Origin of the sequence: Natronomonas sp. EA1, from assembly GCF_051195035.1 — an archaeon.
In the GTDB taxonomy this organism is placed as follows: Archaea; Halobacteriota; Halobacteria; order Halobacteriales; family Haloarculaceae; genus JBNTJV01.
Genome location: NZ_JBNTJV010000002.1, coordinates 1 through 107,535, shown reverse-complemented (window position 1 = coordinate 107,535; position 107,535 = coordinate 1). Strand labels below are relative to the sequence as shown.

At 67.4% G+C, this 107,535-nt stretch carries 120 protein-coding genes, 2 tRNA genes, 1 other RNA gene and 2 pseudogenes; 68 read left to right on the top strand and 57 right to left on the bottom strand.

Translation table 11 applies throughout. The features are described 5' to 3' along the window. Positions 1-131 precede the first annotated feature (131 nt). Both ACQUQR_RS06415 and ACQUQR_RS06410 read left to right on the top strand, forming a co-directional pair. A complete protein-coding gene (locus tag ACQUQR_RS06415) occupies positions 132-1,247 on the top strand; it encodes a pyridoxal phosphate-dependent aminotransferase (RefSeq protein ID WP_435195624.1) in 1,116 nt (371 codons plus the stop codon). A gap of 53 nt (positions 1,248-1,300) precedes the next feature. Then, positions 1,301-2,155: a UbiA family prenyltransferase gene (locus tag ACQUQR_RS06410; protein WP_435195623.1), complete on the top strand. Its 855-nt coding sequence runs from the start codon at positions 1,301-1,303 to the stop codon at positions 2,153-2,155. Here ACQUQR_RS06410 and ACQUQR_RS06405 read toward each other — a convergent pair whose 3' ends face one another. Continuing rightward, positions 2,156-3,337, bottom strand: a complete 1,182-nt coding sequence (locus ACQUQR_RS06405) for a redox-regulated ATPase YchF (protein WP_435195622.1) — start codon at positions 3,335-3,337, stop codon at positions 2,156-2,158. It lies immediately after the preceding gene. A gap of 127 nt (positions 3,338-3,464) precedes the next feature. Between ACQUQR_RS06405 and ACQUQR_RS06400 the strand changes: the two genes are divergently transcribed. Genes ACQUQR_RS06400 through ACQUQR_RS06390 form a run of 3 tightly spaced genes read left to right on the top strand, consistent with a single transcriptional unit; the run spans position 3,465 to position 4,475 of the window. Beyond that, positions 3,465-3,737 carry a hypothetical protein gene (locus tag ACQUQR_RS06400; protein WP_435195621.1) on the top strand — a complete coding sequence of 91 codons (273 nt, stop codon included), beginning with the start codon at positions 3,465-3,467 and terminating at the stop codon, positions 3,735-3,737. A 20-nt stretch (positions 3,738-3,757) separates the two neighbouring features. After that, positions 3,758-3,946: a hypothetical protein gene (locus ACQUQR_RS06395; RefSeq protein WP_435195620.1), complete on the top strand. Its 189-nt coding sequence runs from the start codon at positions 3,758-3,760 to the stop codon at positions 3,944-3,946. After that, positions 3,927-4,475 carry a stage II sporulation protein M gene (locus tag ACQUQR_RS06390; RefSeq protein ID WP_435195619.1) on the top strand — a complete coding sequence of 183 codons (549 nt, stop codon included), beginning with the start codon at positions 3,927-3,929 and terminating at the stop codon, positions 4,473-4,475. Before ACQUQR_RS06395 ends, ACQUQR_RS06390 begins: the two co-directional genes overlap by 20 nt. A gap of 1 nt (position 4,476) precedes the next feature. Here the strand turns inward: ACQUQR_RS06390 and ACQUQR_RS06385 are convergent, their stop codons facing one another. Together ACQUQR_RS06385 and ACQUQR_RS06380 are read right to left on the bottom strand one after the other, a co-directional pair. After that, complete coding sequence (locus ACQUQR_RS06385; protein ID WP_435195618.1) at positions 4,477-5,100, bottom strand: YIP1 family protein; 624 nt, start codon at positions 5,098-5,100, stop codon at positions 4,477-4,479. Positions 5,101-5,226: 126 nt separating this feature from the next. Next, the gene (locus ACQUQR_RS06380; protein WP_435195617.1) at positions 5,227-6,426 is read right to left on the bottom strand and encodes a polymer-forming cytoskeletal protein; all 1,200 of its coding nucleotides are present in this window, start codon (positions 6,424-6,426) and stop codon (positions 5,227-5,229) included. 148 nt (positions 6,427-6,574) lie between these two features. Between ACQUQR_RS06380 and ACQUQR_RS06375 the strand changes: the two genes are divergently transcribed. Then, positions 6,575-6,769 carry a DUF5800 family protein gene (locus tag ACQUQR_RS06375; RefSeq protein WP_435195616.1) on the top strand — a complete coding sequence of 65 codons (195 nt, stop codon included), beginning with the start codon at positions 6,575-6,577 and terminating at the stop codon, positions 6,767-6,769. 46 nt (positions 6,770-6,815) lie between these two features. Further along, complete coding sequence (locus tag ACQUQR_RS06370) at positions 6,816-6,947, top strand: hypothetical protein (RefSeq protein WP_435195615.1); 132 nt, start codon at positions 6,816-6,818, stop codon at positions 6,945-6,947. Positions 6,948-7,584: 637 nt separating this feature from the next. On the opposite strand, the gene pan1 is transcribed toward ACQUQR_RS06370, so the two are convergent. Then, complete coding sequence (pan1, locus tag ACQUQR_RS06365; protein WP_435195614.1) at positions 7,585-8,799, bottom strand: proteasome-activating nucleotidase Pan1; 1,215 nt, start codon at positions 8,797-8,799, stop codon at positions 7,585-7,587. Between the two features lie 179 nt (positions 8,800-8,978). Here pan1 and ACQUQR_RS06360 point away from each other — a divergent pair, with 179 nt between their 5' ends. From ACQUQR_RS06360 to rad50, 4 genes are read left to right on the top strand one after another with little or no spacing between them, the layout of a single operon-like run. Beyond that, entirely contained in the window at positions 8,979-9,236 is a 258-nt protein-coding gene (locus ACQUQR_RS06360; protein WP_435195613.1) for a MarR family transcriptional regulator, read from the top strand. Positions 9,237-9,268: 32 nt separating this feature from the next. Then, on the top strand, positions 9,269-9,634 hold the full coding sequence (locus ACQUQR_RS06355) for a hypothetical protein (protein ID WP_435195612.1): 366 nt from the start codon (positions 9,269-9,271) through the stop codon (positions 9,632-9,634). Next, on the top strand, positions 9,609-11,039 hold the full coding sequence (gene mre11 / locus ACQUQR_RS06350) for a DNA double-strand break repair protein Mre11 (RefSeq protein ID WP_435195611.1): 1,431 nt from the start codon (positions 9,609-9,611) through the stop codon (positions 11,037-11,039). Before ACQUQR_RS06355 ends, mre11 begins: the two co-directional genes overlap by 26 nt. Beyond that, positions 11,036-13,708 carry a DNA double-strand break repair ATPase Rad50 gene (gene rad50 / locus ACQUQR_RS06345; RefSeq protein WP_435195610.1) on the top strand — a complete coding sequence of 891 codons (2,673 nt, stop codon included), beginning with the start codon at positions 11,036-11,038 and terminating at the stop codon, positions 13,706-13,708. The genes mre11 and rad50 overlap by 4 nt, the downstream gene beginning before the upstream one ends. Positions 13,709-13,714: 6 nt before the next feature. On the opposite strand, the gene ACQUQR_RS06340 is transcribed toward rad50, so the two are convergent. The 3 genes from ACQUQR_RS06340 to ACQUQR_RS06330 are packed head-to-tail and all read right to left on the bottom strand — an operon-like array spanning position 13,715 to position 14,758. Next, positions 13,715-14,137 carry a DUF7346 family protein gene (locus tag ACQUQR_RS06340; RefSeq protein WP_435195609.1) on the bottom strand — a complete coding sequence of 141 codons (423 nt, stop codon included), beginning with the start codon at positions 14,135-14,137 and terminating at the stop codon, positions 13,715-13,717. Beyond that, a complete protein-coding gene (locus tag ACQUQR_RS06335; protein ID WP_435195608.1) occupies positions 14,134-14,520 on the bottom strand; it encodes a DUF7322 domain-containing protein in 387 nt (128 codons plus the stop codon). Before ACQUQR_RS06335 ends, ACQUQR_RS06340 begins: the two co-directional genes overlap by 4 nt. A 37-nt stretch (positions 14,521-14,557) precedes the next feature. After that, entirely contained in the window at positions 14,558-14,758 is a 201-nt protein-coding gene (locus ACQUQR_RS06330; protein WP_435195607.1) for a DUF7331 family protein, read from the bottom strand. A 161-nt stretch (positions 14,759-14,919) separates the two neighbouring features. Between ACQUQR_RS06330 and ACQUQR_RS06325 the strand changes: the two genes are divergently transcribed. The 8 genes from ACQUQR_RS06325 to ACQUQR_RS06290 all read left to right on the top strand — a co-directional run bounded on the left by ACQUQR_RS06325 (position 14,920) and on the right by ACQUQR_RS06290 (position 26,297). Then, positions 14,920-20,211 carry a DNA polymerase domain-containing protein gene (locus ACQUQR_RS06325; RefSeq protein ID WP_435195606.1) on the top strand — a complete coding sequence of 1,764 codons (5,292 nt, stop codon included), beginning with the start codon at positions 14,920-14,922 and terminating at the stop codon, positions 20,209-20,211. A gap of 177 nt (positions 20,212-20,388) precedes the next feature. Then, positions 20,389-21,297: an ABC transporter ATP-binding protein gene (locus ACQUQR_RS06320; protein WP_435195605.1), complete on the top strand. Its 909-nt coding sequence runs from the start codon at positions 20,389-20,391 to the stop codon at positions 21,295-21,297. Positions 21,298-21,336: 39 nt separating this feature from the next. Then, positions 21,337-22,767, top strand: a complete 1,431-nt coding sequence (sufB, locus tag ACQUQR_RS06315; RefSeq protein WP_435195604.1) for a Fe-S cluster assembly protein SufB — start codon at positions 21,337-21,339, stop codon at positions 22,765-22,767. After that, complete coding sequence (sufD, locus tag ACQUQR_RS06310; protein WP_435195603.1) at positions 22,768-23,985, top strand: Fe-S cluster assembly protein SufD; 1,218 nt, start codon at positions 22,768-22,770, stop codon at positions 23,983-23,985. A 488-nt stretch (positions 23,986-24,473) separates the two neighbouring features. Continuing rightward, a complete protein-coding gene (locus ACQUQR_RS06305; protein ID WP_435195602.1) occupies positions 24,474-24,956 on the top strand; it encodes a ferritin-like domain-containing protein in 483 nt (160 codons plus the stop codon). Further along, positions 24,953-25,387, top strand: a complete 435-nt coding sequence (locus ACQUQR_RS06300; protein ID WP_435195601.1) for a metal-dependent transcriptional regulator — start codon at positions 24,953-24,955, stop codon at positions 25,385-25,387. Before ACQUQR_RS06305 ends, ACQUQR_RS06300 begins: the two co-directional genes overlap by 4 nt. A 56-nt stretch (positions 25,388-25,443) precedes the next feature. Further along, the gene (locus ACQUQR_RS06295) at positions 25,444-26,190 is read left to right on the top strand and encodes an HNH endonuclease (RefSeq protein WP_435195600.1); all 747 of its coding nucleotides are present in this window, start codon (positions 25,444-25,446) and stop codon (positions 26,188-26,190) included. Positions 26,191-26,224: 34 nt separating this feature from the next. After that, positions 26,225-26,297 (top strand) — tRNA-Gln (locus ACQUQR_RS06290). A gap of 839 nt (positions 26,298-27,136) precedes the next feature. Here the strand turns inward: ACQUQR_RS06290 and ACQUQR_RS06285 are convergent. From ACQUQR_RS06285 to ACQUQR_RS06270, 4 genes and pseudogenes are all read right to left on the bottom strand, one after another. Then, positions 27,137-27,856 (bottom strand): GNAT family N-acetyltransferase, encoded by a 720-nt coding sequence (locus tag ACQUQR_RS06285; RefSeq protein ID WP_435195599.1) that lies wholly within the window; start codon positions 27,854-27,856, stop codon positions 27,137-27,139. Positions 27,857-27,941: 85 nt separating this feature from the next. Continuing rightward, positions 27,942-28,322 carry a DUF3179 domain-containing (seleno)protein gene (locus ACQUQR_RS06280; RefSeq protein WP_435196257.1) on the bottom strand — a complete coding sequence of 127 codons (381 nt, stop codon included), beginning with the start codon at positions 28,320-28,322 and terminating at the stop codon, positions 27,942-27,944. Between the two features lie 151 nt (positions 28,323-28,473). After that, positions 28,474-28,881 (bottom strand): annotated as a pseudogene (locus ACQUQR_RS06275) (DUF3179 domain-containing (seleno)protein); the annotation flags it as partial. Continuing rightward, positions 28,878-29,579, bottom strand: a complete 702-nt coding sequence (locus tag ACQUQR_RS06270) for an alanyl-tRNA editing protein (RefSeq protein ID WP_435195598.1) — start codon at positions 29,577-29,579, stop codon at positions 28,878-28,880. The gene ACQUQR_RS06270 and the pseudogene ACQUQR_RS06275, both read right to left, overlap by 4 nt. Positions 29,580-29,691: 112 nt before the next feature. On the opposite strand from ACQUQR_RS06270, the gene ACQUQR_RS06265 reads away from it, so the two are divergent. Then, positions 29,692-30,390: an HD domain-containing protein gene (locus tag ACQUQR_RS06265; protein WP_435195597.1), complete on the top strand. Its 699-nt coding sequence runs from the start codon at positions 29,692-29,694 to the stop codon at positions 30,388-30,390. Position 30,391: 1 nt separating this feature from the next. Here ACQUQR_RS06265 and ACQUQR_RS06260 read toward each other — a convergent pair whose 3' ends face one another. After that, positions 30,392-31,072, bottom strand: a complete 681-nt coding sequence (locus tag ACQUQR_RS06260) for a LysE family translocator (RefSeq protein WP_435195596.1) — start codon at positions 31,070-31,072, stop codon at positions 30,392-30,394. A 48-nt stretch (positions 31,073-31,120) separates the two neighbouring features. Continuing rightward, a complete protein-coding gene (locus tag ACQUQR_RS06255; RefSeq protein ID WP_435195595.1) occupies positions 31,121-32,275 on the bottom strand; it encodes a threonine synthase in 1,155 nt (384 codons plus the stop codon). An 86-nt stretch (positions 32,276-32,361) separates the two neighbouring features. Here ACQUQR_RS06255 and ACQUQR_RS06250 point away from each other — a divergent pair, with 86 nt between their 5' ends. Then, positions 32,362-33,597 carry an NAD(P)/FAD-dependent oxidoreductase gene (locus ACQUQR_RS06250; RefSeq protein WP_435195594.1) on the top strand — a complete coding sequence of 412 codons (1,236 nt, stop codon included), beginning with the start codon at positions 32,362-32,364 and terminating at the stop codon, positions 33,595-33,597. On the opposite strand, the gene ACQUQR_RS06245 is transcribed toward ACQUQR_RS06250, so the two are convergent. Beyond that, complete coding sequence (locus ACQUQR_RS06245; protein ID WP_435195593.1) at positions 33,589-34,275, bottom strand: metallophosphoesterase; 687 nt, start codon at positions 34,273-34,275, stop codon at positions 33,589-33,591. The genes ACQUQR_RS06250 and ACQUQR_RS06245 overlap by 9 nt on opposite strands. Before the next feature lie 86 nt (positions 34,276-34,361). On the opposite strand from ACQUQR_RS06245, the gene ACQUQR_RS06240 reads away from it, so the two are divergent. Beyond that, the gene (locus ACQUQR_RS06240; RefSeq protein ID WP_435195592.1) at positions 34,362-35,135 is read left to right on the top strand and encodes a MarR family transcriptional regulator; all 774 of its coding nucleotides are present in this window, start codon (positions 34,362-34,364) and stop codon (positions 35,133-35,135) included. Between the two features lie 6 nt (positions 35,136-35,141). Continuing rightward, the gene (locus ACQUQR_RS06235) at positions 35,142-35,444 is read left to right on the top strand and encodes a hypothetical protein (RefSeq protein WP_435195591.1); all 303 of its coding nucleotides are present in this window, start codon (positions 35,142-35,144) and stop codon (positions 35,442-35,444) included. A 2-nt stretch (positions 35,445-35,446) separates the two neighbouring features. Here the strand turns inward: ACQUQR_RS06235 and ACQUQR_RS06230 are convergent, their stop codons facing one another. The 7 genes from ACQUQR_RS06230 to ACQUQR_RS06200 form a co-directional block, all read right to left on the bottom strand. Further along, positions 35,447-35,656: a hypothetical protein gene (locus tag ACQUQR_RS06230; protein ID WP_435195590.1), complete on the bottom strand. Its 210-nt coding sequence runs from the start codon at positions 35,654-35,656 to the stop codon at positions 35,447-35,449. A gap of 24 nt (positions 35,657-35,680) precedes the next feature. Next, positions 35,681-36,271, bottom strand: a complete 591-nt coding sequence (locus ACQUQR_RS06225) for a DnaJ domain-containing protein (protein ID WP_435195589.1) — start codon at positions 36,269-36,271, stop codon at positions 35,681-35,683. 55 nt (positions 36,272-36,326) lie between these two features. Beyond that, the gene (locus tag ACQUQR_RS06220; RefSeq protein WP_435195588.1) at positions 36,327-37,076 is read right to left on the bottom strand and encodes a proteasome assembly chaperone family protein; all 750 of its coding nucleotides are present in this window, start codon (positions 37,074-37,076) and stop codon (positions 36,327-36,329) included. A gap of 42 nt (positions 37,077-37,118) precedes the next feature. After that, positions 37,119-37,298: an RNA-protein complex protein Nop10 gene (locus ACQUQR_RS06215; protein WP_435195587.1), complete on the bottom strand. Its 180-nt coding sequence runs from the start codon at positions 37,296-37,298 to the stop codon at positions 37,119-37,121. After that, positions 37,299-38,099, bottom strand: coding sequence for a translation initiation factor IF-2 subunit alpha (locus ACQUQR_RS06210; protein WP_435195586.1), 801 nt, complete (start codon positions 38,097-38,099; stop codon positions 37,299-37,301). It abuts the gene before it with no gap. Between the two features lie 87 nt (positions 38,100-38,186). Continuing rightward, a complete protein-coding gene (locus ACQUQR_RS06205) occupies positions 38,187-38,378 on the bottom strand; it encodes a 30S ribosomal protein S27e (RefSeq protein ID WP_435195585.1) in 192 nt (63 codons plus the stop codon). Then, on the bottom strand, positions 38,378-38,659 hold the full coding sequence (locus tag ACQUQR_RS06200; protein ID WP_435195584.1) for a 50S ribosomal protein L44e: 282 nt from the start codon (positions 38,657-38,659) through the stop codon (positions 38,378-38,380). The genes ACQUQR_RS06205 and ACQUQR_RS06200 overlap by 1 nt, the downstream gene beginning before the upstream one ends. Before the next feature lie 254 nt (positions 38,660-38,913). Between ACQUQR_RS06200 and ACQUQR_RS06195 the strand changes: the two genes are divergently transcribed. Genes ACQUQR_RS06195 through ACQUQR_RS06185 form a run of 3 tightly spaced genes read left to right on the top strand, consistent with a single transcriptional unit; the run spans position 38,914 to position 41,482 of the window. Further along, entirely contained in the window at positions 38,914-39,786 is an 873-nt protein-coding gene (locus ACQUQR_RS06195) for a DUF726 domain-containing protein (RefSeq protein WP_435195583.1), read from the top strand. Positions 39,787-39,825: 39 nt separating this feature from the next. Next, entirely contained in the window at positions 39,826-41,172 is a 1,347-nt protein-coding gene (locus ACQUQR_RS06190; RefSeq protein ID WP_435195582.1) for a hypothetical protein, read from the top strand. Between the two features lie 43 nt (positions 41,173-41,215). Continuing rightward, positions 41,216-41,482 carry an HAH_0734 family protein gene (locus ACQUQR_RS06185; protein ID WP_435195581.1) on the top strand — a complete coding sequence of 89 codons (267 nt, stop codon included), beginning with the start codon at positions 41,216-41,218 and terminating at the stop codon, positions 41,480-41,482. A gap of 33 nt (positions 41,483-41,515) precedes the next feature. Here ACQUQR_RS06185 and ACQUQR_RS06180 read toward each other — a convergent pair whose 3' ends face one another. Beyond that, positions 41,516-43,750 carry a DUF2298 domain-containing protein gene (locus tag ACQUQR_RS06180; RefSeq protein WP_435195580.1) on the bottom strand — a complete coding sequence of 745 codons (2,235 nt, stop codon included), beginning with the start codon at positions 43,748-43,750 and terminating at the stop codon, positions 41,516-41,518. A gap of 84 nt (positions 43,751-43,834) precedes the next feature. Between ACQUQR_RS06180 and ACQUQR_RS06175 the strand changes: the two genes are divergently transcribed. From ACQUQR_RS06175 to ACQUQR_RS06160, 4 genes are all read left to right on the top strand, one after another. Then, positions 43,835-44,593, top strand: coding sequence for a glycosyltransferase (locus ACQUQR_RS06175; protein ID WP_435195579.1), 759 nt, complete (start codon positions 43,835-43,837; stop codon positions 44,591-44,593). Continuing rightward, positions 44,590-45,087 carry a GtrA family protein gene (locus tag ACQUQR_RS06170; protein ID WP_435195578.1) on the top strand — a complete coding sequence of 166 codons (498 nt, stop codon included), beginning with the start codon at positions 44,590-44,592 and terminating at the stop codon, positions 45,085-45,087. Before ACQUQR_RS06175 ends, ACQUQR_RS06170 begins: the two co-directional genes overlap by 4 nt. Before the next feature lie 60 nt (positions 45,088-45,147). Beyond that, positions 45,148-45,222 (top strand) — tRNA-Met (locus tag ACQUQR_RS06165). A 360-nt stretch (positions 45,223-45,582) separates the two neighbouring features. Beyond that, positions 45,583-46,092, top strand: a complete 510-nt coding sequence (locus ACQUQR_RS06160) for an HPP family protein (protein ID WP_435195577.1) — start codon at positions 45,583-45,585, stop codon at positions 46,090-46,092. Here ACQUQR_RS06160 and ACQUQR_RS06155 read toward each other — a convergent pair whose 3' ends face one another. Both ACQUQR_RS06155 and ACQUQR_RS06150 read right to left on the bottom strand, forming a co-directional pair. Then, positions 46,093-47,073, bottom strand: coding sequence for a PLP-dependent cysteine synthase family protein (locus ACQUQR_RS06155; protein WP_435195576.1), 981 nt, complete (start codon positions 47,071-47,073; stop codon positions 46,093-46,095). It lies immediately after the preceding gene. A 40-nt stretch (positions 47,074-47,113) separates the two neighbouring features. Then, on the bottom strand, positions 47,114-47,470 hold the full coding sequence (locus tag ACQUQR_RS06150; RefSeq protein WP_435195575.1) for a DUF5798 family protein: 357 nt from the start codon (positions 47,468-47,470) through the stop codon (positions 47,114-47,116). Between the two features lie 88 nt (positions 47,471-47,558). On the opposite strand from ACQUQR_RS06150, the gene ACQUQR_RS06145 reads away from it, so the two are divergent. Further along, positions 47,559-47,987, top strand: coding sequence for a DUF7548 family protein (locus ACQUQR_RS06145; protein ID WP_435195574.1), 429 nt, complete (start codon positions 47,559-47,561; stop codon positions 47,985-47,987). Here ACQUQR_RS06145 and ACQUQR_RS06140 read toward each other — a convergent pair. Together ACQUQR_RS06140 and ffs are read right to left on the bottom strand one after the other, a co-directional pair. Beyond that, positions 47,984-49,120 (bottom strand): acyl-CoA dehydrogenase family protein, encoded by a 1,137-nt coding sequence (locus ACQUQR_RS06140; RefSeq protein WP_435195573.1) that lies wholly within the window; start codon positions 49,118-49,120, stop codon positions 47,984-47,986. The two genes, ACQUQR_RS06145 and ACQUQR_RS06140, sit on opposite strands and share 4 nt — an antisense overlap. 455 nt (positions 49,121-49,575) lie before the next feature. Then, positions 49,576-49,887: signal recognition particle sRNA (ffs, locus tag ACQUQR_RS06135), an RNA gene on the bottom strand. 98 nt (positions 49,888-49,985) lie between these two features. Here ffs and ACQUQR_RS06130 point away from each other — a divergent pair. Continuing rightward, positions 49,986-51,761, top strand: a complete 1,776-nt coding sequence (locus ACQUQR_RS06130) for a response regulator (RefSeq protein WP_435195572.1) — start codon at positions 49,986-49,988, stop codon at positions 51,759-51,761. A gap of 39 nt (positions 51,762-51,800) precedes the next feature. Here ACQUQR_RS06130 and ACQUQR_RS06125 read toward each other — a convergent pair whose 3' ends face one another. From ACQUQR_RS06125 to ACQUQR_RS06115, 3 genes are read right to left on the bottom strand one after another with little or no spacing between them, the layout of a single operon-like run. Beyond that, entirely contained in the window at positions 51,801-52,721 is a 921-nt protein-coding gene (locus ACQUQR_RS06125; RefSeq protein WP_435195571.1) for a mechanosensitive ion channel family protein, read from the bottom strand. Beyond that, a complete protein-coding gene (locus ACQUQR_RS06120) occupies positions 52,718-52,963 on the bottom strand; it encodes a YhbY family RNA-binding protein (protein ID WP_435195570.1) in 246 nt (81 codons plus the stop codon). The genes ACQUQR_RS06125 and ACQUQR_RS06120 overlap by 4 nt, the downstream gene beginning before the upstream one ends. A 33-nt stretch (positions 52,964-52,996) precedes the next feature. Beyond that, the gene (locus ACQUQR_RS06115; RefSeq protein WP_435195569.1) at positions 52,997-53,272 is read right to left on the bottom strand and encodes a ribonuclease P protein component 4; all 276 of its coding nucleotides are present in this window, start codon (positions 53,270-53,272) and stop codon (positions 52,997-52,999) included. 88 nt (positions 53,273-53,360) lie between these two features. Here ACQUQR_RS06115 and ACQUQR_RS06110 point away from each other — a divergent pair, with 88 nt between their 5' ends. The 3 genes from ACQUQR_RS06110 to ACQUQR_RS06100 are packed head-to-tail and all read left to right on the top strand — an operon-like array spanning position 53,361 to position 56,087. After that, positions 53,361-53,828 (top strand): GNAT family N-acetyltransferase, encoded by a 468-nt coding sequence (locus ACQUQR_RS06110; protein WP_435195568.1) that lies wholly within the window; start codon positions 53,361-53,363, stop codon positions 53,826-53,828. A gap of 57 nt (positions 53,829-53,885) precedes the next feature. Next, positions 53,886-54,941: a glycosyltransferase family 4 protein gene (locus tag ACQUQR_RS06105; RefSeq protein WP_435195567.1), complete on the top strand. Its 1,056-nt coding sequence runs from the start codon at positions 53,886-53,888 to the stop codon at positions 54,939-54,941. Between the two features lie 51 nt (positions 54,942-54,992). After that, positions 54,993-56,087, top strand: a complete 1,095-nt coding sequence (locus tag ACQUQR_RS06100) for a glycosyltransferase (RefSeq protein WP_435195566.1) — start codon at positions 54,993-54,995, stop codon at positions 56,085-56,087. Here ACQUQR_RS06100 and ACQUQR_RS06095 read toward each other — a convergent pair. The 4 genes from ACQUQR_RS06095 to ACQUQR_RS06080 form a co-directional block, all read right to left on the bottom strand. Continuing rightward, positions 56,084-56,482, bottom strand: a complete 399-nt coding sequence (locus ACQUQR_RS06095) for a hypothetical protein (RefSeq protein WP_435195565.1) — start codon at positions 56,480-56,482, stop codon at positions 56,084-56,086. The genes ACQUQR_RS06100 and ACQUQR_RS06095 overlap by 4 nt on opposite strands. A gap of 51 nt (positions 56,483-56,533) precedes the next feature. Then, the gene (locus tag ACQUQR_RS06090; protein ID WP_435195564.1) at positions 56,534-56,857 is read right to left on the bottom strand and encodes a hypothetical protein; all 324 of its coding nucleotides are present in this window, start codon (positions 56,855-56,857) and stop codon (positions 56,534-56,536) included. Further along, positions 56,854-57,867 (bottom strand): DUF7490 domain-containing protein, encoded by a 1,014-nt coding sequence (locus ACQUQR_RS06085; protein ID WP_435195563.1) that lies wholly within the window; start codon positions 57,865-57,867, stop codon positions 56,854-56,856. Before ACQUQR_RS06085 ends, ACQUQR_RS06090 begins: the two co-directional genes overlap by 4 nt. Positions 57,868-57,942: 75 nt before the next feature. Then, complete coding sequence (locus ACQUQR_RS06080) at positions 57,943-58,698, bottom strand: DUF2797 domain-containing protein (protein WP_435195562.1); 756 nt, start codon at positions 58,696-58,698, stop codon at positions 57,943-57,945. Between the two features lie 611 nt (positions 58,699-59,309). Here ACQUQR_RS06080 and ACQUQR_RS06075 point away from each other — a divergent pair. Beyond that, a complete protein-coding gene (locus tag ACQUQR_RS06075) occupies positions 59,310-59,639 on the top strand; it encodes a BsuPI-related putative proteinase inhibitor (RefSeq protein ID WP_435195561.1) in 330 nt (109 codons plus the stop codon). Positions 59,640-59,646: 7 nt separating this feature from the next. Here the strand turns inward: ACQUQR_RS06075 and ACQUQR_RS06070 are convergent, their stop codons facing one another. Further along, entirely contained in the window at positions 59,647-60,579 is a 933-nt protein-coding gene (locus ACQUQR_RS06070) for an NAD-dependent epimerase/dehydratase family protein (protein ID WP_435195560.1), read from the bottom strand. Positions 60,580-60,660: 81 nt separating this feature from the next. Here ACQUQR_RS06070 and ACQUQR_RS06065 point away from each other — a divergent pair, with 81 nt between their 5' ends. From ACQUQR_RS06065 to ACQUQR_RS06025, 9 genes are all read left to right on the top strand, one after another. After that, complete coding sequence (locus ACQUQR_RS06065; protein WP_435195559.1) at positions 60,661-61,203, top strand: tRNA (cytidine(56)-2'-O)-methyltransferase; 543 nt, start codon at positions 60,661-60,663, stop codon at positions 61,201-61,203. Between the two features lie 102 nt (positions 61,204-61,305). After that, on the top strand, positions 61,306-61,584 hold the full coding sequence (locus tag ACQUQR_RS06060) for an AbrB/MazE/SpoVT family DNA-binding domain-containing protein (protein ID WP_435195558.1): 279 nt from the start codon (positions 61,306-61,308) through the stop codon (positions 61,582-61,584). Next, positions 61,577-62,044: a type II toxin-antitoxin system VapC family toxin gene (locus ACQUQR_RS06055; RefSeq protein WP_435195557.1), complete on the top strand. Its 468-nt coding sequence runs from the start codon at positions 61,577-61,579 to the stop codon at positions 62,042-62,044. Before ACQUQR_RS06060 ends, ACQUQR_RS06055 begins: the two co-directional genes overlap by 8 nt. Positions 62,045-62,261: 217 nt before the next feature. Beyond that, positions 62,262-62,792 (top strand): transcription factor, encoded by a 531-nt coding sequence (locus ACQUQR_RS06050; RefSeq protein WP_435195556.1) that lies wholly within the window; start codon positions 62,262-62,264, stop codon positions 62,790-62,792. Continuing rightward, positions 62,792-63,466: a DUF2110 family protein gene (locus ACQUQR_RS06045; RefSeq protein ID WP_435195555.1), complete on the top strand. Its 675-nt coding sequence runs from the start codon at positions 62,792-62,794 to the stop codon at positions 63,464-63,466. The genes ACQUQR_RS06050 and ACQUQR_RS06045 overlap by 1 nt, the downstream gene beginning before the upstream one ends. Then, positions 63,463-64,308 carry a DUF5803 family protein gene (locus ACQUQR_RS06040; RefSeq protein ID WP_435195554.1) on the top strand — a complete coding sequence of 282 codons (846 nt, stop codon included), beginning with the start codon at positions 63,463-63,465 and terminating at the stop codon, positions 64,306-64,308. The genes ACQUQR_RS06045 and ACQUQR_RS06040 overlap by 4 nt, the downstream gene beginning before the upstream one ends. A gap of 53 nt (positions 64,309-64,361) precedes the next feature. Beyond that, positions 64,362-65,048, top strand: a complete 687-nt coding sequence (locus tag ACQUQR_RS06035) for a competence/damage-inducible protein A (protein ID WP_435195553.1) — start codon at positions 64,362-64,364, stop codon at positions 65,046-65,048. 203 nt (positions 65,049-65,251) lie between these two features. Next, positions 65,252-66,316, top strand: a complete 1,065-nt coding sequence (locus tag ACQUQR_RS06030; RefSeq protein WP_435195552.1) for an ATP-NAD kinase family protein — start codon at positions 65,252-65,254, stop codon at positions 66,314-66,316. Between the two features lie 112 nt (positions 66,317-66,428). Then, positions 66,429-67,463 (top strand): PhoU domain-containing protein, encoded by a 1,035-nt coding sequence (locus ACQUQR_RS06025; protein ID WP_435195551.1) that lies wholly within the window; start codon positions 66,429-66,431, stop codon positions 67,461-67,463. Here the strand turns inward: ACQUQR_RS06025 and ACQUQR_RS06020 are convergent. Together ACQUQR_RS06020 and ACQUQR_RS06015 are read right to left on the bottom strand one after the other, a co-directional pair. After that, positions 67,460-67,876 (bottom strand): DUF7528 family protein, encoded by a 417-nt coding sequence (locus tag ACQUQR_RS06020; protein WP_435196256.1) that lies wholly within the window; start codon positions 67,874-67,876, stop codon positions 67,460-67,462. The genes ACQUQR_RS06025 and ACQUQR_RS06020 overlap by 4 nt on opposite strands. Positions 67,877-67,984: 108 nt before the next feature. Further along, a complete protein-coding gene (locus ACQUQR_RS06015; protein ID WP_435195550.1) occupies positions 67,985-69,154 on the bottom strand; it encodes an LEA type 2 family protein in 1,170 nt (389 codons plus the stop codon). Positions 69,155-69,265: 111 nt separating this feature from the next. Here ACQUQR_RS06015 and ACQUQR_RS06010 point away from each other — a divergent pair, with 111 nt between their 5' ends. From ACQUQR_RS06010 to ACQUQR_RS05995, 4 genes are all read left to right on the top strand, one after another. Then, positions 69,266-69,454, top strand: coding sequence for a DUF7525 family protein (locus ACQUQR_RS06010; protein ID WP_435195549.1), 189 nt, complete (start codon positions 69,266-69,268; stop codon positions 69,452-69,454). Positions 69,455-69,518: 64 nt separating this feature from the next. Next, on the top strand, positions 69,519-69,743 hold the full coding sequence (locus ACQUQR_RS06005) for a DUF7123 family protein (RefSeq protein ID WP_435195548.1): 225 nt from the start codon (positions 69,519-69,521) through the stop codon (positions 69,741-69,743). A gap of 34 nt (positions 69,744-69,777) precedes the next feature. After that, on the top strand, positions 69,778-70,200 hold the full coding sequence (locus ACQUQR_RS06000; RefSeq protein WP_435195547.1) for an SRPBCC family protein: 423 nt from the start codon (positions 69,778-69,780) through the stop codon (positions 70,198-70,200). A 308-nt stretch (positions 70,201-70,508) separates the two neighbouring features. Continuing rightward, positions 70,509-71,036 (top strand): plastocyanin/azurin family copper-binding protein, encoded by a 528-nt coding sequence (locus ACQUQR_RS05995; protein ID WP_435195546.1) that lies wholly within the window; start codon positions 70,509-70,511, stop codon positions 71,034-71,036. On the opposite strand, the gene ACQUQR_RS05990 is transcribed toward ACQUQR_RS05995, so the two are convergent. After that, positions 71,030-71,827, bottom strand: coding sequence for an RIO1 family regulatory kinase/ATPase domain-containing protein (locus ACQUQR_RS05990; protein ID WP_435195545.1), 798 nt, complete (start codon positions 71,825-71,827; stop codon positions 71,030-71,032). The two genes, ACQUQR_RS05995 and ACQUQR_RS05990, sit on opposite strands and share 7 nt — an antisense overlap. A gap of 84 nt (positions 71,828-71,911) precedes the next feature. On the opposite strand from ACQUQR_RS05990, the gene ACQUQR_RS05985 reads away from it, so the two are divergent. Continuing rightward, positions 71,912-73,054 (top strand): acyl-CoA dehydrogenase family protein, encoded by a 1,143-nt coding sequence (locus ACQUQR_RS05985; protein WP_435195544.1) that lies wholly within the window; start codon positions 71,912-71,914, stop codon positions 73,052-73,054. Between the two features lie 44 nt (positions 73,055-73,098). Next, positions 73,099-73,782, top strand: a complete 684-nt coding sequence (gene nth / locus ACQUQR_RS05980; protein ID WP_435195543.1) for an endonuclease III — start codon at positions 73,099-73,101, stop codon at positions 73,780-73,782. 2 nt (positions 73,783-73,784) lie between these two features. On the opposite strand, the gene ACQUQR_RS05975 is transcribed toward nth, so the two are convergent. Then, positions 73,785-74,273 carry a DUF7321 family protein gene (locus ACQUQR_RS05975; RefSeq protein ID WP_435195542.1) on the bottom strand — a complete coding sequence of 163 codons (489 nt, stop codon included), beginning with the start codon at positions 74,271-74,273 and terminating at the stop codon, positions 73,785-73,787. Between the two features lie 88 nt (positions 74,274-74,361). On the opposite strand from ACQUQR_RS05975, the gene ACQUQR_RS05970 reads away from it, so the two are divergent. From ACQUQR_RS05970 to ACQUQR_RS05925, 10 genes are all read left to right on the top strand, one after another. Beyond that, positions 74,362-75,162: a DUF7319 domain-containing protein gene (locus ACQUQR_RS05970; RefSeq protein WP_435195541.1), complete on the top strand. Its 801-nt coding sequence runs from the start codon at positions 74,362-74,364 to the stop codon at positions 75,160-75,162. A gap of 171 nt (positions 75,163-75,333) precedes the next feature. Further along, complete coding sequence (locus ACQUQR_RS05965; protein WP_435195540.1) at positions 75,334-75,891, top strand: plastocyanin/azurin family copper-binding protein; 558 nt, start codon at positions 75,334-75,336, stop codon at positions 75,889-75,891. Next, the gene (locus tag ACQUQR_RS05960; protein ID WP_435195539.1) at positions 75,891-76,277 is read left to right on the top strand and encodes a DUF7318 family protein; all 387 of its coding nucleotides are present in this window, start codon (positions 75,891-75,893) and stop codon (positions 76,275-76,277) included. The genes ACQUQR_RS05965 and ACQUQR_RS05960 overlap by 1 nt, the downstream gene beginning before the upstream one ends. A gap of 2 nt (positions 76,278-76,279) precedes the next feature. After that, complete coding sequence (locus tag ACQUQR_RS05955; RefSeq protein ID WP_435195538.1) at positions 76,280-77,128, top strand: ubiquinol-cytochrome c reductase iron-sulfur subunit; 849 nt, start codon at positions 76,280-76,282, stop codon at positions 77,126-77,128. Positions 77,129-77,131: 3 nt separating this feature from the next. Then, positions 77,132-77,926, top strand: a complete 795-nt coding sequence (locus ACQUQR_RS05950) for a cytochrome b (protein WP_435195537.1) — start codon at positions 77,132-77,134, stop codon at positions 77,924-77,926. Positions 77,927-77,930: 4 nt separating this feature from the next. Then, positions 77,931-78,692, top strand: a complete 762-nt coding sequence (locus tag ACQUQR_RS05945; protein WP_435195536.1) for a cytochrome bc complex cytochrome b subunit — start codon at positions 77,931-77,933, stop codon at positions 78,690-78,692. 26 nt (positions 78,693-78,718) lie between these two features. Beyond that, the gene (locus ACQUQR_RS05940; protein ID WP_435195535.1) at positions 78,719-78,997 is read left to right on the top strand and encodes a DUF7315 family membrane protein; all 279 of its coding nucleotides are present in this window, start codon (positions 78,719-78,721) and stop codon (positions 78,995-78,997) included. A gap of 10 nt (positions 78,998-79,007) precedes the next feature. Next, complete coding sequence (locus tag ACQUQR_RS05935; protein WP_435195534.1) at positions 79,008-79,289, top strand: DUF7314 family protein; 282 nt, start codon at positions 79,008-79,010, stop codon at positions 79,287-79,289. A 40-nt stretch (positions 79,290-79,329) separates the two neighbouring features. Further along, positions 79,330-80,049: an ATP-NAD kinase gene (locus tag ACQUQR_RS05930; protein WP_435195533.1), complete on the top strand. Its 720-nt coding sequence runs from the start codon at positions 79,330-79,332 to the stop codon at positions 80,047-80,049. A gap of 138 nt (positions 80,050-80,187) precedes the next feature. Next, complete coding sequence (locus tag ACQUQR_RS05925; RefSeq protein WP_435195532.1) at positions 80,188-80,628, top strand: DUF7313 family protein; 441 nt, start codon at positions 80,188-80,190, stop codon at positions 80,626-80,628. Here ACQUQR_RS05925 and ACQUQR_RS05920 read toward each other — a convergent pair. Next, positions 80,625-81,914: a M20/M25/M40 family metallo-hydrolase gene (locus tag ACQUQR_RS05920; RefSeq protein WP_435195531.1), complete on the bottom strand. Its 1,290-nt coding sequence runs from the start codon at positions 81,912-81,914 to the stop codon at positions 80,625-80,627. The two genes, ACQUQR_RS05925 and ACQUQR_RS05920, sit on opposite strands and share 4 nt — an antisense overlap. A gap of 107 nt (positions 81,915-82,021) precedes the next feature. On the opposite strand from ACQUQR_RS05920, the gene ACQUQR_RS05915 reads away from it, so the two are divergent. Then, positions 82,022-83,083, top strand: coding sequence for a polyprenyl synthetase family protein (locus ACQUQR_RS05915; protein WP_435195530.1), 1,062 nt, complete (start codon positions 82,022-82,024; stop codon positions 83,081-83,083). 31 nt (positions 83,084-83,114) lie between these two features. Beyond that, positions 83,115-84,176: a M42 family metallopeptidase gene (locus tag ACQUQR_RS05910; protein WP_435195529.1), complete on the top strand. Its 1,062-nt coding sequence runs from the start codon at positions 83,115-83,117 to the stop codon at positions 84,174-84,176. A 72-nt stretch (positions 84,177-84,248) separates the two neighbouring features. Here ACQUQR_RS05910 and ACQUQR_RS05905 read toward each other — a convergent pair whose 3' ends face one another. The 8 genes from ACQUQR_RS05905 to ACQUQR_RS05870 are packed head-to-tail and all read right to left on the bottom strand — an operon-like array spanning position 84,249 to position 94,770. Further along, positions 84,249-86,291: a beta-galactosidase gene (locus ACQUQR_RS05905; protein ID WP_435195528.1), complete on the bottom strand. Its 2,043-nt coding sequence runs from the start codon at positions 86,289-86,291 to the stop codon at positions 84,249-84,251. Continuing rightward, positions 86,288-88,357 carry a glycoside hydrolase family 36 protein gene (locus ACQUQR_RS05900; protein ID WP_435195527.1) on the bottom strand — a complete coding sequence of 690 codons (2,070 nt, stop codon included), beginning with the start codon at positions 88,355-88,357 and terminating at the stop codon, positions 86,288-86,290. The genes ACQUQR_RS05905 and ACQUQR_RS05900 overlap by 4 nt, the downstream gene beginning before the upstream one ends. Further along, positions 88,357-89,175 carry an SDR family NAD(P)-dependent oxidoreductase gene (locus ACQUQR_RS05895; RefSeq protein WP_435195526.1) on the bottom strand — a complete coding sequence of 273 codons (819 nt, stop codon included), beginning with the start codon at positions 89,173-89,175 and terminating at the stop codon, positions 88,357-88,359. The genes ACQUQR_RS05900 and ACQUQR_RS05895 overlap by 1 nt, the downstream gene beginning before the upstream one ends. 2 nt (positions 89,176-89,177) lie before the next feature. Then, positions 89,178-90,326 (bottom strand): galactonate dehydratase, encoded by a 1,149-nt coding sequence (dgoD, locus tag ACQUQR_RS05890; RefSeq protein ID WP_435195525.1) that lies wholly within the window; start codon positions 90,324-90,326, stop codon positions 89,178-89,180. Beyond that, positions 90,327-91,457 (bottom strand): ABC transporter ATP-binding protein, encoded by a 1,131-nt coding sequence (locus ACQUQR_RS05885; protein WP_435195524.1) that lies wholly within the window; start codon positions 91,455-91,457, stop codon positions 90,327-90,329. 3 nt (positions 91,458-91,460) lie between these two features. Further along, positions 91,461-92,384 carry a carbohydrate ABC transporter permease gene (locus tag ACQUQR_RS05880; RefSeq protein WP_435195523.1) on the bottom strand — a complete coding sequence of 308 codons (924 nt, stop codon included), beginning with the start codon at positions 92,382-92,384 and terminating at the stop codon, positions 91,461-91,463. Continuing rightward, positions 92,377-93,390 (bottom strand): carbohydrate ABC transporter permease, encoded by a 1,014-nt coding sequence (locus ACQUQR_RS05875; RefSeq protein ID WP_435195522.1) that lies wholly within the window; start codon positions 93,388-93,390, stop codon positions 92,377-92,379. Before ACQUQR_RS05875 ends, ACQUQR_RS05880 begins: the two co-directional genes overlap by 8 nt. Before the next feature lie 9 nt (positions 93,391-93,399). Then, positions 93,400-94,770 (bottom strand): extracellular solute-binding protein, encoded by a 1,371-nt coding sequence (locus ACQUQR_RS05870; RefSeq protein WP_435195521.1) that lies wholly within the window; start codon positions 94,768-94,770, stop codon positions 93,400-93,402. Positions 94,771-95,079: 309 nt separating this feature from the next. Between ACQUQR_RS05870 and ACQUQR_RS05865 the strand changes: the two genes are divergently transcribed. After that, positions 95,080-95,823 carry an IclR family transcriptional regulator gene (locus ACQUQR_RS05865; RefSeq protein ID WP_435195520.1) on the top strand — a complete coding sequence of 248 codons (744 nt, stop codon included), beginning with the start codon at positions 95,080-95,082 and terminating at the stop codon, positions 95,821-95,823. A gap of 126 nt (positions 95,824-95,949) precedes the next feature. Here ACQUQR_RS05865 and kdgK1 read toward each other — a convergent pair whose 3' ends face one another. Beyond that, complete coding sequence (gene kdgK1 / locus ACQUQR_RS05860) at positions 95,950-96,927, bottom strand: bifunctional 2-dehydro-3-deoxygluconokinase/2-dehydro-3-deoxygalactonokinase (protein ID WP_435195519.1); 978 nt, start codon at positions 96,925-96,927, stop codon at positions 95,950-95,952. A gap of 150 nt (positions 96,928-97,077) precedes the next feature. Here kdgK1 and ACQUQR_RS05855 point away from each other — a divergent pair, with 150 nt between their 5' ends. Continuing rightward, the gene (locus ACQUQR_RS05855) at positions 97,078-97,659 is read left to right on the top strand and encodes a plastocyanin/azurin family copper-binding protein (protein WP_435195518.1); all 582 of its coding nucleotides are present in this window, start codon (positions 97,078-97,080) and stop codon (positions 97,657-97,659) included. Here the strand turns inward: ACQUQR_RS05855 and ACQUQR_RS05850 are convergent. Beyond that, the gene (locus tag ACQUQR_RS05850; RefSeq protein ID WP_435195517.1) at positions 97,656-98,168 is read right to left on the bottom strand and encodes a type II toxin-antitoxin system RatA family toxin; all 513 of its coding nucleotides are present in this window, start codon (positions 98,166-98,168) and stop codon (positions 97,656-97,658) included. The genes ACQUQR_RS05855 and ACQUQR_RS05850 overlap by 4 nt on opposite strands. A gap of 76 nt (positions 98,169-98,244) precedes the next feature. Between ACQUQR_RS05850 and ACQUQR_RS05845 the strand changes: the two genes are divergently transcribed. Both ACQUQR_RS05845 and coaBC read left to right on the top strand, forming a co-directional pair. Next, positions 98,245-98,997, top strand: coding sequence for an FAD-binding protein (locus tag ACQUQR_RS05845; RefSeq protein ID WP_435195516.1), 753 nt, complete (start codon positions 98,245-98,247; stop codon positions 98,995-98,997). Positions 98,998-99,035: 38 nt separating this feature from the next. Further along, the gene (gene coaBC / locus ACQUQR_RS05840) at positions 99,036-100,187 is read left to right on the top strand and encodes a bifunctional phosphopantothenoylcysteine decarboxylase/phosphopantothenate--cysteine ligase CoaBC (RefSeq protein WP_435196255.1); all 1,152 of its coding nucleotides are present in this window, start codon (positions 99,036-99,038) and stop codon (positions 100,185-100,187) included. On the opposite strand, the gene mnhG is transcribed toward coaBC, so the two are convergent. The 8 genes from mnhG to ACQUQR_RS05800 are packed head-to-tail and all read right to left on the bottom strand — an operon-like array spanning position 100,184 to position 106,587. Then, positions 100,184-100,507 carry a monovalent cation/H(+) antiporter subunit G gene (gene mnhG, locus ACQUQR_RS05835; RefSeq protein ID WP_435195515.1) on the bottom strand — a complete coding sequence of 108 codons (324 nt, stop codon included), beginning with the start codon at positions 100,505-100,507 and terminating at the stop codon, positions 100,184-100,186. The two genes, coaBC and mnhG, sit on opposite strands and share 4 nt — an antisense overlap. Then, positions 100,507-100,803 (bottom strand): monovalent cation/H+ antiporter complex subunit F, encoded by a 297-nt coding sequence (locus ACQUQR_RS05830; protein ID WP_435195514.1) that lies wholly within the window; start codon positions 100,801-100,803, stop codon positions 100,507-100,509. The genes mnhG and ACQUQR_RS05830 overlap by 1 nt, the downstream gene beginning before the upstream one ends. Beyond that, entirely contained in the window at positions 100,796-101,359 is a 564-nt protein-coding gene (locus ACQUQR_RS05825) for a Na+/H+ antiporter subunit E (RefSeq protein ID WP_435195513.1), read from the bottom strand. Before ACQUQR_RS05825 ends, ACQUQR_RS05830 begins: the two co-directional genes overlap by 8 nt. Continuing rightward, on the bottom strand, positions 101,356-102,906 hold the full coding sequence (locus ACQUQR_RS05820; RefSeq protein ID WP_435195512.1) for a complex I subunit 5 family protein: 1,551 nt from the start codon (positions 102,904-102,906) through the stop codon (positions 101,356-101,358). Before ACQUQR_RS05820 ends, ACQUQR_RS05825 begins: the two co-directional genes overlap by 4 nt. Continuing rightward, positions 102,903-103,244, bottom strand: a complete 342-nt coding sequence (locus tag ACQUQR_RS05815) for a sodium:proton antiporter (RefSeq protein WP_435195511.1) — start codon at positions 103,242-103,244, stop codon at positions 102,903-102,905. Before ACQUQR_RS05815 ends, ACQUQR_RS05820 begins: the two co-directional genes overlap by 4 nt. Further along, positions 103,241-103,714 carry an MnhB domain-containing protein gene (locus ACQUQR_RS05810; protein ID WP_435195510.1) on the bottom strand — a complete coding sequence of 158 codons (474 nt, stop codon included), beginning with the start codon at positions 103,712-103,714 and terminating at the stop codon, positions 103,241-103,243. The genes ACQUQR_RS05815 and ACQUQR_RS05810 overlap by 4 nt, the downstream gene beginning before the upstream one ends. Beyond that, positions 103,711-106,128, bottom strand: a complete 2,418-nt coding sequence (gene mbhE, locus ACQUQR_RS05805; protein WP_435195509.1) for a hydrogen gas-evolving membrane-bound hydrogenase subunit E — start codon at positions 106,126-106,128, stop codon at positions 103,711-103,713. Before mbhE ends, ACQUQR_RS05810 begins: the two co-directional genes overlap by 4 nt. A gap of 48 nt (positions 106,129-106,176) precedes the next feature. After that, positions 106,177-106,587, bottom strand: coding sequence for a type IV pilin (locus tag ACQUQR_RS05800; protein WP_435195508.1), 411 nt, complete (start codon positions 106,585-106,587; stop codon positions 106,177-106,179). 599 nt (positions 106,588-107,186) lie between these two features. On the opposite strand from ACQUQR_RS05800, the pseudogene ACQUQR_RS05795 reads away from it, so the two are divergent. Further along, positions 107,187-107,483: pseudogene (locus tag ACQUQR_RS05795) on the top strand (type IV pilin); the annotation flags it as partial. Between the last annotated feature and the right edge of the window lie 52 nt (positions 107,484-107,535).

Below are 107,535 nucleotides of genomic sequence, written 5' to 3'. Positions count from 1 at the left end.
CGGGGTGTTCGCGCCCCACAGCGAGGTCCTACAGGATTCTTGTCCGTTCGTGCGCGTATTGCGCACAGCCAATGTGCGGGGGCGTGACACGAACCACCAACAGTTATCGGGCCTCCTCACTCGGGTAGCGTATGGCGCACTTTTCGGACCGAGTCGAACGCATCTCCATCAGCGGTATCCGCGCGGTGTTCGAGGCCGCGGGCGAGGACGCCATCAACCTCGGCCTCGGCCAGCCTGACTTCCCGACGCCACCGCACGCCAAGCAGGCGGCCATCGAGGCCATCGAGTCGGGGGCCTCCGACGCGTACACCTCGAACAAGGGCACGCTGGAACTGCGGGAGGCCATCGCCGCGAAACACGAGCGGGACAACGGCTTTTCGGTGGACCCAGAGCACGTCATCGCGACGGCCGGCGGGTCGGAAGCCCTCCACATCGCCATCGAGGCGCACGTGAACGGGGGCGAGGAGGTCATCTACCCGGACCCCGGGTTCGTCTCCTACGAGGCGCTCACCCATCTCGCGGGCGGGACGCCGAAGCCCGTCGAGCTCCGGGAGGACCTGACGATGGACCCCGCCGACGTGGAGGACGCCATCACCGAGGACACCGCGGCGTTCGTGGTCTGTTCGCCCGCGAACCCCACCGGGGCCGTCCAGTCGCCGGCGGACATGAAGGAGTTCGCCCGCATCGCCGACGAACACGACGCGGTCTGCATCTCCGACGAGGTGTACGAACGTATCGTCTTCGAGGGCGAGCACGTCTCCCCGGCCAGATTCTCGGACAACGTCGTCGTCGTCAACGCCTGCTCGAAGACCTACTCCATGACCGGCTGGCGGCTGGGCTGGGTCACCGCGACGAACGACCGCATCGAGCGCATGCTCCGCGTCCACCAGTACGCGCAGGCCTGCGCCTCCGCGCCTTCGCAGTTCGCCGCGGAGGCCGCACTCTCCGGGCCGCAGGACGTCGTCGACGAGATGGTCGCCGCGTTCAACGAGCGCCGCGACGTGCTCTTGGATGGGTTGGAGGAGATGGGCCTCGACACCCCCACGCCGCAGGGGGCGTTCTACGCGATGCCGCGCGTTCCCGACGGGTGGGTCGATGCGGTCATCGAGCGTGGGGTCGTCGTCGTCCCCGGCGACGCCTTCGGCGACGGTGGGGCGGGCCACGCCCGTATCTCCTATGCGACGGACATCGAGACGCTGAAGGAGGCCATCGAGGCGATGGCCGAGGCGACGGCCGCGGTGCGGTAGCACGGATCCCCGCTGGACGAACGTTTTTCTCGCTAGAATACATGTGGTAGCGTATGTCATTCTCGCGGCACGACTCGGGGATGGGAGCCGACCTCCGGGCGCTCGGCTCACAGGTCCACCCCGTGTTCATGCTCCCCCCGCTCGCGGCGTCGGTGTTCGGGGCGACGCTCGCCACCCGTGACCTGTCGGTTCCACTCGCAGGCCTCCATCTCGTGGCCGTCTTCTGTGCGCTCTACACCGCCCACGTGAAAGACGGCTACGTCGACTTCTACGCGAGAGGCGAGGACGACGACCACCCGCTCTCCGAACGAGGGTGTGAGCGTGCGCTGCTGCTCGCCTCCGTGGGGTTCTTCCTCGCCACCATCGCCATCGGCCTCCTCGTCGGCCCACTCGCCGCGCTCCTCTGTCTCCCCGGCTGGCTCATCGGCTACTTCCACGCTCCTCAGCTGGACACGAACCTCCTCGGCGCGACCCTCGGCTACCCCGCCGGCATCGCCTTCGCGCTGCTCGGGGGCCACTACGTCCAGACGGGGACGCTCACCCCCATCGTCCTCGCGTTCGCGGTCGTCTTCCTCGTCACCCTCGCGGGAATCAAGGTCGTGGACGACGCGAAGGACTACGCGTACGATTCGTCGATCGGGAAGAACACGGTCGCCGTCGTCCTCGGGCGCGAGCGCGCACACCTGGTCGCCTACGGGCTCATGGGCGCGGGGATGCTCGCAGTCGTCGCGGGCGCGCTCGCGGGGGTCTTCCCGAGAGGTGCGGCCTTCGCCCCGGTCGCCTTCGGTGCCGTGGCGGTCATCGCCTACACGCGGGATGCGAAGACCGCGACGATGCTGCTCGTGCGCGGCTCGTATCTCTTCCTCGCGGTGCTCGTCTTCGCCGCGTGGTTCCGGCCGCTCGCGTGACTACTTCGCGGTCGAGACGATCTTGATGACATCCCCCTCCGCGAGCTCGTGGCCCTCGCCGATTCTGCGGTTCTCCTTCGCGTCGACAGCGTGGAGGTAGCCGTCCCCGATGTCGGAGTGGACCGCGTACGCGAGGTCCTTGGGGGTCGCCCCCGAATCGAGGAGGAAGGCGTCGGGGAGGACGTTCCCCTGCCCGTCCGTCCACTTCGACTCGTTCTGGACGGGGTAGACGGTGATCTGGTCGAGCAGGTCGTACACCGCGGCGTTCATCGCCTCCTGCACCCCGGTCCCGCCGAACTCCTGCATCACGGTGCGGATCTGGTCGAGCCCCTTCGTCTGCGCGTCGGAGAGGTCGCCCGTGATCTCGAAATCCGGGTCGCCGGGGTGGTAGTCGACGACCCCGGCCTTCACGGCCTGCCGGAGTGCGAGCTCCCCCTCCGCGGTGCAGGGCACCACGCGCTCTGCGGCCTCGCGCAGCCGTTCGATGTTCCCCTCGGGGGCGATGTCGGCTTTGTTCGCGACGACGATGATGGGCTTCGTCCGGGCGCGGATCTCCCGCGCGAGCGTCTCGCGGTGCTCGTCGGTCCACTGCATCGGGTCCGAGGGGTACTCCAGTTTCCGCAGGACGTACGCGATGTCGTGTTCCGTCGCCCCGACGCCCGTGAGCATCTCGGTGAGCGAGTCGTCGATGTCGAAATCGGGTGAGCGGGACTGTCTTTCCACAGTTTCCCAGTTCCGCGTGATGATACCCGCGATCCAGAGGTCCATCTCCGCCTCGATGAACGCCACGTCCTCTGTGGGGTCGTAGGAGCCGACCTCGACGGGTTCCCCCTCGGCGTTCGTCCCACCGGAGGCGTCCACGACGTTCAGGATGACGTCGGCGTTCGTCAGCGCGTCGAGGAACTGGTTGCCGAGCCCGCGTCCCTCGTGCGCGCCGGGGACGAGCCCCGCCACGTCCAGCAGTTCGATGGGGACGTAGCGCGTCCCGTCGTGGCAGTTCTCGTTGCCGCAGCGCTCCTCACGGGAGAGACAGGGACACTCGGTTCGCGCGTGGCTCACGCCGCGATTGGGGTCGATGGTCGTGAACGGGTAGTTCCCGATGTCGATGTCCGCGAGCGTGGCGGCCTTGTAGAAGGTAGATTTGCCGGCGTTGGGCTTCCCGGCGAGCGCAACAGAGAGCATACTCGCCCCGTGTGGCGGAGGCCGTTTCACCCTTCCGACCGTCGGATTGACGATCGACGCCGTTACTGTAATTTCAGCATAAGATTTAATTTTCAGACATGGAATTAATCTGGTGGGTAGCTCCGATATGAGTTCGCCGATCCGAACGGAACTGACCCGCGTAGAGTTGGCAAGTGTCCTTCTCCTCGGTCTGGTCGCGGTGGCCTTCGGGACCGGGGGAATCGCCTCCGCGGCGGCCTACTACGGCTACACCGGCGCACTCGGTGCGGCCGCAGTCGGCGGTGTCGCGACGGTCGGTGCGGCGGGCGTCAACGGCCTCGCAACCGCCGGTGCCGGTGTCGCGGTCGTCGCCGGTGCGGCCGTCGTTGCGACCGGCGGCGTCGCCGGCGCGGCGGCATAACGACCCTCTTTCCCGTTTTTATGGTCCAGACAAACACCGTCGTCGCAATGGGTATCGTCACCATCGGCTCGGCCGCCCTGAGCGCGATGACGACGATGTTGCTCCACGAGTACAACTACGACAGCCTGTTCGAACGGATCGTCGTCCCGACGGTCTGTATCGGTCTGTTCGGCACGCTCGCTCTCCTGTATGTCGTATTCTTCGCGTAGCGCGTACCAGGAGACGCTGATTCGGTCACGTCTCGAACTCCTCGCCTCCGTATCCTTGTTCGGTCTGGGGGTCGTGCTCGGGGCGACCGTTCCGAGTCTCACCGAGCCGGCGGGCGGACTCCCGACGTTCACCGTGGAGTACTTTCTCCGGCACAACACGCGCATCCTGTTCGGACTCTGGCTCGGCGCACCGCTGTTTGGGATACCGACCGTTCTCGGCCTCGTGTTGAACGGCTCCGTTTTCGCCAACGCGGTCGCCACGTCCTCGATACCGATAGCCCATCGGCTCGCGCTGCTGTTCCCGCACGTCGTCTTCGAACTGCCGGGAATCTTCGTCGCCGGCTGCGTGGGACTGAAACCGTTCGGGGCGTTCGTGCGGTATCTCGTCGAGCGGCAGTCCCGACCGATGACGCCGACCGACGTTCGGGACCTGTTGCGACTCGCGGTCCTCTCGCTCGTTCTCATCGCGGTCGCGGGCGCTCTGGAAGCGCTCGTCACCCCATCGGTCGTCGGGTTCGTGACCGGCTGAATCAGACGAGGCCGCCGATCAGGGGAATCAGAATCCAGCCGAGCGTCGGAACCGCGACCACCGCCGCGGCGGTCCGGGCGGAAACGTCGTAGAGGTTCTCCACGGCACTGAACCAGAGGAACCCCTGCCAGACGCTGAACAGGAGAAACGATAGCCGCGAGACGAGGAACGCCGGGTCGTTCCGCCGAGCAGCGAAGAACGCCGAGAGCCGCGCGGGGTCGTCGGGAAACGTCACCTGCGTGTACACGAGGACGGTGGCTACGGCCGCGACGGTCGCCGAACAGACGGCGGGGACGTACCCCCACCCGAGGAGTTTGAACAGGTCGCGAAACGGCTGTGTTCGTCCCCGCCTCGCCAACAGGAACCGGACGACCGCCGTCACCGCAACCCACGTGATGAACACCCCGACGGTGGAGATCAGGAGGCTCACCGAGTAGGAGATGGACGCGATAAGCCGGAGTAACGGTGTTCCGTCGAGCGAGCCCGTCACCTTCGCCATCACGACAGCCATGCTCACCAGATTGGCCGCGGTCGCCGCCGCGACCACTACCGTCGGTCCGAGCAACGACGGGTCGGCGGCTCGCGACGCGAAGAACCCGTCCGGATCGTACAGGAGCTGCAGCACCGTGTATATATCGAGCTCTCGGGTTCGTAATTAATACTTTGGTCCACGCTCGCTGTCATCTCTGTGCGACGAAGCGCCGGGCGAGACTCAGGCTATCGCTCTCGGCGTCGTCCTCCGTACTGCGCGCTACTGTTCGGCTTCCGAGGGCGTTTCTTCCGCAGCTGTACCGGTTCCGAGTGAGCCGTGGTCGCGCTCGGCGTCGGCGAGCGCTCCCGCGAGCCCACCCTCCGATGCGGCCGCCGTTCCTCCGGCGACTTCCTCCGCGTCGGGGATGACGGGGGTGTCGGGGTCCTCGGTGTCGGTGTCTGCCTCCTCTTCGGAGATATCCGTCCCCTCCTCGACCCGCCGAATCGCGGGCTCCGGCTCCACGCGCGTGATGGCCGGCGTCGGCTCGATGCGGGTGATGGCAGGGATGGGCTCGTCGGTCTCCTCCGTCTCCGCCTCGCGCCGCTGCGCGTCGGCCGTCGCCGGGGGGTTCGGCTCCCGTTCGGGGATCTCGCGGTGGGTGATCTCCATCTCGCCGCGGGCGCGGATGGCCCCCTGGACCTCCGCTTCGTCGTCGAGTTCGAGGTCCTCACAGGAGACCTCCCCGCGGATCTCGGCACCGGGGGCGATGCGGACGGTCCCGCCCTTCGTCGTGACGTTCCCGATGATGAGCGTGTCCGGGCCGACGGTCACGTCACCGCGGGCGCGCAGGGAGCCGAAGATCTCCGTGTCCGCACCCACGGTCAGCGATTTCGCCCGGATGTTGCCGTGGAGCCGGCAGTCGTTTCCGATGGCGGCGGGGGTTGAGACGCGCCACGCGTCGTCGGAGACGCGGGCCGAGCGGGGGATGAGGACGGGCTCGTACTCCCGTTCCTCCTGGAGTTCGTCCACCAGCTCCTGTGCGGCCTCCTCTTCTCCCAAGCGGAGGAGCTGTGAGAGGTAGACGAAGATGAAGACGATGGTCGGCATCGGATTCCGGATGACGATCCAGCCGTTCGCCTCGAAGCCGCGTTCGATGTCCACGTCGTCGCCGATGTCCAGATCGCCGGAGACCATGAGCTGGCCCTCGACGTGGACCCGCTCGCCGAGGTAGGCGTCCTGCCCGACGAGGACGTTCCCGGCCACGTCACACCACATGTCGAGCCGGCAGTCGCCGTCGGCCTCGATGTCGCCGCCGAAGGTGACGCGCTCGCCGGCGACGACGTTCCGCCCGCGAACCCCGAACTCGACGGTGCTCTGCCCGCCGACCACCACGTCCCCGTTCGTCACGAGGTCGTGTTCCTCGACCACCGTGCCGTCGGGGATGACGAGCCGGTCGAGCGGGTCGGAACGGAGAGACATACGCACTCAAAGTGAGTCACCGATAATAAATCACCCCGCTCGCGTCAGACGTTTGTTCCACGTTCGGGGGCCGTGGCCCTGCGCTGTCGCGTCCACGCCGGCCGCGCGCCCCCGTGTCCCTTTTATACGCCCATCGCCAAGCCCGAATATGACCGTTCTCTCTTTCGACGACAAGGGCGTCGATGTCATCTACGAGGGCACCGAGTTCCGCATGGAGAAGGCCCTCATCGAGGAGGCCACGGGGAAGGCCTACCCGAACGTCACCGACCACGAGGTCCTCCACCTCGTCGAGGACGACCCCCAGCTCTCGAACGAACCCCGTCGCATCAAGGATATCATCTAACCCCGCGAGGCGGAACGGCTAAGTCACCCCGCTCACACCCTCGCGTATGAACCTCTCCGAGTTCGACCACCCCTCCTTCCGGACCGCCGCGGGCACGGTCGCGAGCTACACGTTGATCCTCGCCGTGATGACCGTCCTACTCTTTGGGATTCCGTGGTTGATCTTTAGCTTCCTGTAACTGCTGATTCTCGGGGTTCTCAGGCTTCTCTTCCGATTGTTCCGTGACTGGCGTAGCTACGACACAACAAAGCCCTCGTAGTGTGCGGTCGCCTGCGTCCCTGCGCTCCTCGCTACGCTGCGGTGCTTGCGGACGCAGACTCCCGCACACTACTCGCCCTTTGTAAGTCCGCCAGGCCTGCACCAGCCTTTCCCCGGCTCGCTCGTACTCACGCGCAAGGCGTTCGCACGAGCGACCGGCCACACGGCTGTGCGTGCGTGCCTGCTCGCATCCGCGAGCAGGTCGCACCACACGGGAAAGGTAGGTGCGGCGCGGTGCGGTGGCTGTGTCGGGGTTGTCGCGGTGCGGTGGCTGTAGCGGTCGCGGTGCGGTGGCTGTAGCGGTCGCGGTGCGGTGGCTGTAGCGGTCGCGGTGCGGTAGCTGTAGCGGTCGCGGTGCGGTGGCTGTAGCGGTCGCGGTGCGGTGGCTGTAGCGGTCGCGGTGCGGTGGCTGTAGCGGTCGCGGTGCGGCAGCTGTGCGGGCAAGCAATCGTACCGAATCAGCCGGAGGCTGATTCGGCCTTTTTCATGAACGTTTTTCGAGGAGGGTTCCCACAGCGCGCCGGAGGCGCGCGAGGAAACCCGACGAAGAAAAAGGTTCAGGCGAAGGTCTTCGAGACTTCCTCGTCCTCGTCTTCGGTCTGCTGGATCTTCTCCCAGGCGTTCTGGAAGTCGGCCATCGTCACCTCGGTCCGGTCGTCGCGGATGGCGAACATCCCGGCCTCGGTGCAGATGGCCTTGATGTCGGCGCCGGAGGCGTCGTCAGCGAGGTCGGCGAGGTCGGCGAACGACACGTCGTCGGCGACGTTCATCGGGCGGGTGTGGATCTGGAAGATCATCTCGCGGCCCTCGGCGTCGGGCTTGGGGACCTCGATGAGGCGGTCGAAGCGGCCGGGCCGGAGGATGGCGCGGTCGAGCATGTCGAAGCGGTTGGTCGCGGCGATGATGGAGATGTCGCCGCGCTCTTCGAACCCGTCCATCTCGGCGAGCAGTTGCATCATCGTGCGCTGGACCTCGGCGTCGCCGGAGGTCTTCGAGTCGGTCCGCTTGGCGGCGATGGCGTCGATCTCGTCGATGAAGATGACGGCGGGCTGGTGCTGGCGGGCGAGCTCGAACAGGTCGCGGACGAGCTTCGCACCCTCGCCGATGAACTTGTGGACGAGTTCGGAGCCGGCCATCTTGATGAACGTTGCATCTGTTTGGTTCGCGACGGCTTTGGCGAGCATCGTCTTGCCCGTCCCGGGCGGGCCGTAGAGCAGGACGCCGGACGGTGGGTCGATGCCGACCTGCTCGAACATCTCGGGGTGTTCGAGGGGCATCTCGACGGTCTCTCGCACCTGTTCCATCTGGTCGTCGATACCGCCGATGTCGGCGTAGGTGACCTCGGGCTTGGTCTCGACCTGCATCACGCGGGCGCGGACGTCGGTCTCGTTGTCGAGGACGCGGACGATGGAGAGGGAGTTGTTCACCGCGACGCGGGCGTCGGGCTTGAGGTTCTCCCGCATCTCGTCGGTGACCTCGGTGAGGGCCTCCTGGTTGTTGCCGTGTTGTTTGATGATGACGCCCTCGTCGGTGATCTCCTGCACCGTGGCGACGAACAGCGGGGACTGCTTGAGCTTCTTGTTCTCGTGGCTCAAGCGCTCCAGCTTCTGCTGGTACTTGTTGTTCTCCGCGTTCGCGTCGAGGAGCTTGTCGCGCATCTCCTCGTTCTGTGCTTCGAGGATCTCCAGGCGCTCCTGAAGGGCGTCGAGTTTGTCCTGCTGAGACGCGTCGTCGTCGAAGGGCATATCGACGTCATCAACAGTGTCAGTCATTATGCAATCGTAGCGCGTGTAGTGATAAGAGGCTTCGGGTCGTGTCAGTCCCGAATCCACCCGATTCCTCGCTCGGTTGTCCGATTCAGCTGGAACGACTCTCCCTCGCCGAGTATTACCAACAGTGATAATACAGAACAGGAAATATTATTAGGCGGTATTGCGAACGAGGAGACAAGATGAGCACGACCGACGCGAAAACGACCGAGACGACGGGCTGGGACGCGGTACGGGACCTCCCGCCGAGTGCGAAGCTCGTCGCCAAGGCGCTCGAGTACAACGACCGGCTCACCCAGTCACAGCTCGCCGAGGAGACGCTACTCCCCCCGCGGACCGTCCGCTACGCGCTCTCCCGACTCGAAGAAGAGGACGCCGTCGATTCGCGGTTCTCGTTCACCGACGCCCGCAAGCGCGTCTACTGCCTCGCCATCGAGTAACTTCTTGTAGGGGAACGGGGCCACGTCGGCCCATGCCCGTTCCCGACGCCTCGCGCGACGCCCCAGCCGCGGGTCCAGCCGACGAGCCACCGCCGCCAGCGCACGTCGAACGCGCGCTCCGCCGGCTCGCGCTCGGTGGCGACGACCCCATCGCGCGGGGTGAGCGTGCGCTCGCCGACCTGGAGGCGGCCGTGCGCGTGCGAGAGCAGCTCCCGTCCCTGCGGCGGGCCGTCGCGGCTGCGTCCGGGGACCGTGCCGCGCGTGGCGAACGGGTCCTCGCCGCGTTCGAAGCCTACAGGGACGCTGCGGCGGGCGACCACTTTCACCGGGCTCGCGGAACCCCTTTACCCGAGGGTGTCAAACGGGCAGGCAATGACGCGGGTGATCCACACCGGTGACACTCACCTCGGGTACCAGCAGTACCACCTCCCCGCGCGACGGCAGGACTTCCTCGATGCCTTCGAACAGGTCATCGACGACGCCATCGCGGAGGACGTGGACGCCGTGGTCCACGCGGGTGACCTCTTTCACGACCGCCGCCCCGACCTCCCGGACCTCCTGGGAGCCCTTCAGGTGCTCCGCAAGCTCTCGGACGCCGACATCCCCTTCCTCGCCGTCGTCGGGAACCACGAAACCAAACGCGACGCGCAGTGGCTCGACCTCTACGCCTCGCTCGGGCTCGCCGTCCGCCTCGGCAACGAACCGGTTACCGTGGGTGATACCGCCTTCTACGGGCTGGATTTCGTCCCGCGGTCCCAGCGCGACTCGCTCGACTATCAGTTCGACCCCCACGACGCCACCCACGCCGCGCTCGTCTCTCACGGCGCGTTCGAGCCGTTCGACTACGGCGACTGGGACGCGAAGGAAGTGCTCTCTTCGGCCAATATCGACTTCGACGCGATGCTGCTCGGTGACCTCCACAAACCCGAGACGAAGGAGCTCGTGGGGACGTGGGTCACCTACTGTGGCTCCACCGAGCGCGCCAGCGCGGACGAGCGCGACGACCGCGGGTACAACATCGTCGAGTTCGACGACGGGGTCCAGATCTCGCGGCGCGGGCTCCCCACTCGGGACTTCGAGTTCGTCGACATCGAACTCGCCGAGGGGGAGGGGATCGAACGCGTGCGTGAACGCATCGGCCAGCACGACCTGCTGGATGCCGTTGCCATCGTCTCTATCGAGGGCGAGGGGGAGTCAATCAAGCCGGCCCGCGTCGAGGAGTTCGTCCACGAGCAGGGCGCGCTCGTCGCCCGCGTGACGGACCGGCGCGACCAGCCCGAGGGCGGCGACATCGAGGTCTCCTTCGCGGACCCCGACGAGGCCGTCCGCGAGCGCGTGCGCGAACTGGGTCTCTCAACCGCCGCCCGCGACCTCGACGAGACCATCCGCGCCTCGAAGGTGGCGAACGCCAACGTCGCGGATACCGTCGAGGACCGCGTGCGCGAACTCGTCGACGACGGGCAGATGGACGCTTTCGATTCCGCGCCCGTCGAACCGGACGAGACGGCTGCAGACCGGCTCTCCGGGGAAGCGGACGGTGGCTCGGACCCCGACGAGGCCGAGACGGATGCCGAGTCTGCGGAAGTCGACCCGACCGAGAACGACGGCACCGACGACCTCACCGAGGCCGAGAAGGCCGAAGCCGTGGTCGAGGCCGCGATGGCCGAGGGGGGATCCGACGCGGACGACCCGCCGGCAGATGCCGAGGACACGAGTGAGGAAACAGCAGACGACGCGACCGAGGAGGACGATGCCGTGCAGCCGGCGACCGACTCGCAGTCATCCATGGGTGATTACCTGTGAGGTTCCGACGCGTTCGCCTCTCGAACTTCAAGTGCTACGCCGACGCCGACCTCACGCTCGACCACGGGGTGACGGTCATCCACGGGCTCAACGGGAGCGGGAAATCCTCGCTTCTGGAGGCCTGCTTCTTCGCGCTCTACGGGGCTCGAGCCCTCGATGCGACCCTCGAAGACGTCATCACGAACGGTGCGGAGGAGGCCTCCATCGAGCTGTGGTTCTCACACGGGGGCGGGGACTACCGCATCGAGCGCGAGCTGAAGCGCCGCGGCGACTCGGCGCAGACGACGACCTGTGTCCTCGAAACGCCGAACTCGACGGTCGAGGGGGCGCGTGACGTTCGCGCCGCGGTCGCGGAGATGCTCCGGATGGACGCAAGCGCCTTCGTCAACTGTGCGTACGTCCGGCAGGGGGAGGTGAACAAGCTCATCAACGCCTCGCCCGGCGAGCGCCAGGACATGATCGACGACCTCCTCCAACTCGGGAAACTGGAGGAGTACCGAGAGCGGGCCTCTGACGCGCGCGTGGGTGTCGGACGTGTCCGCGACAACAAGGAAGGTGTACTCCGCGAGCTCGACGACACCCTCGCCGAGAAGGAGTCGAAGGACCTCCACGCGCAGTTGAACGAGTACGAATCCGAGCTGAACGACGTTGCCGACGACATCGAGCGGTTCGAGGAGAACCGCGACCGCGCGCGCAAGACGCTGGAGGAGGCGGAAGCGACCCTCGAGGAGTTCGAGGAGAACCGCGAGAAACTCGACACCGTGGTCGAGGAGGTCCGCGAGCTCTCGGACGACATCGCCGCGGCCGAGAGCCAGCGCGAGGCGAAAGCGGAGGCCATCCGCTCGCGAACGGAGACGGTCGAGACCCTGCGCGAGCGTATCGCGGAGAAGCTGGCGGAGACCGAACTCGCCGCCGCCGATGCCGATGCCCTCCCCGAGGCCGATCTCGAGGGGCACATCGAGAGGCTTCGCGAGGAGAAGGAGGCGCTCGGCGAACGGGTGCGCGAAGCCAGCGTCGAGGTACAGAAACACACCGGCGACGCGGAGAACCACCGCGAGCGTGCCTCGGAACTCGACGAACAGGCCGAGGCCAAACGCGAGGAGGCCGACGATCTGGAGGCGTCAATCGCGGAGCAGCGCGAGGCGCTGGCGGAGCGCCGGGAGCGCATCGCCGAACTCGAGACCGACATCGAGGAGACGAAGGCGACGTTCGAGGACGCCCCCGTCGACTTCGGCGAGGCGGAGTCGTTCCGCGAGACCGTCGAGACGAAGCTGACCGCGGCCCGCGAGACCGTCACTCGATTGGAACAGCAGGTGAAATCCCTCGAGGCTGATATCGCGGAGGCGGAGGCCCTGCTGGCGGAGGGGAACTGTCCGGAGTGTGGCCAGCCGGTCGAGGACTCACCGCACGCGCACGGCCTCGAAGAAGACCGCGAGACGCTCGCCGAGAAACAGGCCGACCTGGAGGCGGCTCGCGAGGAGCGCGACCGGCTCGAAACCCGACTGGAGCGCGCGCGGACGCTCGTCGAGCGCGAGAGCGAGGTCGCGGACCTGGAGTCGAAACGCGACACGGCCGAACAGCTGGTCGCGGAGCGGGAGTCCGGGCTGGAGCGCGACGCCGAGCGGGTCGAGGAGCTTCGGACCGAGGCCGAGGACGCCGAGGAACAGGCTGCGGAGGCGCGTGAGACCGCGACGGAGGCCGAACGACGCGCACAGGAGGCCCGGGAACGCATCGGCGAACTCAACGGCGAGAAGCAGGCCGTCAGCGAGCGGCTCTCGCGGCTGGAGACCATCGACTCGCTTCACGGCGACCTCGAGGAGGCGGAAAGCGAGATCGACCGGCTGCGCGACGAACGCGAGAACATCGCGGAGCAGAACGCGCTGCGTCGCGAACGGCTCGCGGACAAACGCGACCGGCGCAAGGAGCTAGAGGAGACGCTCGACGAGGGGCGCGTGGAGACGGCGAAGGAGAACAAACGCGAGGCCGAGGCGTACCTCGAGAAGGTGGAGCCGAAACTCGAGAAGCTCGAGGAACGGCGCAGCGAGCTCGCCGGGAACATCGGCGCGGTGAACCGCGAACTGGAGGAGCTGGAGGAGCTGCGCGAGCGGCGTGAGAACGTGGCCGAGACCGTCTCGAAACTGAACTCGCTGTACGACGAGGCGTACCAGCTCCAGGAGATGTACGCGGACCTCCGGGCGGAGCTACGCCAGCAGAACGTCCAGAAGCTCGAGCGGATGTTGAACGAGACGTTCGAGCTCGTCTACCAGAACGACTCCTACTCGCATATCGAGCTCGACGGGGAGTACCACCTCACCGTCTACCAGAAGGACGGCGAGCCGCTGGACCCCGAACAGCTCTCCGGCGGGGAGCGGGCGCTGTTCAACCTCTCCTTACGGTGTGCTATCTACCGCCTGCTCGCGGAGGGGATCGAAGGGGCGGCACCGATGCCCCCGCTCATCCTCGACGAGCCGACGGTGTTCCTCGATTCGGGGCACGTCTCGAAGCTCGTCGAGCTGGTGGAGTCGATGCGCGAGCTGGGGGTCGACCAGATCCTCGTCGTCAGTCACGACGATGAGCTGGTGGGCGCGGCGGACGACCTCGTGACGGTCGAAAAGGACCCGACGACGAACCGGTCGAGTGCGGAGCGGGCGGCCGCGGCGACGCTGTAACCTGCCCTACTCCCGTCTGAGGAACGCGACCGCCTCTTCTCCGGCCGCGGTCGTGTCGTACCCCCGTTCACCCACCACCGTGGCCTCCTCGACGAGCCCGGCCGCGCGGAACTCCCCGAGCATCCCGTGGAGGTCCGACTCGCAGGTGTCGTAGCGCCCGATGAGCTCGCGGGCGGCGACCGGCCCCTGTGCGTCGATTTCGAGCAGGAGGCCGAGTGCGCGGTCGCTATGGGTCGCGGAGATGAGCTTGCGGACGGATTCGGGGACGGCGCGCGCCGCGGTCTCGAGCGGGGACTCACCCGCAACCCCGTCGATGGCGTCGTTCTCGACGTACTGCGTTTCACCCGTTTTCGGGTGCTCGATGAGACTGGACTCGCCCGACTGCTTGCGGAGGAGATACGTCTCGCCGTCGTACTCGACCGTTCTCATGGCTCGTCGTCGATGTCGGTCTCCCCGTTGTCTTCCGGCTTCTCGGCGTTCTCCGTCTCCTCATCGTCTCCCGGTTCCTCGCTGTTCCCCGTGTTCTGTGTGTACTGGTAGTAGGTGTAGCCGAGGGCGATGACACCGGTGACGAACAACAGGCCGCCGCGGAGGGTGTCACCGAGGAAGTAGACCAGCATGGGGCCGACGGTGACACCGAAGACGCCGTAGTTGGCCGCGAGTACGGCCGACCAGAAGGCGCGGAACGTCTCGTCGTCGAGCTCGTTCGCCTTCCCGGAGTAGTCCGTCATGGTCGGGGCGCGGGGGCCGATGCTACCGGGGTCGAACTCCGGAGGCTCGTCCGGCCAGCCGTCCTCCTCGTCGAGTTTCACAGATGAGAGTACACGGCCGGGCGACAAAAGGGATTGCCTACGCGGCGTCGGTCAGCCGCACGGTCTTGCTCGTCTGAATCCAGGCGAGCGGATGTTCGGCGTCGTAGAACACCACGCCCTCGTCAGTCTCGTACACCTCGGTGGTGGAGACCGCATCCGACATGGCTGGCTCAGGGCGCGAGGCGCCCGAACGCTCACCGTCCGACGGGGCATCCTTGTTGGGCATGGTAGATGTCACCGGACTGTGGTAGGATGTGACATGGTAAAACCCTTGTGGCACTGACAACCGCGCACACCGATGCCCTCAGCGGATTCTCCTCGCCGATTCCGGGCGCGTGACGGCCGGCATACGCCCCCCGGACCACCGGGGTTTTTACCCGGCAGACCAAAGGCCTCCCAATGAGCGACCAGCAGGCAGATCTCTCGTCGTGGGGCGCTGGGGGCGACGCCGACCTCGTCGAGCGGGAGGCGCGCCACGTCACCGAGGGTGACGAACGGGCCGACCTCGTCGACCTCGACGAGCGACGGTTCCCCCCGGTCGAGGAGACGGTCGACCTCGCGGTCACGCAGGTCGACTACACCGTCGAGGGGTACGGCGACGACGAGTACCCCGTCCTCCACGTGTTCGGGCGCACCGAGAACCGGGAAGTGGTCCACGTCCGGGTCGAGGAGTTCCAGCCGTACTTCTACACCCCCATCGAGGACCTGACACACGAGCCGAACGAGCCCCTCCGGGAGGGGGACTTCGCGGACGAACGGCTGGCCGAGGAGCGCATCGTCGGCCTCGAGACGAACGCCGACCTGCGCCGGCAAGGGGAGGAGGTCGAGGGCGCGGACGACGAGGTCGTCGTCTACGAGTCCATCCGCGGGGAACGGCTGGTGAAGGTGTTCGGCCAGACCCCGCGCGACGTGGGGCAGCTCCGCGACCGCTTTTCTCACTACGAGGCGGACATCCTCTTCCCGAACCGCCTGCTCATCGACAAGGACATCACGAGCGGCGTCCGGGTGCCCGCGCGCTGGACGGACGAGACGGTCGCGAAGGTCCACCACGCCGAGATTCGGCCCGTCGAGCTCTCCGTCGACCCGCGCGTCAACACCTTCGACATCGAGGTGGACGACAGACAGGGGTTCCCCGAGGAGGGGGAGGAGACGATCATCTGTCTCACCTCCCACGACTCCTACGACGACGAGTACGTCGTCTGGCTCTACGAGGCCCCCGACGAGGCGAAAGGCCCCGACAGCCTCGCCGACTACGACCCCATCTCCGAGGACCTCGACGCCCGCGTCGAGCGCTTCGAGACGGAAGAAGCGATGCTGGAGGCGTTCCTCGACTACATCGAGACGACCGACCCGGACATCCTCACGGGCTGGAACTTCGACGACTTCGACGCGCCGTACTTCATCGACCGGCTGGAGCGCCTCGAGAGCGAGGAGTACGACCTCGATTACAACCGCCTCTCCCGGGTGAACGAGGTCTGGCGCTCCGACTGGCAGGGCCCCAACATCAAGGGCCGGGTCGTCTTCGACCTGCTGTACGCCTACAAGCGGACCCAGTTCACCGAACTCGATTCGTATCGGCTCGATGCCGTCGGGGAAGTCGAACTCGGCGTCGGCAAGGAGCGCTACGCCGGCGACATCGGTGACCTCTGGGAGAACGACCCCGAGCGCCTCCTCGAGTACAACCTCCGTGACGTGGAGCTCTGTGTCGAACTCAACCGGAAACAGGACATCATCCCGTTCTGGCAGGAGGTCGCCTCCTTCGTCGGCTGTAAACTCGAAGATGCGACCACCCCCGGCGACGCGGTGGACCTCTACATCCTGCATAAGGTCCACGGCGAGTTCGCCCTGCCCTCGAAGGGCGCCGTGGAGAGCGAGGACTACGAAGGCGGGGCCGTCTTCGACCCGATTTCTGGGGTGATGGAGAACGTCACCGTGCTCGACCTGAAGTGTTTCAGTGAAGACACGAACGTACTCACGCCCAAGGGTCCGCGAAACATCCGTGAGCTCGAGGTCGGCGACGAGATCTACACGCTCAACCCCGAAACCTTCGAGTGTGAGGTGAAGCCGGTCGCGGAGACCCACGAGTACCCGAACCGCTTCGGTGAACTCCACCACCTGAGTGGAAACACGCACGACCTGAAAGTGACGGAGAACCACCGATTCCTCGTCTCCGACGACCGAGGTTGGGACGACCAATCGCCGTCGGACTTCGAGTTCTTGCCGTACAGGGATATCCCGGACTACGAACGGTTCGCGTTCCCGCAACATCGAGCTGTCTCGGGGGCGACTCCAGAGACGTTCGACCTCATCGATGAGGCTGAGGGGGGAAACGTGGTCGTGTACACGGACGACGACCTCCGGCGCTTCCGGAACCGAATGCCGGAACCAGTGACGGACGCGCTCACCCTCGCCCACGGGAGTTCACAGGCACTCGGTCTCGAACGGCGGGTCGGGAAATACCTCATCCCGCTCGAACGCTACCGTGAACACCGTGAGACCATCGACGAACACGCAGACGACGTGTTCCTGAAGTACGACACCCAACACCGCGAGACACCACCCTCGTTCGATATGGTGGACTGGCTCGAGTTCATCGGCTGGTACGTCACCGAGGGGAGTCTCGACCGGAACGCCGGGAGAGTTACGCTCCACCAGCAGGACCCGGACGGGCGTGACTCGATCACTGCCCTCCTCGACCGAATGGGGCTCAACTACAACACCGGGGACCGGGGTGTCAATATCTCGAACCGCTACGCGTTGGAGTGGCTGGCGGACAACTGTGGCGTCGGCTTCGCCGACAAGCGACTCCCGGAGTGGGTGTTCGGCCTCGACAGTTCCTTGCTCGAGGTTTGTCTCGACACGATGATACGCGGCGACGGAAGTCACACCGACTCGGGGCTCCGGAAGTTCTGGACGAAAAGCGAGCACCTCCGCGACGCGGTCGCTGACCTCGCCGTCCGCTGTGGCCACAAACCGACGGTCTCCGAGCAGTCGGACGGGACGTGGTACGTCTCCGTCGGCAAACGGGGCTCATTCAAAAAAGAGACGAACGCGACCGTCGAACCGCACGACGGGAACGTCTACTGTGTGACCGCCGAGGACAACCACGTCGTTCTCGCCGGGCGCAACGGGAACTACCAGTGGGTCGGACAGTCGCTCTACCCCATGTGCATGGTGACCATCAACGCCAGCCCCGAGACGAAGGTCGGGGCCGACTACGACGGGGACACGTACAAAGCGCCCAACGGCACCCACTTCCGGAAGGAGCCGGACGGCATCATCCGGGAGATGGTCGACGAACTCCTCACCGAACGCGAGGAGAAGAAGGGTGCCCGCAACGACCACGCCGTCGGGAGCGACGAGTACGAGCGGTTCGACCGGCAGCAGGCAGCTGTCAAGGTCATCATGAACTGCTTCACGCCGGACACGGACGTACTCACACCCGATGGTGTTCGGAACATCCGTGACCTCGACGTCGGTGACGAGGTCTACTCGCTCGACCCGGAGACGATGCGGATGGAGGTGAAGCCGGTCGTGGAGACACACGCGTACCCCGACTACCGGGGTGAACTCGTCGACATCCAGACGAGCAAGACCGACTTCCGCGTGACGCCGAACCACCGGATGCTCGTCAGGCAGGACGACACGAACGGCGCGTCGTGGGACGACTTCCGGTTCGTGGAGGCCGGCGAGTTGAACGACTCGTCACACTACGAACTCCCGCACGGGTGGGACGGGCCGGACGGTGAGCGACTCGACCGTGTCGACCTCACGGAACACCTCGACGAGTACGAGGTCTGGGTGCGACCCTCGGTCCACGGCCACACGTTCACCGCGGAGCTGGGGTGGACACCGCGGCGCGTCCCGAAGGCCGACCTCGGACAGACCGGCTACGTGTTCACGCCCGACGAGTTCGAGGACCACCGCGAGTATATCGAGTCGGTCTGTGAGATGTCCTTCGTCCATCTTGAGAGCGGTCGGAAGTGGATTCCGCGGACGTACGACGGCGACGACTTCCTCCAACTGCTCGCGTGGTACATCACCGAGGGGTCGGTGTACACGTCCGAGGACAAGCAGTTCGGTGAGCAGTTCCGCGGGAGCGCGACGACGATTCAGATCGCACAGGACGCGGTTCCGGACGGTGGTGCAGGTGACGACCACACCGCTATCGGTGGCCTCCTCGACCGGATGGGGTTCGACGCGTACACGAACGAAAAGGGGTATCAGTTCACCTCTCGCGTGCTCGGCGAGTGGCTCGAATCGCTGTGTGGTGAGAACAGCTTCGAGAAGCGCATCCCTGATCTCGTGTTCGATGCGAGCCGCGAACAGAAAGAACGGTTCCTCGACACGCTCATCGCTGGCGACGGCGACCGACAGGTGAACAGTTGGCGGTATACGACCTCCAGCGAACGGCTCCGTGACGACCTGCTCAGACTCTGTGCCCATCTCGGACTGACCGCGAGCTACAACCACGACAGCGGGTCGTGGCGGGTCTACTGCACCGAGGACGGGAAGAACAGCTTCCGGATGCACCGCAGTGGTGGCCGGAGCACGGCCGAGGACGGGGTGTACTGTGTCACGGTCGCGGACAACAACACGCTCCTCGCTGGCCGGAACGGAAAATATCAATTCGTTGGTAACTCTCTGTACGGCGTGTTGGGCTGGGACCGCTTCCGCCTCTACGACAAGGAGATGGGTGCGGCCGTAACCGCAACGGGGAGAGAGGTCATCGCGCACACGGAGAACGCGGCGAACGAGGTCGGCCACGAGGTGGCGTATGGAGATACGGATTCTGTCATGTTGGAGATTGGACATATTTCTGCAGACGACATCGACGGCGGCGTCGAAGTCACCGAGAAGATGCGGGAGGCGCACCCCGACATGGACGAGTCGGAGCTGGAGATGATCGCCGCGGCCATCGAGAAGGGCCACGAACTGGAGGAGGCCATCAACGGTTCGTACGACGAGTTCGCGCTGGATACCCTCGATGCGGCCCACCACCGCTTCCAGATCGAGTTCGAGAAGCTCTATCGACGGTTCTTCCAGGCGGGCAAGAAGAAGCGCTACGCGGGGCACATCGTCTGGAAAGAAGGGAAGGACGTCGACGACATCGACATCACCGGCTTCGAGTACAAGCGCTCTGACATCGCGCCGGTGACGAAGGAGGTCCAGAAGGAGGTGCTCGATATGATCGTGCGTGGGGAGGACCTCGAGGTCATCACGGAGTACGTCCACGAGGTCATCAGCGACTTCCTCGAGGGGAACCTCTCGCTCGACGAGATCGGGATTCCGGGCGGTATCGGCAAACGGCTCGACGACTACGACACCGACACCGCGCACGTCCGTGGGGCGAAGTACGCGAACCTCCTCCTCGGAACCAACTTCCAGCGTGGCTCGAAGCCCAAACGGCTCTACCTGAAGAAGGTCCACCCGGAGTTCTTCCGGAAGGTCGAGGCCGAACGGGGGCTGGACCCCGCGGAGAACGCCCTGTACGGTGAGTTCAAGCGCGACCCGGACGTCATCTGCTTCGAGTACGCGGACGAGGTGCCGGACGCCTTCGAGGTGGACTGGGACAAGATGCTGGACAAGACGCTCAAAGGGCCGATCGCCCGCATCATCGAGTCGCTCGACGTGTCGTGGGACGAGGTCAAATCCGGGCAGGAGCAGACGGGACTCGGCAGCTTCATGTGAGGTCGTGTGAATCCTTCGCGTGAAAGGATCTCACACGGTCTCGCTCCGGAATCGGGGGATTCCGACGACGGGAGTGCGTTTCGCTTCTGAAAAATTTGTTTTCTGAATCGAGAAGTCAAACGGCGCTGTCCCGAAACCATTAATGCCGCCCTCCACTAGGTTTCGGCTGTCCTAACAATGGCAACGCTCGAAATCAAGAACCTTCACGCAAACGTCGCCGAGGAGGGTGGCGAGACCATCCTCCGCGGCGTCGACCTCGAGGTCCAGTCGGGCGAGATTCACGCCCTCATGGGCCCGAACGGCAGTGGCAAATCGACTACCGCGAAGATCGTCGCTGGTCACCCGGCCTACGAGGTCACCGACGGCGAGATCCTCATCCACCTCGAGGACGACGAGTTCGGCGAGGACTTCGACATCCCCGAGGATATGCGCACGTGGAACCTCCTCGAGTTGGAGCCGAACGAGCGCGCCGCGCTCGGCGTCTTCCTCGGCTTCCAGTACCCCGTCGAGATCGAGGGGGTAACCATGGTGAACTTCCTGCGCACCGCGCTCAACGCCAAGCTCGAGGAGCGCGAGGACCTCTTCTCCGAGGACGACGAAGAGGAGGAAGAGGAGGACGCGGGCTACGACACCTCCCCGATGGAGGGGAACCCCGACGACGGCGAGATCGGTGTCGCGGAGTTCCAGCAGCTGCTCCAGGAGAAGATGGAGCTGCTCGACATGGACGCCAAGTTCGCCCAGCGCTATCTCAACGCCGGCTTCTCCGGCGGTGAGAAGAAGCAGAACGAGGTGCTGCAGGCCGCCATCCTCGAGCCGTCCATCGCCGTGCTCGACGAGATCGACTCCGGGCTCGACATCGACCGGCTGCAGGACGTCTCGAAGGGTATCAACGCGCTGCGCGACGAGCAGGGCACCGGTATCCTCCAGATCACCCACTACCAGCGTATCCTCGACTACGTCGAGCCGGACCACGTCCACATCATGATGGACGGTCGTGTCGTCAAGAGCGGCGACGCCTCCCTCGCGGAGCAGCTCGAGGACAAGGGGTACGACTGGGTCCGCGAGGAAGTCTACGAGTCTGCCTAACACCTAACCGTCCAGCGTCCCAACAACCACCAACAAACCATGAGTTCCGAACAGGACCATCTGAAGGAGACCGACACTGAGGCCCGCTTCGAGTTCAAGAAAGAACAGAAGGCGGCGTTCAAAACCGAGAAGGGCCTCACCGAGGAGACGATTCGCGTCATCTCCGAGGACAAGAACGAACCGGAATGGATGCTCCAGCGCCGGCTGCGCGCGCTGCGGCAGTTCCAGGAGATGCCGATGCCGACCGACTGGCCCGGCCAGCCGGACCTCTCCGAGGTCGACATCGACGAGATCGTCCCGTACATCCGCCCCGACATCGAGGTGCGCGGCGGTGCGGACAAGTGGGAGGACCTCCCCGACGAGATCCGTGACACCTTCGACAAGCTCGGTATCCCGGAAGCGGAGCGCAACGCGCTCTCCGGTGTGGGTGCCCAGTACGAGTCGGAGATCGTCTACCAGAACATGCAGGAGCAGTGGGAGGAGAAGGGCGTGATCTTCTGTGACATGGACAAGGCCGTCCAGGAGCACGAAGAGCTCGTCCGCGAGTACTTCATGACGAAGTGCGTCCCCCCGAGCGACAACAAGTTCGCGGCGCTCCACGGCGCCATCTGGTCCGGCGGCTCGTTCGTCTACGTCCCCGAGGGCGTGACGGTCGAGATGCCGATTCAGGCGTACTTCCGGATGAACTCCGAGGGGATGGGGCAGTTCGAACACACCCTCATCATCGCCGAGGAGAACTCCGAGGTGCACTACATCGAGGGCTGTTCCGCCCCCAAGTACAGCCACTTCAACCTCCACTCCGGTGGGGTCGAGGTGTTCGTGAAGGAGGGTGCCCACGTTCAGTACTCGACCGTCCAGAACTGGTCGAAGAACACGTACAACCTCAACACGAAGCGCGCCATCTGTGAGAAGGACGCGACGATGGAGTGGGTCTCGGGCTCGATGGGCTCGAAGGCCACCATGCTCTACCCGTGTACTATCCTCAAGGGCCCCGGTGCGACGGACAACCACATCACCATCGCGTTCGCGGGGAAGGGCCAGAACATCGACACCGGCGCGAAGGTGTACCACAACGCGCCGAACACGAAATCCACCATCGAGTCGAAGTCCATCTCGAAGGACGGCGGCCGTACCAATTATCGGGGCCTCGTCCACATCGCGGACGGCGCAGAGGGCTCCTCGACCTCGGTCGAGTGTGACGCCCTGATGTTCGACAACGAGTCCACCTCGGACACCATGCCGTACATGGAGATCGAGGAGTCGAAGGTCGACGTGGCCCACGAGGCCACCGTCGGGAAGATCGGCGACGAGGACGTCTTCTACCTCCAGTCGCGCGGACTGGACGACGACGACGCCAAGCAGATGATCGTCGCCGGCTTCATCGAGCCCATCACGGAGGAGCTGCCCATCGAGTACGCGGTCGAACTCAACCGCCTCATCGAACTCGAAATGGAGGGTTCGCTCGGATAGATGAGTACGCAGGTACACGCCTCCCTCACGGAGGCACAGGTACGCGCCATCTCCGAGTCGCTCGACGAGCCGGAGTGGCTCTTAGAGACCCGACTGGAGGCGCTCGCCGCGCTCGACGAGACCGACTTCCCGGCCGTCATCCAGACGCCGGGTCGCAAGTGGACGAACCTCGAGACGCTCGACTTCGAGACGCTCGTCGACCCGGAGAACGCCGCCGAGGAGAAGGAGCTGGAGGCGCCCGACGACGTGAACGTCCTCCCGTTCGCGGAGGCCGTCGCCGAGCACGAGGAGCTCCTCAAGGAGCACTTCGGCTCCGTCGCGGACCCGCAGACCAACTACCTCACGGCACTCTCGACGGCGCTCTTTACGACCGGCACGGTCGTCCACGTCCCGAAGGGCGTCGACGCCGAGGACGTGAAGGTGCGCACGACGATGAACAGCCGCTCGCTGTTCAACTACACCCTCGTCGTCGCGGAGGAGTCCGCGTCGGTGACGATGCTGGAGCGTCAACAGACCGGCGACGAATTGGAGGGGAACCGCTACTACTCCGGCATCACGGAGGTCGTCGCGGGCGAGAACGCCTACGTCCAGTACGGCAACCTCCAGGACGTCGACGAGGAGACCTACGTCTATCAGCTGAAGGAGGGCCACGCCGACACCTACGGCACGGTCAACTTCATCGACTGCAACCTCGGCTCCCGGCTCACCAAATCCAGCGTCGAGACGACGCTCGCCGGTGACGGCGCGGAGACGAAGATCGTCGGCGCCTTCTACGGGCACAACGACCAGCACTTCGACATCGACGCGCGTGTCTGGCACCGCGCCGAGCACACGACCGCCGACCTGGTCACTCGCGGCGTCATCGACGACGAGGCGCGCTCCGTCTACGAGGGCGTGCAGGACGTCGGGCGCGACGCGTGGGACACCTCGTCGTACCAGCGTGAGAACACCCTCATGCTCTCGGACGAGAGCGAGGCCGACGCGAGCCCGAAGCTCATCATCAACAACCACGACACCGAGGCGTCGCACTCCGCGACGGTCGGGCAGGTCGACGCGGAGGACCTGTTCTACATGACTTCCCGAGGGGTGAACGAGCGCCTCGCGAAGAACATGCTCGTGGAGGGCTTCTTCGTCCCCGTCCTCGACGAGATCGAGGTCGACGAACTCCGTGAGGACTTCGAGGAGACCGTTCGGGCTCGTCTCAAAGCCCGCGAGTAGGGCTTTGAGATTCGTGGCGCTTGCGCCACGGTTGTTGAAGACGCGGCAGTAAGCCTCGAGTCCGCGGCTTTCTCTCTTTCCAGTCCCCGAGTGGCGACATTCCCACTCCCCCCACACCCACCCGCAACGACTCCCCGACCAGCCATCGAGCGATTGCCGGTGGACCATCCACCCGACGACGACTGCCGGACCAGTCACGCGGGGTGGGACTGAAAGGGGCCGGGCGGTCGGCGACGGCGCGCACCGACAAGCACCGCAGTGAGCGAAGTGAGCGAGGAGCGCAGCGGGCGCACCGAGCCGAGCGACCGGGGGCTTTCGAGCTGTTGGTAGTGGCTATCACTGCGGTTCAACAACAAATCGAGACTTTCGAGGTATTCGAGGCGTCTCCAAAATATCTCTCAACACACCAGAAACATCCTCGAAAAGGCGGAGGCTTAAGACGGTCCCCATCCCAAAACGAGTATGAACGAAACGCCGGGGTGGTCGCCGTGAGCGTCTCCTACCCCGTCGCGAGCGACCACCAGCTCGCCCGACTGCTCCAGATCGGGATGGTGCTGGAGGAGGTGTTCGAGGCGCGGGCGCACAACCACTACGAGGCGCTCGACGAGTCGGAGCGCGACCCCGACATCGTCGAGTTGCTCGAACACGCGGCCGAGGAGTCCGCGGAGCACCGCGAACGCCTCGCCACGCTCGTTGACGAACTCGACGCCGACACCATCGCGTACGAGGAGATCGAGATGCTCGTCTCGGCACGCTACGAGGCGGACGGGGACTTCGACGGCGTGCTGTACGACCAGCTCTGTAACGAGGAGACGGCCTACAAGTTCTACGACGACCTCATCACGGCCATCGCGTCGTCGGATACGACGTTCTCGGTGGACCGCGAGCGGCTCATCGAGACGCTGCGGACGATCCGTGACGAGGAGGCGGAGGGCGTCGAGGCGGTGACCAAACTCATGGAGGAACGATGAACACCCAGAAACAGTACCTGAAAACCATCTATCTGGTCCAGGAGGAGGCGGACGGTCCGGCATCGACGGGGAAGATCGCTGACGCGCTCTCGGTGTCACCCGCGAGCGCCAACGAGATGATCGGCAAACTCGAGGAGCGTGGCCTCGCGGACCACGAGAAGTACAAGGGGGTCTCGCTCACCGACGAGGGGATCGTCCAGGCGCGCGACGCGCTCCAGACCTACTGTATCATCGAGCGCTTCCTCATCGAGGTGCTCGACGTCGAGGAGTTCCAGATGGAGGCGAAACAGCTGGAGTCGGTCATCGACGAGACGGTGGCCGACCGGCTCGACACCATCATCGACCGGGACTCGCGGTGTCCCGACTGCTTCTCGGCCGAGGACGACGTCTGCTCGCTCATCGAGCTGGACGCCGAGACGACGGCGGACTAGTTTCACTTTCAGTCCGCTTGGCTGACCTATTTTCGGCTGTCGCGAGTGGCTGGTGTATGGAGTGTCCGACCTGTGGAAAACACCTGGACACGGAACAGGGCGTCCGAATACACCACACGAGAGTGCACGACGAGCGGCTCCCGAATCGAACGTGTAAGGGTTGTTCGACGGAGTTCTACGACCCGAAAGCACAGCGTGTGTTCTGTGACGATTGTAACCCGAATGCGGGAGAACACAACGGAAACTGGAAGGGTGCGAAGGAGACTACGCAGTGCAAGCGGTGCGACGAGGAGTTCGAGTACTATCCCTCGGACAAGAAGGGAGTATACTGCTCGGACTGCGTTTCCTCTGCAACCTCGTTTCTCGGGACGCCATCATACGAGAGGAAGGACTCATCACCTGTAATGAGGCGATGTGAGCAGTGTGACGGGCTGTTCTCTGTCTATCCGTACGTCGTCCGCAATGGGGAAGGACGGTTCTGTAGTCGTGGGTGCCACTCGGAGTGGATGTCAGAAAACTGGCGCGGAGAAAACCACCATCAGTGGATAGATGGGGATGTCACGTACTCCGGAAAGTGGTGGGCTGTACGACGCCTCGCGCTCGACCGCGATAACCACCAGTGTCGCCATTGTGGGGTTACGAAAGATGAAATCGGCCAGGAACCGGATGTACACCACCTGACACCAATCCGTGAGTTCGACAATCCTCAGAACGCGCACACACTGGAGAACGTCATCTCGCTCTGTCGTTCCTGCCACCGCCGCGCAGAGGTAGAATCGATTTCAGTAGATACTGAAAAGTAACGCTATTGTGGGACGGCGGTTTAATCGCGGTTGAAGCTCCGTGGTGTAGCGGCCAATCATCTGAGCCTTTGGAGCTCAGGACCCTGGTTCGAATCCGGGCGGAGCTACATAATTTTTCTTACATAAAATACCACGTCCGGAAGCCACGGCTCTCGAATCAGTATAACACGGGCCAGCCGAGCGTCTGGAATGCCTGAAGTCGTGTTCGACGTCCGGTATCCACCGTCAGAGGCGTGGCCCGTGGTTGGGTGTGTGCCTGACCGCGGTTCTCAAGCAGGGGGCGGCACCGTGCCGCGCGTTCAGGTCGTCCGAGCGGGACCGTGAATTTCGTTGAACTATCGGGGAGCATCCGCGCGAATGTGGAGCGGTAACCGAGGCACCACGAATCGCGCAACTCACACCGGAAGTGGTGGATGCCGAACGTGGTTCAGTCGATGTAGCTGTCGAGGGTGTCGGCGGCCCCGTCAAGGCGCTCCTTGGCGAGCGTGAGGTAGTCCTCGGCGGCCTCGTAGTCCCCGTCTTCTATGGCATCCTTTGCGTCGTCGAAATGGGAGACTGCCTTCCCGAATCGTCGGCCCTATGCTACCATTCGTCGTGTGCATCCCTGTCTCGGTTTCGCCCCCGACGCATCAGTACGGACGACGACAGTTCGGCCGCTGGGTCCTCGATGCGTTCGTGGGGGAGAACGAGGATACTGCCCGCTCGTGGTGAACTCACCGCGAAAAATACGAGCGGGCGGCCGCCCCCGGGACAGCGGGGTCAGACGGCCTCCGACACGGGTGCGCCGGCCGTCGGATGGCAAATCGGTGAGACCCACGACGTACTGGTCCCCGACGGTGGCGCGGCAGGGAAGCCCCCTTGGGCACTCCCTACACCACCATCGCTACCGACGGGCTTGAGCACTCGTCGTGGACGCTTCCCGAGCGTCCCCGAATCGGGGCGAGGCTCACATGTACGCCGCGTCCCACCGGGTCGGTCGGCGGACGTTGCCGCAGTCACACTGCATCCGGCCCATGGTGTCCATCGTCGTCACCAGCGAGTCGCAGACGGCGCAGAAGGCCCCGTAGCGGCGCTCGCGGTCCCGATCGGCGTAGACGGTGAGGAACGGGCCGTCGGAGCCCCGGTCGGCGTCGGTGTGGTCCACGTAGAGTTCGCGGCCGTCGGCCGTGATGGGTTCCAGCGGGGCGGGGCCGTCCTCGATGTAGACGTTCTCGACGTGGGTGTTCCCGCCGATCTCGACGCTGTCCTCGCCGGCCTTCACGAGCCCCTGCTCCTCGTAGAACTCGTTCCCCTCGGCGTTGTCGGCGAGGACCAGCCCCCGGACGACCTCCGCGCCGGCCTCGTCCAGCGTCTCGCGGGTCTGTTCGTAGAGCGCCTTCCCGATGCCCCGGCCGCGGTGGCTCGGGGCGACGTGGAGCCAGAGGATGTCCCCCTGCGCGTCGACGATGAGGCTCTCGGAGAACGCGACCACGTCCCCGTCGGCCTCCGCGACGAGCAGGCGGCTGTCCGGGTCCGCGAACTTCTCGTCGAGTGCGTCCTCCCCGTACCAGTTCTCGACGGCCTGCTCGATGACGGTCGGCGAGAGGGTGTAGGAGGCGCTCAACGACTGTTCCGCGACGGTTCGGATGGCGTCGCCGTCCCCACGCTCAGCGGTGCGTACGTCCATACCGTTATGCTGGTACGCGATGAATATAATTGTGCGGTGTGTTAGCATAATTTGACGGGCGTCCACCGCCGGCGGAGGAAACGCGTCACCTCGACCAGAACACGTCCCCGTGGTCGTCGTGCCACGCGAACGCGAACAGCCGCCGTGCGGGTACGCGGACGAGTTCGCGCCCGTCCGCGCTCGCGCCCGTCGCGGGGTCCCACGTCGTCTCGTCGCCGACCAGCGTCTCGCCGTGTCGGTCGAGACCGAGGCCGGGGTCCTCGTAGGCGTGGATCCCCTCCGGGCCGGCGACGACGAGTGCGTCGAGGTCACCAACGCGCGCCCGGACGAGTCCGCCCGCCGCGAGCACGCGCTCGCGAGGGAACCCCAGCACCGCCCCGTCGCGCTCGATGCCGAGGACGATCTCCTTCGGGTCGAGATCCTCGCGGTCCCACGTCCGGCTCTCGCCACCCCGGTGGGCGTTCAGGCCGAAGCCGTCCAGCTCGAAATACTCCCGATAGGGCTCCTCGTCGTAGCGGATCTCCGCGGGCTCGTCCGTCTCGCTCGCGGCCTCGCTCTTCCCCCCCCGGGGGGTGGAGGACCGAGGCCTCGGGGTAGCGCTCGCGGAACCTCCCGTACGACATGTGGCCGGCGGGGAGCATCGTCAGTTCCTCGCCCTCCAGGTCGCCGGCGATGGCGCGTCCGAGCGACTGTTTCCACTCGCTTTCCGTCTCCCTGTCGTACATCACGAGGTCGTCGTCGGCCAGCTTCCCCGAGACGCCGAAGGTGAGCGTCCGGCCGCCGACCTCGCGGTCGTAGACCACGGTGCTCGCACACAGCGGACACCAGGTCACGGCGACGGGGCCCCCGTGGTCCGCGTTCACGATCTCGTGGTAGTTCAGGATACGGATCGGGTACGCCCGCACGTCACCGTCGCGGTCGAGGACGACCACCTCGTCGGCGTCGTCGCCGAAGTACGCCTCCCCGAAGGTGGGGTCGTCGATGCTCGGAATCGCGTCCGGCGGGAGCACCTGTCTGACGTTCATGCGAGGGTGAAGTGGAGCCGTTCGCGGTCCTTCCCACCGCTCTCGCGGCCCGTGACCTCGACGCGGCCGCAGGCCTCGGTGTTCGTGACGTGCGTGCCGGCACAGGCCGTGCGGTCGTACCCCTCGATCTCGACGATCCTGAGCTCCCGAATCGAGTCGGGCAGCAGGTCGATGCGCGTGCGCTCGGTGTCGAGGGTTTTCTCAGCTTCCTCGCGGTCCATGGTGTACCAGGTCACCGACCGTGCGTCCGCGACGAGTTCGTTCATCCGCGCCTCGACCTGCGCGAGGTCCTCGTCCGTGAAGCGGCCGTGTGCCACGTCGATGCGCGCGCGGTCCGCGTACAGCTGGTTCCCGCGCGTGGGGGCGTCGAACTCCTCCAACAGCAGCGCGGAGAGCAGGTGCTGGGCCGTGTGATAGCGCATGTGGGCGTACCGGCGCTCCCAGTCGAGTTCGCCTTCCACGACCGTTCCTTCGGGAATCTCGCCGTCGACGTGGTGGTAGATGGTGTCCGTCTTCCGGACGTCGGTGACTGCCCACTCCTCGCCGTCGGCGCGGAGGACGCCGTGGTCGGCCGGCTGGCCGCCGCCGTCGGGGTAGAAGTGGGTCCGGTCGAGCACGACGCGGCCGTCGAGGCTCCGGTCGACGGTGGCCTCGAACCGCCGGACCGACGAGTCGTCCATGTAGAGTGCGTCCGTCATTACCGGGCCATCGGGCCGGGCGTACTTAATCAAGGTGTCGTAAACGTAAAGAGACGAAACACCCTTTTTAATCGTAAGATGACCAACGTTTGCGACTTTCGCGGTGATCCCGATGGGAGTTGAGATCCGGGAATCGCCCGTTTCCGACTCGGATTTCGAACAGATGAAACGGTTCGTCCACGACTACCTCGAAGCCAGCGTGGAGAAGGAGGAGGAGGGCGGCCGGATGCGGTGGTACCCCTGGCACTCCGCGGACTACCGGTTCAACCACATCCTGAACGTCACGGACCTCGCGACCTTCATCGCGGAGCGCGAGGGGGCGAACAGCGACGTGACGCGCGTCGCCGCGCTGTTCCACGACATCGCGAAGCTCGAAGCCGACCAGGACGTCCACGCCGAGGAGGGCGCGCGCGTCGCGCGGCAGTACCTCGAGACGCAGACCGACTACCCCGAGTCGTTCATCGAGCAGGTGTGTCAGGCCGTCCGCGACCACTCCTACCAGGGTGACCTCGCCGACGTGCCCCTCGAGGCCCGGTGTCTCATGGAGGCCGACCTGCTCGACAAGGTGGGTGCGAACGGGACGACCCTGATGCTCCTCAGAATGGGGTACGAGGCCCGCACGCACATGGACGCCAACGAGATGGTCGCGCGCGTGCTCGAACGCGGCGAGGACGCCGTCTCCCGGGTCGTGAGCGACACCGCGGAGTCCATCGCCCACCAGCGCATCAAGCGCGTCCGGTGGTTCAAGGAGTGGCTCGAGTCCGAGGTCTCGGGGATGGAGGAGCTGGAGACCGAGTTCGGCCCGGAGTAGCTCAGAGCAGCCCCGAGAGCGTCCCGGCCGCGTCCGCGAGGAAGAAGACGCCGAAGCCCGCCAGTACGAGCGCCGAAGCCGTCGCCACGACGGGCGCGAGCCGGTTCACCCGCCGCTCCGCCGCCGTGAGCGCGGCCGGGAACCCCGTTATCCAGATGCCGATCCCCAGAAAGAGCCCGACGAGCAGCGCGGGCGAGCCGGTCTGGACGACGAGCAGGCCCGCGAGCGACTCCGAGACGAGCGCGAGCAGGTCGCGGGTGCCGGGTTCGAGCAGGCCCACGCCGACGGTGAGCCAGAAGAGGATCTGGTACGGGTTCGTGAGCGCGAGGACGAACGCCTTCCGGAACCCTTTACTCTCCCCCTCGACCGTCCCGGCACCCTGGAACGTCTCCGCGGCGTCGGCGTACGCGCCGTAGGCGAAATACAGCATGAGCAGCCCGCCGACGCCGACCATCGCGGCGTGGAGCAGCGGGAGCCGTTCGATGACGGCGACGACACCCCCGAGCGCGAGCAGGAAGAAGACGAAATCGGCCGTGGCGGCACCGAGGCCGGCTTTCACGCCCGCGGCCCGCCCCCGGACGACGGACTCCTCGGCGATGATGGCGTTCATCGGGCCGGGCGGGGCCGCGAGCGCGAGCCCGAAGACGGTGCCCGCGAGGAGGGTGGTGAGGGCGTCGAACATGGCGGGAGAACCGCGTCGTGGCTGAAAGCTATTGTGTAATCGGCGTGCTCAGATGCCCTTCCGCATCAGGTGGCTCCGAATCACGTCGGCGTCCTTGCTCCCCGCGACGGTGTTCACGAGGACGACGGTGTCGTCCGCCTCGAAGGCGCCTGCCTCGGCGAGCGCCCACGCGCCCGAGGCCGCGGCCGCGCACTCGACGCCCATCTCCAGCCCCTCGTGCTGTGCGACGGTGACGGCCGAGTCGAGGATGGCCTCGTCGTCGGTGGCGACCGCGGTGCCCCCGCTCTCGCGAACCGCGTCCAGCACCGGGCCGGGCGCCGCGGGGTCGGGAATTTCGATGCCGCCGCAGATGGTGTCCGGGTACTCCCACGGCTCCGGTTCGTCGGTCCCCTCCTCGTACGCGCGGACGAAGGGGGCACACCCCTCGGCCTGCGCCGCGTGGAGGGTGGGGAGTCCGTCGGCGAGGCCGAGCTCCTCCAGTTCCCGGGCGCCCTTCCAGAGCCCCACCAGCCCGACGCCCTCGCCGACCGGGGTGACGACGTGGTCCGGGGTCCCCCCCAACTGCTCGTGAATCTCGAAGTAGCGGGTCTTCTCCCCGTCGTGGCGGAAGGGGGTGTCGAACGCCCCGAGCGAGACCCACTCCCCGTCGGTCTCGCGGAAGGCGGCCTGCGCGTCACCGATGCGCCCCTCGACGACCTTCATCTCCCCGTTGTGGACGTTGATCATCGCCTTCGAGATGAACGAGGAGCGGGAGGGGACGAACACCGTCGCGTCGAGGCCGGCACGACCCGCGTACGCGGTCGCGGACTGCCCGTCGTTGCCGGTGGAGGCGAGCGCCACCTCGTCGAAGTCGGCGTCTTTCGCCGCGGTGACGGCGACGCTCTGGCCCCGGTCGGCCCCGGAGCCGGTGGGGTTCCGGCCGTCGTCCTTGATGTACACTTCCGCGACGCCCAACTCCTCGGCGAGTGCTGGCGCCTCGACGAGCGGGGTGTCCCCCTCGCCCATCGAGACTGCGGTGTCGATCGAGAAGGGGAGGAGGTCGGCGTAGCGCCAGACACCGTCGCCCGAGAACTCGATGGCCGCGTCGTAGTCGTAGGTGGGGTCGAGGACGCCCCCGCAGTCGGGACAGCGCCCGAGCTCGTCCGCGAAACTCCCACCGCAGTCGAAGCAGGTCAGCCCCTCGTAGGCCGCCGTCGTATCCATACCCGACCTGAGAGTGGGCGAGACTAAGGCGTGTCCTTTCCGGCGGAACCGGGCGTGCTTTTTACGCCCGCGTCCGATGTCGGGGTATGGATGTCGCTATCGTCGGCGGTGGCCTCGCGGGACTCGTCGCCGCCCGACGGCTGGCCGAGCGCGGGGAGCGGGTGACGCTGTTCGAAGAGCGCGACGAACTCGGGGGCCGGGTCCGCTCCACACACGAGAACGGCTACACCTTCGACCGCGGGTTTCAGGTGCTGTTCACGGCGTACCCCTCGGTCCGGGACGAACTCGACCTGGACGCCCTCGACATGCGCTACTTCTCGCCGGGGGCGACCATCGCCCGGCCGAACCACCGGTCGACGCTCTCGGACCCCCTCCGAGAGCCGAGTGCGCTCGTCCCCACCCTCCTCAACCGGGACGTTCGGGTCGGCGACAAGCTCCGGCTGTTCACGCTCGGGCGCGAACTCGCCCGGAAGGACGAGACGGAGATCTTCGCGGGCGAGGACCGCACCATCCGGGCGTCCCTCGCGGATCGGGGGTTCTCACAGGCGTTCGTCGAGAACTTCGCCGCGCCGTTCTACGGCGGCATCACCCTCGACCGCTCGCTGTCCACCTCTGTGAAGGTGTTCGAGTACACCTACAAGATGCTCACGGAGGGGAAGATCGGCGTCCCCGCGGCCGGGATGGGTGCGATTCCCGCCCAGCTCGCCGCGGGCGCACGCGACGCGGGCGCGACCATCGAGACCGGCACCGAAGTGACGGGCCTCGACGGGGAAACCCTCCAGCTCGGGGGCGAGACCCGCGCGTTCGACGCGGTCGTCGTCGCGACGGATCCCAAGACGGCAGGCGAGCTCACCGGCGTCGAGACGCCCACCGAGGCGCGGTCGTGCGTGACGCTGTGGGTCTCGCTCCCGGAACACGCGTATCTCGACACGGAGACGCGGATCATCCTCAACGCCGCGGACGGCGAGCCGAACACGGTCGCACCCATGTCGACCGTGGCTCCGGCGTACGCGCCCGACGGGCGACAGCTCCTCGCCGCGACGTTCCTCGGGGAGCGCGAGGCGTCGGACGAGGCGCTGGCGGCCAGGACGCGCGAGGCCATCGACGCGTGGTACCCCGAGGTCGACTTCGGGGGATTCGAACTCGAACACGTCGACCGAATCGCGTTCGCGCAGTTCGCCCAGCCGCCGGGGTTCCGTGACGCGCTCCCGGCCCCCGACGCCCCGGAGGGGCGCGTCCTCCTCGCGGGCGACTACACCCGGTGGTCGTCCATCCACGGCGCGATGGCGTCGGGCCGGCGCGCCGCGGACCTGTTACAGTAGTCTCCGAAACTCGCCGAGTGGCGGGAACTCGAGCGTCTGGTCCCCGTCCTCGTCGCGCACGACGGGACAGAGCGCGTTCACGTCGGTCACGAGCGGGCTGAGGAAATCGCCCGTCGAGAGGCGGTTTATCGTTCGGCCCGCGGCGAGCGGGGAGAACGACGGGAGCATCACCAGCCCCCGGTCGCGGTACTGCGACTCTCCCGTGAGATAACACGGCCGCTTGCGCCCCTCGATGTCGATGGCCGGGTGGTCGTGCCCGACGACGTACCACGCGGCGTCGGTCTCGGGGGGGTCGTGGCCGTGACAGACGACGGCATCCCCGAGTCGGTACTCCGATTCGAGGGGGCTGTCCCACAGCTCCCCGAGCAGCGTGTCGTGGTTCCCGGGGGTGACGACGAGCTCCGTCCCGGCGGTATCGGCCCGCTCCCGGAGCGCGTCGAGCGTCTCCGGGACCCCGCGGGGGACCGTCGAGAAGGCGTGGAGCAGGTCCCCGGCGACGACCGTCTCCGCGGGCTCGAAGCTCGCCCACAGCCGCGTCAGTCGCTCCAGCAGCGTCTCCCGCTCGCGCAGGTCGAGCTGCACCGACGAGGCCGCGGCCTTCCCGACGTGGAGGTCGGCGACGACGAGCGCGTCCGCGTCGGGGAGGTAGACGGCGCGGTCCCGGTAGATGGCCTCCATCACTCGGGGATGGTTGGGCGGCGAGAAAGGCCTGCCGACGGCGGGGAACGACCGGGGTTTAAGCCCCGACCGCCCCTGTTCCGTGCATGGTCGATGTCCTCGACAACAAGCGGGCCGCGACGAAGTTTCGGGTGCTCGCCGAGATCGCGGAGCGCGGCCCGGCCGTCAATCAGGGGGAGATCGCGGAGGCCGTCGGTGTCACCAGTCAGGCCGTCTCGGAGTACATCCGCGAACTGGTCGAGGAGGGGTTCGTCGAGAAGGAAGCTCGGTCCCGGTATCGCGTGACGAAGGAGGGGGTCGACTGGCTGTTCCAGCAGGCCGCCGACGTCCGCCGGTTCGCGGACCACGTCACCGAGGACGTGCTCGGCTCCGTGCAGGAGGACGCCGCCATCGCGCTCGCCCCCATCGAGGAGGGGGAGCCGGTGTCGCTCTCGATCCGTGACGGCCTCCTCCACGCCCGGCCGGGGGAGTCGGGGCCCGCGACGGGCATCGCCACGACGGACGCGGAGGCGGGCGGTGTGGTCGGCGTGACGGGCTTCGCCGGCATCATCGACCTCGCGCCGGGGTCGGTGACGGTGTACCAGCTCCCGCCGATCCGGTCGGGGTCGCCGGACGCCCCCGACGGCCTCACGGCGGACTGCGGGGCCGCGGACCTCGTCGCCGCCGAAGGGGTGGAGGCCGTCGTCGCGCTCCGCGAGGCCGACGTGGAGCCGGACGTGACGTTCGCCGCGGGTGACGTGGCCGCCGACGCCGCGGGCCGCGGGCTCGACGTGGTGGTTGTCGTCACCTCCGACCTCGCCGGGCGCGTCACGGACGCCCTGCGCGATGCCGGGCTCGCCTACGAGGTCGCGGAGGCCTGACCGCGGATGATCACGGACGTCCTCGTCGCCATCGACCGCTACTGGGCCGACGCCGACCGCGCCCAGCGGTGGTATCTCGTCTGGACGCTCGCCAACGACGTCGTGGCGCTGGGGCTCATCGTCGGCTGCTTCCTCCTGCTGTTCGTCGGGCTCTCCGCCTCGCTGTCGACGGTGTGGTGGGTGCTCGCGGCGGGCGTGGGGGCGCTGTGGCTCCTCTCCGTGGTGGCCATCGACCCCGTCGCGGACCGCTACGTGAGCGATATCGAGCCGACGGACGCGTCGGGAATCCCCCACGCGTACGCCCGCTGAGCTCAGGCTTTCGACTCTTCCCTCTGTGCCCGCTGGAGCGCCTCGTAGTAGGTCGAGGCGTCCGCGGCGACGATGAACTCCACCAGCTCGTCGTGGCCCTTGTCCCACGCGATCCCCTGGACACCCATCCAGTTCACGGGGTCGTCTACGTCCCCCGTCTCGAGCACTTCACGGAGCTGAGCGACGACCTCGTCTGTGATCTCGACGCGCATACCCCCAGTTCTCGCTCCGGCGGCTTACGTGGCCCGCTTCTTCGCCTCGGTGTAGGCCTCCCGGACGCGGGCGAACTCCTCCTTCGAGCCGCCGTGGTCCGGGTGGACCTCCTTCACGCGCTCGCGATAGGCGGATTTCACGGCCCCCTCGTCGGCGCTCGGCGGGAGCCCGAGCACGGCGAACGAGGAGACGGCGGGGTCCCCCTCCGTCTCGTCTTCCAGCTCGGGCACGTCGAAGGGGAGGCGATACCCCAGATTCACGCTCGGCATCTCGTACTCGACGAGGACGGCGTACGTCGGGGATCGCTCGATGCGGAAGAAGGCGCGGGCGTCGAAGGTGATTGCCACGTCGCGTGTCGGGAGGTAGAAGGCGACCTCCTGCCCCTCGACGAAGTGGCTCTCGGCGTACTGCTCGCCGATGGCGTCGAGATACTCGCGGATCTCGCGACGCCGGCGCGCGTCACCGTCGTAGATCTGCTCGCCGGGGGTGGGCTCTTCGGGGAAGTAGCGGACGCCGACGTAGAACAGGGCCGCGGCGCCGACGCTCGCGACGAGGCCGAGGAGGACGCCGAGCAGGAGCCACTCCGGGAGGGCGGCCACCACCTCGTGGAACACGCCCCAGATAGGGACAGCGTGGATAAGAATCTCTCGGGGGCGGTTGTCGTTTCCGCTAGCCGATATACCGCAGGTCCTCGTCGCTCGGGGTCGTCCCCTGCTCCATCTCCCGCATCTTCGCCATCACTTCCTCCATCTCCTCGGCCCGCTCGTCGAGCGCGGCGTAGTCGATGTCGAAGCCGAGATGCTCCGAGAGGATGTCGAGCACGGCGTGGGCGCTCTTCGGGTCGACGAGGTAGCCGGAGGTCTCCCCCATCAGGCACGCGACGGGGAGCCCGCGTCGACCACCCAGTCCGAGAAGCAGGCCGGAGACGCCGACGATACCACCTGCGGGCTCGTCCTCGCGGAACTCGACGCCCACGTCCTCCAACGGTTCGGTGAGGTCGGCGTCGTTCACTGCGCCGATGACCCCCGACTCCTCGATGAGTTCGCCGGTCGGGATCCCCCCGAGTGCGAACGCCCGTTCACAGCCGTACTCCGCGGCGATGTCGAGGAACCGGTCGGTGAGCCGGTAGTGGCCCGGGCCGTCGCCGGCCTGGTGGTCCGCGACGAGCACCACGAGTTCGACGCCGTCGATGGTCACGGCGTAGAACTCGGCGCTCGCGAGCTTCGTCGTCCCCTCCTCCACCGTCACCTGCGGCGGGAAGTGCTCGGAGTAGATCCGGCAGAGGAGCTCGCCGTCACCCTCGTCGATGAGGTGGTCGGCGGCGAGCTTCCCCACGTGGCCAACGCCCGGGAGCCCCTCGATGAGGATCGGCTCGGAGAGCTCCGGGTCCGCGTGTCGCTCGATGTCGAACTCGTCCATGCTAACCCACCCGTGCGGGGCGGCTAAAGAGTACGTCGGTTCCTACCGATGCCGGCGCTTCAGCCGGCGACGGTACTCACCGTAGGGGTCCTCGGGGTTGAACCGCGCGGGGGCGGCGTTCACCGCGTCCGCACCGCACTCGGGACACGTATCGCCGAGCGTGTACACCGGCCGCTCGTGGGCCGTCTCCCAGTCGGCACAGACGTGGATGTCGGATTTCATCTACTCGTCGTCGCTCTTCCGCTCGCGGTGGTAGTGGCCCGTCCCGCCGCGGGACTCGATGGCCTCCTCCGCGCGCGCGGCACTGGCCTCGAGCTCCGACTCGGCCGTCTTGTAGTTCGGCGCCTTCACCTTGATGCGGTACTCCGGTGCGCCGACGTAGGTCACGTCGAGCTCGACCTCCTCGGGCACCTCGCCGTTCCCCTCCGCGGCTTCGAGTGCGGCCGCCACGTCGTCGACGCCGTCCGGGTTCGGCGAGCGCAGGTCGACGTAGCCCGTGACGGTGACGTACGGGACGGAGACGTTCTCGCGGGCGGTCTCGACGATCTTCGAGACCTCCTCGTCGGAGAGGTCGGTCCCCTCCAGCTCCTCGGGGCCGTGGATGGCGGCGGCCTCGAAGCCGTCGTACAGCGAGCCGTACTCGTCGTACAGCGCCATCGCGATGCGCTGGAAGGTGTCGTCGTCGAGGTCCTCGCCGAACGCGAGTTCCATCCACTTGTCCGCCTTCCGCTCGTTTTTCCACTCCTGGATCTTGTCGGAGCGCTGGTGGTCGTTGACGTCCTTGATGGACAGGTCGATCTGCTGGCTCCCGGTGTTCACGTCGAGCACCTTACAGACGACGATCTGCCCCTCGCTGACGTGGTCACGGATGTTCTTGATCCACCCGCTCGCGACCTCCGAGACGTGGACCAGCCCGCGTTTGTTCTCGTACTCCTCTAAGTCGATGAAGACGCCGAAGTCGGCGATTTCGTCGACGCGACCGACGACGAGTTCGCCCTGGTCGGGCCAACCACTGAATTTCATAGGCGACCGTAGTCGGGTGGAGCGAATAAAAGGTTCGTATGCCGTCGCGGTCGCTAACGAGTGAGAAAACGCCGGAAAAGCGTCCCTCTACGCGAGGGGGTTCGTGGAGCGGTCCTCGACCGTCTCGAGGACCTCGCCCTCGATGGCGGCGTTGCCGCCGGTCGGGCGAGCGAGCGTGTGACCGCAGACGGCACACGCGATCTCCGAGGAGGCCTTCCCGAAGACGACCTGCTCGTTCTCACAGTCCGGGCACTTGACGCGGTAGAAGTTCCCAGCCATTATTCCTGGAACTCCAGCTTGCCGGCGCGCCATCCGGGGCGGAGGTGGGCCTTGCCGCAGTCGGAGCAGCGGTACTTGAGGTTCGTCTTCTTGGTGGGCTTGTCGCCACCGGGTACCTTCGAGAAGCGACCGGCGTTCCCGATGACCGCCTTCCCGCGACGGGTGCGGCGAGCGTCCCACTTCATGCCCGAGGAGCGGCCGCGGCGGACCTTCTCCACCTCGTGCTCGTGGTGGGTGTTACAGTGCGGGCAGTACGTGTTGAACCGGCGTGGCATCTGCATGGTTGTTGCCGGAAGTAACAAGCCCCGGCTTAAAACCCGTTTGGTTTTCCTTCCTCCGTGGGGCGAACCGCCGGCCCGTATGGCATCGAATCTCGTTCGTGGCTCCCCCAGCGACGGCCACGCCGGTCGCGTCCTTCTAGATATTTTCGCAGATTCCGTGGCAAAATATATTACAAACGCGTTCTCGTCAGAAATATGGCCTGTTCCGGTCGGGTACGTCCGCGGTTCGTACCGGTCGGTGGGCCGCTCCAACCATGTACCGACGACGCTTCCTCAAAGGTAGTCTCGCCGCGACGGGCCTTGCCGCCCTCGCAACCACCTCGGCCAGCGCGGCCACGTACGTCCCGTACGTCTCCACGCGCGGCCACTACGACGACGACGGGACCCTCACCACCGGCCACACCGCCACCGACTACGACACCGTCGGCACCGTCCCTGGCGTCGACGGCGGCTGTGTCTCCGACCTGACCGTCATGGTCCACGGCTGGTGGAAGAAGGGCGACTCTTCCGAGGCCGAAGCCGCCGCGGAGGACAAGTTCGAACAGGCCGACCAGCAGCTCGACGGCAACGGCTACTGGGGCACGGTCATCGGCTTCTCGTGGGACAACGACGTGGACAGCGATGCGGGCGACTACGGCTGGTCCACCGCGAAGGAGGTGGCCGAAAAGAACGGCACGAAGCTCGCGCAGTTCTTCCTCGACTACAAGTACTACTGCGGGGGAACCGTCCGATTCGTCGGCCACTCGCTCGGCGCGCGAGTCATCTTCTCCGCACTCGAAACGCTCGATAACTCCAGCTACTGGGATAACAACGGGTACACGATTCAGTCGGTCCACCTCATCGGCGCGGCCGTGGACAACGAGTACCCGACCACCGAGTACGCGCCCGGCTACTACGGCGTCGCCAACGAGACGGACGCCACCTACAACTACTACTCGCAGGAGGACGACGTGCTGGAGTGGGTGTACAACTCCTACGAGTTCGACCAGGCGCTCGGGGAGACGGGCTACGAATCCGGCAACACGCCCGCCCCGAACTACGCCGACCGCGACGTGACCGCGCAGGTCGGCGATAACCACTCGGGCTACCTCGACAACGTGGCCGACGAGATCGTCGCGGATATGTAGGGTAGAAAGTATTTACCGCGGGCTCGTGAGCCTCTCACCGTGTCCCCCCGCCCGTCTCCCTCCCCCGCCCTCGCGACCCTCCTCACCCTCCTCGTGGTGGCATCCATCGTACCCGCCGCGCTCGCCAGTTCGCCGCCACAGGTCGCCTGTGGAGCCTGTGGTGAGCAGTTCGCCCGCGCCGCGGCGGACGTGGACATCGAGGTGACCGTCCTCGAAAGCACCGCGGACGTTCGGCTCCTCGCGAACGGGACGGCGGCGTGGACGGCCCGCACCCGCGTGACCCCCGAGAGCGCCGCTCGATTGGAGAACGCTACCGTCGGGGTGCACGCGCTCGCCCGCGCGGCCCTCGCGTCGTACCCGAACGGCCCGGCCGAGGACCCCACGGGGCTCGACACTCGACTGGTCGGGAACACGGTGGTCGTCACGTTCACCGACCGGGCCCCGCTGGAGCGTGCCTTCGGCACCACGCGGCTCGAATACTTCGACACCGACGGGGCCGACCGCGGGTTCAGGGTGAACGTCGACCGACTCAGCGTCGTCACCCCCGAGAGAACGCGCGTGACGAACACGCCAGCGGAGTCGGTCGTCGACGGCCGGAACGTGACGTGGTACGGGAACGCCACCGCGTTCTCGGAGACGCACCTCTCCCACGGTGAGGGGCGTATCGTCTTCGCCCCCACCGACCTCCAGAACTCGGCACTTCGGACGACAGCGGCGCTGTGGGCCGACACGCTCCCCATATATCTCGACAACCTCCGGGCGTACGTCCTCCCCACGACGCTCTTGTTCGGTGCCCTCGTCGGGGTGGGGCTCGGGCTCATTCGCGGGACTGACCGTGATCGTGCGTCCGGTCTCGGACGGGGGCTCCTCGCTGTCGGGGTTGCTATCGCGCTCGGCAGTCTCGTGCTCGCCCTCGTGGGGCGGCTGCCGGCCGTCGGTGTCACGATTGCGGGAGCCGTGCTAGTCGCCGTGCTCGGGTGGGTCGCCGCGACTCGCCCCGACCACTACCGCGCGGCGCGACCCGCGGCACGGGTCGGCCTCGTGTCGCTCACTGGTGTCCTCATTGCCGTGATTCCCGTCATCGTCGCGTTCGCGCCCCCGTTCGCCCCGCCGCTCCCGGTGATACTGGGCACACTCTGGCTGCAGCTCCTCCCGGTCGCGCTCGCGCCCGCTGCGGGCGTGCTCGCTTCGCGGTCGCGCGCCCGCTCGTTCGCGCTCGGATGGGCGCTGCTCGTGGGTGCGGTGGCGCTCGCGGCCGCGGCGTTCGTCCCCACCGATTATCGGCCGTTCGGCGCGCTCATCGTGTTCATGCTCATGAGCGCCATTGCGGCGGCGGTCGTCGTCACGTCCCTCGCCGCGGTGGGGGCCGGCCTCGCCCGCGACTGACCCCCTTCGAAGCGCTTAATTGGCGTGTTTCCGAAGCGTGCCTATGAAGCGACTCATCATCCACGGGGACCCTGGCATCCGCAAGGACGCCGTCGTCGAGGTGGACGGCGAGGAGTACGTCTGCTTCGCCGTCACGCGCAACGGTGACTGGCACGGCCCCGACCGCGTCCAGCTCTGGTGTACGGTCGGCAGCGCAGACGAGCGCGAGGACTTCGCCAAGCGCCGGTTCATCCCGATGCACATGGACGTCATCGACGTCGACGAGAGCGAAGTCACCGTCATCAAGGGGAAAGGCGACCTCGCGGTCTGATCGGCTTTCGCTTCCGCTTCCGCTTTCTCTTCCTCAGAGCACCGATTGGTCTACGGCCAGTATCGTCACGTCGCCCGACCGGTGTGCCACCGTGACGGCACTGTGATTCGTGATCGTGATCGCGCTCCCGTAGAGGCTCCGCTCGTTCGGCCCGACGTAGACGTACTCGACCTCGTACGCCGCGAGGAGCCGCGACTGGGCGCTGTCGTTCCCGGTGAAGATCGTCTCCACGTCGGCAACGCGCTGGCGGTAGGTCTCCTGTCCCCGATAGCCGACCTCGTGTGACCAGCCCGCGACGGTGGGGATTCCGGTCATCGTCGAGGGGGCGTTCGCCCACGAGTAGGGCTGGACGGTGTCCGCGGGGTTACACCAGCAGCCGGGGGCGCTGGCGATGTTCGGCTGGCCCGCCCTGTCGTCGAGCCACCGGATGGCCTCGAGTTCCCCGGGGTGCCGGTCGGCGACGTAGGCCGTTCCGTCGAGCGTGGGCTCGTCGGCACTGCCGAACACGCTGTCGCTCTCGATGTGCTGGGGGACGGCGAACGCGGCGTACATCCCCGTGGTGAGGACGAGAACGGCGGTGACCCCGCGGCCTACCGTTCGCCACGTTTCGCTACTGGGGCCGGAGACGCCCCCGACGAGCCGCGCGAGGACGACGCCGAGCGCGGGCGCCCACAGCGCCCACACCTGCGCGTAGGTCTTGAACACGGTGTTGAACCGACCGGGGCCGGCCTCCTCCTGCACGAAGACGAACTCCACGAGGAGGACGATACCCACCCCACCGATGAGCAGCACCGTCTCGAACCCGACCTCGGTGTCGCGCCGGAGGAGATACCAGCCGGCGAGCAACAGCGGGAGGAACAGCCCCACGGCGGGGGCGTCCGCGAGGACGGAGACGACGAGCAGGGCGACGACAGCTCCGAGTACGGTAAGGGGGTTCGTCGCCTCACGGGCGATCCGCCGGCCGGTGTAGAGGCCGAAGGCGAGCAGGAACGCGCCGTGGATGAGGAGCAGCTCCCACAGCGCGGAGCGCTCGGGGAGGAAGCCGAGCGAGCGCCCGCTCGCGGTGCCGAACCAGAACGGGAGCGACCAGCCCACACCGAGGAGGATGACGGGGAGGACGAGCGAGAGGGCGCTCACGCCGCGGAGGAGTTCCTCGCTCACGGCGTGCTCCCCGGACAGTGCCTCGCGGGCGCGTTCGGGCAGGAGCGTGCGGGGGTCCGTAGGGGCGAAGTAGAGGGTGAGCGCCGGCAGCCCGAACGCCGCCGCGGGGAACGACCAGGTGTTGACGAGCGCGAGGAGCCCCGCAACGGGGGGGAGCGCCCCGAAGACGAGCAGCCGGCGTCGCCGAATCTCTTCCTCGGGGGTGCGCCAGTAGGCGTAGAGGAGGGTCGCCGCCAGCAGGAGGAACGGCGTGGACATCATGTGGGCGTGGAGGTCGCCGTTGAGCCACGCGAACAGGGGGAACTCGTTGATGCTCCCGGTGATGATGCGCGTGGGCGTCCAGTAGGAGAACGTCTCCGGCGTCCACTCCAGCATGGGGTTCTCGGGGCCGACGATGCTCCCTGCGAGGCCGTCGGGGAGGAGATAGAGGAGGAACGCGCCGGCGACGTAGAGGTTCCCCGCGAGCCCGACGAAGAAGGCGGTGAGCCCGCCGGCGAGCCGCCGTGGCGCCCCGACATGGGCGGCGACGTTCGACGCGAGGCCGTAGCCCGCGGTGACGTAGGCGGCGTAAAAGCCCGCGAGCGCGAGGTTGTACGCATAGGGGGAGCTGGTGAACGTGAGCGTCGCGAGCAGGGCGCTGAGGAGGTGGCCGCCGTAGTAGTATTTCACGCCGGCACCGGCGAACCACGGGTCCTCGGGAGGGAGGGCCTCCGCCCGGAGGAGGGAGTTCAGGAGGCTGAAGTCGAGGAACTTCTCGCCGGCGTAGGGGTGGATGGCCGGGTCCACGGCCCGGATGGCGACCATGAACAGGAACGCGACGGTGAACACCGCCGCGGGTTCGAGGAAGCCACGGCGGTCGAACTGGGTGTCGCCGACGGCGAAGGAGAGTCCGAGCAGGACGAGGATGCCCGCGAGGAGGGCGAGGAGCCCGAACGAGACCTGCCCGACGAGGTAGCCGACGACCCCGAGGACGGCGAGCCCGATGGGGATCGTGAGGCTCGCACCGCGGTCGTGGAGGCGGGGGAACAGTGCGGCGGCGATGGGGTAGCTGGCCACGCCCAAGAGGAGGTAGGTGGCGAGCCAGCGGACGACGAGACCGTACTCCATTGGTCGGTATGCGACCGCCCCCGAGTAAACCCTTTTTGGAGGGGAGTCGAACACCTTTTACTCCCGCCGCCGATTTCTCCGGCAATGACGCCGTCGCTCGGCATCGTCGTCCCCGCCTTCCACCCGGACACCGAGCGGCTCGCTCGCTTCGTTCGCGCGCTCGACGAGACGCTCTCACCCGCCGTCATCAGGATCGAACTCGACGACGCGGACGCGGCCACCCGCGAGGTCCTCGCCGAGCTCCCGGCCGAGCTCAACGCCATCCCCTACCGCCGGGGGAAGGGCGCGGCCATCACCGCCGGCTTCGAGGCGCTCGACACCGACCGGCTCGCCTTCGCGGACGCGGACGGGGCGACCCCCGCCGACTCCGTCGCCGACGTGGTCGCCGCGCTCGACGGTGCGGACCTCGCCGTGGGGTCGCGCCGGCACCCCGACGCCACGGTGCTCGGCCACCAGACGTTCGCCCGTCGCTATCTGGGCGACGGCTTCGCGTGGCTCGCCCGTCGGCTCCTCGATGTAGACCTCTACGACTACCAGTGCGGTGCGAAGGCGCTCACGCGCGACGCGTGGGGCCGCGTGCGCGAACACCTGTACGAGCCCGGCTTCGCGTGGGACGTGGAGCTCGTCGCGATGGCCGGCGCGCTGGGTCTGCGCGTCGCGGAGGTCCCCGTCACCTGGGAGGACGCCCCCGGCTCGACCGTCTCGCCCGTCTCCACCGCCGTCTCGCTCGCCCGCGCGCTCCTCGCGGCGCGCCACCGCGCGAAACGCCTGAAACGCAGCCGGGTCCACGACGCCCTCGCCGCGACCCGTGAGGAGCCGACCGCCCTCGTCCACCGGAAATGAGCTGGCTCCAGCGTCGGCTCCGCGCGCTCGTCTCGGCCGGGCGGTTCGGCCAGTTCGTTTCTGTTGGGGTCGTCGGTGCCATCTGTGACAACACCATGCTCGTACTCCTCACCGCGACGGGCGCGTCCGCAGTCATCGCGAGCGCGCTCGGCGTCCCGTCCCTCGCCCCCGAGGTGGCGAAGTTCGCGGGCATCGAGACGGCCATCGTCGTCATGTTCCTGCTCAACGACCGCTTCACCTTCGCGGAGCAGGGCGGGGTCGGGATTCCCGCCTTCCTTCGCCGGCTCGCCACGTCGAACGTGGTCCGCGTCGGGGGGATCACGGTGCAGCTCGTGGTCTTCTCCGTGGTGTATCGCGGGCTGACCGAGGGGATTCGGTTCGGGGGCTTCGACGTGGGAATCGTGATGGCCTCTGTCGCGGGTATCGGCGCGGGGATGCTCGTGAACTACATCGCCGAGAGTCTGGTGACGTGGCGGGTCCACGAGTCGAGGTAAGAATTCACAGACGGCGCGGCAATCACAACCCTTAATGGGGTGACCGGATTACGAAGAGACAGCGGGATGGGATAGCCAGGAGATTCCGCCGGGCTCATAACCCGGAGATCGGTAGTTCAAATCTACCTCCCGCTACTTCCTGACGACGACCACTGTCCGAGCGTCGAGCATCGCGAGACGCGAGTCGGTCGTCGTCGAAGTAGCGACGAGGAGATTTGAACCAAGTCGTGGAGCGAAGCGGAACGACTGTGGTTCAAATCTACCTCCCGCTCGTGTCTTCTGACGAAAATTGCCTCTCGAAGCGTCTCGGCTCCGCGGCTCTCCGTGACCGTCGACGTAGCACGGAGTAGTTTGAACCAGACGAGACGCGCAGCGTCTCGGCGAGGTTCGAATCTACCTCCCCATCGACGATTCCGGGACGGCCCCCCCGTGTGCCGTCGTCCCGAACACGGTCGCGACCGTGAGTGGTTTCTACTCCCCGCGAGGAGCGACCGTATGCGCGAGCGTGTCGTCACGGGCCTGTATGCCGGCGTCCTCTTCGTCGTCCTCGGGAGCCTCGCGTGGGCGACGGGGCGGGCGTTCCTCTTCCCCAGTCTGGGGCCGTCGGCGTTCGTCCTGGCGTTCCACACGCGGGAGACGCGCGCGCCGGCGGGGCGGATCGTCGGGGCCCACACCATCGGCGCACTCGCGGGCTTTCTGGCCCACTCGCTTTTCGCGTCGGGGGTCGTCATCACCGGGGCGCTGGCGCCGTTCGACCCCGCGGGGCTCCGGCTGGCGGCGAGCGCCATCGTCTCCATCGTTCTCACGAGCTGGGGGATGCTCGGGACGGAGGCCATCCACGCGCCGGCGTGTGCGACGACGCTCATCGTCTCGCTCGGCCTGCTGTCGACGCCGTCGGAGGTGGGCCTCATCGTCGTGAGTGTCGTGCTCCTCGTGGCGGTCCACACCGGGGCGGTCCGGGCGGCGCGGCGCCGGCCGAACGCGGGGTTCCTGTCGACGCGGTAGCTACCCGGACCACTCCTCGAAGGAGCCGTAGATTCCCTTCGAGAGGTAGCGCTCGCTGGAGTCGGGGAAGATCGTGACGACCGAGTCGTAGGGGGCGTCGATGTCGCCCGAGGCGATGCGCTCGGCGACCGACCGGGCCGCGACGCTCGCGGCTCCCGCAGAGGAGGCGACCAGATGCCCCTCCTCGCGGGCGAGACGCTTCAGCTCCGCATGCGACTCGCGGTCCGGGATCTGGACGATCTCGTCGACCAGCTCGGGGTCGAACAGCTCGTTCGTCGCGGGGTTGTGCGTCCCGATGCCCTCGGTCTTGTAGTCGGCCTCCTCGGCGTGGCCGCCCTTCGTCTGCGCGTAGAGCGAGCCCTCGGGTTCGACGGCCGTGATGTGGGTGTCAGGGTGGTGTTCGCGGGCGTACTTCGCGAGCCCCATGAGCGTCCCCGCCGTGCCGCAGCCGGCGACGACCGCGCCGACCTCCCCATCGAGCGCGTCGTAGATCTCCGGGGCGGTGGTCTCGTAGTGTGCCTCGACGTTGAGGGGGTTCGAGAACTGCTGGGGGACGACGGCCCCGTCGAGCTCCGCGGCGAGTTCGTGGGCGCGGTCGATGGCGCCGCCCATCCCGTCCTCCGTGGGGGTGTTGATGACCTCCGCGCCGAGCGCGCGCATCAGGGTCTGCTTCTCGACGGAGAAGCGCTCGGGGACGACGAACACCGCGTCGATCTCCAGCTGGCCGGCGGCGACGGCGATACCGATGCCCGTGTTCCCGGCGGTGGGCTCGATGACGGTCCCGCCCGCCGCGAGCGTCCCGGATTCGAGCATCCGTTCGAGCATGTACTTCCCGATGCGGTCCTTGATGGACGCACCCGGATTGAACGACTCCAGTTTGGCGTAGACGGGAACTGACTCGGGGGCGGCGTGGACCCGGACCAGCGGCGTCTCACCGATGGTGTCCAGCACCGACTCCAGCGGTTCCCGGTGGGTGGTCATGGGTAGGCAAACATTACCGGTAGTGAAAAATGGGGTGGTCCTACTCCGCGGTGGTGCCGTCGGCGTCGCCGTTCGTGTCCTCGGCCTCCGCGTCGGCGTCGCCGTTCGTGTCCTCGGCCTCCGCGTCGGCGTCGCCGTTCGTGTCCTCCGCTTCGTCGATGGCCGCCTCCGCGAGCACGCGCTCCACGTCGATCCCCTGTTCCGCCGCGAGCGCCTCGAGGAGGACGTTCTGCTCCTCGACGCGGCGTTCGAGCGCCTCGACGGTCTCGTCGGTGTGTTCGACCGTCTCGCGCATCGCCTGGATCTGGTTTCTGACCTCGTTCATCTTCTGATAGAGGTCGTCAGCCATGTCCGCGAGCTTCTGGAGCTTCTGGGCCGCGTTGCCGAGTCCAACCATATGCCCCCTCCAGCGGCCAGCCACCTGTGGCTTGCGCTTCCGTGCGGGTCTCGGCACGATTAAGGGTCGCCCGGCCGGACGCGAACGCATGGACGACGTCCGCTCTGCCCCGACTGCCGGTATCGTCGCCTGCCTCGCGACTCTCCTCGTTCTCGCGCTCCCCTACGTCCTCGTCACGGAGGGGAGCGCGGTCACCGCGTACTACAACGCCGGGGCCATCACCCCGCTCGCCGCGGGGCTGTTCTGTCTCGTCGCCGTCATCGCCTTCGCCGCGGGCCGCGAGGAGCGGTCGGACCCCGCCCTCGTCGCCGGTGCGGGGCTCGTCTTCGGCGCGTTCATCTTCCTCATCTCCCTGTCGTGGGCCGTCACGGTGCCGGCGAGCGTCGCCCTCCAGCTCGGCGAGGCGCAGGGTGTCGTCGCCACCCTGCTGGAGTTCCACCGCTTCCTCCTCGTCCTCGTCGCCGCGGGCGTCCCCGCGAGCGCGGGCTGGTACGCGCGGGCGCTGCGGCTGCTCTAACGCCCGCGGTCGAAGACGGCGTTCGCCAGGCTGTCGCTGTGCCCCTCGTTCGGCCCCCCGGCGAGCGTGAGCAGCCGCGCGTCGCGGAGATACCGCTCCACGTGGTGTTCGGTCGTGTACCCCACCCCCCCGTGGAGCTGCATCGCGTCGTTCGCGTTGTCCACCGCGGCCTGCGTCGCGTGGCGCTTCGCCATCGGGAACGCCCGCGAGACGTCCTCACCGCGGTCCGCCCGGTCGGCGGCACGGAGGGTGAGCAACCGCGCCGTGTCCACCCGCTCGGCCATGTCCGCGACCCGCCAGCGGACCCCCTGAAAGTCGCCGATGCGCTGGTCGAACTGCTCGCGTTCGCTCGTGTAGGCGACGGTGTCCGCCAGCGCGGCGCGGGCGATGCCGACGCCGCGTGCGGGAACGTTGATGCCGGTGTGGAGCTCGCTACGCTGGACGGACGCCTCACCCTCCGCCCCGACCAGCGCCTCCTCGGGGACACGCACACCCGAGAGCGACACCCGCGGTGATTTCACGGGGCGTGCCCCGAGCGTCTCCCAGACGCGCTCGACCTCGAGCTGCTCGGTCGGGACGAGGAACGCGCTGACGTTGTGCGGGGCCGCCTCTTCGGGCCCGGTCGTCGCGTAGACGAGCACCACGTCGGCATCCAGCGCGTTCGTCACCCACTGTTTGTGACCGTCGATGACCCACTCGTCGCCCTCCTTCCTCGCCGTGGTCTCCAGCCGCGACTTGTCGCTTCCGGCGTTTTCCTCGCTCAGCCCCAGCGCCCCGACGGTGTCGAAGGTCGCCATTTCGGGGAGATACCGCTCGCGCTGGGCGTCGGTTCCGAACCGTTCGATGACGGTCGCCACGCCGAGATGCAGCGCGAGTGCGCTGGCGACGGGCATGAGCGCCGCGGAGAGCTCCTCGACGACGAGCGCCAATTCGACCAGCCCCTTTCCCCGACCCCCGTACGACTCGGGGAGGGTGAGGCCGGTCCAGCGCCGGTCGCCGAGGTCGCGCAGAACCTCCTCGGGATACGTTTCGGACTGGTCGAGGTCGATGGCCCGTGGGCGGATCTCTTCCTCGGCGAACGTCCGGGCTTCCTCGCGGAGGGCCTGCTGTTCCGCTGTGAGACTGAATCGCATACCGCCCGGTGGGTGTGTGACCGTAATCAAAACGGGGGTCGCGGTGGCGGTGCCGAGTGGTAGCTGTTGCGGTCGCGGTGCGGGTGCGGTGCTGTTGCGGGCGTGGTGCGGGTGCGGTGCCGTTGCGGTCGCGGTGCGGGTGCGGTGGGGAAGCGGTGGGCCGTCCGCGCGTCCCGTGAGCGCGAGCGAACGGTCGCGCGGGCTCGGGGGAGGGCTGGCCCGTTGCGGTCGCGGTGGCTGTACGGGGCGGTGGCTGTACGGGGCGGTGGCTGTACGGGGCGGTGGCTGTACGGGGCGGTGCTGTGCGGAAAGGCGGACCCGTCGTCGTACCGAGTCAGCGCACTGCGCTGACTCGGGTTTTTTTGGTCCAGATTTTTTAGCCGAGTGGATAGCCGGCTCCGCCGCCACGCGGTGCGCGAAGCGCACCCGAGGCTCAAAAAGGTGGAGGTGGATGAATGTGGACGCCGAGATTGCCTGACCGTTCCGCCACGGGGAGTCCCGCGCGCCGTCTCCACCCCGCGACCCCACGGGCGACAGGTGTCGATGGGTTCGCTGCTCACTTCCGTGCCTGGCGAAGTGCCCACCGTTAACCGCGTCACAGCACGCCTGCACGTGCTGGAACGCGGACCGCTGCCCTCGTGGGACGAGGCTTCTCAGTTGGCTTGCGGGGCCCGAGGTGGTCTGGTCAGACGCCCTCGGTGGTCGGTCCCCCTGATGACCATTCCGGGGTTGACGAGCGGGGCCAAACCGCCCGACCTAGTCCAGACGCCCCTACTCGACTCCTACTTAAGGGCCTTTCGTCTCGCCCGTTCTGTCCCCGGGAACAAGACACTACGCTTATGATTCCGACGGGGCATATCCGTGTATGCTTTCCGTCTCTCCGAGCGAGATGCCCCCGTTCGGGATGGGTCGCGGGGATATCTCCGTGCTCCTCGTGGACGACGAGCCCGATCTGCTGGAGTTGACGGTCGGGTTTCTCGAACGTGAACTCACTGCGGTCGAAACGACGACCTGCACCGACCCGACGGAAGCGCTCGGGCTGTTGCGGACGGGCGCGTACGACTGTGTCGTCTCGGACTACGAGATGCCGGGGCTGACCGGGCTGGAGCTGCTGGATGCGATCCAGGAGGCGGACCTCGAGGTTCCGTTCATCCTCTTTACGGGGAAGGGGTCGGAGGAGATCGCGAGCCAGGCCATCTCGGCGGGGGTCGACGAGTACCTCCAGAAGGGCGGGACGGAGAAGTACGCAGTGCTGGCGAACAAGATCGAGACGCTGGTGAAGAAACACCGCGCGGAGTCGCAGGTCCAGCGGGCGTTCCTCGCCATCGAGTCGGCACAGGAGGGGATCGGCATCATCGACGCCGACGGGGTCTACCAGTACATGAACGAGGCGTACGCCGCCGTCTACAACCGCGAGCGGTCGGAGCTCGTGGGTCGCCACTGGGACGTGCTCTACTCCGCGGAGGAGACGGAACGGTTCTACGAGGACATCCTGCCGGAGCTGGAGGCGACGGGGTCGTGGCGCGGCGTCTCGACCGGTATCACGAAGGAAGGGCGGGAGGTGCCGGAACGGCTGGTGTTGACGCAGATGGCGGACGGCGGCCACGTCTGTATCGTCCAGGACCTCACCGAGGAGGACGAGATGAAAGCGGAGCTGGCGCTCAAAGACCGGGCGCTCGATTCGCTCCCGTTCGGGCTCGCCATCCTCGACGCCACCGCCGAGGGGGTCCCGTTCGTCTACGTGAACACGGGGTTCGAGGAGCTCACGGGCTACGAGGCCGACGCGCTCGTCGGGGCGACCTGGGAGCGGCTGGAGGGTGAGGCGGACGGCGGGACGGTGGCCGAACTGGAGCGGGCGGTGCGGACGGGAGAGACGGTGGCCCGCTCCGTCGCGGTGGCCACCGCGGACGGCACCTCGGTGGACACCGTCCTCGACCTCTCGCCGGTGACCAACGAGACGGGGACGGTGGTGAACGTCGTCGCCGTCCTGCGGCGACGCGGGAGCAAATCGGTGGCCGCGGAGGCCTCACTCGACTGGCTCTCCGGGCTCGCCGGGGTGCTCTCGCACGACCTGAAGACCCCGCTTACGGTCGCCCGCGGGAACGCCGAACTCGCACAGGACCTCGACGACACCTCGCGGCTCGACCCCGTCCACAGCGCGCTCGACCGGCTGGAGGCGCTCATCGACGACCTCTCGAACGTGATGGCACAGGGGAGCCTCGTCGAGGAGCCCCGCCCCGTCGACCTCGCGGCCGCCTTCCGCTCGTGGGGCGACCTCGAGGACGGGAGTTCGATCGAGGTCGTCGACACGAGGCGGGTGCTGGCGGACGAGCGGGCGCTCGACCGCCTCGCGGACAACCTCGTGAAGAACAGTCTCGAACACGGTGGGGAGGGCGTCCGGATGCGCGTCGGCACCCTCCCGGACGGCTTCTACTTCGAGGACACGGGGGCTGGTATCCCCGCGGCCGAGCGCGACCGGGTGTTCAAGCCGGGCGTCTCCTCGAAGTCGAACGGGACGGGCCTCGGGCTGGTGAGCATCAGACAGATCGCGACCGCCCACGGCTGGTCCGTCACGGTGACGGAGAGCGCCGAGGGGGGCGCCCGCTTCGAGTTCACCGGGGTCCGGGAGCCCAGCGAGTAGGGGTCGGTGACGGGAAAACGCAGTCGGTGAGACCGCGCGTTACTGCTCGGGAGCCGTAACCGGGCCGTCGACCTCGACGAACCCGGAGAGGTCGCGCTGCGGGTAGGGGATCTCGATGCCCTCCTCGTCGAAGCGGACCTTGACGTTCTTCACGTACTCCGCGCGCGTGCGGACGAAGTCGGCGCGCGACGGCTGGGCGATCCAGATGCGCGACTGGAGGCCGACGTAGGAGTCGGCGAGTTCGGTGAGGCGAACGGACGGTTCGGGGTCATCGAGGATCTCGTCGTGCTTCTCGGCCTCCTCGATGATGATGTCCGTCGCCGTGTCGATATCGTCGTCGTAGCCGATACCGAAGACGAACTTCAGGCGGAGCTTGTCCTTCGCGACGGGGTTCTTGATGACGCCGTCCGTCAACTGCGAGTTCGGCACGGTGAGCAGCTCGTTGTCGAAGGTGCGGACCCGCGAGACGCGCAGCGAGATGTCCTCCACGATGCCGGCGTTGCCGTCCCACTCGATCCAGTCGCCGATGCGGAACGGCTTGTCCGTGTAGATGAACACGCCCGCGACGAAGTTCTTCAGCACGTCCTGCATGGCGAACCCGATCGCGAGCGTCGCGGCCGCAGCGACGGTGGCGAGCGACTGCAGGAAGTCGCCGAAGCCGGCGGTCCCGAACGCGACGGCGATGGCGACGAACACCACGACGATGCTCGTGAGCTTCCGGATGGGGGTCCGGGCGTGCTCGTCGAGGTCACGCCGCTTCAGATACCGGGTGACGACGGGGAGGACCACCGCCTTCCCGACGGCGTAGATGAGGACGAAGACGACGATGAACACCGCCGCACTGGCGATGGGGTCCGCGAACGCGGGCGGGAGAACCCCCCGCAGGAGCCGGGCGACCGCTCCCGAGGCGCCGGACGGCGGGGCGGGTGTCGACTGGGCGACCGGCAGCAGCCAGCTCATTTGTGGAACACCGCGGTGTGGCCACGCACGTCGATTATCTCGGCGTTCACCTGTTCGGCCAACTCCTCAGCGAGTTCCTCGGTCGAGGTGCCACCGCGGGCGGCACGGAGGAACTTCACCTTCACGAGGTTCTCGTTCTGGAGCTGGTCCTGCAACTCGTCGACGACGGGCGCGATGCCGCTTTTCCCGACCCAGACGGTCACGTCGAGGTCGTGGGCTCGCGCGGCGAGGTCGTTGCTCATGGGCAAGGGGTCACGCCGAGGCGGTTTGAAGCTTTACTTGTAGGGATAGCGAGCGTGATGCCCACACTCACAGGTGATGACGACCTTCCCACCCTGCAGCCGGACGCGGGCGTTCGCCCCCGGACGGAGGTAGGCGTCGCAGGCGTCGCAGGTGAACCGCTTGAACTGCTCGGGCAGCGAGAGCCGGTGGCGTTCGGCGACCCGGCGGGCGCGGCGCACGTACGAGCGGGCGAGGTCGTGGTCGCCGGCAGCCGCGGCTTCCCGGGCGAGGTCGTGGAGCCGGTCGATACGGGTCGCCGCGATGGTCACACCCGGAGTTCGGCGATGGGCGGGAAAGCCGTTCGGATTTCACCCGATTCGGGCATAGGGGTATATGCGGTGCCGGAGTACTCCACGCATGGCAACTGCTGTCCGCGTCCGGCCGTATCGCCCGGGTGACCAGGAGGGGGTGCTGGCGCTCGGTCGGTCGAGCGGCGGGCTCTCCCCCGGTCTCGAAACCGACGCGGCTGACCTCGCGACGGTGAGCGAGACGTATCTGGCGTCGGGGGGCGCGTTCGTCGTCGCGGAAGGCGAAGACGGCCTCGTCGCGATGGGTGGGGTGCTCGCCGACGGCGAGGGGTCGGGCCGCATCCGTCGGCTCCGCGTCGCCGACCCGGACCGGGCGTTCGACCTGGGCCAGGCCGTCCTCCTCGCACTGGAGGGGGCCGCAAGCGAGCGCGACATCGAGCGGCTGGTGGCGGAGTCGCCGGACGGCGCGCCCGCAGCCCCGCTGTACGAGGCGACGGGCTACCTCGTCGAAGGGCGGGAGGAGCGCGAGGATACTCGGTGGCTCACCGTCGAGAAACGGCTCACTCGCCGGGTCTGACCTCGAACCGAGGACGGAATCCGACACGCTTTTTCCTCGTCGCCCGGCCACTCCGGTATGCGCGTCCTGAACTACCTCGAGGTGGAATCGCGGCTCCAGCGCTCGGGCATCGGCACGTCCGTTCGTCACCAGCGAGCCGCCCTCGCCGACACCTCCGTCGAGGTAGTCACCTCCCCGTGGAACGGCTCGCTCCCCGGTGCGACCTACCGGTTCGCCCTCGGCGACCGGTTCTTCCGCGAGTACGACCTCGCCCACTGCAACGTCATCGGCCCCGGTAGCGTCGCCGTCGCCCGGCACGCGAAGCGCAACGACATCCCGCTCGTCCTCCACTCGCACGTCACCCGCGAGGACTTCGGCGAGTCGTTTCGCTTCTCCTCGGAGGTCGCCCCCGCGCTCGGCCGCTACCTGAAGTGGTTCTACTCGCAGGCCGACCTCGTGCTCTGTCCCTCCGAGTACACGAAGGGACTGCTGGAGGCGTACCCGGTGGACGCCCCCATCCGCCAGATCACCAACGGGGTGGACACGAGCCACCTCGAGGGGTTCGAGTCGGTCCGCGAGGAGTACCGGGCGAAATACGACCTCGACGGGATGGTCGTCTTCGCCGTCGGCAACGTCTTCGAGCGGAAGGGGCTCACCCGCTTTTGCGAGCTGGCGCAGGACACCGACTACGAGTTCGCGTGGTTCGGGCCGTACGACACCGGGCCGCAGGCCTCCCCCGAGGTGAACCGCTGGGTCGGCGACCCCCCGGCGAACGTGACGTTCACCGGCTGGGTCGAGGACATCCGCGCGGCGTTCGGCGCGGGCGACGTCTACCTGTTTCCGACGAAAAACGAGAACCAGGGGATCGCCGTCCTCGAGGCGATGGCCTGCGGGAAGGCCGTCGTCCTCTCCGACATCCCCGTCTTCCGGGAGTTCTACGAGGACGGCCACGACTGCCTGATGTGTTCGACCCACGAGGAGTATCTGGAGGCCCTCCACCGACTCGCTGAGAACCCGGACCTCAGGGAGCGACTCGGCGAGAACGCGAAGGCGACGGCCGCGGAACACGGTCTGGACCGGGTGGGTGCGGAACTCCAGGACGCCTACGCGGAGGCGACTCGGCTCGCGGAGTGAGCCGAGCGCGCGAACGAAATCCATTAAGCGCCCTCTCTCGAAGCCGGAGCCATGCTTCCAGCCGTCGCCGCGTTCACGGACACGTATCTGCCGACGGTCAACGGCGTCACCTACACCGTCCAGACGTGGCGCGACCGCTGGGAACGCCGCGGCGGCCGGATGCACGTCGTCTTCCCGGGCTCTCGCGAGTACGACCCCGAACCGCGGGAACACCCCGTGAGGAGTGTGGCCTTCCCCTTCTACGAGGGGTTCCGCGCCGGGATTCCCTCCATCCCGACGGGCGTCGAGGACATCGACATCGTCCACGCGCACACCCCGTTCCTCGTCGGGCTCGCGGGCCGGCGCTACGCCCGGAAACACGACCTCCCGCTCGTCGCGTCGTATCACACCCCCACGGCGGAGTACGCCGACTACATCGCCGACGGCCGGCTCGCGACCCTCGTCGAGCGCGTCGCGGGCGCGTACGAGCGGTGGTACATGAACCGGGTCGACGCGGTGGTCGTCCCGAGCGCTCCCGCCCGCGAGCACCTCCTCGAGTTGGGCGTCGAGACCGACGTTCACGTCGTCCCGAACGGCATCGACACGGAGCGGTTCCGCCCGGTCGACACCGACGCGTTCCGGGAGCGCCACGGCCTCCCGGACGGCCCGCTCGTCGGCTACACCGGCCGCCACGGCTTCGAGAAACAGCTCCACCACGTCCTCGATGCGGCCGAGGGTCTCGACGCCACCGTGGTCTTCGGGGGCGACGGGCCCGCCCGGCAGTCGCTCGAATCGAAGGCTGCCGAGCTGGGCCTCGACGCCCACTTCCTGGGCTTTCTCGACCGCGAGGAGCTCCCCGCCTTCTACTCCGCGCTGGACGTGTTCGCGTTCCCCTCCCCCGTCGAGACGCAGGGACTCGTCGCGCTGGAGGCGAACGCCTGTGGCACCCCCGTCGTCGGCGTCGACTCCGGCGCGCTCTCGGAGACGGTGGTGGACGGTGAGACCGGCTATCACTTCGCGGAAGGGGACACGGAGGGGTTCCGTGCGGGGATACGGCGGGCGCTCGCGAACCGTGATGCACTGAAAGAAAACTGCCTCGCCCGTCGCGAACGGACGAGCGTGGAACACGCGGTCGACGTCCTCGCGGACGTCTACGACTCGGTTTAGTTCTCTAAGGCGTCGCCGATCCGCTCCAGCTCGCGACGGATGTCGTGGAGCTCGTCGCGGACCTTCCGGACCTCACGCACGAGCTCCTCGTCCACCTTCGAGGAGCCGCGCTCCTCGCCGCCGGGCTGGCCGCCGAGGGCGCCGCCGGGGCCGCCGCCGCCCATCATACCGCCCATCATCTGCGCGAAGGGGTTACCGCCGCCCATGCCGCCCGGGCCGCCGGGACCGCCACCGCCCATCATCTCCTCCATGCGCTCCTCGCGGGACATCCCCTCGCCCTCGCCTTCCTCGCGCTCCTCGGCGCGTTTCTTTCGGATCTCCTCGACGCGCTCGCGGAAGGACTTCTCCTCTCCCTCGCTCTCTGCCGACTCCGTCTCGTTGTCGTCGTCTGCCATACCTCCGGCTTGGGTATCGCCCCGGAAAAAACGTGTGGCTTGCGAGACGACTCAGTCCAGCCGTCGGAGGACGCGGGCCGCGCCCCCGACCGCGAGGAGCAGCACGACGAGGTTGAAGCCGGCCCGGAAGAAGGGCCGGAACTCGTGGGTCACCCAGATGCCGATGGCGCGCTCGATGCTGGTGTAGACGCCGACCGCGGCGACGAGCGCGAACAGGACGAACAGCCCGAGCGCCGCGTAGGTGAGATAGCGCTCGAACCGCTCGCGGGTGCTCTCGGTGTCCGCATCGTTGCCGGGTTCGTCGCTGTGCGTCTCGGTTTCGTGGTCGGTCTCGGGGTCTGCCATGGTCGTGTCTCTCGGTTGGTCGTCGCTCATGCGTCCCACCTCCGGACGAGCAGGGCCGCACCGGAAAGCGCCGTGAGTGCCGTGAGCGCGGCGGGGAGGCCGAAGCCGGGTTGGCTGGCCTCGATCGGGGTGCCGGTGGCCTGGGGGGCCTCGGTGGGTCGGCCGCGGTCCCGCTCGAAGTCGCCCACCTCGAGCCCGACGGACTCGCGGGTCTGGTTCACGCTGATGGTCCGTGTCGGGTCGAGGTTCGCGCCGGCGCGGGCCGTCCCGACGATGACGCCGTCCTTCCACAGCACGGCGTCGAGGTAGTAGTTGTAGTCGTCGGGCACGGTGAGCGCGGCGCTCGGGGTGACGGTCCGGCCGGGACGGATCTCCCCGACCGGAATCGAGGCGCGGTCCGCGACGATGCCGGACTCGGCCTGCCGCGCGGTGAGCGTGAGCCGGAGGTCGCCCGCGGGCTCGTCACCCTGATTCGTCAGGTACGCGGAGACGTTCAGCGTGGTGCGGTTTCCGGTCACGTCGGCGATGCGATACTCCACGGAGGGGATGGTGCCGTCGAAGCGGTGGAAGGCGATGGGTGTCTTCGCGTAGTCGGGCTGGAGGCTCCCGACACCGCGGACCTCGGTCCGGGCTTCCTCGCGGCGCTGGCCGTCGACGTAGACGGTCGTCTCGATGCGGTAGCCGCCCTCGCGGGGCACCTCGAGGCTGACGTTCACGGGGCGCTCGCGCTCGGACTCGAGCGTTCCCACCTCGACCGTCTCGGTGGTGGTGACGAGGCCGGTCTGGAGGTCAGTCGCGCGATAGCGGACGGTGACGTTCGTGGCGGTGCCGCCGTGGTGCCGGAGGTAGGTGGTCAACTCGAGGGTCGCCGTCTCCCCGCCCACGTCGCCGGCGGCGACCGTCGTCTCGACGATGTCGATGCGCGCCGGCCGGTCGTGCTGCGTGGGGGAGGCGAGGATGCCGGGGACCAGCGCGCCCGCCACGAGCAACGCCACGACGACGGTGACGGCACCCGCGGCGAGGAGGGACTCGCGGTTCATATCAGCGAATCAGGATATTCGGGAATAAGTCTTCTGTAGGGTCAAAGAGCCGCTAGCCTCACGGCACGCCCGGTCTCATCCCCACGCGCCGAGGCTCGACTGGAGGTCCTGTGTCTCGCCGCCCTCCGTGAGTTCGTACCCCACGAGGTCCCGGAGGTCCACCGCATACGAGGTCCCCTCGCGTTCGAGCACGAGCACGCGCCCCTGCACGCCGGCGACGGTGCCGGCGGCGATGGTCTCGGGGACGGGCTGGCTCGTGAGGTCGAGCCCGTAATCGAACGCGAAGGTGTCGACGGGGTCGAATTGGGTGTAGAAGGCCTCCCAGGCCTCGGCGTCCACCTCGCGGGCGAGCCCCGGGAGCTTGTCCGGCACCCTGACCCGGTCGACGATGTCGTGTTCGGCCGCCAGCTCGGCCTCCAGCTCGCGGGCGATGCGCCCGTCCTTCACGGTCCGGAGGTGGGCCGCGCGCTGGGCACCCTGCTCACGCAGTCGGGTCTCGAGCCGCCACGCGCGGGTGACACCCACCTTCCACAGCGCGGGAGCGAAGGCGGCGAGATAGATGGCGTGCTCCTCGACGCAGTCCATCTCGTCTTTGAGACACGTCCCCGTGCACTTCGCGCAGACCCACACCGACGAGTGCTGGTCGCAGTAGGGCGCCCGGTCGTGTTCGCACGCGCGATGGCCCGCGTCGGTGACGGTGCCCGCACACCGGCGGGAGCCGAGGCTGTACGAGAGCTCCCTCCCGGATTCGAGGGGTTCGTGGGTCACGTCGCCGTCGCTGGCGAGGTAGAGGGCGGGGTCCGGGGCGGCGTCGTAGCCGACGACTTGCACATCCGGGATAGGGCGTAGCGGTAAAAAGACGTGGCGCTCTGATGGTGTTTACTCGTCTGACTCGGATGTCTACTTTCGAGAGTCCTCTCTTGTTGTGCTACGGTAACTGCCAACACTACTTCGAAAGCCCCGACTTGCTTTTTGACTGCAGGAAACGGGTCCACCGACAACAGGTAGAAAGCCCCGACGCGCTGGGGTCGGTGCGCCCGCTGCGCTCCTCAGTCGCTAGCGCTCCCTGCGGTGCTTGTCGGTGCGCGCCTTCCCCCACCGCGTCGCCCCTTTCAATCCCACCCCGCGGTGAAATATCGGAGGGCCGACCTGCGGTGGCTGGCCGAACAGCCGACTCCCGATGGCCTGCCGAACAGCCAATTCGGGTGGACTGAAAGGGGCCGGGCGCTCGCGCCGGAGGAGAGTCGCCTGCGCGAGCCCTATCGCGTGCGCGGATATCTCGCGCAGCGACCGCGAGCGACCGGGGGCTTTCGAAACCCTGTTTGCGGACCCGTCACCTGCGGTACAAAGAGGAACTCCCCACACCGGGCTGCCAAATCCCGCCCGTAGAGATCAAGAGTTCCGTCCCATAGCGATTTGTGGGACGAACGCCAAGTGGTAGCATGCTTACCGGGTCACTCGATGTCACCGTCGGCGAGGGCGTCACCTTCCGGTTCACCGTGACCAACGCGGGCGACGATCCCGTGACGGTGACGTTCCGCGACAGCTGTCAGGCGGATTTCGTCGTCGTCGATCTCGACGGTGAGGAGGTGTGGCGCTTCTCCCGGGGTCGGCTGTTCACGCAGGTGATGCAGCCCGCGCGGTTCGAGCCGGGCGAGGAGGCCGTCTTCGAGGAGGCGTGGCCGGAGCCCGAGTCGGGCGATTACACCGCGATCGCGGAGCTGCGGGTCCAGGAGCGCGACGTGCGCGCGGAGACGCCGTTCTCGGTCTGACGCCGGGTCAGTGGGCGTGTTCGGGGATCAGCTCCCGGACGGCCTGCCGGACGGCGTCGTCGGAGGACTGCTCGGGCTCGTAGCCGAGCGCGGAGAGCTTCTCGATGGAGAGCCGCATCCGCGGCACGTCCCCGGTCCAGCCGCGGTCGCCGCCGGTGAAGGTGAACGTGGGGTCGAGCCCCATCTCCTCGGCGACGATCTCGCCGATTCGCGTCACCGACGTGGTCGTCCGGGTCCCCAGATTGTAGGTGTTCACGGGCTTGTCGGCGTGTTCGACGACGTGGCACATCGCCGCCACGCAGTCGTCGATATGCATGTACGACTTCTCCTGGCGGCCATCCCCCAGGATCTCGAGCTCATCCGGGGTGTGTGAGAGCTTGTCGATGAAGTCCGGGATCACGGCGCCGAGCTGGAGCCGCGGACCGACGATGTTGGCGAACCGGAAGTTCCAGACGGTGAAGTCGTGGCTGTGGGCGAACACGGAGAGGAGAGACTCCTCCGCGAGCTTCGACGCGCCGTAGATGGAGATGGGTTCGAGCGGGGCGTAGTCCTCGGGCGTGGGGCGCGGGGCCTCCCCGTACACCACGGAGGAGGAGGTGTACGCGATATGCGAGACACCCACGGCGTCCATCCGGTCGATGACGGCCTCGGTGATGGCGGTGTTGCCCCTGAACTGCCCGAGCTCGTCGCGGCTGGCGGATTTGTCCGCGGCGAGATGGAAGACGAGGTCCGTCGTGGGCGTGATGGCAGCCTCCGTCGTCGCGGGATCGGTGAGGTCACCTTCGACGACCTCGGCGTCGTCCGGTACCCACTCGCGGCGGCTGTTCCGGAAGTCGTCCACGACGACCACGTCGTTCTCCGCGACGAGGAACTCGGCGAGATGCGAGCCGACGAAGCCCGCGCCGCCAGTGATGCAGATGCGTTGACCGGTAAGGTCCATATTCCGAGGCTCTCGGGGTGTCGGAAAGTGCCTTCCGGTCCGGAAGGAAACCCCTTAGCCCGTCCGTCGCCCAGCGCGGGTATGCAGGGTGAACACGAACTCGCGGTCCTCCGGCTCTCCCACCGGCCGGGCCGCGACGAACGGATGACGACGCACGTCGGACTCACCGCGCGAGCGCTCGGCGCCGACCGGGTCTATTTCCCCGACAACGCCGGCCAGTCGCGCGACACCGTCGCCGACATCACCGCCCGCTTCGGCGGCCCCTTCGCGGTCGAGCTCACCGACTCCCCGAAGCAACTGGTGCGCGAGTGGGAGGGGCCCATCGTGCACCTCACGATGTACGGGCTCCCGATTCAGGACGTGGAAAGCGATATCCGTGCGGACCACGCCGAGGCCCCCCTCCTCGTCGTCGTCGGGGGTGAGAAGGTCCCGTTCGATGTCTACGAGTGGGCGGACTACAACGTCGGTGTGACGAACCAGCCCCACTCGGAGGTCGCGGGGCTCGCGGTGTTCTTGGACCGGCTGTTCGAAGGACAGGAGTTAGAGCAGGAGTGGCCCGACGCCGACCGGAAGGTGGTCCCGAAGGCGACGGGGAAGAAGGTCGTCGACCCGAGCGAGGAGTAGGGTCGCTGTTCGCCTACTCCCGCTGTCGATAGGTGTGGTCTGAACATCGATTGATTCCGCAGTGACCACAACGCCCATTAATTTCCCACTCGTAGTGGGAATATGGTCACGGTGGATTCGAAAGGTCGAATCGTCCTTCCGCGGGAGGTGAGAGAGCGTCTCGGCATCACACCCGGCATGGAGGTAGCGGTACACGAAGAGGGGGGGAAGGCGGTCGTCGAACCCGAAGACGACCCTGAACGGGTTATCGAGCGCATGGAGAATCTGATCGAGGAGACTGCCCCGAAACGGCGGGAAACAGCTCCACTCGACGAAGACCCCATCGCTCGGAAGCACAGAGATGCCGTTCGGCGCGGTGCGAACGAGCGCGACGATGAGTGATACCAACGGCCCGTATCTCTTCGATGTCGGGGTCATCGCCCTCGCACACACGGACGCCCCCGTCCGCGACGCGGCGCTTTCGTACGTCCGAGACGCGATCACCGGTGATATCGACGCTGTCGTCCCGTATCCTGCAGTGTTCGGTGCGCACACCGTCCTGACGACGTACTACGGGTTATCGAACGAGGACGCGTCTCGACTTTTACAGAACTTCATGGACGCACGACGAATCCACTGGTACGACGGCATACCCGAATCCGTCGTCAGGGACGGGCTCGCTCTGGCGAGCGACGCGAACGTCGGTGGCTGGGACGGCTACTACGCGCAGGTGGCTATCGAAGAAGGCGTGACCACGGTCTTGACTATCGACGACGACTTCGAGCGGTTCGATGCGTTCGAGACGGAGGTCATCCTCTCGCCCGAGGAGTTTCGCGAACTGAACCGGTTCCTCGGGGGTTGACGGTTACTCGCGGCCCTGCGGCCCGCGTCGTCACCGCTCGGCATTTCGGGACGCTCGCCTCGTTCACGTCTCGCGCGCTGCTCACGGTTCGTCTGCGGAGCTTTGCTCCGCATCCTCACCGTTCGCCATCTCGAGGTACTCGTGCTTGCTGACGCAAGCACTTCGCACCTCGCGCGCTCCGAATCTTTTAAACACGTACCGGCCGGATTTCCCCCTAATGGCTTTTGAGGAACTCCTTTCGGACCCTGTCATCCAGAAGTACCTCCACGAGCTGGTGGGGCCGACCGGGATGCCGGTCGCGGCCGCACCGCCGGATGGCGAGGTCACCGACGAGGAACTCGCCGAGGAACTGGGGCTGGAACTCAACGACGTGCGACGGGCGCTGTTCATTCTCTACGAGAACGACCTGGCGTCGTACCGCCGCCTGCGCGACGAGGACTCCGGCTGGCTCACCTATCTCTGGACGTTCGAGTACGACAACATCCCGGAGAAGCTGGAGTCGGAGATGCACCGCCTTTTGGACGCGCTGGAGGTCCGCCGCGAGTACGAACAGGACCACGAGTTCTACCTGTGTGAGCAGTGTTCCCTCCGGTTCGAGTTCGGTGAGGCGATGGACTTCGGCTTCCAGTGTCCCAACTGCGGCAATCAGCTGGTGGACATGGGCAACGACCGGCTCGTCGAGGCGATGGACGAACGCATCGACGAGCTCCGCGACGAACTGAACATCGTGCCGGAAGCCGAGGCGTAATGGTCGTCCTCGCTACCAAATGCTACATCGGGGGAGCGGCCCGCGAACGGGCACTCGACTCGCTCACGTCGCTCGTCGGCAACGAGCTCTCGGGGCTCGACGTCGAGTTCGACGTGGGGCTGCGCGACGACGACTTCCCGTCCGTGACGGTCACGGGCGAGGACGCGACGGTCGCCCGGAATCTCCTGCGCGAGGAGTGGGGGGCCATCACACCCCACCGCGAGGCCGGTGAAGTGTACGTCGGAACGCTCGAATCGTGGGACGACGACTTCCTCGTCCTCGATGCGGGCGAGCCGATCCGCATCCCGAAGGAGGAGCTCGGGCTCGGCTCCGGGACGGCCTCCCAGATCCGCAAACGGTTCGGGCTGGTCCAGCACATGCCCCTGCGGTTCGTACAGGGGGAGACGGGTGAGCCCTCCCGGCTGGCGGACGCCGAGCGCGACCGGCTCTACGACTGGACGCGCGGCACGGGTCGCGTGAACGTCAACAGCGCCACGCGCGCGGAGGTCCGGGCGACCGTCAACCGCGCGGGCCACGCGCAGGACATCGTCACCGTCGAGCGACTCGGTCTGCTCGAACAGAGCATCGTCTGCCGTGAGGGGACGGACCCGCCGGGCATCCTCGCGGACATCGGTCCGCATCTGCCGTCGGAACTGCTCTGCATTATTCCATGAAGAGATGGCTCCCGCTCGTCGCGCTCGCCCTCCTCGCGCTCACAGCGGGGTGTAGCTCCGTCCTCGGCCCCTCGCCCGCGAGCCCCGAGGAACTCGCGGCTGACGCGAACTACGACTGGGACACCGGGAGCGACGCCCACCTCGACGTCACGTCGGAGAACTACACTGCGGTCTACTCGGTGGCGAACCGCACCACGGGCTCGATGGAGGGGAACTACACCATCGAGTTCTACACCCGCGACACGCTCGGGACGGACGTCCCGCTCGATGTCCGGGCGCTGCAGTTCCAGTACGCGAACGGCACGCGGCTCGTGATGCGCGTCGAGGACGAGGAGGCTGTCTCGGCGTTCGTCTACCCGAACGGGACGACGGCGCCGGCCCCCGGCAAGCTCGCCGTCCGGAAGACGCGCCAGCGGACGATCGTCTCCATCCCGACGAACGAGTCCGGGCAGGTCGCCTTCACCACGCCGCGCAACGGGAAGCAGGTCGCCACCCCGACGTTCGTGAAGGGCTCGTACTCGGTGACGCTCCCCCCGAGCGCCCGGGTGAACTACCCGTTGCTCTCGCGGGTGACGCCGGACCCCAGTAGTTCCACGCTCGCCGACGACCGCGTCACCCTGCAGTGGGACTCGGTGACGACCAACGTGCTCATCGTCCGGTGGTATCTGGAGCGTGACCTGCTGCTGTTCGGTGGCATCGTCCTCGTCTTCGGGACCGCTGGGGTCGCCGGGGCGCTCTACTACTACCGCGAGATCAGCCGGACGGTCGCCAAGCGCGAGGAGGTGGGGGTCGACGTCGAGATAGAGGACGATGACCGCGGGCCGCCACCGGGGATGGGCTGATTTCCCCGACCGAGGGGGATGGGCTGATTAGGCTCCGCCCCGAATCGGTCTCCATGCGCGTCGCGCTCGTCACCGTCGGCGACGAACTGCTCGCCGGTGACACGGTCAACACGAACGCTGCCTGGCTCGGCTCCCGCCTCGACGAACGGGGCGTCACCGTCGAACGGGCCACCGTCGTCCCCGACAGGAAGGCGGACATCGCCCGCGTCGTCAACGAGTACCACGCGGAGTACGACGCCGTCATCGTCACCGGCGGGCTCGGCCCGACCCACGACGACCTGACGATGGAGGCGGTCGCCGCGGCGTTCGGTCGGGCGGTGGAGCCGAACGCGGAGGCGCTCGACTGGCTGGCGGAACACGGTGGCTACTCCAACGAGGACCTCGCGACGGGGACCGCCGAACTCCCCGTCGGCGCCACGCCGCTCCACAACGAGGTGGGCGTCGCCCCCGGCTGCCGGCTCGAATCGGTGTACGTCTTCCCGGGCGTCCCCGACGAGATGAAGGCGATGTTCGAGTCGGTCGCCGACGACTTCTCGGGGACGAAACGCCACGTCGAGTTCGTCGCCGTCGACGAACCGGAGAGCGCGCTCATCTCCCGGTTCGAGACGCTCCGGGAGCGGTTCGACGTGAAGGTGGGCTCGTACCCCGGCGAGAGCGTCCGGGTAAAACTCGAAAGCGAGGACGAGACGGCGGTCGCTGACGCGGCGGCGTGGCTGCGGGAGAACGCGACGCTCGTGTAGCGGTCCTATCGATACAGTTTCGCGAGCCACGCGGCCGTCACGAGGAGGCCGCCGATGAGCATGGCCCAGCCCGCGGTGTTGATGGCGATGGCGTCGACGCCCTGCTGGAGTGGAATCATGTGCATCCGTACCGCAGGGGCTCCCTTAGGTGATTCGTTCTCGGCCACCGGGCCGCTTTTCCCCCACCCGACCGAACCCCGCCCATGCGACGAATCGGGGTCGTGGTGAACCCCATCGCCGGAATGGGCGGTCGTGTCGGGCTGAAGGGCACGGACAACAAGGTGGAGGAGGCCCGCGCCCGCGGTGCGGAGCCGCGCGCCCCCGAGCGAGCCGTGGAGGCGCTCGCCCACCTGCGCGAGCAGGGGGAGGCGCTCGAACTCTACGCCTACGGCGGGGTCATGGGCGCGGACGAGGCGCGCGAGGCGGGGTTCGACCCGGTCGTGGTCGGGGAGCCGGGCGAGAGCACCTCACGCGAGGACACCCGCGAGGCGGTCCGACGGCTCGTGGACGCCGGGGTCGACCTCGTGCTGTTCGTCGGGGGGGACGGCACGGCCGTCGACGTGGCCGAGACGCTCGAAGAACTCGATACGGAGACCCCGATGCTCGGGGTCCCTGCGGGGGTCAAGGTCTACTCCTCCGTCTTCGCCGTCACCCCGCGTGCGGCGGGCCGGCTCGCCGTCTCCTTCGACCGGGTCGAGCGCCGGGAAGTGAACGACATCGACGAGGACGCGTTCAGAGGGGGAGATGTGAACACGGAGCTGAAGGCGCTGGCGAGGGTCCCTGTCGGGGAGGACCTGCAGTCCTCGAAACAGATCGGTGGCGGGACGGTCGAACAGCTCGCGGAGGCCGTCGCGGCCGACGTCGAGGACGGCGTGACGTACGTCCTCGGGCCGGGGTCGACGCTCGATGCGGTGAAGCGGGAACTCGGGTTCGACGGGACGCCGCTGGGCGTGGACGTGTGGCGCGACGGGGAGGTGCTCGTCCGTGACGCCACGGAGTCGGAGATCCTCGCCACCCTCGGGGAGCGGAACGTCATCGTCGTCTCCCCCATCGGGGGCCAGGGGTTCATCTTCGGACGCGGGAACCCCCAGATCTCCCCGCCCGTCATCCGCCAGTCGGAGGTCGAAGTGGTCGCCTCTCGCCGGAAACTGGACGACACCGGGACGCTCCGCGTGGACACCGGCGACCCCGAACTCGACGAGGACCTCCGCGGGTGGATCCGGGTCCGCGTCGGGAAGTTCGAGCGGCGGCTGTTGAAGGTCGCCTGAGCCCCCGCTGAACCCTTTCTTTCGGCTCCGTATGTTCACGTCGCCTAGAGGTATCGAAATATGGCATCGAATGTATAGTGAAGATTAAGGGCATAGGAACCCCAGAGAGGATATGGAAACCCGGAAAGTCCAGCGGCTGGGCCCTTCGACCCTCGCGATGACGCTCCCGGCGGAGTGGGCGAAGGCCCAGAACGTCGAGAAGGGGGACGAGGTCTCGCTCCGCATCGGGGGGAAGGGGACGCTCACCGTCATGCCCGAATCGGTCCAGCAGGAGGAGTCGGAGGCGATCATCCACGCGGACGAGCTCGAAGCCGACGCCGTCGAGCGCGCCATCCTCGCGCAGTACGTGCTCGGTCGCCGCGTCATCATGGTCGAGGTCGCGGAGGGTGGAACGCTCGACTCCACGACCATCAACGCCGTCTACAACGCCGAGACCCAGCTCATGGGGCTCGGCGTCATCGAGGAGACGCCAGAGCGCATCTCCATCCGGTGTTCGGTCGACCCCGAGGACTTCACGCTCGATAACCTGCTGCTTCGATTGGAGTCGACGGGCAGCACGATGCGCAACGAGGCCATCAAGGCGCTCGCACACGGCAATCCAGACCTCGCACAGCGCGCGCTCAACCGGGAGCGGCAGGCGAACAAGATCTTCGTCCTGCTCCTCCGACTCATCTTCACGGCCTACCAGAACCCGAATCTCGCCCGGGCCGTGGGGCTCGACTCGGGGTTCCCGCTCATCGGCTACCGCTCCATCGCGAAGAACCTGGAGCTCACGGCCGACAACGCGGAGGACATCGCCGAGATCGTCCTCGAGACGGAGGGCCACTCGCTGAACGTCGACCAGGCGACGATGCGGAAGATCCGCGAGTTCACCGACGACGTGAACGAGGTGACGGAGAAGGGGGTCACCTCCGCCGTGGAGCGGGACTACGACCTGGCCATCCAGACCCGACGGCTCTTCCGGGAGATCGAAGACCGCCAGCGGGAGATCCTCAACGACCTCCCGGAGATGCCGAACGAGGACCTCCTGCGCGTGCGTGAGGTGCTCGTCTCGCTCCAGCAGACCGCACAGTACGCGGTTCGGAACGCCGAGATCGCGACGAACCTCGCGCTCAACGAGGAGAGCGAGTACGTCTCGATCTCCTAGTCGGCCGCGGCCGCGGGGAGCTCACGCTCTCCGTCGGCATCTACCGCTTCGTTCTTCTCGACCGTCAGCGGGTTCCGGCAGGTCACCGAACAGTCGAACGCCGGGTGCTCCGCGAAGTGGCGAATCAGCATGTGCCGTCTGGAGCCCGTGATGCCGGTCCGGCTCACGTCCTCGGCGGAGAACGCACGCGGCAGGCGCTCGTAGAGCCGTTTCACCCGGTCGAAGGAGTCGAACACCTTCGCGTTGCCGGCCGAATCGGCCCCGCGTCTGGCGACGACGTAGCTGCCGTCCTCCCGATACTCGCCGCTGGTCCGGAAGAACTCCTTGCGTTCGACCAGCGCGTCGCCGATGGCACCCTGCAGCTCGCGCGCTGCGCGGCGCGACAGCTCGTGGGTCTCGCCAGCGATCGTCAGGAACACCGTTTCACCGTCCGCACTTACGCGTGTTTCATCACGCGTGGAGAACTCGATCAGGAGACTGGGTACTCCGTGTCATGTATCTCCCTCATATGAGCGAGATAACTAAAACGTATCGCCCTCCTGTGCCTGGATGGCAAGGAGGCCGCCGTCGTCGGTGGGCGTCGGTGTCGGGGTGGTCGACCCCCCGGAGCCGCCGGTGATGGGCGTGTCCGTGCCGACGAGTCCGCCGTCCTCGGTCGGCGTGGGCGTCGGGGTCGCCTCGGGGGTGGGCGTCGTCTCACCACTCGCGTCGGTGCTCCCCGAACTCGCCGCCTCGCCTTTGGTCCCGAAGATGTCCGTCTCGATGGTGCGCTCGTAGGTGAGCTGGTCGAGCGGGACGCGGATCGTGTTGCCCGTCGGGAGCCGGACGGTGGCGAAGAACTCGATGCGCAGCTGTGTCACCTGGTTCCGTTCGAGGTGGCTCACCCACCAGTCGTCGAGTTTGGAGTTGTCGATGGCCGCCGCGACCTGCATCGTCTCGGTGGTCCCGCCCTCGATGACGTACGGCTGGTCGGTCACCGCGCGGCCCACCTCGATGTCGTTCATGTAGATGACGGACTCCACCTCCGTGATGGTGTACGGCTGAGTCTGGGGGTTGTAGGCGACGAACTGCATGTCGATGGGCGTCTCCTGCTGGGTCACGGAGCCCCACTCCGCGCTCGTCTCGTTCACGTAGAGCATCGGGTTCGAGAAGACGGGCGAGGAGGGGCCGTTCACGGGGCGCGTCTCGTCGGAGTTGAACTGCGAGATGATGTCGGTCTGGACCTGCTGGCGCTGGCTCAGGTCGAACTGCCGGTTCCCGAGGATGGAGGTCCGTATCCGGGCGTCGACGGTGACGTTCGTGGTCTCCCCGTTGCGGACGTGGGTGACCCACCAGTCGGGGATCTTGGTGTTGTCCATCCGCGTCGAGAACTCGAGGGTGGTGTTCCCCGTCCCGATTGCGAGCCCCTCCTTCTGGCCGGCGGCCATGGAGACGTTGTTCATCTTGACGGTGTAGTTCACCGTCGTGTCACCCAGTCGGATACCGATGGGGTTCGGATTGTTCACGACGAGGTCGGTGTTCACCACCGTCGTCTGGTCGTCCACCGCGCCGAAACTGTTCTCGACGGCGACGACGCTCGGGACGCCGACGAGCCCGACGGCGAACGCCCCGCCGATGCTCGCGGCGAGCAGCCCGACGACGGTGACGGCGGCTTTCAGCTTCGTGCCGAACAACAGCGCACGGAGTGCCATTTGGTGGGGGAACACGACGGACGGACATATGGGTTCTGGCCTCGGCCGGGGGACGAAAACGCCGTCGCCACGAACGGGGGGCTTAAGTCACCGTCGCCGGAAGAGCGCGGTATGGAAACGGCTCCGGCTTCGGACAAGCGTATCGGCTTCAGTGTCCTGTTCGGCATCCTCGGCCTCCTCGGTGCGGTCGTGATGTACGTCGCGGCGATGGGTGGCGACCAGCTCGCCTCCGGCTGGGGGTTCGCCCTCGCGATGGCCGCGGGCGCGCTCGCGATCGCCGCACTCCACCTCTACGACTAGCCGTCTACGCCACACGTTCTGACTCTACAAATAGCGTTAAGAACCTCAAACCCCTACTTCGTGTATGGCCGACTTCAGCGACGAGGACGAACGCATCCTCTCGTACCTGCGCGATCAGGTGTCCGTCGGTGAGCAGTATTTCCGCGCGAAGAACATCGCCGACGCGATCGGGCTGACGGCGAAGCAGGTGGGCTCGCGACTCCCGCGACTCGCCGAGCGGTCCGATGACGTCGAGATCGAGAAGTGGGGCCGTGCACGCTCGACGACCTGGCGCGTTACGCCCGAATAAGCGTTCTTTTAGTCCCTCCCCGAGACGTTCCGCCATGACCGTACGGGTCGAGCGGACCTTCGAACTCGATGCACCACGGGCGGCCGTCTGGGCGTTTATTGCCGACCCGGAGAAGCGCGCCCGCCCCATCAGCGTCGTCTCGGACTTCGAGACGACCGGCGAGAACACGGCGACGTGGCACGTGAAGCTCCCGATCCCGCTCGTCGACCGCACCATCGCCATCGACACCGAGGAGACCGACCGCGAGGAGGAGGAGTACGTCCGGTTCGTCGGCCGGTCGAAGGTGATGCGCGTGATGGGCGAACACGAGCTCTCCGAGTCGGGCGGGAAGACGCTGCTCACGAACCGGTTCGTCGTCGACGGGCGGGTCCCCGGGGTAGAGTCGTTCTTCAAACGCAACCTCGATGGGGAACTGGACAACCTCGAGGCCGCGTTGCGCGAGGAACTCGGGCTCTGACCCGGCGGACGGGCGTCGAGTGGTCCCGCGCGCCGCGAGGGCCGAATCCGTCGCGCACCCCCCGACTGAACACCCACGTTCACCGTCTCTAGAGGGCAAGACTTTATACCCTATACCGGAGTAGCCCTAGTTGCCGAAACGACGCTTTTCTCGTCGTGACGGCGAAAAATGCCCACCGCATTTACCGAGGAAGCCCGGTCCTCGGTTCCCCCCACCTCTCCCCCCCTTCGCCACCGCTTCGAACCGACCCGCGGAGCGACCGCTTCGGACGGGAAGCCTGATATACCATCTCACCCAACATTCTGGGCGTGACCCACGATAGCACACGACGAGCTCTCCTTCGGGTCGGGGGCCTCACGCTCGCCGCCGGGCTGGCGGGGTGTCTCGGTGGCGGTGGTGGCGGGGGGAGCGACCCGGCGACGGAGACGGCGGAACCCGAACAGCAACAGGAGGTGGCGGCCGACTACGAGGTCGTCGTCGGCCCCGGCGGTGCCCTCGTCTTCGACCCCGCGGAGCTCCAGGTGGAGGTGGGGGCGACGGTGAAGTGGACGTGGGCCTCCGGCGGGCACAGCGTCACGCTCGACAGTCGGCCGAACGACAGCGACTGGCGCGGCACGGGGCTCTACACCCACGAGGAGGGGTACGTCATGACGAACACCTTCGACACCGCCGGAGTCTACGAGTATTACTGCAACCCCCACCGCGCCTCGGGGATGAGCGGGACGCTCGTCGTCGGGGACGAGACGCCGACCGAAGGGGATGCCACGCCGACAGCCACGCCGACCCCCACGGAGGACGACGGGGCCGGCGGCGGTGGCGGCGGTGGCGCCTACTGACCGGCCTTCTCGATCTCGCCTTTCACGCTCGCGCTGTCGAAGTCGTGGTCCGGGCGGAGGTTGACGAAATCCAAAAAATCACGCGCTTCGAGGAGGACCTCCACGTCGTAGGCGTCGAGCGCGGCGGCGACGGCACGCGCGGCGCCGATGTGTGGGGCCAGCGCGCCGAGCGCGCACGCGATGTCGTACGCCCGGGCGTCCGCGATGGCGGCCTCGCGCACGCTCGTCGCGTCGATGAAGTAGAGCTCCCCGCCCGAGACGAGCACGTTCTCCTCGCGGAAGTCGCCGTGGGCGAGGCCGTTGTCGTGCATGGTCGCGAGCCGGGTGAACAGCGTGGGAGCGAGCTTCGTGACCTCCTCGGCGTCGAGCTCGTCGAGGGTGCGGAAGTCGGGGAGGTACTCGAGGACGAGCACGCCGAGCCCGTCGTGCTCGAACGCCTCGACGGGGGCGGGGGCGTTCACCCCGAGCGAGCGCATCGTGCGGGTCGCTTCGAGTTCGTGTTTCGCCATCTCGTAGGGGGTCCCGAAGTGCTCGAAGAACCCCGGGGTACCGGAGGTGAACGCGCCGAGGTTCCGGCCCGTCGTCAGCAGGGCGTGGACGAAGGAGTTCTGCTCGGAGATGACCTTCACGAACCACTGCTCGTTGACGACGAAGGGGGTCGACAGCCAGTTGTCCGCCTCGAGGAAGGTGACGTGGACGGGTTCCTCGTCGTAGCGCTCGCCCAGCTCGCGAGCGATCGCTTCGAGGGTCGGCCAGGGGACACGGCCGCGCAGGAACCGCCGGAATGCCATTACTGCAATCGAGGCCGGGGAGCCGTATATGCCTTCCCCGCGACCCGTCGGTGGCTTTATCTTCTCCCCATCGAAAATTTTGCCATGGATTTCGACCTCCCTGCTGAGCACCGGATGATCCGCGACATGGTGCGCGATTTCTGTGAGGAGGAGATCGCTCCCATCGCACAGGAGATCGAGAACGAACACCGGTACCCGGCGGAGATCTTCGACCAGCTCGCGGAGCTGGATCTCATGGGCGTCCCCGTCCCCGAGGAGTACGGGGGTGCCGGCGGCGACTACCTCATGTACGCCCTCGTCGCCGAGGAGCTCGGTCGCGTCTCCGGCTCCATCGGCCTCTCGTACGTCGCCCACACCTCGCTGGCCTCGATGCCCATCTACAAGTTCGGGACCGAGGCCCAGAAGGAGCGCTGGCTGACGCCGCTCGCCTCCGGCGAGTACATCGGCGCGTGGGCGCTCACCGAACCCGGCTCCGGTTCCGACGCCTCCGACATGGACACGATGGCCGTCAAAGAGGGGGACGAGTACGTCATCAACGGCACGAAACAGTTCATCACGAACGCCTCGGAGGCCGGGAGCATCCTCGTGAAGGCCGTCACCGACCCCGGCGAGGGGTACGACGGCATCTCCACGTTCATCGTCGACCCGCGGAACGACGACGGGTTCGAGGTCACCACGCTCTGGGACAAGATGGGCCTGAACGCCTCGCCCACGTGTGAGATCCAGTTCGACGACCTCCGTATTCCCGAAGAGCGCCTGCTCGGCGAGGAGGGCGAGGGGTGGACCCAGACGATGAAGACGCTCAACGGCGGGCGCATCTCCATCGCCGCGCTGTCGACCGGGCTCGCGCAGGGTGCCTTCGAGGCCGCACGCGACTACTCGAAACAGCGCGAGCAGTTCGGCAAGCCCATCTCGAAGTTCGACGCCATCCGCGACAAGATCGTGGACATGGACCGCAAGATCGAGCGGGCGCGCCTGCTCACCCACAAGTCCGCCGTCGAGTACGACGACGGGCGTGACGTGACGCGCATCTCCTCGCTCGCCAAGCTCGACGCCTCCGAGATCTCCCGCGAGGTCGCGGAGGACGCCGTGCAGGTGCTCGGCGGCTACGGCTACACCGAGGACTTCGCCCCCCAGCGGTTCTACCGCGACGCGAAGCTCATGGAGATCGGGGAGGGGACCTCCGAGATCCAGCATCTCGTGCTGGGTCGGGAACTCGGGCTCTAACGGGTAAACGACACCACCAAGTCGGGGGCGCGCTGTCTCCCGGTATGGGCACGCCACTCGATTCTCGCGAGGACCAGGTCGTCGAGGTGCTCGACCGCCTGTACGAGGAGTATCCGGACCCGACCATCTCGCTCGACTTTTCTAATCGGCTCGAACTGCTCTTCGCCGTCGTCCTCTCCGCACAGTGCACGGACGAGCGCGTGAACGAGGTCACCGCCGAGCTGTTCGAGAAATACCGGACACCGGAGGACTACGCGACCGCCTCGGAGGAACAGCTCGCGGAGGACATCTACGGCATCACCTTCCACAACAGCAAGGCCTCCTACCTCAAGGAGTCGGCCCAGATACTCATCGACGAACACGACGGGGAGGTGCCGGACACCATGGCCGCGCTCACGGACCTGCCCGGCGTGGGCCGGAAGACGGCGAACGTGGTGCTCCAGCACGGCCACGATTTGACCGAAGGAATCGTCGTGGACACCCACGTCCGGCGCATCTCTCGCAGATTGGGGCTGACGGAGGAGGAGACTCCTGGGAAGATCGAACGGGACCTGATGACCATCGTCCCGGAGGAGGATTGGAAGGAGTACACCCACCTGCTCATCGAGCACGGGCGGGCGACCTGCACGGCGCGGAACCCCGACTGCTCGGACTGCGTGTTAGAGGACATCTGCCCCTCCTCGAAGCTCGACCACGAGGTCGACCTCGCGAGCGGCGAGGCGTGGTGAACTTATAAGAGATACTTTATCACGTATCTGGAAAGTCCCGTGAGCCACGCGAGAATCCAGAAGAACGTGTAGCCGAAGACGCCGATGCGGAGGCGGCGCCGCCAGAAACGCATGTTCTCGTCGCCGATCTCATCGAGCAGGACGTCCTCGTCGTAGTCGTGATACAGGTCGTGTTCCCACTTCGCCTTGAAGATGCGGACGATGCCCGTCCCCCCGAACAGGAGGAAGGCGTAGGCCTGCACGCCGAGGAAGGCGTGGAGGACGGCGTACCCCCCGAGCTGGTCGAACAGCCGGGGGGCCATCCAGAACACGAGGGGGACGGTCGTGAGGGTGAGGCCGGTGAGGACGAACTTCAGGTGGTACGTGAGCACCCTCCACGTCACGGCCTCGGCGTCGATCATGATCCACGCGCCGTAGAGGAAACAGGGGAGGGCGAGCGTGAGCGCGACCGCGACGACGGTCGCCACGACGGCGTCCGGGAGGCCGAACATTGCCCGCTCGTAGGGAGTGAGCCGGCATTAGGGTGCCGAAAGCGGGCGCTCCGGAAACGGTTTACCGAAGCCGTTCCAAGGGAACGCGATGGCGGATTCCCGGTCCGAGCCAGCGACGGACGACGACGAGGCGGAGCCCTCGACGGAGGAACTCCGCGAGGAGGCCGAGCGGGAGCTCTCCACCGAGGAGCTCCGCAAGCAGGTCGAGGAGAAATACGACTTCGAGAACTTCCGGCCCGAGGACATGGAGCGGATGACGCTGGAGGAGTGGGAGGCCGTCTTCGACCCCGAGACGTGGATCACGGGGACGGAACTGCTCGATAGACTGGAAGCCGACCTCAAGACCCGCATCCGCAACCGTGACGTGTTCGCCCGCATCGAACGCCACGAGAACCCCGAACGGCTGGTGGCGTACTCCGACGAGGGGTACGCCATCGTCTACGGGGACGGCAGCGTCGAGGGGCAGGGGACGGTGCTTCGGGACGTGAAACCCTCCGTGGCGCTGTGCTCGATGGACGACTACGACGTCCCGCCGATGCCGGAGGGCGACCTCCTCCCGAAGCCGATGGAGGTCCCCGAGGGGAGCGGGGAGTTCGGCAACCTGATGCTCCAGATCATCGCGGGGATGCAGGTCATCGCGGGGCTCGTCCTCGCCGGTGGCGCCCTGCTGACCCAGGAGCTGGGGCTCATCGCCGGCGTCGCCGGCGTCGGGTTCCTCTTCATCGGCGTCCTGCTCTTCACGACCGTCGCGAACGCCCGACTCTCCGATACGTTCCGGGCGGAGGAGTACCGCAATCGGCTCCGTGCGATCGGTATCGACTCGGACGAACGGCCGGCGTTCCTCCCGGAGTTCGAAGCCGAGGGGGAGCTCACCACGGAGGATGAGTGACCACCGAATGACCACTCGCCCGGCCGCTCTCGCGCGTGGCCACCCGGCCGGACGCGCCCCCGTGCGCGAGGCCATCGACGCGGGGCGAGACGGCCGAATCGCGGGAAAACCCCGGCGTCCGCGCCGTGTTCGGTGGGTTTATACGCGAACAATCCCGAGTCACGCATGTCCATGAATAGACGGGACTTTCTGCGGTCTGCCGGTGGCGTGACAGCCGCCGCCGGTGCCGTTGCCGCCTCCGGCACGGCCGCAGCACAGGAGGAGAAGACCGTCGTGGTCGGTCCCGGTGGCAGCCTCGTGTTCGACCCCGCAACGGTGTACGTCGCCAAAGGCGGCACCGTCACCTGGGAGTGGGACTCCGACGACCACAACATCGTCGTCGACTCCCAGCCCGAGGGTGCTGGCTGGGAAGGCACGGAGGGTGACGCCGCGACGCTGTACGACACCGGTCACACGTACTCCCACACGTTCGAGACGCTGGGCGAGTACTCGTACTACTGTGCCCCGCACCAGAGCGCGGGCATGGTGGGGAAAGTCGTCGTGAACGAGACCGGGCAGGCCCCGACGCCGGCCGGCGGTGGCGAGGTCGACCCCGAGCACATGGGGGTGCCGATTCAGGCGCACTTCGTCGGAATCGCGACCATCCTCGCCATCTTCGTCTCGCTGGTGTTCACGTTCTTCCAGCTGAAGTACGGTGAGTCGCCCCACGCCAGCGGAGGGAACCGATAATGAGCTCCGGCAACAACACCTACGGTGACATCCACCGGTACGAGCCAGCCCGCGAATCGACCGCGGCGGCCATCGCTATCGTGCTACTCACCGTCGTCGAGGTGCTGTTCATCGGCCTGTTCACCTACGGCCTGCTCTCCGGCTGGGGCTTCTCCGAGTTCGGGAACATGTTCCTCGGCGGCGTACTCGCGGTCATCTTCATCGACCTCGCGTTCATCATGCTGCTCTACCGGAAGGAGTTCCTCCCGGACGTGATGATCGTGAAGAAGCGCCGTCGCAAGTGGGAGGACCTCTACATCCGCGAGGAGGACGTCGACGGGACGACCCTCGGCGGTGACGCGGTCGAGAGCCTCAAACGCGCGATCTACCCATACTACAAGCGATAACAATGTCAGCAGACGATAAATATCCGACCGAATCCGGCCGCCGACGCTTCGTCAAGGGCGTCGTCGGCTCCGCCACGCTCGCCAGCGTGGGGACGGGGGCCGCCGCCACCATCGGCACGGCCACGTCCTCGACCGGCGCGGGTGGCGGTATCACGCAGTACGTCGGCATCGAGAACACGGACGGTCCCGCGCCGCGCGGGATGCCCATCATCCCCCTCGAGATCGACTCCGAGGGCTTTTTGAAGGGCATCTGGCCCGACGTCGAGGAGGTCACGGAGGGCGGCCGTACGATACAGGTCGCCAAGATGGAACTCGGCGGGGAGACCTACTCCTCGCAGTGGTTCCAGTACTGTGGTGTCCAGACCTATCCGGGCATTCGTCCCGGTGCGGACCAGGACAACTTCTTCCGGGTCGCGTCCGGTGCCGGGAACACCTACGCCTGGATGCAGGACCTCGAAGCCGGCGAAAAGCTCCACCTCGATATGTTCTCGAACTACGAGGAGTGGGGCAACGGCATCGGGAAAGCGGGTATCGGGAAGCCCGCGATGGCCAGTTGGCGCTCCGTCGACGTGGAGCCGCAGTCGACGATTCCGGTTCAGGTCGTCCGGTCGACCAGGATCGAACAGCTCGCCCAGGAGGACGAGTTCATCAACGCGGCGACCGCCGAGGGCTGTATCGCGTGGCTCGACAAGTGTACCCACTTCTGCTGTGTCCCCGGCTTCAAGGCCTACCAGGACTCGGCGAAGTTCGGTGCGGCCAACGAGGTGTACTGTCAGTGCCACCAGTCGGTGTACGACCCCTTTAGCCCCGTGAGGAAATCGTTCGTGGCCCTGCCGCGGCCGGAGGAGTAACCCATGAGTCTAGAACGCAAAGACGAACTCGACCACGACGGCTGGATGCGTGAGAAGGACCTCACTCCCGTCGAGGTCACCTACCTCACCGTCCTGATGTGGCTCGACAAGCGTCTCCGCATCGTTGACTACCTCGAACTGCTCGAGGACCTGTACTACAAGGTCAACATGCAGATGCCGAAGAGCCACACGGAACAGTACAACCTCGACAACAAGTTCTGGTACTGGTACCCCCTCTACGCGCTGGGGTCGTTCAGTACCATCGCGTACGTCGTCGCCGCCATCTCCGGGGCGATGCTGGGCTTCTACTACAGCCCCGCGACCACCGGTGACCCGTCGACGGCGTACAACTCCATCACCTTCATCATGACCGACTTGCGGCTCGGCTTCTTCCTCCGGAGCCTCCACCGCTGGGCGGCGCAGGTGATGGTCGCCGCGGTGTTCCTGCACATGCTCCGTGTCTACTTCACGGGGTCGTACAAGGAGCCGCGCGAACTCAACTGGATCATCGGCATCGTGCTCATCTCGCTGACGATGGTGTTCGGGTACACCGGCTACCTCCTGCCGTGGGACCAGCTCGCCTTCTGGGCGGGCCAGATCGGCGTCGAGATGAGCCTCTCAATCCCGCTCGCCGGTGAGTGGGCTGCACAGCTGTTGTTCGGCGGGTTCACCCTGAGCCAGAGCACGTTACAGCGGATGTACATCCTACACGTGTTCTTCCTGCCGTTCATCACGACCACCCTCATCGCCATCCACATCGGTATCGTGTGGATGCAGGGGATCGCGGAGCCGCACTAGTATCATGAGCGACGACACCAACTCCGAAGAGATCGTCACGGACGGCACGGGTATCGTGCCCCCGGACGACGAGACCCCGACGTGGCTGGAGCGGAAACAGCGCACGGAAGGGCTCTCACGGCTGACGTACGAGTACTTCGAACGGGCTCGGCGTGAGGACCAGGACCTCCGCATCGAGTCGGACTACGTCGAACGCGACGTGCTCGCGTTCCCGGCGTGGCCACACGAGATGATCCGCAACCTCGCGTTGACGAGCTTCTTCGTGGGGATGATCATCTTCCTGTCGGCGTCGATGCCGCCACACATCGGCCCGCCGGCGAACCCGTCACAGACGCCCGCCATCATCCTGCCCGACTGGTATCTCTACTGGTCGTTCGGGCTGCTCAAGCTCGGGCCGCTGAACCCGTCGCTGTCCATCCTCGGTGGACAGAAGCTGATGGCCGACCGGACGTACGGTGTGCTGGCGAACCTCGTGGTCGTCGGCTTCATCGCCATCGTGCCGTTCCTCAACAAGGGGTCGGCGCGGCGACCCGTCGAGCAGCCGTTCTGGGGCGCAGTGGGTGTCTTCGGCGTCATCTTCGCCATCACTATCAGTGCGCTCGCGGTCAAGAACCTCGTGCCGATGGACTCGCACCTGCTGTTCGACCTGGCGTTCCTGCTGCCGTTCGTGGGCGGGTTCATCAGCTACGCGGTGTTCAAGTCCATGCGCGAGGGGTACATGTTCGAGCTGAACCGCCGGTACTACCGGCTGCGTCCGCCGAAGTGAAGTAGGCACCACCCCTCTCTTCTCTCATGTCAGAATCGGGTCCGAGCGGCCGCGATGTCGAGGTGCCCCTCGAGGTGTACAAGGCCGTCACCGTCTTCTCCACCCTGTTCGCCGTCGTGATGGTCGTCCTCGGGTTTATCCTCCTCGACAGCGCGACCCAGCGCGCGACCGCCGCGGTCGACGACATCAACGTCGTCCTCGCCGTCGCGGGGCTCGCGGCCATCGCGGTCGGGGCCGGCACCTACGCCTTTTCGACCCGGTTCCGTGCTCAGGGAATGGGAAAGCCTAAAGATGGCGCTGACTAACCGTCGGGTAATGGCTGACGAATTCGCGAAGGGGTTCGGTATCCTCGTGACGGCGGGCCTCGGTTGGATGACGCTCGCGGGCTGGTACAACACGCCCAGTTTCGAGAGCCTCCAGCAGCTCATCGCGCCCGACCCGACGCAGGGACTCACCGTGTACGACCAGCTTGCGATCATCCTCAAGGACGCGCTGTTCTGGTTCGCCATCCTCGGTGCGCTCACGTTCTGGGTCATCATCCCGGCGTTCAAGGAGTTCCAGCAGTGGCGCGCCGGCAAGCCCGACCACCCCGAGTAATCCCGCAGTCTTTTCCCTTCCCCCCGCGCAGTTTGCCACGATGAGTGAGCTCTCGGGCGAAACGCGGCTCGCCGTCGTGGGACCGACGCCCCTCGCGGAGGCCATCGAGGTCGCTGGTGGCGTCCCCGTCGACGAGACCGACGCCGCCGACGCCATCGTCGCCGTTGGACCCACGGCCATCTCCGAGCTCGCGGCGGACCCCCCCGCGAAGCCGGTGGTCCCCGTGGACGCGGGTCGCGGGCTCCCCTCCGTTCCCGGTGTCGACGCCACGGACGCCATCGCCGCGTTCCTCGCGGGTGACTGGTCCCCCGTCACCCACCCGCTTCTCACGGTCGACTCGTCGCTCGGCACCCACACCGCGCTCTCGGATACGATGCTCGTCACCGAACAGCCCGCGCGCATCTCGGAGTACGCCATCCACTCCCGCGGCGAGCGGGTCGCGCGCTTCCGCGCGGACGGAGTCGTCGTCGCCACCCCCGTCGGGAGCCACGGCTACGCCCGTACTGCCGGTGGCCCCGTCGTCGCGCCGGATACGGGGCTCGCCGTCGTCCCCATCTCGCCGTTCGCGACCGACGCGGACGACTGGGTGCTCCCCGCGAAGGACCTCGAACTCCGGGTCGAACGCGACGAGGCCGCCGTCGAACTCCTCGTCGACGACCGCCGCCTCGGGAGTATCGACACCGCGACGCCCGTCACGCTCGCGACCGAGGAGGAGTTGACGTTCGTCAGCACCGAGTTCGCGACCGGGTTCTTCGAGTAGGTGGGGCGGCTCCCGGCGGTCGGGGGTGGTCCATAGCGCGATTGGAAACACCCCGAGGACTAGCGTCCTCGTGAGCTTCCAACTCGCCTGACGGCGCGATTGGAAACACCTTAATGGGTGACGAACCGATGCCCAGATATGGAACCGTCCGTGTCGCTGTTCGGACCTGTCGACGCGATTCTCGCGCCGTACATCGGATACGTGCTGTTGGGACTGCTCCTCGCGAACATCGTCGCTCGCGGGATCGAATTCAACCAGATCAAATCGCAGGCCGCGGAGGGTGGGGCCGAGGCCATCACCCGACACCCGCTGCGCGTCGCGACGAGCTTCCTGCTCGTCGTGGGGACGTTCTACTACATGACCGTCCACCAGCACGGCGGCGTCGTGTTCGGGACGCTCGTGCTCGCCATCTTCATCTCTGATCTCTTCGAGTTCGAGTCCCGAAAGGTGGAGGCACGGCGTGAGATCGACATCGAGCGCCCCAAGAGCGCCATCGCGGCCTCCCTGCTCGCGCTTTTGTACATCCTCTATCAGACCCTGTTCTTCGTCATCGCGCCGGTCTGGAACAGCATCATCTAAAACGGCCAGTCTCCCGTTATCTTCATCCCTTCCGCGAGGTCTTCCTGCTCTAACCGCTCGACGAGCTCCGCTTCGTCCTTGCGCTCCAGCTCCGTCTCCCTACTCGCGAGCGCCACGGCCAGCTCCGTGAGGAGGACGGCCTGTTCCCGCAGATCCCGTTTCTCGAGTTTGTCGAGGGTGTCCGCGCGCGTGTGGCCCCAGCCGCGGCCCTCCGCGCCGGTCTCGGCGTAGACGTGGATACCGGGGGTGCCGTGAACGACGAACGGCCAGTGGTCCGAGTGGGGGCCGAGCTGTGGGTTCACCTCCATCGGGTGGCCCATGCGGTCACCGACGGTCTCGACGGCGGCTCGGAGCCCCGCGAACCCGTGGGTGTAGAAGGTCAGGTTGCGCCCCTGGACGACCCCGTCGTTGTTGAGGACGGCCTTTATCGTCGACTGGTCCACCTGCTCGGCGAGATACTCGGAGCCGAGAAGCCCCACCTCCTCCGCACCGAAGCAGACGAACTCCACCTTGGTCTCCAGCTCCGCCTCGCGGGCGGCGAGCGCCCGCGCGAGTTCGACCACCATCGCCGTGCCTGCGCCGTTGTCCATCGCCCCCTCCGCGATGTCGTGGGCGTCGACGTGGCTCGTGACGAGGACGCGTTCGTCGGTGTCGGGACCGAGTTCGGCGTGGACGTTCTGGGAGGTGGCCTGTGGCGTCTCGCAGTCCACCTGTACGGTGAGTTCCTCGCCCTCGAACCGGCGGGCGAGGGTGCTGCCGACCTCCTTGGAGACGCCGACGGCGGGAATCTCGCCGATGGGTGCCTCCGCGGTGCCGACGCTCCCCGTCGGCGCGAGACAGCCCTCGATGTGGTTCCGGAAGACGAACCCCGCGGCGCCGGCCTCGACGGCGTGGTAGTACTTCTCGCGCCGGTGGATGAGCCGGCCGTACCACGAGGGGACGTTCGAGGCGACCATGACGATCTTCCCCTCGAGGTCGGCCTCGAAGTCCTCGGGCAGACCGTAGCCGAGGTCGACGAACGCACCGGTCGCCTCGCCCGCGGGCGAGCGCGGGAGGGCGAGACACTCGTGGTCGCCGTCGGCTTCGATACTGGAGGCACCGCGCTCCCACCCCTGGATGTCGAACTCTCGGAGGTGGGCGTTGCGCGCGTGGTCGGCGAGCACGTCGCGTGTGGCCTCTGCTGCGGCGCGTTCTCCGTCGCTGCCGGCCATGCGGTTCCACTCGACGAGCGACTCCAGATGTGACCACCCGGTATCGGAGGTGAACGTCTCGGCGATCCAGTGCATACCCGACCCGCGCCCGCCGCGCGGATAGTGATTTCGTCCCGTGGTGTCGCGCCGCATCGGGCCCGCACCGCGCAAGGGTTTTATCCCGGCCACGCAAGCGACGGAACATGCGCGAGGTACTCGAGGAGTGGCGGCCGGTCATCGACGACGCAATCGCCGACCTCCTCCCACGGGAGATCACCGAGGCGTACCTCGCGGAGTTCTTCGGTGCCCCCGCCTACGCCTACGACCCCGTCTCGATCCAGGAGGGGCTCGCGGACCCGCTGTGGAACCTCCTCGACAGAGGTGGGAAGCGGTGGCGAGCCGTCGTCTTCCTGCTGCTGGTCGAGGGGTTCGGTGAGGACCCACACGGCTACCTGCCGTACGCCTGCATCCCGGAGATCCTCCACAACGGGACCATCATCGTCGACGACGTGGAGGACTCGGCGTCGATGCGCCGGGGAGAGGAGGCGCTCCACCACCAGTTCGGCACGGACATCGCGCTCAACGCGGGGAACGCGATGTACTTCCTCCCGCTGAAGGTCATCACCCGCGACCCCGCGAATCTGCCTCCCGAGACGCGACTCGCGGCCTACGAGATGCTCACCCACGAACTCAACCGGACGCATCTCGGGCAGGGGATGGACATCCAGTGGCACAACGAACGCGAAATCCGGGTCGACGAGGACGCCTATCTGGAGATGTGTGCGTGCAAGACGGGCTGTCTCGGCCGCATCGTCGCCCGGCTCGCCGCCATCGTCACGGGCAACGAGTCGGAAGAGGCGACCGTCGCCGACTACGCCCAGTCGATGTCCATCGCCTTCCAGATCGCCGACGACATCCTCGACGTGGAACACGCGATGGACCACGGCGGCGCGTTCGGGAAGGGGATCGGGAACGACATCCGCGAGGGGAAGAAGACGCTCATGGCCATCCACGCCGCGGAACACGCCGACCCGGCGTCGGTCGCGCGGCTGGAGGAGCTTTTGTGGGCCGAGGAGAACACCGACGACGAGGTGCTGGAGGCCATCGACATCATGCGGGAGGCCGGCTCGGTCGAGTACGCTCGCGAGGTCGCCCTGGGGCTGGCACAGGACGCCCGCGACTACCTCGGCGAGGCCGACCTCGACCCGGAGACCGCCGACACGCTCGCGGCGTTCACGCGGTTCGTCGTCGACCGGAACGTCTAACGGTTAAGTCGCCGCCTCCCCGAAGCGGGGTATGGACCCCGCCGACTTCGAGTTCGATTTCGACTTACTCAGGGAGCTGACAGAGACCAGCGGCGTCCCCGGCTACGAACAGCGTGTTCGGGACGTCCTTCGCCGGGAGTTCGACAGCCACGCCGACGCCATCACGACCGACGCGATGGGGAACCTCGTCGCGACCATCGAGGGGGCGTCGGACTACTCGGTCGTCGTCGCCGCCCACATGGACGAGATCGGGTTCATGGTGAAACACGTCACCGACGCGGGCTTTCTCAAACTCGAACCGCTCGGGGGGTGGGACCCGCGCATCCTCCGCGCTCAGCGCGTCACGGTCCACACCGACGACGGCGACCTCCCGGGCGTCATCGGCTCCTCCCCGCCGCACACGCTGGACGACGAGGAGCTGTCGAAGAAGCCCGAAATCGAGGACGCGTATATCGACCTTGGGCTCCCCAGTGAGGCGGTCGACGAGCGGGTCGCGGTGGGTGACCTCGTGACGATGGACCAGGAGACCGAAATCGTCGGGGAGCACGTCTCCGGGAAGTCGGTCGACAACCGGGTGTCGGTGTTCGCGCTCGTGGAGGTCGCCCGGCGGCTCGACACCCCACCCGTCACCGTCCACCTCGCGGCGACGACACAGGAGGAGGTCGGGCTTCGGGGTGCGGAAGCGCTCGGCGCGGACTCCGATGCGGACCTCGCCATCTCGCTCGACACGACCATCGCGAACGACGTTCCGGGCTTCGACAGCGAGAACGCCGTCACCCGGCTCGGCGAGGGTGCGGGTATCAAACTCAAAGACGGCGGGGTCATCACGAACCGGAAGGTGAACAGACGGCTCGAGCGCGTGGCGACCGCCGAGGAGATCCCCGTCCAGCGGGAGATCATGGTCGCCGGGCGCACCGACACCGCGAACCTCCAGCGCGCCGGGGGTGCGCGGCCCGCTGGCGCCATCTCCTTCCCGACGCGGTATCTCCACACGCCGGTCGAGGCCGTCCACTACCGGGACGTGGAGGCCTGTCTCGACCTGCTCGTCGCGTTCCTCGAGTCGGAGACGGGAGAGAACGACTACACGCTGTAGGGTTCGCGGAGCGTCCTGCGTCTCGCAAAGCGTCCTGCGTCTCGCAAAGCGTCCTACGTCTCGCAAAGCGTCCTACGTCTCGCAAAGCGTCACGGTCGAAAGAGGGGCGTCCGTGACACCCACGCCGTAGCCGGGGACGGTCTCGCTCCCGACGACCCACTCGGCATCGGCGGGAACCTCGGCCTCCACGGGGTCGCCCCCGAAGTTCAGGACCCAGGTCAGGTCGCCGCGGCGGGCCACCCGGACCGTCGGGGGGAGCCGGTCGGTCCGGTCGACCTCCGCGCGGTCGAGGAGGTCGGTGACGACGGCGTCCGCGAGGTCGTCTCCGGGCTGGACGCCGCAGTAGGCCACGTCCCCCTCGCCGACCGCGTGTTCGAGCAGGGCGGGCTTGCCGGCCGCAGTTCCCGTCTCGTGTTCGCCGGTGACTCTCGCCTCGTCGGGGACGAGCCACTCCCCCCAGATTTCGTACTCGTAGCGCTCCCCGCGGTAGCTGAGTTTGGTCTCCAGCGACGCCGGGAGGCTCTCGTGCTGGTCGACGTGCCCCCCGACGAGGTCGGTGAGCGGCCCGGGGGCCAGCGCCGGCTGGAGGCGGTTCCCGGGGAGTTTGTAGCCCGAGCGGGGGCCGACCAGGAGCTGGCCGCCGTCGGCGACGTACTCGGTCAGTCGGTCGGCGAGCGTCTCGTCGACGAGATGGAGCGTCGGGGCGACGACGGCGGCGTACTCCCCGAGGTCGGCCGTGGGGTCGACCACGTCGACCTGCACACCCCGGCCGCGAAGCGCCCGGTAGAACGCGCCGGCGAGCCACCAGTAGTCGAAGTCGGGGGAATGGGGCTGCTCCGACAGCGCCCAGAGGTCGTCGTAGCTGAAACAGAGCGCGACGGGGGCGTCGACGCCCGTGAGCTCCAACTCGGCGAACTCCCCTGCGGCCTGCTGGGCGTCGTGGTAGCCCCGGTCCGGGCTCCCGTCGTGCCGGCGCAGTCCCGCGTGATACTGCTCCTGCCCCTGCCGGCAGCGCCGCCAGCGGAAGTAGCAGACGGCCTCTGCACCGTGGGCGACCGCCTGGTGGGCCCACAGCCGCATCGCGCCCTCGCCGGGCTGGGGGGCGTACGGCGGCCAGTTGATGTCACCGGGCTGTTGTTCCATCACCCAGAAGCCACGGGGACCGCGGTAGAGGTCGTGGTTCAGGCTCACCTGGTCGGGGTCGCCGGCGCGGAGGCGATCTGCCGTCTGCGGGCCGAGCGAGCGGTCCTGGGCGAACCCGGTCGGGTAGGAGTCCCACGTCGCGAACTCCAGCGACTCGCGCACGTCGAAGGCGTCGAGGGTGGGGAAGTTCCCCATGAAGTTGTGGGTGACGAACCAGTCGTCGTTCGCCTCGCGCAACAGCGCGGCCTGGTGTTCGTTGTAGGCGACGGCGCTGTCGGAGGCGAACCGGCCGTAGTCGAGCAGCCGCGAGGGGTGGTGTTCGGCCGCCGTGTGTCGCGGCGGGTCGATGGCCGCGAAGGAGCCGTACTGCTGGCTCCAGAAGGTGTTCCCCCACGTCTCGTTGAGGGTCTCGATGTCGTCGTACCGCTCGTGACACCAGTCGCGGAACGCCGCCGCACAGTCGGCACAGTAACACCGGATGGTCCGGTGACAGCCGTACTCGTTGTCCGTCTGCCAGCCGACGACGTGCGGGGAGTCGGCGTAGCGGGCCGCGAGCCGTTCGACGATGCGGGTGGTCTCTTCGCGGTAGACCGCCGAGTTGAAACAGTAGTGACGGCGGCTCCCGAAGTCCCGGACCGTGCCGTCGGATTCCTCCTGGAGGATTTCCGGATGCTCGTCGACGAGCCACTTCGGCGGGGTCGCCGTCGGGGTACACAGCACCACGTCGATGCCGGCCTCGCCGAGCAACTCGACGGCGGTGTCGAGCCACTCGAAGTCGAACTCGCCGCGGCTGGGTTCGAGTCGCCCCCACGAGAACTCACCCATGCGGACGACCTCGATGCCCGCCTCGGCCATCTGCTGGACGTCGGTCGCCCACCGGTCGCGGGGCCAGTGTTCGGGGAAGTAGCAGACGCCGATGCGTGGCGTCGTTCGGTCGGTGCGGTCGTCGCGTCGGGTCGAAGCGTCTGTCATTCGTCGGAGAACTGGAAGGTGGTCGTGCCGGGGGTTACCCGGAGCGTCGTCGTTTCGTCGGTCGGTTCACTGTCGGTCGCGTCGGAGTGCCAGCGGTCGGGCGTGGCCGCGACGAGCGTCAGGGCTTCCGTGGCTTCCACGGCGAGCGTCCGCCCGTCCCAGTCGGTCGCGGTGACGTGCTCGCCCGCGTTCGCGAGGTGGTGCGCGCCCAGCAGGTGCGGCCGGTCGCGGGCGGGCGCAGCGTGGACGAGCAGGACGCCGTGGGCGGGGACGGTCCGGTGGATGGACCCCTCGTGGACGCGGTTCTCCGCTGCTCCCTCGCCGAGCGCGACCCAGCCGACGGCATCGCCCTCGAGGTGAGCCGCGGGGTCGACCGTCACCGTTTGCGGCTCGTCGGCCCAGTTGAACGCCGCCACGGCGACGGCGCCGTCCGCGTCTCGCTCGGTGACGACCCGGTCGGGGAACTCCCGGCCGGTGAGCCCCGCCACCCGGCCGTCGTGGACGGGTGGGAGCGTCCGCTCGAACAGCCGTCTTCCGGGGGCGTCGATCTCTGCGACCGCGTCGCTGAGGACGTTCGCCCCGCCGAGGAGGGCGACGAGCGCCGCGAAGGATTCGCGCTCGGCCGTCGTGAGATCGGTCGTCGTCCGGACGAGCTGGCAGTCGGGGTCCGAAAGCCAGAGGCGTCGGTGGGTGAACTGGCGGTTGAGGACGTTCCGGACGGCGTTCTCGTGGGCTGGCTGGCTCGCGCTCTCGCCGGCGCGGCGCCAGTAGGGGGCGGTGTCGGGGCCGATCCGCATTGCGTCGACGAGCCCGACGCTCGGGAACCCCGGGGCGCCACAGCCGAGGAGGAAGGTGTCGCCGACGGCCTCGCGGATGGTCCGGAGCCCCTGCCGATAGGCCTCGGCGCGGGTCACGTTCTCATGCCGGGCCCCGGGGAGCGCGGCCGCGTAGAGGAAATCCAGCTTGAGGTAGTCGAACCCCCAGTCGTCGACCACCGTCTCGAACGTCTCCGTGAGCCACTCCGTGACGCCGGGGTGGGTCGTGTCGAGCGCGTACATCGGGCCGTGACGGGCGCCCGCGTCGACCGGTTCGCCGTTCTCGGTGACCAGCCACTCCGGATGCTCGGTCACGAGCGCGGAGTCGGCCTGCACGTAGAAGGGAGCGAGCCAGAGTCCGGGGGTGTGGCCCGCCTCAGTGATGTCGTCACACAGCGCGCGCATGTCGTCGAGCCCCTCGGCGAGCGTCCGCCAGTCGCCGAAGGCGGCCTCGTAGCCGTCGTCCAGTTGGACCACGTCGAGGGGGACGCCCCAGTCGTCGAGGCGGGCGACGTTCTCGCGGACGTCCTCGGCCGTCACGTCGGTGAAGTAGTGGTACCACGAGCACCAGCCGGTCGGCGCTCGCTCGGGGACCCGTGCGTCCATCCGCCCGGCGACGGTGTCGGCGATGCCGGACAGCGCATCCGAAACGGAGCGGCTGGCATCGACCCGGAGCGTCGGCACCTCGCGCGTCTCCCCGGGGGCGAGCGTGACGCCGTCGAAGGGACAGGTCGCGGTGACGGTCGTCTCCCCGTCCGTCCGGAGGTCGAACCGCGTCAGCGATGTCTCGTGCTCGAGAAAGCCGAGCGTCAGCGTTCCGGGGTCGCCGGTGAGCGCGGTCACCGCGTGGCTGGTCCGCGCGTCGTCGGGGGCCGCGAGGTCCACCATCTGCGGGCGGGACCGGTCGGTCTCCGGCGGGAACCGCTCGTCCAGTGGGAGAGTCGCGGTCGGGGACCACGACTGGTAGCCGTGTTCGAACACGCGGTCGGTGGGGCCGAACGGGGTCTCGGCTCCGTCGAACGGGCACACGGCGTCCAGCCGTACTGGGGTCTCGCCGCGGTTCTCCACGGTGAGCGCGATATCGACCGCGCCGTCGGCGGCTGTCAGGTCGAGGTCGACCACGAGCTCGTCGCTCGCGTCGCTCACGAGGTTCAGCCGCCCCGCGAGCAGTCGGGTCCCGTCGCGCGCGACTCGAATGCGGGCCGAGTCGGGGTCGTACGTAACCGACATCGCCCCAGCCGTGGCCCGCATCAGTCGTCCCTCTCGCCGTTCTCATCGTCCTCGTCGAGCGCCAGCCGGCGCTCCCGGTAGTTCGGGAGCGTGTCGTCCTGCATGACGGCGGTCCGGCCACCGTCGACGAGCAGGTTCGCGCCGGTGACGAAGCCGGCCTCGTCGCTGGCGAGGTACGCCACGGCGGCGGCGACGTCCTCGGGGGTGCCGATGCGGCCGACGGGGTGGATGGACTCGAGGTGTGCGCGGTACTCGTCGTCCATCTCCCCCATCGTCCGCTCGATGGCGACCCAGCCGGGGTTGACGGTGTTGACCCGGATGTGCGGTCCCAGATCGAGCGCCATCGCTCGCGTCATCCCGTTGATCCCCGCCTTCACCGCGTTGTACGGGAACAGCTCGGGCGTGGTGAGGAAGGCGTGGTTCGAGGAGGTGTTGACGATGGCCCCCTCGTCCATCCGGTCGGCGGCCTCGCGGGCGCAGAGCCAGAACGACCGGAAGTCGGTCTCGACGACGAACGCCCAGTCGTCCATCGTGGCCTCGTCGACGGCGGTGTTCGTCTCGACGCCCGCGTTGTTGACGAGCACGTCGAGCGAGCCGTACGCTTCCACTGTCGCGTCGAACAGCGCGGCGATCTCCTCCGGGTCGCGCATGTCCGCCTCGACGAAGACGGCTTCGCCGCCCTCGGCCTCGATGGCGGCGACGGTGGCCGCCCCCGCCTCGCGGGTGCGACCGGTGACGACCACGCGTGCGCCCTCGCGGGCGAGCCGTTTCGCCACGCCGGCGCCGATACCTCTGGTAGAGCCGGTGACGACGGCCACGTCGTCGGTGAATCGCTCCATCGTCACCACTCCGCGACGCTGCCGTCCTCGTGACGCCAGACGGGGTTGTGCCAGTCGACTTCACCGGCGAGCTCCTGGACGTGCGACTCGCTGATCTCGATGCCGAGCCCGGGGTCCTCGGGGAGGTTGACGTAGCCCCCCTCGAAGTCGAACACCGACGGATCGGCGAGGTAGTCGAGCACGTCGCTCGTCTCGTTGTAGTGGATATCGAGGCTCTGCTCCTGGATGAGGACGTTCGGGGAGCAGGCGTCCACCTGCAGACACGCGGCCAGCGCGATGGGGCCGAGCGGGCAGTGGGGGGCCATGGCCACGTCGTACGCCTCCGCCATCCCGACGATCTTCTTCACCTCGGTGATGCCGCCGGCGTGCGAGAGGTCGGGCTGGATGATGTCGACCGCGCCGTCCTCGAACACCTCCTTGAAATCCCACCGGGAGTACATCCGCTCGCCGGTGGCGATGGAGACCGTGGTGTGTTCGGCGATCTCCGGCAGCGCGTCGTTGTGTTCGGGGAGCACCGGCTCCTCGATGAACATCGGGTCGTACGGTTCGAGCGCCTTGGCGAGGCGCTTCGCCATCGGCTTCGAGACCCGGCCGTGGAAGTCGACGCCGATGTCGACCTCTGGGCCGACCGTCTCCCGGACGGTGGCGAGCCGCTCGCGTGCGGCCTCGATGGATGCGGGGTTGTCGACGCGCCGCATCTCCGCCGTCGCGTTCATCTTCAGGGCGGTGAATCCCTCGTCGACCTTCTCGCGGGCGGCCTGTGCGACCCCCTCCGGGCGGTCGCCGCCGACCCACTGGTAGACGCGGATGCGGTTGCGGGCCCGCCCACCGAGCAGTTCGTAGACGGGCGCGCCGAACTGCTTTCCTTTCAGATCCCACAGCGCCTGGTCGATGCCGGCGATGGCCGACATGAGGACGGGACCGCCGCGGTAGAAGCCGCCGCGGTACATCGTCTGCCAGTGGTCCTCGATGGGCGTCGGGTCCTCCCCGAGCAGGTAGGTGTCGAGCAGCTCCTCGACGGCCGCCTCCACGGTTCGCGAGCGCCCCTCGACGACGGGCTCGCCCCAGCCGACCTGCCCGTCGCTGGTCTCCAGCCGCAGGAACAGCCAGCGCGGGGGGACGTGATAGAGCTCGTAATCGACGATTCGCATCTACTCAGCCACCTCCGCGAGCTCCGCCCCGGACGGCAGGTCGCTCTCGCCGTCCGTCTTCGTCTTGAGCGCGGCACCGTCCTTGGGGTCGAACAGGTAGAGCGACGACTCCGCGAAGTCGAACTCCACGATGTCGCCCGGCTGTGGCCGGGTCGTCGCCGCGATACGGGCCGTGAGGTCCCGGTCGCCGAGCGTGGCGTACAGGAAGTTCTCGTTGCCCATCGGTTCGAGGACGTTCGTCTCGATGGGGATCCCGTCGGCGACGAGCGTGATGTCCTCCGGGCGGATGCCGACGCGAACCCGGTCGTACCCCTCGACGGGGCTCGGGTCCGAGAGCGCGTAGCTGAACTCCCCGGGGCCGTGGAGCACGCCGTCCTCGACGGTGGCGTCGAAGACGTTGATGCTCGGCGAGCCGATGAAATCCGCGACGAACTCGTTGACCGGACTGCGGTACACCTCCTCGGCGGAGCCGACCTGCTGGAGTTCGCCGTCGTTCATCACGGCGATGCGGTCGCCCATCGCCATCGCCTCCGTCTGGTCGTGGGTGACGTAGACGGTGGTGACGTCGAGCTCGTGCTGGAGCGTCTGGAGCTCCGTCCGCATCTGCGAACGGAGCTTCGCGTCGAGGTTCGAGAGCGGTTCGTCCATCAGGAACGCCTCCGGGTCGCGGATGATGGCGCGACCGAGGGCGACGCGCTGCTGTTGCCCGCCGGAGAGCTCCTTCGGCTTCTGGCCGAGCAGGTCCTCGATGCCGAGCATCTCGGCGACGGACTCCACCTGCTCGTCGATCTCCGCGGCGGTGCGCTGGGTCGAGAGCTTCAGCCCGAAGCCGATGTTCTTCCGGACGTTCATATGCGGGTAGAGCGCGTAGTTCTGGAACACCATCGCGACGTCCCGCTCGCGGGCGCGCAGGCCGGTCACGTCGTCGTCACCGAACCTGATCGCCCCGCTCGTGATGTCCTCCAGTCCGGCGATACACCGGAGCGTCGTCGTCTTGCCGCACCCGGAGGGGCCGACGAGGACGAGGAACTCCCCGTCGCGTATCTCCAGGTCGATGTCTTCGACGGCGACGATGCGCTCGTCGCCGGTGTCGAACTCCTTCCGTACCGTGTCGAGTGTGATCGTTGACATGGATTACTCCTTGACCGAGCCTGCGAGGATACCGCTCACGAACTGTTTCTGCAGGAAGAGGAACAGTACGAAGATGGGGATGATAGACAGCGACGCGGCGACCATGATCTGGTCGTAGTAGACACGCTGTGCCCCCACCAGCTGATTGATGGCGACCGGGATGGTGTACTTCCCCTGTTCGAGGATGACGAGTGGGAACAGAAAGAGGTTCCACTGGAACAGAAAGAGGATGATGGCGAGCGCGGCCAGCGACGACTTCATCGTCGGCAGCGCGATCTTGTAGTAGAGCTGGAACTCCGTCGCGCCGTCCATCCGTGCCGACTCTAAGAGTGCGTCCGGTATCGACCGCATGTTCTGGCGCATCAGGAAGATGCCGAGTGGGTTCGCGGCCCACGGCAGGATGATGGCCCAGTAGCTGTTCGTGAGGCCGATCTGGCTCATCAACAGGAACAGCGGGATGACGAGCAGCTGAATCGGGAGGATGAGCGTCGCGAGGATGGCGTAGAAGATGGGCGTCTTGAACCGGAACTCGTATTTCGCGAAGGCGAAGCCGGCCATCGAGCAGAGCAGCAGCGACAGGAGCGTGTAGACGGTCGCCACGAAGATGCTGCTCTCCAGTGCCCCCATGTTCCAGAGGTTCCAGAAGTCGTAGGCGACGTAGATCGGCCCGATGTCGATGAACTGCGTCATCTCGCCGGGGTGGCCGACGAACTGGACGTTCTCGCGGGCCTGTAGCGACTGGAAGTTCTCGACGAACTGGTCGCCGGGCAGCAGTCGCGGCGAGGTCGACGAGAGGAACTGCGACTCCGAGAGCGTCGACGCGACGACGATCCAGTAGAGCGGGACGAGCGTCACGACCGCACCGAGGATGACGAACGAGTAGGTGAGGAACTGCCACACCGCCTCGCGACGGGTCTCCTCACGCATCGTTCGATCCCCCTGCACGGAGCTGGACGGCCGAGAGCACGCTCACCACGCCGATGAGGACGTAGGTGAGGGCGCTCGCGTAGCCGAGTCGGAAGTCGATGAACGCGGTCTGGTAGATGTACTGCACGATGGTGATGGTGGAGTCGAGTGGTGCGCCGCCACCGTTGATGATGACGGGCTCGCTGAACAGCTTGAACGTCCCGATGGTGGAGGTGACGAAGACGAAAAGCAGCACCGGCCGGAGCTGCGGGACGGTGACGTACCGGAACTTCTCGAACCGGTTCGCGCCGTCGATCTCCGCGGCCTCGTAGAGCTGCTGGGGGACGTTCTGGAGCCCCGCCAGCAGGATGATCATGTTGTAGCCGGTCCAGCGCCAGGTGACCGCGCCGACGATGGTCATCCGGGACCAGAAGGAGCTGGTCAGCCACGGGATGGTCGGCAGGCCGACGCTCGACAGCACGTAGTTGACGAGCCCGGACTCCTGCATCATCAGGAGGAACACCGTCGAGTAGGCGACGAGGTTCGCGGAGACGGGGAGCGCGAGCACGGTCCGGAAGACGCCCCGGAACCGCACGAACGAGGCGTTGAGCGCCACGGCGAACAGGAGCGCGAGTCCCACCATCAGCGGCACCTGCACGACGAGGATGAACGTCGTGTTGAACAGCGCCTGATGGAACAGGGTGTCGGAGAGCATCGTCGTGTAGTTCTGCAGGCCGACGAACTGGAGGTCGGCGATGCGGGTCAGCCGGTAGCTGAAGAAGCCGGTGTCGATCCAGAGGATGGTCTCGTTGCTGACGCCCCGGAACCGGAAGAAGGAGAGATACAGCGTATAGAGGATGGGGAAGGCGAGGAACACCCCGAACAGCAGGAACGCGGGGACCAGAAAGAGGTAGCCGACGACGCCTTCGCCGGGGGTGGGAAGCCGGCGGCTCAGCGACTGCCGGGCGAACCGAAGCCGGTCCCTGACGGTGGCGTCGACGAGTGGTCCGGTGTCTTGCGTGGCCATCGGACGGCCTCAGGCGAGGTCGCGGCCCGTTCGGTTTGCGACCTGTTCCGCGGCCGCGTCGACCGCCTGTTTCGGCGTCTTCTTGCCGGTCATCATATCCCGGAAGTGGGTGTTGATTGCCTTGGTCACCTCGGGGGTGTCGATGGTGTAGCGGTACGGCGGGATGTTCGGTGCGATCTCCGCGAACAGCCGGCCTGCGCGCTGGCCGTCGAGGAACGGGTGGGGCTGGTCGAACGCCTCAGACTCGTAGGCGGCTTTCAGCGCCGGGAAGATGCCGTACTCCTTGTACATCGTGATCTGGCTCTCCTTCCGGCCGAGCGTGTAGGCCATGTAGTCCCACGCGCGCCGGGCCGTCTCGTCGGAGACCTGCTTGGCGATCGTGAGATTCGAGCCACCCCAGTTCGTGGCACGGGAGCCACCGGCTTCGATGGCCGGGGGCTTGATGACGCCCCACTTCCCGGCGGTGTCGCCGAGTTCGGCCTTGAGCGTCCCCTCGATCCACGCCCCGGCGGTGAGGCTGGCGGTCGTCCCCTTGCCGAACGCTGTGAACCACGCGGACGACCAGGAAGCGAGGTCGTTTGCGACCCCGGACTCGCGGATGCGTTTGAGGATGCGTGCGACCTGCAGGCTCTTGTCGGAGTGGATGTTGACGGCACCGCTCTCGGTGAACGGCTGGCCACCGAGCTGGCGGTACATCATCCGCCAGAGCCCGTCGTAGTCGTTCGTCGGGAGGTTCAGCAGGTACTGGTCGTCCGGGAGCTTCTTCCCCTCCTCGATGTACTCGTCCCAGGTTTCGACGCTCGTCGGGTCGATGCCGTATTCGTTCATCACGTCACGGCGGTAGAACGTCCCGACGGGACCGATGTCCCACGGGAGGGCGTACGTGCCGCCGTCCTTCTTCAGCGGCCCCCACTTCCCCTTGACGAACTTGTCCTCGATACCGGCGTCGGCGATCCACCCGGAGATGTCGCGCAGGCCGCCGGTGTTGACCCACGAGGCGGCGTCGACGCTCTCCATCATCGACGCGCCGGGGGCACCCGAGCCGGAGAGGAGCGTCGATTTGAACTTGTCTTTCAGGTCCGCGCGGCCAATCTGGGTGATGGTCACGTCGCCGCCGTGTGCCTGTTCGTACGGTTCGTCGATGAGGTCGAGCGACTTCGCCGCGACGTCCCAGCCCCACACTTCCACGGACTGGGCCATCTGCGGGCCGGACGCTTCCGTCGAGTTGCTCCCCCCGCCGCTGCTGCCACTGTCGGTCGGCGTCGACTCGGGCGTCGGGTTTCCGGTCCCGACACAGCCGGCGAGCCCCGCCAGCCCTGCGAGTCCCGCGCCCCTGAGCACCGTTCGACGACCGATCGTGTCCTTGTTACTGTCTGCCATGACTGATTCGTCTCAAACGTAGGACACACTATATATAAATCTTTCTACAGGCGCTCAGAAAATGCGTTTATACGGCTTCTGAACGCTGTTCACAGCGGTCGAATGGGATACTTCATAAACTAAGCGTTCAGTGATGGTGAACGCGTGCCGCCCGGATGATCTTCGGTATTCGGGGTTATCTGGCCTCGAACAGCAGAAAATCGATGGTTTCGGGTTCTAACGAGGATTCCTCATTATTGTTGTCGACTTTCACTCGTCGTTTGCTATCTCTGAACAGACTTAAGTGGCCAGTGGGGGTATCACCCTGACGTGCCGGAGTATCCCGTGGGTGCGACACGGACGAGTGCCCGTCTCGTAGAGGCATTGCTCGACGTCGAGGACGCGGGTGTCACGGAGCTCGCGAGGGAACTGGACCTGTCGAAGGGAGCGGTTCACAACCATCTGGTGACCCTGGAGCGACTCGGTGTCGTCGTCTCCTCCGGGGGTCGCTACCGGCTCGGACTGGGCTTTCTCGACATCGGGATGGCCGTCCGGGACCGGATGCCGATCTACCGGGCTGCCCGTCCGGAGGTCGCTGGGCTCGCCGACTCCACGGGGGAGTCGGCCAGTCTCGTCGTCCCGGAACACGGGAAGGCGGTGTACGCGGACGTTCACAACGCCGACCGGAACGACCGGCGAATTCGCCTCGGGACGCGGCTCCCGCTTCACGCATCGGCCGGGGGGAAACTGCTCCTCGCCGACCGGTCGCGCGAGGCGATCGCCGCGTACGTCGCGAACCACGGTCTCACGGAGCGGACGGACCGAACCGTCGAGACCGAGGCGGCGCTCCGCAGCGAGCTCCGGTCGGTGACCGACCGGGGGCTGGCGTTCGACCGCGGCGAGGCGTTTCCCGGCATGCGCGGGGTGGCCGCCCCCATCCGGACGGACGACGGGCTGGTCGGGGCGCTGTCGGTTGTCGGCCCCCGGGGTCGCCTCTCCGGGAAACGGCTGGAGGAGGACCTCCCGGGGCTCGTGCTCAGCGCGGCGAAACGCATCGAACTCGACCTCTCGTGACGACCTCCGGGCCTGATCGTTCGGGTATGTCCATTCTTCGACCAGCGTGCGCGCACGGGAGCTGGTTCACCACTGGTGAACAGAAACTGCGCGACAACTACTGTTCACTACTACTGAACCACTTGGCTATCGACCGATGCCACCCCCCTCCTCGGCGATGACGCGCTCCAGTTCCGCCGGTGTGATGACCGCGAGGTCCCCCTGAATCGTGCGTTTGAGCGCGGCGGCCGCGGCCCCGGCGGCGAGCGCGCGCTCGATGTCGTCCCCGTCGATGCGGCTGGCGAGGAAGGCGCCGACGAAGGCGTCGCCCGTCCCGACGGGGTCGAGCGTCTCCGTCTCGAACGCCGGGCGGTCGTAGACGGTTCCCTCGTGGACGGCGAGTGCGCCCTCCGCGCCGCGGGTGACGACGACGGTCTCGAAGCCGTGCGCGTCGGCGAGCGACCGGCCGATGGCCGCGGCGTCGCCGGACTCCTCCAGCACCGCGCGGGCGTCCCGTTCGGCGACGACCAGCACGTCGACGTGGGGGAACAGCCCCTCACAGGTCGCCTTCGCGGTCTCGTGGTCCCAGAGCTTCGCCCGGTAGTTCAGGTCGAACGCGGTCGTCGTGCCGGCCTCGACGGCGGTCTCCAGCAGTCGCTCGGTCGTCGCCGCCAGCGTCTCCGAGAGCGCTGGGGTGATCCCGCTCGTGTAGAACACCTCGGCCTCCCGGACCGGGTCGAGGTCCAGCTCCTCCGGCGTGGCCGTCGTCACGGCGGCGTTCGCCCGGTCGTAGACGACCTCCGTGCCGCGGGGCTCGCCACCGAAGTCGAGGTAGTAGGTGCCCACCCGACCCTCGTCGGCCATGACGACGGCGTTCTCGACGCCGTGTCGGCGGGTGTCGGCGAGCACGCGGCGCCCGAGCGGGGAGTCGGGGAGCTTCGAGAGCCACGTCGCGTCCGTGCCGAGCCGTGCGGCGGCGATGGCGACGTTGCTCTCGGCGCCGGCGGTGCGAAACGAGAGGTCCGTCGCGGTCTCCAGTCGGATGCCCGCCGGCGGGGCGAGCCGCAGCATCGTCTCGCCGAACGTGGCCAGTTCCGTCGTCGCGTCGTCCCGTGTGTCGGTCATGCGCTGGGGCACTCGGAGGGAGGGTAAATCTCCCCCGATAGCTTCAGCACTTACCGTGGGGCGGTGCGTCCCCCGACCGCGCCGGTGCGGGGGACGGCGGGTCCGCGGGAAACCAAAGTATTCAGTAGCCGGTGGGGCCAAGCCCCACTCATGAGCACGGACAACGAGTCGGTGAGCCGCCGTGGGTTCCTTCGCGCGGCCACCGGAGCGGCGGCCGTCACGGCCACCGCGGGGCAGGCGGCTGCCCAGGAAGGCAACGAGACCGGCGGGTCGGGTGGTGGGCCGACGAAGACCGTCACCGTCGGCCCCGGCGGGTCGCTGGTCTTCGAGCCGGCCGAGCTGGAGATCACGCCCGGAACGACCGTCGAGTTCGTCTGGGACTCCGACGACCACAACATCGTCGTCGAGAGTCAGCCCGAAAGCGCGAACTGGCAGGGGACCGAGGGCGGCGCCAGCCAGCTGTACGACACTGGCCACACCCACACCCACACCTTCGACGTGGAGGGTGACTACGAGTACTACTGTGCGCCCCACCAGAGCGCCGGGATGGTCGGGACTATCACGGTCTCGAAGGACGCCGGCAGCTCCGGTGGTGGCGGTGGTGGCGGCCCGCCACCGGTGCCGGACTCCGCGAAGACGCTCGGCATCGCCGCGAGCATCGGGCTCGCGTCCACCCTCGGTCTGGCGTACTTCTTCATGCGCTACGGCGGCGACTACGCCGGGCAGGACTAGAACGTCCGGATCTCGAGGTCGACGGGGCGGTCTTCCCCCTCGATGTCGGCGACGATGCGCCGGACGACCCGCTCTGCCTCCTGTTTGATCTTCGGTTTCACCTTGTCGATCACCCACCCCAGCGAGACGAGACTGGGGAGGTCGATGGCATCCGTGTCGGCCGAGTCGGCGTCGAACTCGACGTGGAAGGTGACCCGTGTGGCCGTTTCCTCCCCCGCGGGAGGGTCGGTGGCCTCCACGAGCCAGTAGCCCGTCGCGTCGAGGTCCTTGACGACGGCCCAGTCGATGCGCTCGGGTGGGTCGACGGCCGTGACACGCGAGCGGGCCGTATAGGAGAGCTTCCACCACTCGAACCGGAGGTCGTACTCCGTGCCCGGTCCCCCCTCGCCGTGGGCGACCACCTCGGTGAGGTGCTTCGAGTAGTTCGCGTACCGGGGGAAATCGACGAGGAAGTCGTACACCTCTTCGGGTGGCAGATACACCGTCGTCTCCACTTCGACTGCGTCCACACCCCTCGTTCGGAGGCGGCCCGCCTAACCGTTGGGGAATCGGTGGGTTTGTTTCGGCCTCGACTGTAGTCGGCCCATGACCGACGTACTCGTCATCGGCGGCGGCGTCGCCGGCCTCACCGCGAGCATCTTCACCGCCCGCGCGGGGCTGGACACGCTCGTCGTCTCGCACGGCGAATCCATCCTCAAGCGGAACAGCCACTTAGAGAACGTCCCCGGCTTCCCCGCGGGCGTGAACGCCCGACTCTTCCTCGAGTTGACGCGCGAGCAGGCCGAGCGCAACGGGGTCTCCTTCCGCGAGGGGCGTGTCAGCGACCTCTCCTCGGGGGAGGAGGGGCTGCTCGTCCGCGTCGAGGGGGCCGACAGCGAGGAGACGCTCTCGACAGAGTACGCTATCGCCGCGTCGTGGTCGGACTCCGACTACCTCGACGACATCGAGGAGGTGGGGCTCACGAAGCGCGGCTCGAAGGTCTACGTCGACATCGACGACTTCGGCCGGACGGGGTTAGACGGGCTCTACGCCGCGGGCCGTATCGCGGAGAAGGCCCACCAGACCGTCGTCTGTGCGGGCCACGGCTCTGAGGTCGCGCTCACGCTCATCGACGACTCCGACGTGCCGTTCTACCACGACTGGGTCGCGCCGGAGGGGTACTTCACGGAGCGGGGTCGCGAGGTCCCGCCGGGCTGTGAGGAGATCACGGAGGAAGAACGCCGCGAGCGCGAGGCTGCCTCCCGTGAGGTGATGCGGGAGGCGTTCGCCGAGCCGCACCCCGAGGAGCCGACCCAGCACCCCTCCGTGGTCGCCGCGCGCGAGGAGGACGAGGGGTAGTCCTTTTACTGACCCCGCGGCGAGAGAGGGGTATGGGACTGCTCGAAGGGACGAACGTCGTGCTCGGGGTCTCCGGCTCCATCGCCGCGGTGAAGACCGTGGAGCTGGCCCACGAACTCCGACGCGAGGGCGCCGCGGTCCGCGCCGTGATGACGGGGGCGGCACAGGGGATCATCCACCCCTGGTCGCTCGAGTACGCGACCGGAACCGAGGTCGTCACCGAGATCACCGGGAAGGTCGAACACGTCGAGCTCTGCGGGAACGACGGCTGGGCGGACGTACTCCTTCTCGCGCCGGCCACCGCGAACACGGTCGGAAAGATCGCGAACGCGGTCGACGACACGCCCGTGACGACCTGCGCGACGACGGCGCTCGGCGCCGGCATCCCCGTCGTCTGCGCCCCGGCGATGCACGAGCCGATGTACGACCACCCGGGGGTGCTCGAATCGCTCGACAAACTGGAGGCGTGGGGCGTCGGGTTCGTCGACCCCCACGTCGAAGAGGGGAAGGCGAAGATCGCCACGGAGGAGGCCATCGTCCTCGAGACCGCGAGACACGCGGGTGACGGTGCCCTCGCCGGGAGGACCGTCATCGTGACCTCCGGTGGAACCTCGGAGCCCATCGACCCCGTGCGAGTCCTCTCGAACCGGGCGTCGGGGCGGACGGGCCGGGCGGTCGCCCGCGCCTGCTACGCGCGCGGTGCGGACGTGGTGCTCGTCCACGACGGCTCGGACGTGCCCTACGCGACCGTCGAGCGGGTGGAGACCGCAGCGGAGATGCTGGCGGCGGTGCAGGCACACGCCCCCGATGCGGACGCCCTCGTCTCCGCGGCGGCCATCTCCGATTACACCGTCACGCCCGCGGACGCCAAGATCCGGTCGGGGAAGGAACTCACGCTCGACCTGGAACCCACCCCGAAGCTCATCGACACCATCCGCGAGGAGTACCCTGAGATGGCCATCGTCGGGTTCAAACTCGAAACCGCGGACGACGACGCGGCGCTCGTGGAGAAGGCCCGCGAGACACTCGAACGAGCGGACCTCTCGTTCGTCGTCGCCAATCACGCCGGTGTGCTCGGCACGAACGGGACGCGCGCGTTCATCGTCCGCGCTGACGACGTGGGCGAGTACGAGGGCGAGAAAGCGGGACTCGGCCGCAGAATCGCAGACGAACTGGCCGGAGAAATTTAATCTTCCTTCTCGACGGGCCAGTCCGCACCGCCGGCGAACGCGACGCCCATCCGTTCCGCGGCGCGCGAGATCATATGCGAGCCCGTGGGGGCGGTGACGAACAGGAAGACGATGCCGACGAGGCTGACGAGCCCCGCGCCCTGCAGGCCGAAGTGGAGCGTGCCGGCGAGGAAGACGCTCGCGGCCCCGATGGTGGTCGCCTTCGAGGTGGCGTGCATGCGGTTGTACACGTCCGGGAGTCGGAGCAGGCCGACGGTCCCGACGAGCAGGAAGAACGCCCCGATACCGATGAACAGCGCGGTGAGGTAGTGGTGAATCATTATTCGATGATGTCCCCCTCCGTCACGTAGCGAGAGACGGCGATGGTGCTGATGAAGCCGATGATGGCGAGCACGAGCGCCACGTCGACGAACAGCCCCCGTCCCCGTTGGATCGCGAAGAGGACGGCGATGGCGACGACGTTCGTGCCGATGGTGTCGAGCGCGACGACCCGGTCGGGGGTGGTCGGGCCCACGATGACGCGATAGCCCGCGAGCAGGGTGACGCTCGCGGAGACGAGCAGGCCGGCCTGCACCGCGAGGGTGACGACGGCCGGGAGCGCGCTGGGTTCACTCATCCGCGTCACCTCCGTCGATGACGGCCTTCGGGGTGGGTGCCGCGTCGCCCGGGTTCGCGGGCTCGTCGAAGATGCGGAGCGCGTAGTCCTCCCAGGTGCGGATGGGGGCGACGACGGCGTCGGGGTCGCGGCCGTCGATGGCGTGGACGAACAGGGTGTTCGTCTCGGGGTCGTGATCCATGGTCAGGGTGCCGGGGGTGAGGGTGATGGAGTTCGCGATGGTGGTGATGGCGAGATCGCTCTCGACGCGCAGCGGGACGGCGATGATGTCCGGCTCGATGGGCATCGAGGGGGCGAGCACCCGGTAGGCCACGTCGACGTTCGCCGTGATGAGCTCGCGGAGGAACACCAGCACGTAGCGGACGGCGTACGGAATCGCCGTGAGCGTGCTCCCCACGTTCGTCTCGGGGGCGTAGAACCGCCGGAGGCCGAACGCGGTGGGCATCCCGACGGCGAGGCCGATGAGGAACTCTCCCGCGAGTCCATCGAGGGTCACCCCCCGGACGAACAGCCAGAGCACGGCGAGTGCGATGCCGATGACGGGCCACTTCCTCATCGTGTCACCTCCAGGACGGCATCCACATAGCCCGTGCGGTCGAGCGCCGCGCCGGCGGCGTCGGCCGCGGCGTCGTAGAACGGCTCGAAGCCGAGGCCGAGCGCGACGACGACCACTGCCAAGAGGACGACGACGGCGACGAGGCCGGTGTCACGCTGGTAGGCGACGGGGTCGCCCCAGAAGGCGCGGTTCCACGCGCGCGAGAAGTACGCGATGGTGAGGACCGCCCCGCCGAGGGCCGCGGCGAGCGCGCCCCACGCGGCCCCCTTCACGGCCACGTCGAAGACGAGCAGTTTGCCGAAGAAGCCCGAGAGCGGGGGGATGCCGACGAGCGCGAGCGCGCCGACGAAGAACGCGCCGGTGAGTGCGAGGTCGCGCTCGGCGAGGCCGCCGAGGTTCGCGAAGCGGGTGGAGCCCGTTCCGGAGAACGTCGCGCCGGCGGCGAGGAACAGGAGGCCCTTCGCGACTCCGTGGTTCACGGCGTAGACGAGTGCGGCGACGACGGCGAGTTCGCGGACGGCGGGCACCGTCGCGCCCACGGCGAGCGGGAGGACGATGAAGCCGATCTGGCCGATGGAGGAGTAGGCGAGAACCCCCTCCACGTCGGGCTGGTCCACCGCGCCGAAGCCGCCGACGAGGATGCTGGCGACGGCCATGCTGAACATGACCGGGCCGTAGAAGGCGAGGAAGCTCTCGCCGCCGATGCCGGGGAAGGAGATGGGCAGGGAGGCCGCGGCGAAGACGCCGAAGTAGAGCCGGACGATGGCGTAGACGCCGACCTTCTTCACCACGCCCGCGAGCACCGCGGTGACGGGGGCGGGCGCGGCGCGGTAGGCCTCGGGCACCCAGAACTGGAACGGGACGATACCGGCTTTGAGCGCGAAGACGGCGAACAGCAGCGCGGAGAGCCCGAGGACGGGGGCGGGGTCGATGCCGTACTGGCTCGCGTTCGCCAGGCGATGGGCCATGTCGGCCATGTTGAGGGTGCCGGTCGTCGCGTAGAGCCCGCCGATGGCGAGCAGCATGAGCGCGCCGCCGATGAGATTGAGGACGACGTAGTAGAGCGCCGCGCGGGTGTGTTCCGGCCCGGAGTAGAAGACGACGAGCACGTACGAGGACATGAGCATCACCTCGAACCAGACGAAGAGGTTGAACAGGTCACCGGTGAGAAACGAGCCCGCGACGCCCACGAGCATGAAGTGGAACAGCGCATGATACGAGAGCGTTTGGTCCGCTTCCTGCAGGTACTCCACGGAGTAGAGGAGCGCCGGCACCGCGACGAGCGCCGACAGCGCGAGCATGAACGTCGAGAGCGCGTCGGCGACGAGCGAGATGCCGAACGGGGCCTGCCAGTCCGAGAGCTGGTAGACCAGCGTGCCCTGCGTGGCGACGCGCTGGAACAGCACGGCGACGGTGGCGGCGTAGCCGACCCCCCCGAGGAGGCTGGCGTATCGCTGTGCGCGGGGATACGGGCGCAACAGGAGCGTGACGATGGCGGTGACGAGCGCCGCGAGCAGCGGCGCGATGACGATGTGTGGATGGTTCATGGTGCACCTCCGGCGAGGTCCTGGAGGTCGATGGTGCCGTGTTCCTGGTAGATGCGGTACGTCAACACGAGCGCGAACGCGGTGGTCCCGAAGCCGATGACGATGGCGGTCAGGACGAGCGCCTGAACGAGGGGGTCCGTGATGGGCCCCTCCGCGCCGCCGTGACCGATGATGGGGACGGCCCCCGACAGCCCACCCATCGTGACCAGATAGACGTTCGCGGACTGCGAGAGGATGGAGACGCCCCAGACGACCCGGACCACGTCGCGCCGGAGGATCAGGAAGGTCCCCAGGCCGACGAGCGTGCCGAGCACGAGGGCGAGGGCGAACTGGGTCACTGTTCGCCCACCACCGAGAGGATCGTCAGAAGCGCTCCGACGACGACGAGGTAGACGCCGAGGTCGAAGGCCAGCGCGCTCGCGATCTCGAACTCGTGGTAGACGGGGACGCGTTCGAGGAACCACACGCCCTGCGTGAGGAACGCGTAGCCGAACAGCATCGAGACGAGGCCCGCGCCCGCGGCGAGCGCGAGCCCTGCCGCGAAGAGTCGTGCGTACGTGGCAGTGAGCCCCGTGAGCAGTCCCTCGCCGCCCCCGCCGCGAGCGAGCACCTCCCGCTGGAGGTACTCACGTCCGAAGATGATGTAGACGAGCGCGAACGCCGTGCAGGTGAGGACGCCCGCGATGAACCCGCCTCCCGGAAGGTTGTGCCCCTGCAGGAGCAGGGCGATGGCCGTGACGAGGATGATGGGCACGACGACGCGCGTGACGGTCTTGGCGATGACCGTGGTGCGGCGGTCGTAGCTCACGCGCTCTCACCCCGGTTGCGCATGGCGATGAGCGTCAGCACGGAGAGGGCGGCCATGGCGATCACCGATATCTCGCCGAGGGTGTCGAACGCCCGGAAGTCGACCAGGATGACGTTGACGATGTTGCCACCGCCGCCGTACTCGGTGAAGAACGAGTCGTGTTCGGCGGGAACGGGTGCGCGCTCGATGAAGAACGAGGCGATGGGGTCCTCGGGCGTCGCCGCGGTGGAGAGAAGCACCGTCACGGTGACGGTGGCCCCGACGACGACCGAGAGGAGGCCGTCTTTGATGGCGGCGGATCGCCGTATCTCGCCGTACCACGACGGCAGCTTGTCGAGGACGAGCAGGAAGATGACGAGCACGAGCGTCTCGATGACGAGCTGGGTCAACGCGAGGTCGGGCGCGCTCGCCAGCACGAAGAAGACGGCGACCATGAACCCCAGGATCGAGAGGGTGAGGACGCCCGCCACGTGCGAGGGGGCGTTCGTCACGGCGAGCGCGCCGACGACGGCGACGAGCAGGACGAGCAGCAGCGGAACCGCGACGGCGAGCCCCTCGAAGCCGGGGAGGGTCACGCCGGCGGCCGCGTAGCCCGCGAGCGTGAGCGCGGAGACGGACGCGAGGGTGACGTACGCGTAGGTGCGCATGCGCCCGGAGTGGACGAGCCCGTCCACGCGCGTGGAGAGGGTGTTGAGCCCCGTCGTCGCGCCGTCGTAGTAGTAGTTCGCGCTCCAGACGGGCCACGCGCGGACGTTGTGGACGACTTCGTGGAGCGCGTCGTAGCGCTGGTAGGCCAGCGCGCCGAGCCCGAGGGTGAGCAGGCTCATGTAGAGCGCGGGGCCGACGTGCGGGACGATGGACATGTGGAGCTCGTGGTCACCGTGGCCCCCGAGCACCGCGTCGATGACGGGCTGGACGATGAGGTCGATGGCTCCCTGCGGGTAGAGCCCGATGGCGAGTGCGCCCGCGGCGAGCAGTCCCGGCGGGAGGAGCATCGAGAGCGGGGGTCGGTGGGCGTGGAGTCCATCGGGTTTCTCCCCGAAGAAGAGGCTGAGGAACCTGATGGAGTAGAGGAACGTGAAGACGCTCCCGAAGACGGCGAGGGCGGGGAAGAGCCAGAAGAGCCCCCCCTCGGCATGGGCGACCTCGTAGGCCGACTCGTAGAGGAGCTCCTTCGAGTAGAACCCGTTGAACGGCGGGACGCCGGCCATGCCGAGCGCGGCGATGGCGGTGATGCCCGCGACGACCGGCATATCGTGGCGCAGCCCCGAGAGGTCTCCGATGTATCTCGTTCCGGCCTCGTGGGCGATGATGCCCGCGACGAGGAAGAGGGTGGCCTTGAACACCGCGTGGTTCAGGATGTGGAACGCGCCCGTCTCGGCGCCGAGGGCGAACGCCTCGCCCGCGAGCCCGAACCCCGCGATGATGAGGCCGAGGTGGGACGCGGTGGAGTAGGCGAGCAGTTCCTTGATGTCGGTCGCGCCGACGGCGAGGATGGCCGTGATGGTCATGGAGACGAGACCGACGGTGGCGAAGACGAGCATCCAGTCCGGGGTGGGCGTCTCCGGGAGCAGGAGGGGTCGAAAGCGCCCGACGAGATAGACGCCGGCTTTCACCATCGTCGCGGAGTGGAGGAACGCCGAGACGGGCGTGGGGGCCTCCATCGCGTTCGGCAGCCAGATGTGGAACGGGACCTGCGCCGATTTGGCCATCGCGCCGACGGCGATGAGGCCGATGACGGGGACGAACAGCCCCGCGGCGCGCAGCTCCTCCCTGACGAGATCGGCGTTCGCGACGAGCGAGCCCTCCGTGCCGACGAGGGTGAAACTGCCACTCTCGAGCGCGGCGAGCGCGAGGAAGCCGACGAGCATGAACAGCCCGCCGGCGACCGTGATGAGCATGGACTTTCTCGCGGCGTACTGCGCGGAGTTCGTCCGCTGGTAGTGGCCGATGAGGAGGAAGGAGGTGACGGAGGTGAGCTCCCAGAAGACGAACAGCGTGATGAGGTCGGCGGCGAGCGCGACGCCGAGCATCGATCCCATGAACGCCAACAGCGTTGCGTAGTACTTCGCTTGGCCCGGCTCGCCGTGCATGTACCCTCCGGAGTAGGTGAAGATGAGTACACCCACGCCGCTCGCGAGGAAGCCGATGAGCAGCGCCAGCGCGTCGAGATACAGCGTCAGCGACACGCCGAGCGAGGGGATCCACGGGAGCGACACCGCGCTCGCGGCCACGTCGGCGTGGAGGGCCGCCTCGTACTGCGTGGCGAGGAGGCCGAAACACACCGCCGCGACCGCCGCCGCGAAGTAGGCCGTCTTCTCCCCGAGGACGCGATAGACGAGGGGCGTGACGGCCGCTCCGGCGAACGGGAGCGCGAGAACGGCGAGAAGGACGCCTAGGCTCGGATGTTGCACACGAGGGTCCGGGTGGGGAGCGGCCTTAAGTTTTCAAAACCGCCGTCGTCACGCGTCGGGGCCGGTCCACCGGCCAAGCGTCGCGGAGCTCTCGCCGTCGTTCCACACCACCCGGACGGTCTCGTCGCCGTCCAGCCCGCCGAGAGTGACGGTCGTGCCAGCGGAGACGGTGCCGGTCCACGGGCTCGCGTCCGGGACGGACCCATCGGGGTCGGCCACCACCGCGGTGAGCGTCGCGGCGTCGAGGGTGTCGCCGCCGTTGTGGGTGATGTCGAGCTCGCCCGTGCTCGCGTCGTAGTCGAACGTGAAACCCGCCTGCGGGGTCCGCCGCTGGAGGTCGTCGCTCAGCCCGAAGACGAAGGTGGCGACGATGGCCGCGAGGATGACGGTGATGGCGACCATGAGGATGACGCCGATGACCGGCGAGACGCCTCGGGTCGCGCGTGCGGAGGGGTACATGGGTGGGGTGCTGGGTGGGTGCGTCGGGTGTGGTGGGCACGGTCCCGCCACCGGGGGCAACCGCGGTGGGGAACGATGCGATATCTCAACCCGATACCTCATATTGGCGCGCTGTGGATTCACCTCGCGCGCTGGTCACCGTCCCTCCGGGGGCTCCACGCGCGGGGCCACGCGTCGCGCCACCGCGGGTGGCGCGCCCGACGCGCCCGACGCGCCCGACGCGTCCGACGCGCCGTTCCGCTCCGCTCTCCGACGAGACGGTCGCGTTGTGTCGTGTTGTCGAGCACCCGACACAATGGAAAACACGTCGTTGTCGCTCTTTTTCGCAGTTTCGAGAACTGTTCTCAGTCGTGATATATTCGGCTTAATGTGCTCCTCTCTCCCGAAACCGCCCGTTAAACCCCCCGACCCGTCTGCAACCTTTATAAGGGTCGCTCGGCTAATCGGAGATAACGCGTTCACTCGCGGACAAGAGGCACCCCGGCGCGGGTAGGTTCCCATCCTCCCCTCGCGCCTGAGCATGGGAAGGTATGGCACCCTCCCTCTTGGCTGTTTGGGCTCTCGGCGTCCGTACTGAACGCGGGAGAAGCAAACTCAACATGAACTTCAAACAACTCTTCGCAGACGACGACGCCGTGTCGCCGGTCATCGGTGTGATCCTGATGGTCGCGATTACGGTCATCCTGGCTGCCGTCATCGGGACGTTCGTCCTCGGGCTCGGCGACCAGGTTTCCAGCACCGCACCGCAGGCCAGTTTCACGTTCGAAAATAATCAGGGATCCAGCATCGCTGCTTCCTCTACGGTTGACCCAGCTTCAGACACGGACAGTAATGTCGTGGGTGTTACCCATGACGGAGGAGATACAATCAACGCTCTTCGGAAGCAGATTGTTGGTCGGGTAGAGCTGGCGCTGTGAAAGCGTAGCGGGCAAGGGTGACGCGACAGCG

Excerpts from the sequence above, each read along its gene's own strand:
- ACQUQR_RS06045 (WP_435195555.1), top strand. The coding sequence starts at position 62,792 with ATGGTCGTCCTCGCTACCAAATGCTACATCGGGGGAGCGGCCCGCGAA.
- ACQUQR_RS06015 (WP_435195550.1), bottom strand. The coding sequence starts at position 69,154 with ATGGCACTCCGTGCGCTGTTGTTCGGCACGAAGCTGAAAGCCGCCGTC.
- ACQUQR_RS05875 (WP_435195522.1), bottom strand. The coding sequence starts at position 93,390 with ATGGCCACGCAAGACACCGGACCACTCGTCGACGCCACCGTCAGGGAC.
- ACQUQR_RS05935 (WP_435195534.1), top strand. The coding sequence starts at position 79,008 with ATGGCTGACGAATTCGCGAAGGGGTTCGGTATCCTCGTGACGGCGGGC.
- ACQUQR_RS05830 (WP_435195514.1), bottom strand. The coding sequence starts at position 100,803 with ATGAGTGAACCCAGCGCGCTCCCGGCCGTCGTCACCCTCGCGGTGCAG.
- ACQUQR_RS06205 (WP_435195585.1), bottom strand. The coding sequence starts at position 38,378 with ATGGCTGGGAACTTCTACCGCGTCAAGTGCCCGGACTGTGAGAACGAG.
- ACQUQR_RS06360 (WP_435195613.1), top strand. The coding sequence starts at position 8,979 with ATGAGCACGACCGACGCGAAAACGACCGAGACGACGGGCTGGGACGCG.
- ACQUQR_RS06160 (WP_435195577.1), top strand. The coding sequence starts at position 45,583 with ATGCGCGAGCGTGTCGTCACGGGCCTGTATGCCGGCGTCCTCTTCGTC.
- ACQUQR_RS06260 (WP_435195596.1), bottom strand. The coding sequence starts at position 31,072 with ATGTTCGACGCCCTCACCACCCTCCTCGCGGGCACCGTCTTCGGGCTC.
- ACQUQR_RS05855 (WP_435195518.1), top strand. The coding sequence starts at position 97,078 with ATGAGCACGGACAACGAGTCGGTGAGCCGCCGTGGGTTCCTTCGCGCG.
- sufD (WP_435195603.1), top strand. The coding sequence starts at position 22,768 with ATGAGTACGCAGGTACACGCCTCCCTCACGGAGGCACAGGTACGCGCC.
- ACQUQR_RS05920 (WP_435195531.1), bottom strand. The coding sequence starts at position 81,914 with ATGCACTGGATCGCCGAGACGTTCACCTCCGATACCGGGTGGTCACAT.
- ACQUQR_RS06040 (WP_435195554.1), top strand. The coding sequence starts at position 63,463 with ATGAAGAGATGGCTCCCGCTCGTCGCGCTCGCCCTCCTCGCGCTCACA.
- ACQUQR_RS06390 (WP_435195619.1), top strand. The coding sequence starts at position 3,927 with ATGTCGTATTCTTCGCGTAGCGCGTACCAGGAGACGCTGATTCGGTCA.
- ACQUQR_RS06025 (WP_435195551.1), top strand. The coding sequence starts at position 66,429 with ATGGAAACCCGGAAAGTCCAGCGGCTGGGCCCTTCGACCCTCGCGATG.
- ACQUQR_RS05825 (WP_435195513.1), bottom strand. The coding sequence starts at position 101,359 with ATGAGGAAGTGGCCCGTCATCGGCATCGCACTCGCCGTGCTCTGGCTG.
- ACQUQR_RS06070 (WP_435195560.1), bottom strand. The coding sequence starts at position 60,579 with ATGGACCTTACCGGTCAACGCATCTGCATCACTGGCGGCGCGGGCTTC.
- ACQUQR_RS06060 (WP_435195558.1), top strand. The coding sequence starts at position 61,306 with ATGGTCACGGTGGATTCGAAAGGTCGAATCGTCCTTCCGCGGGAGGTG.
- ACQUQR_RS06400 (WP_435195621.1), top strand. The coding sequence starts at position 3,465 with ATGAGTTCGCCGATCCGAACGGAACTGACCCGCGTAGAGTTGGCAAGT.
- ACQUQR_RS06355 (WP_435195612.1), top strand. The coding sequence starts at position 9,269 with ATGCCCGTTCCCGACGCCTCGCGCGACGCCCCAGCCGCGGGTCCAGCC.
- ACQUQR_RS06215 (WP_435195587.1), bottom strand. The coding sequence starts at position 37,298 with ATGAAATCCGACATCCACGTCTGTGCCGACTGGGAGACGGCCCACGAG.
- ACQUQR_RS06220 (WP_435195588.1), bottom strand. The coding sequence starts at position 37,076 with ATGGACGAGTTCGACATCGAGCGACACGCGGACCCGGAGCTCTCCGAG.
- ACQUQR_RS06405 (WP_435195622.1), bottom strand. The coding sequence starts at position 3,337 with ATGCTCTCTGTTGCGCTCGCCGGGAAGCCCAACGCCGGCAAATCTACC.
- pan1 (WP_435195614.1), bottom strand. The coding sequence starts at position 8,799 with ATGACTGACACTGTTGATGACGTCGATATGCCCTTCGACGACGACGCG.
- ACQUQR_RS06180 (WP_435195580.1), bottom strand. The coding sequence starts at position 43,750 with ATGGAGTACGGTCTCGTCGTCCGCTGGCTCGCCACCTACCTCCTCTTG.
- ACQUQR_RS05955 (WP_435195538.1), top strand. The coding sequence starts at position 76,280 with ATGTCAGCAGACGATAAATATCCGACCGAATCCGGCCGCCGACGCTTC.
- ACQUQR_RS06235 (WP_435195591.1), top strand. The coding sequence starts at position 35,142 with ATGATCACGGACGTCCTCGTCGCCATCGACCGCTACTGGGCCGACGCC.
- ACQUQR_RS06320 (WP_435195605.1), top strand. The coding sequence starts at position 20,389 with ATGGCAACGCTCGAAATCAAGAACCTTCACGCAAACGTCGCCGAGGAG.
- ACQUQR_RS06090 (WP_435195564.1), bottom strand. The coding sequence starts at position 56,857 with ATGAGCGACGACCAACCGAGAGACACGACCATGGCAGACCCCGAGACC.
- ACQUQR_RS06175 (WP_435195579.1), top strand. The coding sequence starts at position 43,835 with ATGACGCCGTCGCTCGGCATCGTCGTCCCCGCCTTCCACCCGGACACC.
- ACQUQR_RS05900 (WP_435195527.1), bottom strand. The coding sequence starts at position 88,357 with ATGCGGGCCACGGCTGGGGCGATGTCGGTTACGTACGACCCCGACTCG.
- ACQUQR_RS06010 (WP_435195549.1), top strand. The coding sequence starts at position 69,266 with ATGGAAACGGCTCCGGCTTCGGACAAGCGTATCGGCTTCAGTGTCCTG.
- ACQUQR_RS05990 (WP_435195545.1), bottom strand. The coding sequence starts at position 71,827 with ATGGCATTCCGGCGGTTCCTGCGCGGCCGTGTCCCCTGGCCGACCCTC.
- ACQUQR_RS05930 (WP_435195533.1), top strand. The coding sequence starts at position 79,330 with ATGAGTGAGCTCTCGGGCGAAACGCGGCTCGCCGTCGTGGGACCGACG.
- ACQUQR_RS06255 (WP_435195595.1), bottom strand. The coding sequence starts at position 32,275 with ATGGATACGACGGCGGCCTACGAGGGGCTGACCTGCTTCGACTGCGGT.
- ACQUQR_RS06065 (WP_435195559.1), top strand. The coding sequence starts at position 60,661 with ATGCAGGGTGAACACGAACTCGCGGTCCTCCGGCTCTCCCACCGGCCG.
- ACQUQR_RS05945 (WP_435195536.1), top strand. The coding sequence starts at position 77,931 with ATGAGCGACGACACCAACTCCGAAGAGATCGTCACGGACGGCACGGGT.
- ACQUQR_RS05925 (WP_435195532.1), top strand. The coding sequence starts at position 80,188 with ATGGAACCGTCCGTGTCGCTGTTCGGACCTGTCGACGCGATTCTCGCG.
- ACQUQR_RS05905 (WP_435195528.1), bottom strand. The coding sequence starts at position 86,291 with ATGACAGACGCTTCGACCCGACGCGACGACCGCACCGACCGAACGACG.
- ACQUQR_RS06145 (WP_435195574.1), top strand. The coding sequence starts at position 47,559 with ATGGACGACGTCCGCTCTGCCCCGACTGCCGGTATCGTCGCCTGCCTC.
- ACQUQR_RS06245 (WP_435195593.1), bottom strand. The coding sequence starts at position 34,275 with ATGGAGGCCATCTACCGGGACCGCGCCGTCTACCTCCCCGACGCGGAC.
- ACQUQR_RS06250 (WP_435195594.1), top strand. The coding sequence starts at position 32,362 with ATGGATGTCGCTATCGTCGGCGGTGGCCTCGCGGGACTCGTCGCCGCC.
- ACQUQR_RS06295 (WP_435195600.1), top strand. The coding sequence starts at position 25,444 with ATGGAGTGTCCGACCTGTGGAAAACACCTGGACACGGAACAGGGCGTC.
- ACQUQR_RS05910 (WP_435195529.1), top strand. The coding sequence starts at position 83,115 with ATGGACCCCGCCGACTTCGAGTTCGATTTCGACTTACTCAGGGAGCTG.
- ACQUQR_RS06125 (WP_435195571.1), bottom strand. The coding sequence starts at position 52,721 with ATGAGCTGGCTGCTGCCGGTCGCCCAGTCGACACCCGCCCCGCCGTCC.
- ACQUQR_RS06200 (WP_435195584.1), bottom strand. The coding sequence starts at position 38,659 with ATGCAGATGCCACGCCGGTTCAACACGTACTGCCCGCACTGTAACACC.
- ACQUQR_RS06100 (WP_435195566.1), top strand. The coding sequence starts at position 54,993 with ATGCTTCCAGCCGTCGCCGCGTTCACGGACACGTATCTGCCGACGGTC.
- ACQUQR_RS06120 (WP_435195570.1), bottom strand. The coding sequence starts at position 52,963 with ATGAGCAACGACCTCGCCGCGCGAGCCCACGACCTCGACGTGACCGTC.
- ACQUQR_RS06325 (WP_435195606.1), top strand. The coding sequence starts at position 14,920 with ATGAGCGACCAGCAGGCAGATCTCTCGTCGTGGGGCGCTGGGGGCGAC.
- ACQUQR_RS06105 (WP_435195567.1), top strand. The coding sequence starts at position 53,886 with ATGCGCGTCCTGAACTACCTCGAGGTGGAATCGCGGCTCCAGCGCTCG.
- ACQUQR_RS06110 (WP_435195568.1), top strand. The coding sequence starts at position 53,361 with ATGGCAACTGCTGTCCGCGTCCGGCCGTATCGCCCGGGTGACCAGGAG.
- ACQUQR_RS06195 (WP_435195583.1), top strand. The coding sequence starts at position 38,914 with ATGTACCGACGACGCTTCCTCAAAGGTAGTCTCGCCGCGACGGGCCTT.
- ACQUQR_RS06285 (WP_435195599.1), bottom strand. The coding sequence starts at position 27,856 with ATGGACGTACGCACCGCTGAGCGTGGGGACGGCGACGCCATCCGAACC.
- ACQUQR_RS06395 (WP_435195620.1), top strand. The coding sequence starts at position 3,758 with ATGGTCCAGACAAACACCGTCGTCGCAATGGGTATCGTCACCATCGGC.
- ACQUQR_RS06030 (WP_435195552.1), top strand. The coding sequence starts at position 65,252 with ATGCGACGAATCGGGGTCGTGGTGAACCCCATCGCCGGAATGGGCGGT.
- ACQUQR_RS05975 (WP_435195542.1), bottom strand. The coding sequence starts at position 74,273 with ATGTTCGGCCTCCCGGACGCCGTCGTGGCGACCGTCGTCGCGGTCGCG.
- ACQUQR_RS06055 (WP_435195557.1), top strand. The coding sequence starts at position 61,577 with ATGAGTGATACCAACGGCCCGTATCTCTTCGATGTCGGGGTCATCGCC.
- ACQUQR_RS05915 (WP_435195530.1), top strand. The coding sequence starts at position 82,022 with ATGCGCGAGGTACTCGAGGAGTGGCGGCCGGTCATCGACGACGCAATC.
- sufB (WP_435195604.1), top strand. The coding sequence starts at position 21,337 with ATGAGTTCCGAACAGGACCATCTGAAGGAGACCGACACTGAGGCCCGC.
- ACQUQR_RS05895 (WP_435195526.1), bottom strand. The coding sequence starts at position 89,175 with ATGGAGCGATTCACCGACGACGTGGCCGTCGTCACCGGCTCTACCAGA.
- ACQUQR_RS05985 (WP_435195544.1), top strand. The coding sequence starts at position 71,912 with ATGGATTTCGACCTCCCTGCTGAGCACCGGATGATCCGCGACATGGTG.
- ACQUQR_RS06380 (WP_435195617.1), bottom strand. The coding sequence starts at position 6,426 with ATGTCTCTCCGTTCCGACCCGCTCGACCGGCTCGTCATCCCCGACGGC.
- ACQUQR_RS05960 (WP_435195539.1), top strand. The coding sequence starts at position 75,891 with ATGAGCTCCGGCAACAACACCTACGGTGACATCCACCGGTACGAGCCA.
- ACQUQR_RS06375 (WP_435195616.1), top strand. The coding sequence starts at position 6,575 with ATGACCGTTCTCTCTTTCGACGACAAGGGCGTCGATGTCATCTACGAG.
- ACQUQR_RS06170 (WP_435195578.1), top strand. The coding sequence starts at position 44,590 with ATGAGCTGGCTCCAGCGTCGGCTCCGCGCGCTCGTCTCGGCCGGGCGG.
- ACQUQR_RS06005 (WP_435195548.1), top strand. The coding sequence starts at position 69,519 with ATGGCCGACTTCAGCGACGAGGACGAACGCATCCTCTCGTACCTGCGC.
- ACQUQR_RS06340 (WP_435195609.1), bottom strand. The coding sequence starts at position 14,137 with ATGAGAACGGTCGAGTACGACGGCGAGACGTATCTCCTCCGCAAGCAG.
- ACQUQR_RS06300 (WP_435195601.1), top strand. The coding sequence starts at position 24,953 with ATGAACACCCAGAAACAGTACCTGAAAACCATCTATCTGGTCCAGGAG.
- ACQUQR_RS05845 (WP_435195516.1), top strand. The coding sequence starts at position 98,245 with ATGACCGACGTACTCGTCATCGGCGGCGGCGTCGCCGGCCTCACCGCG.
- ACQUQR_RS06185 (WP_435195581.1), top strand. The coding sequence starts at position 41,216 with ATGAAGCGACTCATCATCCACGGGGACCCTGGCATCCGCAAGGACGCC.
- ACQUQR_RS06075 (WP_435195561.1), top strand. The coding sequence starts at position 59,310 with ATGCTTACCGGGTCACTCGATGTCACCGTCGGCGAGGGCGTCACCTTC.
- ACQUQR_RS06000 (WP_435195547.1), top strand. The coding sequence starts at position 69,778 with ATGACCGTACGGGTCGAGCGGACCTTCGAACTCGATGCACCACGGGCG.
- ACQUQR_RS05885 (WP_435195524.1), bottom strand. The coding sequence starts at position 91,457 with ATGTCAACGATCACACTCGACACGGTACGGAAGGAGTTCGACACCGGC.
- ACQUQR_RS06240 (WP_435195592.1), top strand. The coding sequence starts at position 34,362 with ATGGTCGATGTCCTCGACAACAAGCGGGCCGCGACGAAGTTTCGGGTG.
- kdgK1 (WP_435195519.1), bottom strand. The coding sequence starts at position 96,927 with ATGACCGACACACGGGACGACGCGACGACGGAACTGGCCACGTTCGGC.
- ACQUQR_RS06150 (WP_435195575.1), bottom strand. The coding sequence starts at position 47,470 with ATGGTTGGACTCGGCAACGCGGCCCAGAAGCTCCAGAAGCTCGCGGAC.
- nth (WP_435195543.1), top strand. The coding sequence starts at position 73,099 with ATGGGCACGCCACTCGATTCTCGCGAGGACCAGGTCGTCGAGGTGCTC.
- ACQUQR_RS06210 (WP_435195586.1), bottom strand. The coding sequence starts at position 38,099 with ATGAAATTCAGTGGTTGGCCCGACCAGGGCGAACTCGTCGTCGGTCGC.
- ACQUQR_RS05965 (WP_435195540.1), top strand. The coding sequence starts at position 75,334 with ATGAATAGACGGGACTTTCTGCGGTCTGCCGGTGGCGTGACAGCCGCC.
- ACQUQR_RS05800 (WP_435195508.1), bottom strand. The coding sequence starts at position 106,587 with ATGTACCCCTCCGCACGCGCGACCCGAGGCGTCTCGCCGGTCATCGGC.
- ACQUQR_RS06085 (WP_435195563.1), bottom strand. The coding sequence starts at position 57,867 with ATGAACCGCGAGTCCCTCCTCGCCGCGGGTGCCGTCACCGTCGTCGTG.
- ACQUQR_RS06410 (WP_435195623.1), top strand. The coding sequence starts at position 1,301 with ATGTCATTCTCGCGGCACGACTCGGGGATGGGAGCCGACCTCCGGGCG.
- ACQUQR_RS05950 (WP_435195537.1), top strand. The coding sequence starts at position 77,132 with ATGAGTCTAGAACGCAAAGACGAACTCGACCACGACGGCTGGATGCGT.
- ACQUQR_RS06140 (WP_435195573.1), bottom strand. The coding sequence starts at position 49,120 with ATGCGATTCAGTCTCACAGCGGAACAGCAGGCCCTCCGCGAGGAAGCC.
- ACQUQR_RS05940 (WP_435195535.1), top strand. The coding sequence starts at position 78,719 with ATGTCAGAATCGGGTCCGAGCGGCCGCGATGTCGAGGTGCCCCTCGAG.
- ACQUQR_RS06155 (WP_435195576.1), bottom strand. The coding sequence starts at position 47,073 with ATGACCACCCACCGGGAACCGCTGGAGTCGGTGCTGGACACCATCGGT.
- ACQUQR_RS06370 (WP_435195615.1), top strand. The coding sequence starts at position 6,816 with ATGAACCTCTCCGAGTTCGACCACCCCTCCTTCCGGACCGCCGCGGGC.
- ACQUQR_RS05820 (WP_435195512.1), bottom strand. The coding sequence starts at position 102,906 with ATGAACCATCCACACATCGTCATCGCGCCGCTGCTCGCGGCGCTCGTC.
- ACQUQR_RS06270 (WP_435195598.1), bottom strand. The coding sequence starts at position 29,579 with ATGACGGACGCACTCTACATGGACGACTCGTCGGTCCGGCGGTTCGAG.
- mre11 (WP_435195611.1), top strand. The coding sequence starts at position 9,609 with ATGACGCGGGTGATCCACACCGGTGACACTCACCTCGGGTACCAGCAG.
- ACQUQR_RS06050 (WP_435195556.1), top strand. The coding sequence starts at position 62,262 with ATGGCTTTTGAGGAACTCCTTTCGGACCCTGTCATCCAGAAGTACCTC.
- dgoD (WP_435195525.1), bottom strand. The coding sequence starts at position 90,326 with ATGCGAATCGTCGATTACGAGCTCTATCACGTCCCCCCGCGCTGGCTG.
- ACQUQR_RS05870 (WP_435195521.1), bottom strand. The coding sequence starts at position 94,770 with ATGGCAGACAGTAACAAGGACACGATCGGTCGTCGAACGGTGCTCAGG.
- ACQUQR_RS06265 (WP_435195597.1), top strand. The coding sequence starts at position 29,692 with ATGGGAGTTGAGATCCGGGAATCGCCCGTTTCCGACTCGGATTTCGAA.
- ACQUQR_RS05970 (WP_435195541.1), top strand. The coding sequence starts at position 74,362 with ATGGCGGATTCCCGGTCCGAGCCAGCGACGGACGACGACGAGGCGGAG.
- ACQUQR_RS06035 (WP_435195553.1), top strand. The coding sequence starts at position 64,362 with ATGCGCGTCGCGCTCGTCACCGTCGGCGACGAACTGCTCGCCGGTGAC.
- ACQUQR_RS06230 (WP_435195590.1), bottom strand. The coding sequence starts at position 35,656 with ATGCGCGTCGAGATCACAGACGAGGTCGTCGCTCAGCTCCGTGAAGTG.
- mnhG (WP_435195515.1), bottom strand. The coding sequence starts at position 100,507 with ATGATTCACCACTACCTCACCGCGCTGTTCATCGGTATCGGGGCGTTC.
- ACQUQR_RS06415 (WP_435195624.1), top strand. The coding sequence starts at position 132 with ATGGCGCACTTTTCGGACCGAGTCGAACGCATCTCCATCAGCGGTATC.
- ACQUQR_RS06095 (WP_435195565.1), bottom strand. The coding sequence starts at position 56,482 with ATGGCAGACGACGACAACGAGACGGAGTCGGCAGAGAGCGAGGGAGAG.
- ACQUQR_RS06130 (WP_435195572.1), top strand. The coding sequence starts at position 49,986 with ATGCTTTCCGTCTCTCCGAGCGAGATGCCCCCGTTCGGGATGGGTCGC.
- ACQUQR_RS05880 (WP_435195523.1), bottom strand. The coding sequence starts at position 92,384 with ATGCGTGAGGAGACCCGTCGCGAGGCGGTGTGGCAGTTCCTCACCTAC.